111 protein-coding genes, 1 riboswitch and 3 other annotated features (1 of these 115 cut by a window edge) are annotated in these 113,405 nt (G+C 45.1%); of the genes, 93 read left to right on the forward strand and 18 right to left on the reverse strand.

Annotated features, from left to right (window positions below; all coding sequences use genetic code 11):
- The 5 genes from dat to QOZ98_RS16340 all read left to right on the forward strand — a co-directional run.
- A protein-coding gene (dat, locus tag QOZ98_RS16320) for a D-amino-acid transaminase (RefSeq protein WP_308788382.1) crosses the window boundary here: on the forward strand, nucleotides 1–382 show its 3' end. Its footprint begins 467 nt before the window's first position; only the last 382 of its 849 coding nucleotides appear in the window; its start codon lies beyond the left edge, outside the window; its stop codon occupies nucleotides 380–382.
- Between the two features lie 92 nt (nucleotides 383–474).
- A complete protein-coding gene (thpR, locus tag QOZ98_RS16325) occupies nucleotides 475–1,017 on the forward strand; it encodes an RNA 2',3'-cyclic phosphodiesterase (protein ID WP_308788383.1) in 543 nt (180 codons plus the stop codon).
- A 23-nt stretch (nucleotides 1,018–1,040) separates the two neighbouring features.
- Nucleotides 1,041–1,949, forward strand: a complete 909-nt coding sequence (locus QOZ98_RS16330) for a diacylglycerol/lipid kinase family protein (protein WP_308788384.1) — start codon at nucleotides 1,041–1,043, stop codon at nucleotides 1,947–1,949.
- 22 nt (nucleotides 1,950–1,971) lie between these two features.
- Complete coding sequence (gene trmB / locus QOZ98_RS16335) at nucleotides 1,972–2,622, forward strand: tRNA (guanosine(46)-N7)-methyltransferase TrmB (RefSeq protein WP_308788385.1); 651 nt, start codon at nucleotides 1,972–1,974, stop codon at nucleotides 2,620–2,622.
- Nucleotides 2,623–2,644: 22 nt separating this feature from the next.
- Nucleotides 2,645–3,499 (forward strand): YtnP family quorum-quenching lactonase, encoded by an 855-nt coding sequence (locus QOZ98_RS16340; RefSeq protein WP_308788386.1) that lies wholly within the window; start codon nucleotides 2,645–2,647, stop codon nucleotides 3,497–3,499.
- Between the two features lie 28 nt (nucleotides 3,500–3,527).
- Here QOZ98_RS16340 and QOZ98_RS16345 read toward each other — a convergent pair whose 3' ends face one another.
- A complete protein-coding gene (locus tag QOZ98_RS16345; RefSeq protein WP_308788387.1) occupies nucleotides 3,528–3,842 on the reverse strand; it encodes a PepSY domain-containing protein in 315 nt (104 codons plus the stop codon).
- A gap of 280 nt (nucleotides 3,843–4,122) precedes the next feature.
- Here QOZ98_RS16345 and QOZ98_RS16350 point away from each other — a divergent pair, with 280 nt between their 5' ends.
- From QOZ98_RS16350 to ccpA, 13 genes are all read left to right on the forward strand, one after another.
- Nucleotides 4,123–5,196 (forward strand): M42 family metallopeptidase, encoded by a 1,074-nt coding sequence (locus tag QOZ98_RS16350; protein ID WP_308788388.1) that lies wholly within the window; start codon nucleotides 4,123–4,125, stop codon nucleotides 5,194–5,196.
- 42 nt (nucleotides 5,197–5,238) lie between these two features.
- Nucleotides 5,239–5,757: a DUF84 family protein gene (locus QOZ98_RS16355; protein WP_308788389.1), complete on the forward strand. Its 519-nt coding sequence runs from the start codon at nucleotides 5,239–5,241 to the stop codon at nucleotides 5,755–5,757.
- Between the two features lie 59 nt (nucleotides 5,758–5,816).
- On the forward strand, nucleotides 5,817–6,332 hold the full coding sequence (locus QOZ98_RS16360) for a hypothetical protein (protein ID WP_308788390.1): 516 nt from the start codon (nucleotides 5,817–5,819) through the stop codon (nucleotides 6,330–6,332).
- Nucleotides 6,333–6,344: 12 nt separating this feature from the next.
- A complete protein-coding gene (locus tag QOZ98_RS16365) occupies nucleotides 6,345–6,662 on the forward strand; it encodes a thioredoxin family protein (RefSeq protein WP_308788391.1) in 318 nt (105 codons plus the stop codon).
- Between the two features lie 65 nt (nucleotides 6,663–6,727).
- On the forward strand, nucleotides 6,728–7,543 hold the full coding sequence (locus QOZ98_RS16370; RefSeq protein WP_308788392.1) for a DUF1444 family protein: 816 nt from the start codon (nucleotides 6,728–6,730) through the stop codon (nucleotides 7,541–7,543).
- Nucleotides 7,540–8,148 carry a YtpR family tRNA-binding protein gene (gene ytpR / locus QOZ98_RS16375; RefSeq protein WP_308788393.1) on the forward strand — a complete coding sequence of 203 codons (609 nt, stop codon included), beginning with the start codon at nucleotides 7,540–7,542 and terminating at the stop codon, nucleotides 8,146–8,148. Before QOZ98_RS16370 ends, ytpR begins: the two co-directional genes overlap by 4 nt.
- 6 nt (nucleotides 8,149–8,154) lie before the next feature.
- Complete coding sequence (locus QOZ98_RS16380; protein ID WP_308788394.1) at nucleotides 8,155–10,719, forward strand: DNA translocase FtsK; 2,565 nt, start codon at nucleotides 8,155–8,157, stop codon at nucleotides 10,717–10,719.
- 157 nt (nucleotides 10,720–10,876) lie between these two features.
- On the forward strand, nucleotides 10,877–12,190 hold the full coding sequence (gene murC, locus QOZ98_RS16385; RefSeq protein ID WP_308788395.1) for a UDP-N-acetylmuramate--L-alanine ligase: 1,314 nt from the start codon (nucleotides 10,877–10,879) through the stop codon (nucleotides 12,188–12,190).
- A gap of 134 nt (nucleotides 12,191–12,324) precedes the next feature.
- Nucleotides 12,325–12,816 (forward strand): DUF948 domain-containing protein, encoded by a 492-nt coding sequence (locus tag QOZ98_RS16390; protein WP_308788396.1) that lies wholly within the window; start codon nucleotides 12,325–12,327, stop codon nucleotides 12,814–12,816.
- Nucleotides 12,817–12,855: 39 nt separating this feature from the next.
- Nucleotides 12,856–13,680, forward strand: a complete 825-nt coding sequence (locus tag QOZ98_RS16395) for a YtxH domain-containing protein (protein ID WP_308788397.1) — start codon at nucleotides 12,856–12,858, stop codon at nucleotides 13,678–13,680.
- A 16-nt stretch (nucleotides 13,681–13,696) separates the two neighbouring features.
- Nucleotides 13,697–14,026: a bacillithiol system redox-active protein YtxJ gene (gene ytxJ, locus QOZ98_RS16400; protein ID WP_142829404.1), complete on the forward strand. Its 330-nt coding sequence runs from the start codon at nucleotides 13,697–13,699 to the stop codon at nucleotides 14,024–14,026.
- A gap of 170 nt (nucleotides 14,027–14,196) precedes the next feature.
- Nucleotides 14,197–15,282 (forward strand): bifunctional 3-deoxy-7-phosphoheptulonate synthase/chorismate mutase, encoded by a 1,086-nt coding sequence (locus tag QOZ98_RS16405; protein ID WP_308788398.1) that lies wholly within the window; start codon nucleotides 14,197–14,199, stop codon nucleotides 15,280–15,282.
- 100 nt (nucleotides 15,283–15,382) lie between these two features.
- A complete protein-coding gene (gene ccpA / locus QOZ98_RS16410; RefSeq protein ID WP_308788399.1) occupies nucleotides 15,383–16,381 on the forward strand; it encodes a catabolite control protein A in 999 nt (332 codons plus the stop codon).
- Nucleotides 16,382–16,570: 189 nt separating this feature from the next.
- Here ccpA and QOZ98_RS16415 read toward each other — a convergent pair whose 3' ends face one another.
- Genes QOZ98_RS16415 through QOZ98_RS16425 form a run of 3 tightly spaced genes read right to left on the reverse strand, consistent with a single transcriptional unit; the run spans nucleotide 16,571 to nucleotide 19,019 of the window.
- Nucleotides 16,571–17,722: an acetoin utilization protein AcuC gene (locus QOZ98_RS16415; protein ID WP_308788477.1), complete on the reverse strand. Its 1,152-nt coding sequence runs from the start codon at nucleotides 17,720–17,722 to the stop codon at nucleotides 16,571–16,573.
- Nucleotides 17,719–18,363 (reverse strand): acetoin utilization AcuB family protein, encoded by a 645-nt coding sequence (locus QOZ98_RS16420; protein WP_308788400.1) that lies wholly within the window; start codon nucleotides 18,361–18,363, stop codon nucleotides 17,719–17,721. The genes QOZ98_RS16415 and QOZ98_RS16420 overlap by 4 nt, the downstream gene beginning before the upstream one ends.
- A gap of 23 nt (nucleotides 18,364–18,386) precedes the next feature.
- Nucleotides 18,387–19,019, reverse strand: coding sequence for a GNAT family N-acetyltransferase (locus tag QOZ98_RS16425; RefSeq protein WP_308788401.1), 633 nt, complete (start codon nucleotides 19,017–19,019; stop codon nucleotides 18,387–18,389).
- A gap of 168 nt (nucleotides 19,020–19,187) precedes the next feature.
- On the opposite strand from QOZ98_RS16425, the gene acsA reads away from it, so the two are divergent.
- Nucleotides 19,188–20,906 (forward strand): acetate--CoA ligase, encoded by a 1,719-nt coding sequence (gene acsA, locus QOZ98_RS16430; protein ID WP_308788402.1) that lies wholly within the window; start codon nucleotides 19,188–19,190, stop codon nucleotides 20,904–20,906.
- A 92-nt stretch (nucleotides 20,907–20,998) separates the two neighbouring features.
- On the opposite strand, the gene QOZ98_RS16435 is transcribed toward acsA, so the two are convergent.
- The gene (locus QOZ98_RS16435; RefSeq protein ID WP_308788403.1) at nucleotides 20,999–24,019 is read right to left on the reverse strand and encodes a transglycosylase domain-containing protein; all 3,021 of its coding nucleotides are present in this window, start codon (nucleotides 24,017–24,019) and stop codon (nucleotides 20,999–21,001) included.
- A gap of 105 nt (nucleotides 24,020–24,124) precedes the next feature.
- Nucleotides 24,125–24,313 (forward strand) — a binding site (T-box leader).
- Between the two features lie 76 nt (nucleotides 24,314–24,389).
- Here QOZ98_RS16435 and tyrS point away from each other — a divergent pair.
- Nucleotides 24,390–25,655, forward strand: a complete 1,266-nt coding sequence (gene tyrS, locus QOZ98_RS16440) for a tyrosine--tRNA ligase (RefSeq protein ID WP_308788404.1) — start codon at nucleotides 24,390–24,392, stop codon at nucleotides 25,653–25,655.
- A gap of 147 nt (nucleotides 25,656–25,802) precedes the next feature.
- Here tyrS and QOZ98_RS16445 read toward each other — a convergent pair whose 3' ends face one another.
- Nucleotides 25,803–26,609, reverse strand: coding sequence for a cobalamin-binding protein (locus QOZ98_RS16445; protein WP_308788405.1), 807 nt, complete (start codon nucleotides 26,607–26,609; stop codon nucleotides 25,803–25,805).
- A gap of 348 nt (nucleotides 26,610–26,957) precedes the next feature.
- Here QOZ98_RS16445 and QOZ98_RS16450 point away from each other — a divergent pair, with 348 nt between their 5' ends.
- Nucleotides 26,958–27,800 carry an STAS domain-containing protein gene (locus QOZ98_RS16450; RefSeq protein WP_308788406.1) on the forward strand — a complete coding sequence of 281 codons (843 nt, stop codon included), beginning with the start codon at nucleotides 26,958–26,960 and terminating at the stop codon, nucleotides 27,798–27,800.
- Nucleotides 27,801–28,176: 376 nt separating this feature from the next.
- Here QOZ98_RS16450 and rpsD read toward each other — a convergent pair whose 3' ends face one another.
- A complete protein-coding gene (rpsD, locus tag QOZ98_RS16455; RefSeq protein WP_142829379.1) occupies nucleotides 28,177–28,779 on the reverse strand; it encodes a 30S ribosomal protein S4 in 603 nt (200 codons plus the stop codon).
- Nucleotides 28,780–29,232: 453 nt separating this feature from the next.
- On the opposite strand from rpsD, the gene megL reads away from it, so the two are divergent.
- Nucleotides 29,233–30,441 carry a methionine gamma-lyase gene (gene megL / locus QOZ98_RS16460; RefSeq protein WP_308788407.1) on the forward strand — a complete coding sequence of 403 codons (1,209 nt, stop codon included), beginning with the start codon at nucleotides 29,233–29,235 and terminating at the stop codon, nucleotides 30,439–30,441.
- 60 nt (nucleotides 30,442–30,501) lie between these two features.
- Here the strand turns inward: megL and QOZ98_RS16465 are convergent, their stop codons facing one another.
- Nucleotides 30,502–30,981: a GAF domain-containing protein gene (locus tag QOZ98_RS16465; RefSeq protein ID WP_308788408.1), complete on the reverse strand. Its 480-nt coding sequence runs from the start codon at nucleotides 30,979–30,981 to the stop codon at nucleotides 30,502–30,504.
- Between the two features lie 55 nt (nucleotides 30,982–31,036).
- Nucleotides 31,037–31,837, reverse strand: coding sequence for a histidinol-phosphatase HisJ (gene hisJ / locus QOZ98_RS16470; RefSeq protein WP_308788409.1), 801 nt, complete (start codon nucleotides 31,835–31,837; stop codon nucleotides 31,037–31,039).
- 153 nt (nucleotides 31,838–31,990) lie between these two features.
- On the opposite strand from hisJ, the gene ezrA reads away from it, so the two are divergent.
- The 15 genes from ezrA (at nucleotide 31,991) to QOZ98_RS16545 (ending at nucleotide 47,183) form a co-directional block, all read left to right on the forward strand.
- Nucleotides 31,991–33,694: a septation ring formation regulator EzrA gene (gene ezrA / locus QOZ98_RS16475; RefSeq protein ID WP_308788410.1), complete on the forward strand. Its 1,704-nt coding sequence runs from the start codon at nucleotides 31,991–31,993 to the stop codon at nucleotides 33,692–33,694.
- A gap of 58 nt (nucleotides 33,695–33,752) precedes the next feature.
- Complete coding sequence (locus tag QOZ98_RS16480) at nucleotides 33,753–34,856, forward strand: cysteine desulfurase family protein (RefSeq protein WP_308788411.1); 1,104 nt, start codon at nucleotides 33,753–33,755, stop codon at nucleotides 34,854–34,856.
- 6 nt (nucleotides 34,857–34,862) lie between these two features.
- Nucleotides 34,863–36,065 carry a tRNA uracil 4-sulfurtransferase ThiI gene (gene thiI, locus QOZ98_RS16485; RefSeq protein ID WP_308788412.1) on the forward strand — a complete coding sequence of 401 codons (1,203 nt, stop codon included), beginning with the start codon at nucleotides 34,863–34,865 and terminating at the stop codon, nucleotides 36,063–36,065.
- 701 nt (nucleotides 36,066–36,766) lie between these two features.
- Nucleotides 36,767–38,341 (forward strand): acyl-CoA synthetase MbcS, encoded by a 1,575-nt coding sequence (gene mbcS, locus QOZ98_RS16490; RefSeq protein WP_308788413.1) that lies wholly within the window; start codon nucleotides 36,767–36,769, stop codon nucleotides 38,339–38,341.
- A gap of 211 nt (nucleotides 38,342–38,552) precedes the next feature.
- Nucleotides 38,553–39,470 (forward strand): EamA family transporter RarD, encoded by a 918-nt coding sequence (rarD, locus tag QOZ98_RS16495; protein ID WP_308788414.1) that lies wholly within the window; start codon nucleotides 38,553–38,555, stop codon nucleotides 39,468–39,470.
- 76 nt (nucleotides 39,471–39,546) lie between these two features.
- A complete protein-coding gene (gene sppA / locus QOZ98_RS16500; protein WP_142829361.1) occupies nucleotides 39,547–40,560 on the forward strand; it encodes a signal peptide peptidase SppA in 1,014 nt (337 codons plus the stop codon).
- Between the two features lie 12 nt (nucleotides 40,561–40,572).
- Nucleotides 40,573–41,148 (forward strand): RDD family protein, encoded by a 576-nt coding sequence (locus QOZ98_RS16505; RefSeq protein ID WP_308788415.1) that lies wholly within the window; start codon nucleotides 40,573–40,575, stop codon nucleotides 41,146–41,148.
- Nucleotides 41,149–41,183: 35 nt separating this feature from the next.
- Nucleotides 41,184–41,690 (forward strand): thiol peroxidase, encoded by a 507-nt coding sequence (gene tpx / locus QOZ98_RS16510; protein ID WP_308788416.1) that lies wholly within the window; start codon nucleotides 41,184–41,186, stop codon nucleotides 41,688–41,690.
- Between the two features lie 52 nt (nucleotides 41,691–41,742).
- On the forward strand, nucleotides 41,743–42,666 hold the full coding sequence (locus QOZ98_RS16515; RefSeq protein ID WP_308788417.1) for a class I SAM-dependent methyltransferase: 924 nt from the start codon (nucleotides 41,743–41,745) through the stop codon (nucleotides 42,664–42,666).
- Nucleotides 42,667–42,741: 75 nt separating this feature from the next.
- A complete protein-coding gene (locus tag QOZ98_RS16520) occupies nucleotides 42,742–42,927 on the forward strand; it encodes a hypothetical protein (RefSeq protein WP_142829352.1) in 186 nt (61 codons plus the stop codon).
- A gap of 132 nt (nucleotides 42,928–43,059) precedes the next feature.
- Nucleotides 43,060–43,917, forward strand: a complete 858-nt coding sequence (locus tag QOZ98_RS16525) for a pentapeptide repeat-containing protein (protein WP_308788418.1) — start codon at nucleotides 43,060–43,062, stop codon at nucleotides 43,915–43,917.
- Nucleotides 43,918–43,960: 43 nt separating this feature from the next.
- A complete protein-coding gene (locus QOZ98_RS16530) occupies nucleotides 43,961–44,482 on the forward strand; it encodes an RDD family protein (protein WP_308788419.1) in 522 nt (173 codons plus the stop codon).
- A gap of 319 nt (nucleotides 44,483–44,801) precedes the next feature.
- Entirely contained in the window at nucleotides 44,802–46,187 is a 1,386-nt protein-coding gene (nhaC, locus tag QOZ98_RS16535; RefSeq protein ID WP_308788420.1) for a Na+/H+ antiporter NhaC, read from the forward strand.
- A gap of 137 nt (nucleotides 46,188–46,324) precedes the next feature.
- Nucleotides 46,325–46,744 carry a universal stress protein gene (locus QOZ98_RS16540; protein WP_308788421.1) on the forward strand — a complete coding sequence of 140 codons (420 nt, stop codon included), beginning with the start codon at nucleotides 46,325–46,327 and terminating at the stop codon, nucleotides 46,742–46,744.
- A 97-nt stretch (nucleotides 46,745–46,841) separates the two neighbouring features.
- Nucleotides 46,842–47,183: a zinc ribbon domain-containing protein YjdM gene (locus QOZ98_RS16545; RefSeq protein WP_308788422.1), complete on the forward strand. Its 342-nt coding sequence runs from the start codon at nucleotides 46,842–46,844 to the stop codon at nucleotides 47,181–47,183.
- Nucleotides 47,184–47,309: 126 nt separating this feature from the next.
- Here QOZ98_RS16545 and queE read toward each other — a convergent pair whose 3' ends face one another.
- From queE to queC, 3 genes are read right to left on the reverse strand one after another with little or no spacing between them, the layout of a single operon-like run.
- Nucleotides 47,310–48,017 (reverse strand): 7-carboxy-7-deazaguanine synthase QueE, encoded by a 708-nt coding sequence (gene queE, locus QOZ98_RS16550; protein ID WP_308788423.1) that lies wholly within the window; start codon nucleotides 48,015–48,017, stop codon nucleotides 47,310–47,312.
- A complete protein-coding gene (gene queD, locus QOZ98_RS16555) occupies nucleotides 48,014–48,439 on the reverse strand; it encodes a 6-carboxytetrahydropterin synthase QueD (RefSeq protein WP_308788424.1) in 426 nt (141 codons plus the stop codon). Before queD ends, queE begins: the two co-directional genes overlap by 4 nt.
- A complete protein-coding gene (gene queC, locus QOZ98_RS16560; protein WP_308788425.1) occupies nucleotides 48,436–49,104 on the reverse strand; it encodes a 7-cyano-7-deazaguanine synthase QueC in 669 nt (222 codons plus the stop codon). Before queC ends, queD begins: the two co-directional genes overlap by 4 nt.
- A 6-nt stretch (nucleotides 49,105–49,110) precedes the next feature.
- A riboswitch (PreQ1 riboswitch) is annotated at nucleotides 49,111–49,154 on the reverse strand.
- A 166-nt stretch (nucleotides 49,155–49,320) separates the two neighbouring features.
- Between queC and QOZ98_RS16565 the strand changes: the two genes are divergently transcribed.
- Nucleotides 49,321–49,722 carry a DUF4362 domain-containing protein gene (locus tag QOZ98_RS16565; protein ID WP_308788426.1) on the forward strand — a complete coding sequence of 134 codons (402 nt, stop codon included), beginning with the start codon at nucleotides 49,321–49,323 and terminating at the stop codon, nucleotides 49,720–49,722.
- 94 nt (nucleotides 49,723–49,816) lie between these two features.
- Complete coding sequence (locus tag QOZ98_RS16570) at nucleotides 49,817–50,755, forward strand: NADP-dependent oxidoreductase (RefSeq protein WP_308788427.1); 939 nt, start codon at nucleotides 49,817–49,819, stop codon at nucleotides 50,753–50,755.
- Between the two features lie 137 nt (nucleotides 50,756–50,892).
- Here the strand turns inward: QOZ98_RS16570 and QOZ98_RS16575 are convergent, their stop codons facing one another.
- Nucleotides 50,893–51,267, reverse strand: coding sequence for a VOC family protein (locus QOZ98_RS16575; RefSeq protein WP_308788428.1), 375 nt, complete (start codon nucleotides 51,265–51,267; stop codon nucleotides 50,893–50,895).
- A gap of 156 nt (nucleotides 51,268–51,423) precedes the next feature.
- The gene (locus QOZ98_RS16580; protein ID WP_142829327.1) at nucleotides 51,424–51,930 is read right to left on the reverse strand and encodes a universal stress protein; all 507 of its coding nucleotides are present in this window, start codon (nucleotides 51,928–51,930) and stop codon (nucleotides 51,424–51,426) included.
- Between the two features lie 248 nt (nucleotides 51,931–52,178).
- On the opposite strand from QOZ98_RS16580, the gene ald reads away from it, so the two are divergent.
- Nucleotides 52,179–53,294, forward strand: a complete 1,116-nt coding sequence (gene ald / locus QOZ98_RS16585; protein WP_308788429.1) for an alanine dehydrogenase — start codon at nucleotides 52,179–52,181, stop codon at nucleotides 53,292–53,294.
- A 39-nt stretch (nucleotides 53,295–53,333) separates the two neighbouring features.
- On the opposite strand, the gene QOZ98_RS16590 is transcribed toward ald, so the two are convergent.
- Nucleotides 53,334–54,431, reverse strand: a complete 1,098-nt coding sequence (locus QOZ98_RS16590) for a M24 family metallopeptidase (protein ID WP_308788430.1) — start codon at nucleotides 54,429–54,431, stop codon at nucleotides 53,334–53,336.
- Nucleotides 54,432–54,601: 170 nt separating this feature from the next.
- On the opposite strand from QOZ98_RS16590, the gene QOZ98_RS16595 reads away from it, so the two are divergent.
- Entirely contained in the window at nucleotides 54,602–55,282 is a 681-nt protein-coding gene (locus QOZ98_RS16595; RefSeq protein WP_308788431.1) for a metal-dependent hydrolase, read from the forward strand.
- A gap of 180 nt (nucleotides 55,283–55,462) precedes the next feature.
- Complete coding sequence (locus tag QOZ98_RS16600; protein WP_308788432.1) at nucleotides 55,463–56,770, forward strand: DRTGG domain-containing protein; 1,308 nt, start codon at nucleotides 55,463–55,465, stop codon at nucleotides 56,768–56,770.
- 90 nt (nucleotides 56,771–56,860) lie between these two features.
- Here QOZ98_RS16600 and QOZ98_RS16605 read toward each other — a convergent pair whose 3' ends face one another.
- Nucleotides 56,861–57,166, reverse strand: a complete 306-nt coding sequence (locus QOZ98_RS16605) for a YtpI family protein (RefSeq protein WP_308788433.1) — start codon at nucleotides 57,164–57,166, stop codon at nucleotides 56,861–56,863.
- Nucleotides 57,167–57,258: 92 nt separating this feature from the next.
- Here QOZ98_RS16605 and QOZ98_RS16610 point away from each other — a divergent pair, with 92 nt between their 5' ends.
- The 30 genes from QOZ98_RS16610 (at nucleotide 57,259) to QOZ98_RS16755 (ending at nucleotide 90,383) form a co-directional block, all read left to right on the forward strand.
- Nucleotides 57,259–58,203: a DHH family phosphoesterase gene (locus QOZ98_RS16610; protein WP_308788434.1), complete on the forward strand. Its 945-nt coding sequence runs from the start codon at nucleotides 57,259–57,261 to the stop codon at nucleotides 58,201–58,203.
- A gap of 18 nt (nucleotides 58,204–58,221) precedes the next feature.
- Nucleotides 58,222–61,278, forward strand: a complete 3,057-nt coding sequence (gene dnaE, locus QOZ98_RS16615; protein ID WP_407676715.1) for a DNA polymerase III subunit alpha — start codon at nucleotides 58,222–58,224, stop codon at nucleotides 61,276–61,278.
- A gap of 113 nt (nucleotides 61,279–61,391) precedes the next feature.
- Nucleotides 61,392–62,042: a FadR/GntR family transcriptional regulator gene (locus QOZ98_RS16620; RefSeq protein ID WP_308788436.1), complete on the forward strand. Its 651-nt coding sequence runs from the start codon at nucleotides 61,392–61,394 to the stop codon at nucleotides 62,040–62,042.
- The gene (gene accD / locus QOZ98_RS16625) at nucleotides 62,026–62,898 is read left to right on the forward strand and encodes an acetyl-CoA carboxylase, carboxyltransferase subunit beta (RefSeq protein ID WP_308788437.1); all 873 of its coding nucleotides are present in this window, start codon (nucleotides 62,026–62,028) and stop codon (nucleotides 62,896–62,898) included. Before QOZ98_RS16620 ends, accD begins: the two co-directional genes overlap by 17 nt.
- Nucleotides 62,891–63,859 (forward strand): acetyl-CoA carboxylase carboxyl transferase subunit alpha, encoded by a 969-nt coding sequence (gene accA, locus QOZ98_RS16630; RefSeq protein ID WP_308788438.1) that lies wholly within the window; start codon nucleotides 62,891–62,893, stop codon nucleotides 63,857–63,859. The genes accD and accA overlap by 8 nt, the downstream gene beginning before the upstream one ends.
- A 177-nt stretch (nucleotides 63,860–64,036) precedes the next feature.
- Nucleotides 64,037–64,996: a 6-phosphofructokinase gene (pfkA, locus tag QOZ98_RS16635; protein ID WP_308788439.1), complete on the forward strand. Its 960-nt coding sequence runs from the start codon at nucleotides 64,037–64,039 to the stop codon at nucleotides 64,994–64,996.
- Nucleotides 64,997–65,018: 22 nt separating this feature from the next.
- On the forward strand, nucleotides 65,019–66,779 hold the full coding sequence (pyk, locus tag QOZ98_RS16640) for a pyruvate kinase (RefSeq protein ID WP_308788440.1): 1,761 nt from the start codon (nucleotides 65,019–65,021) through the stop codon (nucleotides 66,777–66,779).
- Nucleotides 66,780–66,803: 24 nt separating this feature from the next.
- Entirely contained in the window at nucleotides 66,804–67,190 is a 387-nt protein-coding gene (locus QOZ98_RS16645; RefSeq protein ID WP_308788441.1) for an FxsA family protein, read from the forward strand.
- A gap of 187 nt (nucleotides 67,191–67,377) precedes the next feature.
- On the forward strand, nucleotides 67,378–68,493 hold the full coding sequence (gene citZ / locus QOZ98_RS16650) for a citrate synthase (protein ID WP_308788442.1): 1,116 nt from the start codon (nucleotides 67,378–67,380) through the stop codon (nucleotides 68,491–68,493).
- 96 nt (nucleotides 68,494–68,589) lie between these two features.
- Nucleotides 68,590–69,858, forward strand: coding sequence for an NADP-dependent isocitrate dehydrogenase (gene icd / locus QOZ98_RS16655; RefSeq protein ID WP_308788443.1), 1,269 nt, complete (start codon nucleotides 68,590–68,592; stop codon nucleotides 69,856–69,858).
- A gap of 270 nt (nucleotides 69,859–70,128) precedes the next feature.
- Nucleotides 70,129–71,067, forward strand: a complete 939-nt coding sequence (mdh, locus tag QOZ98_RS16660; RefSeq protein WP_308788444.1) for a malate dehydrogenase — start codon at nucleotides 70,129–70,131, stop codon at nucleotides 71,065–71,067.
- Between the two features lie 145 nt (nucleotides 71,068–71,212).
- Nucleotides 71,213–71,662, forward strand: coding sequence for a MaoC/PaaZ C-terminal domain-containing protein (locus QOZ98_RS16665; RefSeq protein WP_308788478.1), 450 nt, complete (start codon nucleotides 71,213–71,215; stop codon nucleotides 71,660–71,662).
- Between the two features lie 72 nt (nucleotides 71,663–71,734).
- Complete coding sequence (locus tag QOZ98_RS16670; RefSeq protein WP_142827643.1) at nucleotides 71,735–72,442, forward strand: response regulator transcription factor; 708 nt, start codon at nucleotides 71,735–71,737, stop codon at nucleotides 72,440–72,442.
- A complete protein-coding gene (gene pnpS, locus QOZ98_RS16675; RefSeq protein WP_308788445.1) occupies nucleotides 72,439–73,836 on the forward strand; it encodes a two-component system histidine kinase PnpS in 1,398 nt (465 codons plus the stop codon). The genes QOZ98_RS16670 and pnpS overlap by 4 nt, the downstream gene beginning before the upstream one ends.
- Nucleotides 73,837–73,850: 14 nt before the next feature.
- A complete protein-coding gene (locus tag QOZ98_RS16680) occupies nucleotides 73,851–75,068 on the forward strand; it encodes a carboxylate--amine ligase (RefSeq protein WP_308788446.1) in 1,218 nt (405 codons plus the stop codon).
- Between the two features lie 170 nt (nucleotides 75,069–75,238).
- Nucleotides 75,239–76,216 carry an FtsH protease activity modulator HflK gene (hflK, locus tag QOZ98_RS16685; RefSeq protein ID WP_308788447.1) on the forward strand — a complete coding sequence of 326 codons (978 nt, stop codon included), beginning with the start codon at nucleotides 75,239–75,241 and terminating at the stop codon, nucleotides 76,214–76,216.
- The gene (gene hflC, locus QOZ98_RS16690) at nucleotides 76,216–77,187 is read left to right on the forward strand and encodes a protease modulator HflC (RefSeq protein WP_308788448.1); all 972 of its coding nucleotides are present in this window, start codon (nucleotides 76,216–76,218) and stop codon (nucleotides 77,185–77,187) included. The genes hflK and hflC overlap by 1 nt, the downstream gene beginning before the upstream one ends.
- 66 nt (nucleotides 77,188–77,253) lie before the next feature.
- Nucleotides 77,254–79,890: a DNA polymerase I gene (polA, locus tag QOZ98_RS16695; protein WP_308788449.1), complete on the forward strand. Its 2,637-nt coding sequence runs from the start codon at nucleotides 77,254–77,256 to the stop codon at nucleotides 79,888–79,890.
- Between the two features lie 15 nt (nucleotides 79,891–79,905).
- Entirely contained in the window at nucleotides 79,906–80,775 is an 870-nt protein-coding gene (mutM, locus tag QOZ98_RS16700; RefSeq protein WP_308788450.1) for a bifunctional DNA-formamidopyrimidine glycosylase/DNA-(apurinic or apyrimidinic site) lyase, read from the forward strand.
- A gap of 9 nt (nucleotides 80,776–80,784) precedes the next feature.
- Nucleotides 80,785–81,390 (forward strand): dephospho-CoA kinase, encoded by a 606-nt coding sequence (gene coaE / locus QOZ98_RS16705; protein WP_308788451.1) that lies wholly within the window; start codon nucleotides 80,785–80,787, stop codon nucleotides 81,388–81,390.
- A 102-nt stretch (nucleotides 81,391–81,492) separates the two neighbouring features.
- A complete protein-coding gene (locus tag QOZ98_RS16710) occupies nucleotides 81,493–82,512 on the forward strand; it encodes a glyceraldehyde-3-phosphate dehydrogenase (protein WP_308788452.1) in 1,020 nt (339 codons plus the stop codon).
- Nucleotides 82,513–82,829: 317 nt separating this feature from the next.
- Nucleotides 82,830–83,213, forward strand: coding sequence for an adenosylmethionine decarboxylase (speD, locus tag QOZ98_RS16715; protein WP_308788453.1), 384 nt, complete (start codon nucleotides 82,830–82,832; stop codon nucleotides 83,211–83,213).
- A 114-nt stretch (nucleotides 83,214–83,327) separates the two neighbouring features.
- Nucleotides 83,328–83,804: a transcriptional regulator NrdR gene (nrdR, locus tag QOZ98_RS16720; RefSeq protein WP_006831136.1), complete on the forward strand. Its 477-nt coding sequence runs from the start codon at nucleotides 83,328–83,330 to the stop codon at nucleotides 83,802–83,804.
- A gap of 11 nt (nucleotides 83,805–83,815) precedes the next feature.
- Nucleotides 83,816–85,186: a replication initiation and membrane attachment family protein gene (locus tag QOZ98_RS16725; protein WP_308788454.1), complete on the forward strand. Its 1,371-nt coding sequence runs from the start codon at nucleotides 83,816–83,818 to the stop codon at nucleotides 85,184–85,186.
- On the forward strand, nucleotides 85,187–86,122 hold the full coding sequence (gene dnaI / locus QOZ98_RS16730; protein WP_308788455.1) for a primosomal protein DnaI: 936 nt from the start codon (nucleotides 85,187–85,189) through the stop codon (nucleotides 86,120–86,122).
- A gap of 395 nt (nucleotides 86,123–86,517) precedes the next feature.
- Nucleotides 86,518–88,446 (forward strand): threonine--tRNA ligase, encoded by a 1,929-nt coding sequence (gene thrS / locus QOZ98_RS16735; RefSeq protein WP_308788456.1) that lies wholly within the window; start codon nucleotides 86,518–86,520, stop codon nucleotides 88,444–88,446.
- Between the two features lie 57 nt (nucleotides 88,447–88,503).
- Nucleotides 88,504–88,644: a sequence feature (ribosomal protein L20 leader region), on the forward strand.
- An 83-nt stretch (nucleotides 88,645–88,727) separates the two neighbouring features.
- Nucleotides 88,728–89,234 carry a translation initiation factor IF-3 gene (gene infC, locus QOZ98_RS16740; protein WP_215098906.1) on the forward strand — a complete coding sequence of 169 codons (507 nt, stop codon included), beginning with the start codon at nucleotides 88,728–88,730 and terminating at the stop codon, nucleotides 89,232–89,234.
- A gap of 27 nt (nucleotides 89,235–89,261) precedes the next feature.
- Nucleotides 89,262–89,462, forward strand: a complete 201-nt coding sequence (gene rpmI, locus QOZ98_RS16745) for a 50S ribosomal protein L35 (RefSeq protein WP_006831131.1) — start codon at nucleotides 89,262–89,264, stop codon at nucleotides 89,460–89,462.
- A gap of 150 nt (nucleotides 89,463–89,612) precedes the next feature.
- Nucleotides 89,613–89,972 (forward strand): 50S ribosomal protein L20, encoded by a 360-nt coding sequence (gene rplT / locus QOZ98_RS16750; protein ID WP_142827656.1) that lies wholly within the window; start codon nucleotides 89,613–89,615, stop codon nucleotides 89,970–89,972.
- A 132-nt stretch (nucleotides 89,973–90,104) separates the two neighbouring features.
- On the forward strand, nucleotides 90,105–90,383 hold the full coding sequence (locus QOZ98_RS16755; RefSeq protein ID WP_308788457.1) for a DUF1294 domain-containing protein: 279 nt from the start codon (nucleotides 90,105–90,107) through the stop codon (nucleotides 90,381–90,383).
- Nucleotides 90,384–90,386: 3 nt separating this feature from the next.
- On the opposite strand, the gene QOZ98_RS16760 is transcribed toward QOZ98_RS16755, so the two are convergent.
- Nucleotides 90,387–90,779 (reverse strand): sigma-w pathway protein ysdB, encoded by a 393-nt coding sequence (locus QOZ98_RS16760; protein ID WP_308788458.1) that lies wholly within the window; start codon nucleotides 90,777–90,779, stop codon nucleotides 90,387–90,389.
- A gap of 96 nt (nucleotides 90,780–90,875) precedes the next feature.
- On the opposite strand from QOZ98_RS16760, the gene QOZ98_RS16765 reads away from it, so the two are divergent.
- The 12 genes from QOZ98_RS16765 to QOZ98_RS16820 all read left to right on the forward strand — a co-directional run bounded on the left by QOZ98_RS16765 (nucleotide 90,876) and on the right by QOZ98_RS16820 (nucleotide 102,446).
- Nucleotides 90,876–91,361, forward strand: a complete 486-nt coding sequence (locus QOZ98_RS16765; protein ID WP_308788459.1) for a dUTP diphosphatase — start codon at nucleotides 90,876–90,878, stop codon at nucleotides 91,359–91,361.
- 75 nt (nucleotides 91,362–91,436) lie between these two features.
- Nucleotides 91,437–92,525: a M42 family metallopeptidase gene (locus tag QOZ98_RS16770; protein ID WP_308788460.1), complete on the forward strand. Its 1,089-nt coding sequence runs from the start codon at nucleotides 91,437–91,439 to the stop codon at nucleotides 92,523–92,525.
- Between the two features lie 321 nt (nucleotides 92,526–92,846).
- Nucleotides 92,847–93,806, forward strand: a complete 960-nt coding sequence (locus QOZ98_RS16775) for a nuclease-related domain-containing protein (RefSeq protein WP_308788461.1) — start codon at nucleotides 92,847–92,849, stop codon at nucleotides 93,804–93,806.
- A gap of 264 nt (nucleotides 93,807–94,070) precedes the next feature.
- Nucleotides 94,071–94,283 (forward strand): helix-turn-helix transcriptional regulator, encoded by a 213-nt coding sequence (locus QOZ98_RS16780; RefSeq protein WP_142827661.1) that lies wholly within the window; start codon nucleotides 94,071–94,073, stop codon nucleotides 94,281–94,283.
- Nucleotides 94,273–94,773, forward strand: coding sequence for a hypothetical protein (locus QOZ98_RS16785; RefSeq protein ID WP_308788462.1), 501 nt, complete (start codon nucleotides 94,273–94,275; stop codon nucleotides 94,771–94,773). Before QOZ98_RS16780 ends, QOZ98_RS16785 begins: the two co-directional genes overlap by 11 nt.
- A complete protein-coding gene (locus QOZ98_RS16790) occupies nucleotides 94,770–95,219 on the forward strand; it encodes a small multi-drug export protein (protein ID WP_142827663.1) in 450 nt (149 codons plus the stop codon). Before QOZ98_RS16785 ends, QOZ98_RS16790 begins: the two co-directional genes overlap by 4 nt.
- Before the next feature lie 170 nt (nucleotides 95,220–95,389).
- Complete coding sequence (locus tag QOZ98_RS16795; RefSeq protein WP_308788463.1) at nucleotides 95,390–96,157, forward strand: TrmH family RNA methyltransferase; 768 nt, start codon at nucleotides 95,390–95,392, stop codon at nucleotides 96,155–96,157.
- A gap of 45 nt (nucleotides 96,158–96,202) precedes the next feature.
- Nucleotides 96,203–96,430 (forward strand) — a binding site (T-box leader).
- Nucleotides 96,431–96,468: 38 nt separating this feature from the next.
- The gene (pheS, locus tag QOZ98_RS16800; RefSeq protein ID WP_308788464.1) at nucleotides 96,469–97,506 is read left to right on the forward strand and encodes a phenylalanine--tRNA ligase subunit alpha; all 1,038 of its coding nucleotides are present in this window, start codon (nucleotides 96,469–96,471) and stop codon (nucleotides 97,504–97,506) included.
- A gap of 14 nt (nucleotides 97,507–97,520) precedes the next feature.
- On the forward strand, nucleotides 97,521–99,920 hold the full coding sequence (gene pheT, locus QOZ98_RS16805; RefSeq protein ID WP_308788465.1) for a phenylalanine--tRNA ligase subunit beta: 2,400 nt from the start codon (nucleotides 97,521–97,523) through the stop codon (nucleotides 99,918–99,920).
- Nucleotides 99,921–100,085: 165 nt separating this feature from the next.
- Nucleotides 100,086–100,529 carry a type IV pilus modification PilV family protein gene (locus QOZ98_RS16810; RefSeq protein ID WP_308788466.1) on the forward strand — a complete coding sequence of 148 codons (444 nt, stop codon included), beginning with the start codon at nucleotides 100,086–100,088 and terminating at the stop codon, nucleotides 100,527–100,529.
- Nucleotides 100,526–100,969 (forward strand): PilW family protein, encoded by a 444-nt coding sequence (locus QOZ98_RS16815; protein ID WP_308788467.1) that lies wholly within the window; start codon nucleotides 100,526–100,528, stop codon nucleotides 100,967–100,969. The genes QOZ98_RS16810 and QOZ98_RS16815 overlap by 4 nt, the downstream gene beginning before the upstream one ends.
- A complete protein-coding gene (locus QOZ98_RS16820) occupies nucleotides 100,962–102,446 on the forward strand; it encodes a pilus assembly PilX N-terminal domain-containing protein (protein ID WP_308788468.1) in 1,485 nt (494 codons plus the stop codon). Before QOZ98_RS16815 ends, QOZ98_RS16820 begins: the two co-directional genes overlap by 8 nt.
- Nucleotides 102,447–102,503: 57 nt before the next feature.
- Here QOZ98_RS16820 and rnhC read toward each other — a convergent pair whose 3' ends face one another.
- A complete protein-coding gene (gene rnhC, locus QOZ98_RS16825) occupies nucleotides 102,504–103,436 on the reverse strand; it encodes a ribonuclease HIII (protein WP_308788469.1) in 933 nt (310 codons plus the stop codon).
- Nucleotides 103,437–103,518: 82 nt separating this feature from the next.
- On the opposite strand from rnhC, the gene zapA reads away from it, so the two are divergent.
- The 9 genes from zapA to QOZ98_RS16870 all read left to right on the forward strand — a co-directional run bounded on the left by zapA (nucleotide 103,519) and on the right by QOZ98_RS16870 (nucleotide 113,309).
- On the forward strand, nucleotides 103,519–103,779 hold the full coding sequence (zapA, locus tag QOZ98_RS16830; protein WP_065537053.1) for a cell division protein ZapA: 261 nt from the start codon (nucleotides 103,519–103,521) through the stop codon (nucleotides 103,777–103,779).
- 5 nt (nucleotides 103,780–103,784) lie between these two features.
- Entirely contained in the window at nucleotides 103,785–104,321 is a 537-nt protein-coding gene (locus QOZ98_RS16835) for a CvpA family protein (protein WP_308788470.1), read from the forward strand.
- A 56-nt stretch (nucleotides 104,322–104,377) separates the two neighbouring features.
- The gene (polX, locus tag QOZ98_RS16840) at nucleotides 104,378–106,087 is read left to right on the forward strand and encodes a DNA polymerase/3'-5' exonuclease PolX (protein ID WP_308788471.1); all 1,710 of its coding nucleotides are present in this window, start codon (nucleotides 104,378–104,380) and stop codon (nucleotides 106,085–106,087) included.
- Between the two features lie 93 nt (nucleotides 106,088–106,180).
- Nucleotides 106,181–108,541 carry an endonuclease MutS2 gene (locus tag QOZ98_RS16845; protein ID WP_308788472.1) on the forward strand — a complete coding sequence of 787 codons (2,361 nt, stop codon included), beginning with the start codon at nucleotides 106,181–106,183 and terminating at the stop codon, nucleotides 108,539–108,541.
- 23 nt (nucleotides 108,542–108,564) lie between these two features.
- Entirely contained in the window at nucleotides 108,565–108,978 is a 414-nt protein-coding gene (locus QOZ98_RS16850) for a DUF350 domain-containing protein (protein WP_142827671.1), read from the forward strand.
- A gap of 373 nt (nucleotides 108,979–109,351) precedes the next feature.
- The gene (locus QOZ98_RS16855) at nucleotides 109,352–111,043 is read left to right on the forward strand and encodes an AMP-binding protein (protein WP_308788473.1); all 1,692 of its coding nucleotides are present in this window, start codon (nucleotides 109,352–109,354) and stop codon (nucleotides 111,041–111,043) included.
- 96 nt (nucleotides 111,044–111,139) lie between these two features.
- Nucleotides 111,140–111,724, forward strand: a complete 585-nt coding sequence (locus tag QOZ98_RS16860) for a TetR/AcrR family transcriptional regulator (protein WP_308788474.1) — start codon at nucleotides 111,140–111,142, stop codon at nucleotides 111,722–111,724.
- 17 nt (nucleotides 111,725–111,741) lie between these two features.
- Nucleotides 111,742–112,515, forward strand: a complete 774-nt coding sequence (locus QOZ98_RS16865; RefSeq protein WP_142827674.1) for an enoyl-CoA hydratase — start codon at nucleotides 111,742–111,744, stop codon at nucleotides 112,513–112,515.
- A 20-nt stretch (nucleotides 112,516–112,535) separates the two neighbouring features.
- On the forward strand, nucleotides 112,536–113,309 hold the full coding sequence (locus QOZ98_RS16870) for an electron transfer flavoprotein subunit beta/FixA family protein (RefSeq protein ID WP_308788475.1): 774 nt from the start codon (nucleotides 112,536–112,538) through the stop codon (nucleotides 113,307–113,309).
- Nucleotides 113,310–113,405: the final 96 nt, after the last annotated feature.

Below are 113,405 nucleotides of genomic sequence, written 5' to 3' on the forward strand. Positions count from 1 at the left end.
ACAGGAAGCTACCGAAGAAGGCTTTTTCGAAGCCATTCTGCATCGTGGTGAAACCGTAACAGAAGGCTGTTCATCAAATATGTACGGCATTAAAAACGGCACTCTTTATACTCATCCGGCCAATAACCTCATTTTGAACGGCATCACGAGAAGAGTTATTCTGGAGCTGTGCAAAGAGCTGGACATTCCAGTAGAGGAAACAGCCTTTACAAAAACACAGGCACTCGAAATGGATGAATTTTTCATGTCTTCAACGACTACAGAAGTAATGCCTGTTATTGAGATTGGCAGCCAAAAAATCGGACAGGGCGTACCGGGGGAATTGACCCGCAAACTGCAGTCCGCTTTTGAAGCACGAATTGGGGTAGGCGTGAAATCATAATCTCAGAAGGTTCAAAAGAAAAGTGATTGGCTCCGGCCAATCACTATTTTTTTGTGTCTGCGCACATGGTAAACTGAAACCAGGTGATGACAATGAAGCCACATTATTTTATTGGGATAAAGATTCCCTCTGCAATTTCGGAAAAACTGGATGAAGAGCGCCGCTCATGGAATATGCAAAGCCATAAAAGGCAAACACCTCCACAGGACATGCACATCACGCTGCTGTTTATCGGAGAAGATGTATACGATGAAATCGGCCGGGCTGAAAAATTGCTGTCCAGTATCAAGCAACCGCCGTTCAGCTTGGCAGTTGATGGCATAAAGGCGTTCGGAAACCCCTCAACACCCCGTATCATTTATGCTTCGCTGGAAAACAGCGAAGAGCTGCAGGGGCTTCAGCGGCAGGTACTGGAGTCTCTTGAACCGCTGCAGATCCGGCCAGACCCGAAAGAATTTATCCCCCACATTACATTGGCCAGCAAATGGGCTGGCGGTGCTCCTGGCGAACCGCAGTTTTCGATCGGCAAGATGCAATTCGAAGTAACGGAGTTCTCACTGTTCCAAATTGCGCCAAAGGAAAATCCTCGTTATCGAAAGATAGCGAATTATGTGTTGGAAAAAGATGTTGAATAGCAAAAGACGGTAGGCGAGTGCTTATGAAAATAGTATTTATCATCAATCCCGTAGCGGGCAACGGCAGAGCGTTAAAAAAATGGCACCGTTTTGTTAAAACTGTCAACTTTCCGTTCGAACAGGTCACGACGCGCTTTTCGGGCCATGCTGCTGAAATTGCGGCTGGCTACCGGGAACGGCAGGAATCTGCCTTGTTGATCGGATTTGGCGGAGATGGCACGTTGCGTGAAATTGTCGCCGGCGCGACCGGTGCCAAAGAGCTGATTGTCGGCTCCGTAGCAGCAGGGTCCGGCAATGATTTCACAAGAGCTTATGGCACATTCAAGGACGCACGGGCAATTGAAAAATTTCTTTTAAATCCTGTATATCGTAGAGAAGACTTGGCGCAACTTATTGATGGCGCCGGTTTTCAGTTTGTCAGCAGCTCAGGGATCGGCTTTGACGCAGAGATCACCATCGCCGTCAACCGGTCAGCCAGTAAGAAAAAACTGAATCAACTGGGCATTGGCAAACTGGTCTATGTTCTGTATGTCGTCAGGACGTTTTTGAAGTTCGAAAAATTCACTTTGTCCGTGGAAGTCGATGGCAAGTGGATCACTTACAGCGATGTCTGGTTGGCCACGGTCAGCAATCAGCCCTATTTTGGAGGAGGCATGCGAATTTCCCCTGCATCAATAACAGACGATGGATTGCTTGAATTGACGGTCGTCCACCAAATTTCACGTTTGAAACTATTGCTGGTTTTTGGTACGGTATTCAGCGGAGCACATACACGTTTTAAAGAGGTCAGCCAGATGAGCAGCACGGAATTCAGGCTATCGACTGACAAGCCGGTTTGCCGGCATATCGATGGTGATGATGCCGGTATGAGCCTTCCAAACGAAATGGTCGTTTATTCGGTCAGCCAGTATGATTGGAAATCAATATACTAAAGGAATAGAAAGAGGATGAAACATGAGATCACGTTTTAAACCATGGGCAGCAGATTTAATCGATACGCATCCGGAAATTGTAATTCCGGACCCAGAGCAGAAAAAAGGTAAATGGCAGGAAGTCTTCGGCAATAAACACCCGCTCCACATCGAAGCAGGAACCGGCAAAGGCCGTTTTATCATTGGAATGGCAAAAGCCAATCCGCATATCAATTACATCGGAATCGAGCTTTTCGACAGTGTGATTGTAACGGCACTGGAAACTGTGTTGGAAGAAGAGCACGGCATACCTAACCTGCGGCTTTTGAAAGTCAATGCCAAAAAAATTGCCGAATATTTCGACAAAGGCGAAGTGGACAGGCTATACCTGAACTTCTCGGATCCGTGGCCAAAAAAGCGCCACGCCAAGCGCCGTTTGACGCACGAATCTTTCTTGGAGCTTTATGAAGCGGTATTGCCGGAAAATGGAGAAGTTCATTTCAAAACCGATAACCGCAAACTCTTTGAATATTCGCTTACGAGCATTTCTGAGTATGGTATGTTATTGAAAGAGGTCTCATTGGATCTTCATGACAATGAACCCGAATGGAACATCATGACCGAATACGAAGAGAAATTTTCGAAAAAAGGCCAGCCGATTTACCGGATGGAAGCACAGTTTTCAGTTAGCTGATCATGACAAGGGGGAAAAGGGAATGCAGAAATTTCAATTTCACGACATGGTTTTAACCTGGCTTGATGGGGGAACGACTTTTCTGGATGGCGGCACGATGTTTGGAGTAGTGCCAAAAGTCATTTGGTCAAAGCGTTATCCGGCCAATGAAAAAAATCAAATCGAATTGCCGACACATCCGATATTAGTTCAATTTGAAGGGCACAATATCTTGATCGACAGTGGGTTGGGCGATGGCAAATTGACAGATCGCCAACTGCGTAATTTAGGGGTTTCCGAACAGTCGCGGGTTGAAAAGGATTTGGCGGAGCTCGATTTGACCGTTGAAGATATTGATACAATTCTGATGACCCACCTTCACGGAGACCATGCAGCCGGTTTGACAAAATGGCAAGGCGACGAGCTGGTATCGGTATTTCCGAATGCAAAAATTCATGTATCCGCAGTCGAATGGAATGAAATGCAGCATCCGAATATCCGGTCACGCAACACATACTGGAAAGAAAATTGGGAACCGATTGTCGGACAAGTCGAAACTTTTGAAGGCGAGAAAATTTTGTTTGATGCTATTACGCTAATCCATACCGGCGGCCATTCGGATGGCCATAGTGTCATCAAATTGGCCAGCGGCAATGAAACCATACTGCATATGGCAGACATTATGCCAACACATGCTCACCAGAACCCATTATGGGTATTGGCATTTGACGATTATCCGATGGACTCCATCTACGCAAAAGAAAAGCTGATGAAGGAAGCTCTGGAAAATGGCTATTACTTTAGTTTTTACCATGACGCTTACTACCGCATCCTAAAGTGGAGTGCAGATGGCAAAGAAATTGTTGAGTCGCTTGTACACAAGGAAAAAATGGTGTAAAAAAAAGGAGCCGAGGGGCTCCTTTTTTTTACACCTGTTTTACTTCAATGACTGCGCCAGTGAAGGCATCAGCCAAAAATTCAAATTGCTGAAGTTCGTCTTCCTTGTGGCGAGTGATGCCGCCTTTATAAACCTCAGTCGATAAGGCGTGCTGCTTGTATGGCTCGGTTTTCATGAAAATCCAAGAGCCATCAATGGGACCTTCTTCTTTAAATGCAGATTTAACTTCTTTTAGTACGTCGTCTGCCGGGTATAGTTTTTCCTTGCGATCATACAATTCTTTTACCAAATAAGTTGCTGCTACACCGGTAGCAAATCCAATAAGCAAATCACGATTATTCACTAAAATCCCTCCTCTAATTACTGGATAAATTGTACCATAAATATTTTGAAGGGCGAAATGATAGCATTAAAGATGGTATTCTTTCGAAAAACGAAATATAAAACTGGAAATTATCTGATAAAAGCTCTAAACTGAATGTAGGTAAGTTATTGTGTGAATAAAGATAAGAAATTAGGATCCTAACGGCGTATAAAAAAGTATGTTACCAGCCAAACTAATGATTTTCGCAAGCTGCCAGGCTCGCGGAAGCCATTGCTACTTACATAGGAGGAATTTTGATATGAATGCTGAAACACGTGAAATGTTTAAAACCTTAACGGAATTGCCGGGAGCGCCAGGCAGTGAACATGCAGTCCGGAAATTTATGCGGCAGGAGCTTGAAAAAGTATCCGACCATCTTATTCAAGACAACCTGGGAAGCATCTTCGGCGTAAAAGATGGCCAGCAGGATGGACCGCGCATTATGGTAGCGGGCCATATGGATGAAGTGGGATTCATGGTAACCCAAATTACCGATAACGGCATGCTCCGATTCCAGACTTTGGGCGGCTGGTGGAACCAGGTGATGCTGGCTACACGCGTTGAAATCATTGCTGGTGAAAACGCAATTCCAGGCGTTATCGGCTCGATTCCTCCTCATCTGCTGAGCGAAGAACTTCGCAGCAAACCGATGGAGATCAAGAACATGCTAATTGATGTTGGAGCAGACGATAAACAAGATGCGCTGGCGATGGGCATCCGTCCCGGCCAGCAAATCGTGCCTTACAGCCCCTTTACACCGATGGCCAATGAAAAGAAAATCATGGCCAAAGCTTGGGATAATCGCTATGGCTGCGGACTGGCCATTGAACTCCTGAAAGAACTGAAAGATGAAAAGTTGCCGAATCAATTATTTTCCGGTGCGACAGTTATGGAAGAAGTTGGTTTGCGCGGTGCCCAAACGGCTGCCACAATGATCAAACCGGATCTGTTTTTTGCTCTTGATGCCAGCCCGGCTAATGATGCAACAGGCGACAAAAACGAATTCGGCCAGCTGGGCCAAGGAACCCTATTGCGCATTCTCGATAAAAGCATGGTGACCCACCGCGGCATGCGTGAATTTATCCTGGATACTGCTGAAACACATAACATTCCTTATCAATATTTCGTCTCGCAGGGCGGCACAGATGCTGGACGTGTGCACACCACGAACGAAGGAGTTCCAAGTTCAGTCATTGGAATCTGTTCCCGCTATATCCATACATCGTCATCAATTATCCACACAGATGATTATGCAGCAGCTAAAGAGCTATTGACGAAACTAGTGAAAGCGACTGACCGAACGACGCTTGAGACCATCAAACAAAATGTCTAAAAAGTGCCTGCGGGCTCTTTTTTTTGGAAAGGAACAGTGGAGATGAAAAAAATTCGTGCAGCAATTGCCTCAAAAAATCCTGCGAAAATCAATGCCGTATCAAGCGTGCTTACGAACATGGAGTGGACAGTCGATTTATCTGCTGTAGATGCCGAATCGGAAGTGTCAGCGCAGCCTTTCTCGCAGCAGGAAACGCGTCAAGGTGCAGTAAACAGGGCCAAAAATGCTTTAGGGGATTTTGATTTTGCTGTTGGCTTGGAGGGCGGTGTCTACGAAATGGAAGGGATTCTTTATCTGTGCAACTGGGGTGCTTTAGCAACTCAGGATGGGCGCTTATATACAGCTGCTGGAGCTCAGATTCCATTGCCATCCGAGATTGCAGAAGGCCTCCATAAGGGCATTGAACTCGGACCTGTCATGGACGACTATGCCAATGAAATCGGAATCCGCCACCATAAAGGCGCAGTCGGAATCCTGACAGACGGTTTCGTCAATCGGGGTGAAATGTTCAGCCATGTCGTCAAATTGTTGATTGGGCAATACCAACGGGACAGCGATTAAGTTGCATGTCCATGTAAACACCTTTAAAATAAGGAGCAGTAATGTAAGGGGGAAAAAGTGTGCCTCGGTATGGATTAATTTTTATGCTGCTTTTGCTGGCAGGTTTGTTGGCTGCCTGCAACGCAACACCAGAAGAGCAGATTGTAAAAGGAATTGAAAATGCGCAAGGCGCGTTTGAAGAAGAGCCGGAAAATACCAACGAAACAGTCGGACAAACCAATTTGTATGTTCCGAGTGGCTATAATATTGAAGAACCATCGGATGGCTCTGATAGCTTAATCACAAAAGGCAGCGATTCTTTTGCTTTACTCATCAATCCTAACGAAGGAGCTGCCAGCACTTTTTTCTATGATCTTCAAAAAGAGGATTCCGAACAGCTTTGGGTAGTGGATGAAACGTTTCAGCAAAACGGCCGTTTTGGATTTGCGACAGTAGAAGAGATTGCAGAAGACCAGTTGGAGCTCGTAGTCAGCGCCGGTGGTGTTAAATTGACGACTGTAACAACAGAAAACCAAATCCCACAAAATATGGACTGGATGATGAAAACGGTCCGTTCAATCGATAGCGATGAATAGGAGATTACTTTAATGAGAAACTTGCAAACAACTGAGGAATTTCATGAACTGACCAAAGAATCTGCCGCAATCTTTATGTTTACAGCCGGATGGTGTCCGGATTGCCGTGTCATTGATCCTGTCATGCCTGAAGTCCAAAAAGCATTTCCAGATCATACTTTTGTATCGGTGGATCGCGACCAGTTTATTGATTTGTGCATTGAGCAGAATGTCTACGGCATTCCGAGCTTTCTTGCTTATGCACATGGCCAGGAAACGGGACGTTTTGTCAGCAAGGATCGAAAGACACAAGCAGAGATCGAAGGATTTATTTCGAATTTGCCAAAATAACAATAAAAACGGTTCGCCTAGACTAGGCCGAACCGTTTATTTATGAAAGCGAGGCCAAAACAACGATGAAATCTACTGAACTTTTTAATATACTTAGAGAGCGGATGCCAAGCCGCCAATTGGAATGGCGCTATGACCGGGAAAACGACACAGCACATATCCGACATCAGGAAATCGGCAAAGGCATCAGCATCTCCTTGCCGCAAGTGATCAACCGATTCGAAGCGAATGGCGATGCAGCAATCCAGGAGATCGTCTATACAATCACGGAAACGTTCGATGCAATGGAACGGGAAGCAAAAGGTGAAATGAAATCAACCGAACAAATTTTCCCTGTCATTCGCTCAACTTCTTTTCCAATCGAATCCAACGAAGGCCACCGGTTCATTACCGCTGACCATACCGCCGAAACACGCATCTATTTTGCTTTGGATGCTGGCACTACCTATCGCTTAATTGACGAAAATGTGTTAAATTCATTAAGTCTGTCAGAAGAGCAGATTAAGGAAATTGCGAAGTTTCAAGTGAAAAAATTGAAAACTGCTGTAAAAGAAGACCATGTTGCCGGCAATATTTTTTATTTTCTCAACGAAAATGACGGCTATGACGCTTCACGAATTTTAAATGAATCTTTCCTGAAAGAAATGAAAGCAAAAATTACCGGAGATATGACCGTATCCGTGCCCCACCAGGACGTATTGATCATTGGTGATATCCAAAATGAAACGGGATACGATGTGCTTGCACAAATGGCCATGCATTTCTTTACGAATGGCAAAGTGCCGATCACTTCCTTGTCGTTCATTTATGAAAATGACGAACTCGAGCCAATTTTCATCATGGCTAAAAATAGACCTAATGAGGAGAACGATAAAAAATGAATGTATTCTATAATAAGCAGGGAATTGGCGATGTGCTGCTGGTTCAACTGCAAACAGAAACTCCTGAAAAAATCCATCCTGAGCAATCGGGAGACGTAACATTAATTAAAGATGAAAACGGCACAATTGCCGGGTTCAATTTATTCAATGCTTCAAGCTACACAGAGCTTCCGGAAGGGGAGCAAGTTGAACTGTCAGAAGGGCTTGTGACTTCTTTGCAGAACGCTCTTGCGAAAAACGATATTGATATTACATTGGAAGTGGATTTCTCACCGAAATTTGTCGTGGGCTTTGTGGAAGCAAAAGAAAAGCATCCAAATGCCGATAAATTGAATGTCTGCCAGGTTTCTGTCGGCGGAGAGCAACTGCAGATTGTCTGTGGTGCGCCAAACGTCGAACAAGGGCAAAAAGTGGTTGTGGCAAAAGTAGGAGCTGTTATGCCTTCAGGAATGGTCATACGTGATGCGGAACTTCGGGGAGTGGCATCGTCCGGTATGATCTGTTCAGCAAAAGAATTGGCTTTGCCGGATGCACCTCAGGAAAAAGGCATTTTTGTGCTGCCTGAAGATGCAGAAATCGGTTCAGCTTTCCAAGTAAAGGCGTGACGCGAAATGAGCTGGATTAAAAACGTATGGAACCGCATGTTCACAGATGATGCTGACGAAGTCGAAGAAGAGGCCATCTATGAAACGCCACCCCCGGCAGCAAAAAAAGAAAAAGCGCCTTTTCGCTTTCCGGTAATTCCGGATGAAGAAAAAGACGATTTTATCCATGATGTAAAACGCGCAGAAATCCGTCCTAAGATGCCGATTTTTGATGAGCGGGAAAGAGAGATTCTTCGGAAAGAGTCTGAACTTCCTGCTGGAAAACCGATTATGGGGCCAAAAGAGGCACCCGTACGCCCTTCGGCAGCAGCTGCAAAACGTAAAGCTGCAGAACTGCCTGTCAATACGGCACGCCGTTTCGAACCAAGCCGTTCCGTGTCATCGGTTTATGGCTATAACACGGCACGCCCTGCACCAACCCAAAAAATGACCGAAGAAAGAGAAAGTAAATACAACCGTGAACTGCATGATGAAGCGATCCAAGAAAGAGCAAGAGCTGGCTGGCATAAACCAAGACCTGTAATTGAACACGAGTTCGCACCAATTTTTGATAAAGAGCCAGCAGTACAGCAGCCTGTTCATGAAACAACACAAGATATGCCGGAAATTGAAGAACCTCCTTCAGTTGAAACGCCTGAAGTGAAAAAGGCTGAAACTCCGGAAATTGAAACGGAAAAAAATACAACCGAAACAAGCCAGGTACATATAGAATCTTCAGCAATGGAAATTGCAGACAACAAAGAATGGGCTTCTGTAAATGAAACAGAGCCGGAACCGGAATCAGAACTAGATTCAGATCCGGAACTGCAGCAAGAACCAGAATGGGAGACTGACCTGGCGTTTGAGGAAGAAAAGGAACCGGAAACAGAGCGTGAGCTGCAAAACGACACAAATCCGGAAATCCCGTCATCTACTGCATGGAAAGTGGATACAAAAACAAAATCACAATATGAGCCGAAGCGTGAAAAAACCGTGCCGTTCAATGTTTTGATGCTCAAGTCAGACAAGGAACTATTGAAAAACAAAGCTAAATCACAGCCAGTTGCCGCACCAATTCGTGAAGTGGCCGAAGTTCCGGCTGAAAGTGCGGAAAAAAAAACGGCAGATTCAGCTGAACAGCCACCAATTTCGCTGAATTTGGTGGCTAGTGGCGAGTCCAAAGCCTACGAATTGCCGCAGTTGGAATATTTGATGGCACCCGAAAACGATCGGAAAGACGAAGAGTGGATGGAAGAACAGGGAGTCCGACTGATCGAAGCTTTGTCTTATTTCCAGATCAAAGCCGAAATTCTCAGTACGGTCCAAGGGCCTGCCGTTACACAATTTGAGTTAAAGGTTGCCCAAGGCATCAAAGTCAGCAAAATCCGCAATTTGGCGGATGATTTGAAATTGGCTTTGGCTGCTCGGGATATTCGGATTCAAGCCCCGATTCCCGGCAAAAGCTCCATAGGCATTGAAATTCCAAATCGCACGAGCCGTGCTGTGAGAATTTCAGAAATAATCAACAGTCCTGTATTCCAGGATTCAGATTCTCCATTAGAAGCAGCACTTGGACTGGATTTGACAGGCAAACCGGTGACATTGGATTTGCGAAAAATGCCGCACGGCTTAATCGCAGGAGCTACGGGCTCTGGAAAATCTGTCTGCATCAATTCATTATTGGTCAGCCTGCTGTACAAATCATCACCGAGAGATCTAAAATTGCTGCTGATCGATCCAAAAATGGTTGAGCTGGCGCCATATAATCACATACCACATCTTGTCAGCCCGGTCATCACAGATGTCAAAGCGGCAACTGCATCGCTGAAGTGGGCCGTTGAAGAAATGGAGCGCCGCTACCAATTATTCGCCCATAGCGGTGTCCGCGATATCAGCCGGTATAATAAGCTGGTAAAAGACAAAGGGGATTTTGCGCAGCATCTTCCGTATATTTTGATTGTTATAGATGAGTTGGCGGACTTGATGATGATGTCACCTTCCGATGTTGAAGACTCAATTTGCCGCATTGCACAAAAAGCCCGTGCTTGCGGAATCCATCTGGTAATTGCGACGCAGCGTCCGTCTGTTGATGTCATTACGGGATTGATTAAATCCAATATTCCAACGCGCATTGCGTTTTCCGTTTCATCACAAGTGGACAGCCGAACTATCCTTGATTCTCAAGGAGCGGAGCGCCTTCTCGGAAGAGGGGACATGCTGTATCTTGGCAACGGGATGTCAGCACCTAGCCGATTGCAGGGCACATTTGTAACCGATGATGAAATTGAAAAAGTCATTGAGCATGTGAGGCAGCAAGGGGAGCCTGAATACTTTTTTAAAGAAGAGGAATTGATCAAGCGAAGCGAATCTCCGGGTGAACAGGATGACTTGTTTGAAGAGGCATGCCGTTTTATTATGGTACAGGGCAGCGCATCGACTTCTCTCCTGCAACGGAAGTTCCATATCGGCTATAATCGTGCAGCCCGATTGATGGATCTAATTGAGCAGCATGGTTTTATTTCCGAGCAGAACGGCAGCAAAGCCCGTTCGGTATTGATCACAGAAACCGATATTGAAGAAGTGTTTCATTAAGATTTCGGATAGATCGATTGAATATAAAGAATACTGGCTCATTTCAACCAGTAGTAAATATATGATATAATATTACATTATGTTTATCTTCATCAGCTACAGATCTCGCCTGGCGATTTGTGTAGACTAATTTTCAGCTCCCACAGGAGGTTCATTTATGACAGTTTTACATTTTACCGGAATTAAAGGTTCTGGTATGAGTCCACTTGCGCAAATCATGCATGATATGGGCAAACACGTTCAAGGTTCAGATATCGGACAGCATTTTTTCACTGAAGACCGGCTTCGGGACAGAGGCATAACTATCTTGCCGTTTGACGCCAACAATATCAAAACAGATATGACCATTGTTGCAGGAAATGCATTTGGCGATGATCATCCTGAATTGGTCAAAGCGCGTGAATTAGGTGCGACCATTATTCGTTACCACCAGTTTTTAGGTGATTTGATGAAGCAATATGTTTCGGTCGCCATTACGGGAGCGCATGGCAAAACTTCTACTACGGGCTTAATGGCTCATGTACTGGAAGGATACAAGCCCGTGTCTTATTTAATCGGTGACGGAACCGGCGTCGGCCAGGCAGATTCTCATTTCTTCGTGGCAGAAGCCTGTGAATACCGCCGCCACTTTCTTGCCTACCATCCAGATTACGCTATTATGACTAATATCGATTATGATCATCCGGATTATTTCACAGGAATCGATGACGTTTTTAAGGCGTTTGAAGAAATGGCTCAGCAAGTGAAAAAATGCATCATTGCTTGCGGAGATGATGAACACCTTCAGCAAATTCAAGCGCCAATTCCTGTTGTTTATTACGGATTTGGTGAAGAAAACGATTTCCAGGCGAGAAATGTAGTGAAGACGACAGCCGGAACGACTTTCGATGTAGTCATCCGCAATGAGTTTTTTCATACGTTCACGATTCCGATGTTTGGCGATCATGCCACTCTGAATGCTTTGGCTGTAATTTCATTGTGTCATTACGAAAACATTCCAGCGGATATTATCCAGCAGCAGTTCGAAGACTTTGAAGGCGTTAAGCGGCGCTTTACCCAAACATCGATCGGTGACCGCATTTTAATTGATGACTATGCACACCACCCGACAGAAATCCGTGCAACTCTTCAATCTGCTCGCCAGAAATATCCGGAGCGGGAACTTATTGCGATTTTCCAACCGCATACGTTCACGCGTACACAGACATTTTTGCAGGAATTCGCGGATTGCCTTACTGAAGCGGATCATGTATACTTGTGCGACATTTTCGGCTCTGCCCGTGAGAAAGCCGGAACCTTAAAAATACAGGACTTGGCAGAGAAAATTGATGGCAGCCGGTTGTTGGTATTGGACGAAGTAGGATCTTTGAGACAGCATGGCAATGCCGTGTATCTGTTTATGGGCGCAGGAGATGTCACCAAATTCCAGGAAGCATTCGAAAATGAATTAAATGCAGGAGAAACAGTTTAACTTTCGGGTTAAACTGTTTTTTTATGCAGGAATTTAATTGTTTTTGTTGAATAATATATAGAGACCGTGTTTAATCCAAACTCATCAAGGGTAGAAAAAGGATATAACATAATTCGCTAAAAGGAGGAAACAGGATGGATTGGCAAATCTTGCTTTACATTGCCGCGATCGTAGCCGCTATTGGATTCTTAGTTCTATGCGTAGCGTTGGCAATCACATTAAATTCGTTGAAAAACACATTGAAAGAAGTTTCAGGCACCGTAGCTGGTCTTGAAAATCAGTTGCAGGGGGTAACGTTGGAAACGACGAATCTTTTGCATAAAACAAATGAACTTGCTGAAGACATTCAAGTAAAGTCAGAAAAGTTGAATGGTGTCGTAGACGCAGTGAAAGGCGTCGGCAACTCTGTTACTGATCTGAACTCTACAGTTCGCAGCATCACTTCAAAAGTCGGTGTCCAGGTCGAACAGAATGAAGACAAGATTGCTCAAGTAGTACAATGGGGCAACGTAGTCATGGGTATCCGTGACAAATGGAACGAACGCAAAATTTATGAAACTCGTGCAAATGCAGCATATGCACCAGTACCAGAGCAAAAGAAATTACCGCATAACGAACAATATTAAGATCAGTTTTACTACTAAAATTAAACGGAGGTAATATTAATGAGCAAAAACAAAGATTATTACAATCAATCCAACTTCAACGATTCACAGTATAACAAGGATTACTATTCGCAAGGCGGCCAGAACAGCGGCCAGAATTATCAGCAGAGCGATTATGTACCACAGTCATACGGAGCTTCTAACCGCTACGACGATCTTTACGATTACGAAGAATCAGGTGGAGGCTCAAGTTTCCTAGTTGGAATTTTAGTAGGCGGGATTGTTGGAGCTGCCGCTGCATTATTCCTGGCACCTAAATCCGGCAAAGAATTCCAGGCTGATTTAAAGACGCAAGCTACTACGCTGAAAGAAAAAGCGTCTCAGCAGTCGGATTCGTCTAATGATGATTCAGCTGGCTTTGCGCAGCAATTAAAAGACCAGTCCACTAAAGTGGTTGATAAAGTGAAAAACCTGAAAGGCGGAAACTCGCCTATGGACGATGGCACTGCTTCTTCAGAAGGAGAAGAGTCAATCGACATCCATTCAACTGTTCAAAACACTCCGAACAAATCAGACAATAAAGGTTCTGACGCATTCACTTCTACTGCCAATGCCTTAAAAGAAGCGGTTGAAGAAGTTAAGGAAGAAAAGAAATCAGATTCAACTTCATCAACAGCTGGCAGCACAGGCAGCAGCACGAACAGCAACACAGCAAATTCAAGCAAAGGTCCAAATACGACCAGCAGCAACAACAACAGCAATAAGTCGTCAAATTCAAGCAACAACAGCAACAACAGCAATAACAGCAACAACAGCAACAAATCATCATCAAATGCATCAAGCAACAGCTCGTCTACTAGCAACAACTTCAACAAAAAGAATTAATCTGGGAGCGGTTTAGATGAAAAACTTAGTGCAAGTGAACAGTCTGGACAGTTTAAAACAGGCAGTGGGGCATAATCAGCATTATTGGCTGTTTAAGCATAGCAGTACATGTCCGGTATCAGCTGAAGCGTGGAATGAGTTTAACGAATATTGCTCGTTGCATCCCAACCAAATCTTTTTGTATCTAGTGGTACAGGAAGATCGCGAATTCTCTCAAGCAATTGAAGAGATAACGGGTATTAAGCATGAATCGCCCCAATTGTTCCATTTTACGAGTCAAAAAGTAGACTGGCACGCTTCCCATAACAAGATTAAAAGACAATCTATGCAGGAATTTATTGCCTGAGAAAAAGCCGAAGCCTTGGTGCTTCGGCTTTTTTTGTTTAAAAAACACTTTAGCGCGTTGAAGCGCTAAAATATTTTCCGTGACTTTCCCGAATTGTTTGCTTATAATAGTCCTATCATGATAATATGAGTCACCTGCAAAAGGTAATTCGCGAAAGGGGAAGTTATAGAATGAGTAATTTAGAGTTAGAGCAACTAAGAGAAAAAGTGGACGCAGTCAACCTGCAGATTCTGTCTCTGATCAATGAGAGAGCTTCCGTTATCCAAGACATCGGAAAATTGAAAGAAAAGCAAGGAGTTGACCGTTACGATCCGTTGCGGGAACGCCACATGCTGAACTTGCTGAAAGATAATAATGACGGTCCGTTAGAACAGAAGACTGTTGATCATATTTTCAAAGAAATCTTCAAATCGGCCTTGAATATGCAAGAAGAAGATACACGTAAAGCATTATTGGTTTCACGTAAAAAGAAAGCCGAAGATACTGTTATCACTATTAACGGTGAACAAGTCGGTGCTGGTGATCCTTCATTCATCTTCGGTCCATGTGCAGTAGAATCACAAGAGCAAGTTTCAAAAGTTGCAGAAGCTATTGGAGCAAAAGGTTTGAAAATGATCCGTGGTGGAGCTTACAAGCCGCGTACATCGCCTTACGATTTCCAAGGTCTTGGATTAGATGGTTTGAAAATGCTGAAAAAAGCTGCGGACCAGTACAATCTAGCTGTTGTTTCAGAAATCGTAACGCCAGGACATCTCGAAGCTGCTCTTGATTATGTAGATGTGGTCCAAGTCGGAGCTCGCAACATGCAAAACTTTGAATTGCTGAAAGCAGTGGGTTCGATCAACAAACCGGTTCTATTGAAGCGCGGTATGTCGGCAACTATTGAAGAATTCATCAACGCAGCTGAATACATTATCGCTTCAGGAAATGAAAACATCATCCTCTGTGAACGCGGTATCCGCACATACGAAAAAGCGACTCGCAACACACTTGATATTTCTGCAGTGCCAATCTTGAAACAAGAAACGCATCTTCCGGTATTTGTTGACGTGACTCACTCAACAGGCCGCCGTGACCTATTGCTGCCAGCAGCTAAAGCTGCGATCGCAATTGGAGCAGATGGCGTAATGGCTGAGGTTCATCCGGATCCGGCAGTAGCATTATCCGATGCTCAACAGCAAATGGATTTAGGCCAATTCGATGAATACTACGATGCATTAATGAAATTCATGAAACAGTATGAATTGAAAATATAAGCTTGAAAAGCCGGATAAACTCCGGCTTTTCTTTTTTTAGTTGATATTATTGAAGAATTTGTCGTATGATTAGAGAAAGACTGGAAAAGGAGGGCGCACAATGACCGTTACGATATACGATGTGGCAAGAGAGGCGAACGTTTCGATGGCTACTGTGTCACGTGTAGTGAATGCCAATCAAAACGTAAAACCTGCCACAAGAAAGAAAGTACTGAAAGTAATAGAAGAATTGGGCTATCGTCCAAATGCTGTTGCTCGTGGACTTGCAAGCAAGAAGACAACGACGGTCGGCGTCATCATACCCGATATTTCCAATAGCATGTATGCTGAATTGGCCCGTGGAATTGAAGATATCGCTACAATGTACCGCTACAACATCATTTTATCGAACTCGGATCAGAACCAAAATAAGGAACTTCAGTTATTGGAGACAATGCTCGGAAAACAAGTAGATGGAATTGTCTTTATGAGTGATGTAATTTCAACTGAACTTCTTTATGAAATGGAACGTTCTCCAACACCAATCGTCCTGGCGGGTTCAATTGACGAATCTGCAGCGATTGCTTCGGTTAACATTGACTATTACGGTGCTGCTTATGAGGCTGTTAAGAAGTTTATTGAAAATGGCCATAAGAAAATTGCTTTTGTTTCAGGTCCGTTAACGTCAATGATTAACAAAGAATACAAGTTGAAAGCTTATAAAGAGGCTTTGGCGGATGCAGGAATCGATTATGATGAGAATTTGGTCGTGGAATGCAACAATTCTTACGATGAAGGAATGGAGTCAGTTCAAACTTTGGCGCCATTCGAGCCGACAGCTTATTTTGTCAGCAACGATGAGATGTCAATCGGGGTAATACATGGTTTGGAAGAACAGGGTAAAAAAATACCTTCAGATGCAGAAGTCATCAGCTATGAAAATTCCAAGCTGGCGCGCATGGCACGCCCAATGCTGACATCTGTCGCATTCCCGCTGTATGATATTGGTGCGGTCTCTATGCGTTTATTGACAAAGTATATGAACAATGAAGAAATTGAAGAAAAACAAGTCATTCTTCCATACCGCATCGAAGAAAGACAATCGACCAAAAACGATTAATAGCGAATTCCGCTTAAATAGTAATTGCAAAAGCTGACTGGATGAAAATCCAGTCAGCTTTTGTCGTTTTCCGCAGTTGATTGTTCAATATAAACAACTTATTTTTTAATTTCTATTTTAATTTCTATTAGTAAAGCTGCAGAGCCAATGGAATTATTCCCGTTGGCACTGTTTTCTGCTTGTATTCTTTTAATTGTTGCGAATCATGTATAAAGCTTTGTTAAGCATTTGAAGATTTTTATCGGTAATTTCTGATTTACGGGGAATGGCTTGATACATATTCGGTGGATCTTCCCACGTATCGATCAATTTGACCGGTGATTCCGGCTGCCATTGTTCTATCCAGGATTCGGGCAATTTGCCGGAAGGGATTGGGAAATTGTTCATTTCCAGCCAAATGAGAGACCACGCACGGGGGACAACCCGCCAAATATCATACCCGCCGCCGCCAACGGCTATCCAGCGGCCCTCACAATACTCATGAGCGAGTTCGTGAGCGATTCTGGGTATTTCCTTGTAAATATTCATAGTCCCGTATAAATGGGTCAGAGGGTCCAAATAATGGGCGTCTGCTCCGTTCTGCGTTAGGATGACATCCGGCTTAAAGAATTCGATAATTTCTTTCATGGATGTACGGTAGATTTCGAGAAAAGATTCATCTTCTGTAAACGCATCGATCGGAAAGTTGAAAGAAGTGCCGTATCCTTGGCCACTGCCGCGTTCATTGATATTGCCAGTCCCCGGAAAGAGATAGCGGCCCGTTTCATGGATCGAGACAGTGCAGACATCGGGATCATCGTAAAAACTCCATTGAACTCCATCGCCATGATGCGCATCGGTGTCAATATACAGCACACGGGCATTGTATTTGGTTTTCAGGTAATTGATGGCGACCGAGCTATCGTTGTATATGCAAAAGCCGGATGCTTTGCCTCGGAAGCCGTGGTGAAGGCCGCCGCCCAAATTTAGCGCATGCTGTGCTTTGCCTTCCATGACATAATCGACAGCCGTCAATGTTCCCCCGACGAGCCGGGCACTGGCTTCGTGCATATTTTCAAAAATTGGCGTATCTTCAGTGCCGATGCCGTAGCTTTCGCCGGCTTCCGGTGTCACTTCGCCGCGGCTTGCCTTTTTGACAATATCGATATAGCGCTCATCGTGGGCAAGCAATAATTCTTCATCAGTGGCAATCCTCGCAGGAACAATTAAATCATCTGGAAGCGCATTCATTTTTTTTAATAAATCAATGGTCAAAACGAGCCTTTTCTGGTTAAAAGGATGAGTTTCAGAAAATTTATACCCCAATTGATCTTCTGAAAAGATGAATACCGCATGTTTCATTCGTTCACTTGAGGCATGCTTGGCCATAGGACATCGAATCCTTCTTTACGCAGGTCGTTTATGATGGCGAGTGGGTTCATCGTCTGAACGCGGAAAACAAGAACTTTGTTGCTGCTGTTTTCTCTGTCGGGGTAAACGAGGACACTCAGCACATTGACGTTCTGCTGATGAAATACTTTCGAAACTTCGTACAGGATACCGGATCGGTTTTTTACACGCACTTCAATTTGCGAACCGGGCTGGTGTGCGCCGGTCAGTTCGATAAACGTATACAAAAGATCTGTTTCTGTCAGGAATCCGATAAGCTTGTCATTGCTGACAACGGGAATGCAGCCGATCTTCTGTTCATAAAAAATCATCGCCACTTCTTCTACAAAGTCGAGAGGGTGGGCAGTTATTGGGTTGGGCGTCATAATTTCTGAAACATTCTTTTTATAAGGCTCGCCTTTTGGCGCAACAGTGAATCTTGAAGGAACCGCATCTTTTAAATCGCGGTCTGTGACGATGCCCACCACTTTGCCATCATCAACGACTGGTGCGTGGCGAATACGCTGTTCTTTGAATAGATGCATAACATCCTGAACTGTTTGATCAGATCTCAGCGTATGGACATCGGTTTTCATAATTTCTTCCACTAACATAAGAACACCCCTTTTGTGTTAACTCAATACATATAACGATTCATAAATCGCAGCTGATCGAACTTTTGGATCGATTCATTGTCAACGCGGCTGCCAATTTTGGCCATCAGGCAGTTTGCCGGGTGCGAGCTGATTTCCGGATCGTCGGTAGCGTAGTATTCCAGCCCGCCAGCCTGCATCATTTTCTCCATGATTTTACGGTATTCCCATACATTCAAACCTGTACCTTTTAAATCCCAGTGCCAATAATACTCGGTTGTAATGACGATAAAATCCTCAAAGGCATCGTCCTGCATCGACACCTTAAGCAAGGTTTTGCCGACGCCGCTGCCTCTGTACTTGGGAATGACTTCGATCGCTCCAAGTTCGATCAGGTTGTCCATTTTTCCTTCCGACCAGCGTTCAAGGGGATCAGGATAAAGGAATGTAACATAGCCCACGATCGTGTTGCCTTCCCGGGCAATTAAAATTCGGCCCTCTGGCAAGTCCGCAATTTCCGAAATAGCCTTGTGCTGCTGAGCGGGCGGCCTGAATGCAACCAGGTCTTCATGAAAATCCATTTCGCTCAATTCTTTTCCGGGAATAGGGCCTTCAATGATTAAAGTGCCGTGCTGAGTTTCCAGTTCCACGGAGTTGTACGTTTTTTTATGTTCCATCATTTCACCACCTGTAGGATACAATTAGCTATAGTATACATGAACGAAAAGGCCATTTGGAAAAAAGCTGGTGAAATAAGCTATATTTTCTAAAAAGTTAAAATAATTCGCAATCATTTGTGGCAATGTTGTAGAATATAAAGTAATCAATGCGAAAGGGTGATCAGGATGAAAGTGGAAGCGTTACCAGCACGACAAGGAAATCATCAATTACATAATTATGAAGAAATTGCCGCCAGCTTCGATTGGGCAGAAGTTGAGAAGGAGTTTAGTTGGTATGAAAGCGGCAAAGTCAATATGGCTCATGAAGCGATTGACCGGCATGCCGACTCCTACCGAAAAAACAAAGTCGCGCTTTATTATAAAGATCAGAACAGAAATGAATCTTATACATTTTACGAAATGAAGCGCATGACCAACCGTGCAGCAAACTTGCTCGAATCGACTTCGAATCTGAAAAAAGGAGACCGGATCTTTATTTTCATGCCGCGTTCTCCCGAATTGTATTTCTTGATGTTTGGAGCGCTGAAAAAGGGGCTGATTGTAGGGCCGTTATTTGAAGCATTTATGGAAGGGGCTATTTACGACCGTCTTGATGACAGCGAAGCAAAATCAATCATCACGACACCAGAGCTGCTGGAGCGCGTGCCATTTGACCGTTTGCCTAAGTTGGAAACTATTTACCTGGTGGGAGAAAACATTGAAGAGCGGGAAGCCCATATTGATGTGATGAAGCATTTGCCGAACAGTTCCGATAAGTTTGAACCCGAATGGCTTGATAAAGAAGACGGCTTAGTACTGCATTATACGTCGGGTTCTACTGGCAAGCCAAAAGGTGTTTTGCATGCCCAATATGCAATGGTGCAGCAATACCAGACGGGCAAATGGGTTTTGGATTTTAATGAAACCGATATTTACTGGTGCACGGCAGATCCGGGTTGGGTAACCGGAACGGCATATGGTGTATTCTCGCCGTGGCTGAATGGGGTCACCACTGTCATTCTAGGGGGCCGATTTTCTCCGGATGGCTGGTATAAAGCAATCGAAGATTTTGGCGTGACTGTTTGGTACAGCGCACCGACTGCATTCCGCATGCTTATGGGAGCAGGCGATGCCTTAGTGAAGGATTACGATTTATCGACTCTCCGCCATGTACTGTCAGTAGGGGAACCGTTAAATCCCGAAGTGGTCAGATGGGGAGCTCAAGTTTTTGATAAACGCATCCACGATACGTGGTGGATGACAGAAACAGGTGCACAAACCATCTGCAACTATCCGTCGATGGACATAAAGCCAGGCTCTATGGGCAAACCGGTGCCGGGCATCAAAGTCGCAATTGTCGATGACCAGGGCAATGAACTGCCGCCGAATCAAATGGGCAACTTGGCGATTGAAAAAGGATGGCCGTCGATGATGCGCCAGATCTGGAACAATCCGGCAAAATACGATTCCTATTTCCTGAAGGATAAGTGGTATGTTTCAGGAGATTCAGCTTATATGGACGAAGAAGGCTATTTCTGGTTCCAAGGACGGGTAGATGATGTCATCATGACTTCTGGTGAACGCGTTGGACCGTTCGAAGTAGAAAGCAAATTGCTGGAACATCCAGCAGTTGCAGAAGCAGGCGTGATCGGCAAGCCGGATCCTGTCCGCGGTGAAATCATTAAAGCATTTGTTGCGTTGGTTGATGGATATGAGCCGTCAGAGGAATTGGTGCAGGATATTCAGCAATTCGTCAAAAAAGGGCTGGCTGCCCATGCAGCTCCCCGTGAAATAGAGTTTAAAGATAAGCTTCCAAAAACTCGAAGCGGGAAAATTATGCGCCGAGTTTTGAAAGCTTGGGAGTTGGATTTGCCGACAGGCGATTTGTCTACAATGGAAGATTGATACTGAAAAGCGGCAGGATATTTATCCAACCGCTTTTTTTTGCAATGGAAAAAGCCCGATTCGCCAACTAGGCGAATCGGGCTTTACCTGTGTTAAGCTGCATCTTCTTCAGCAGGCTCTTCAGGTTCTTCCGGTTCCTCAGGTTCTTCTGGAGCAGGTTCTTCTTCGACCGGCTCTTCAGTTTCTTCTGCGGGTTCTTCTTCCGGCGGAGCTTCCTCTTCTTCAGCGGCAGGAGGAGTTTCTGCTTCCTCTTCAGCCGGTGGAGTTGCTTCCGGTTCAGGTTCTCTTTCTTCCGGTTCCTCTTCCGGCGGAGCTTCAGGTGGCGGCGTCGGTTCCGGTTCAGGTTCCGGTTCAGGTCTTGGTGCAGCGATGCTGACAGTGTTTGAGGCAGCCGATTGTCTGCCCGTAATGTCTACCGCTACTACTGTATAACTTCCTGGTCCAGAAGCAGAGTACGAATTGCCTCTTGCTTCTGAGATGGAAGCGACACGTGAACCGCCTCTGTAAACCCGGTATCCAACTACATCATTCGAACCTGAGTCGGTCCAGGTGATGGAATTGCCGCTAATGGCAGTCCGGACTCCTCCAGGTGAAGAGCCGTCTGCATCGAAAGTAGCTCCTGAAACAACCGAAGAGAATTTTGAATTGCCAGGGAACAGCTTGCCGGCGTCTCCACCGAATGGAGCCATCATACGATCGATGTATTTTTCTGACACAGCGATGCCGCCGCCTGAGACAAACTCGCTTGGCGTGTTGGATAAAGCGGCATAGCGTTTGCCATTAATTGTAGTAAACGAACCGCTTGTTAAGCTGTCGTCTGCTTCTGTTGGTGTCATTGCTTCGGCGTTAAACAAATCCGAACGAACAAGTCCAGCATCTTGGCAGGCGCTGCCCGGAGCTAGTCCAGAAATCCCACAAAATGCTTCTGTGACGACTCCTTCAGGCTGTTCGAACTCCTCTGCAGTCCCGACCAGGTCAGGACTGGCATCATAACCAGCATTCATCAAACGCGCCCATACTTGGTTGACGCGAAGAGAAGCCGGCAAATCACGATTTTCAAAGCGTGACAGCGTAAATTCCTCAGAATCATAGCCTAGCCATACACCCATGGTGACATTCGGGTTGTAGCCAACTAACCAAACATCCGTTGTACTTTGTGTAGTACCTGTTTTACCGGCAAAGTCAGCATTGAAATTCAATAAATTATTGGCGCGGTTTGCCGTTCCGCGATCCGTATTAAAGACATCCCGCAGCATATCTGTCAGCACATAGGAAGTCGCCGGTGAAAATACTTCCTGTGCTTCTGCTTCATGCTCATAAATGACATTGCCGTCCGCGTCTTCAATTTTGTCGATCATAGTAGTTTCTACATATTGTCCGCTGTTTCCAATCATTGCATAACCGTTCGTAATTTCTTCTACAGATGCTTCGATTCCTCCGCCAAGAGCAGAAGAATAATTATTGTTCTCAGCTTCTTCAACACGCGTGAATCCAGCGTTCATCATATACTGGATGGGCATTTGCTGTTGAATCTGCGCAAATAGGCGAAGTGTAGGCAAGTTTTGGGACTGTGCCAAAGCATCACGGGCAGGCATGATGCCTTGCTCACTTGTTGGGACAAAGTTTGTAGGTTCCCACATTGTATCACCGTCCATGTGCTCGAACTTGACATCAACGAGAGGAGAGCCCGCACCAATCTGACCCAACTCAATTGCAGGGCCGTATACCAATAATGGTTTTACAGTAGAACCCATCGAGCGGTAGGCAGAAGTGGCATGATTCAAGTTCTCGGTTTCATGATCACGGCCGCCTACGAAACTGATGATGCGTCCGGTTCCGTTTTCGATCATTATGCTGCCGACCTGAACAGGGAACTGCTTGTCGACAGTTTCTCCAGCGTCGTTCAACCCTGTGCCTCCTACAGTAGTACCATATGATTCATAGGATTTTTGGGCTTCTTCCTGTGCTTGGTAAACTTCTTTATCAATAGTAGAGTGGATTCGGTAGCCGTTTGAACGGACTGCACGGTCTGCAAGAATTGCATATTCTTCATATAATTTATCGTTTTCTTCAAGTGTTGCAGGATCGATGCCATTCTGTTCCGCTAATACATCCATGATGATCCGGGATGCACGCTTTTCTATTTCGACTGTCACAAATGGAAAGTCGGAATAAGAACGAGATTCGTTTTGACGGAAATCAGCCACAAGGTCGTATGCAATAGCTTCATCGTATTCCTGCTGTGTGATATATTCGGTTTCTTTCATTCGGTAAAGAACGGTTTTCATCCGATCAAGACCCGGTTTCAATCCTGCTTCGTCTTTTAGGTCCCCGCCTTCAACATACGGAGTATAACTATACGGAGCTTTAGGGATGCCGGCAACAAATGCCGCCTGCGCCAAGTTCAGTTCGCTTGCTGATACGTTGAATATTCCTTTTGATGCGGTTTCAATGCCGGCGATATGGGCGCCGGAAGAAATTCTGCCGTAAGGAACAATATTCAAGTAAGCCTGCATGATCTCATTTTTTGTCATGAATTTTTCCAGGCGCATCGCAAGAAGGATTTCTTTTGCTTTTCGCTCGTAGGATACTTCATTTGTCAGAATCTGATTTTTGATCAATTGCTGTGTTAAAGTGGAGCCGCCTGTTTGGCTGTCTGAATTCGAGACATCCTGAAAAAGGCCGCGAAGTATCGCTTTTGGCACGATTCCTTCGTGTTCAAGAAAATATTCATCTTCTGTAGCCAAAACTGCATCTTTTGCGTAGGTGGAAACGTTGTCCAATGTTGTGACTTCACGCTCCAAATCGGTCTGAAGCTTTCCAAGATATACTTCATTGTCAAAATACAGTTCGGACGTTTCTTCAAAGCTGTAGATTTCACTGAGCATTTCATCTTCGGTGCGGAGCTCTTGTTCGTCCACTAGCGAAGCGAAATAGCCGGCCCCGACAGATGCGGCGAAAACTCCGCCTGTAACCAAAACAATGGCCAGGATCAATGCTAAATTCCAAATGACCCCTGTCGTTATGCTCATGCGTTTGAACCATTTTGTTGAAGTCCATCTATCGGTTGTATCTTCAGCCTTACCTATCCAATTTTTAATTTTTTCACGCACGTTATCGCCCTCCTAAAATCCTTTATAGTATATCATATTCTTATAATTCCATCTAAACTTATTGACAATGTTAAATAATAAAGTAAACTACTAGTATATTTCATATTCAAAACGTTGAAGGGTCCGAAGTAGGTCGTGCGATTTTGTTTCAGAGAGCCGGTGGGTGGTGCAAACCGGTCAAAATACACAAACCGAATTACAGGTCTGGAGTTTACGGAAGTGCCCCGTTTGGCACATGATGAGAGGGAGAACTATTCTCCAAGCTGGGTGGTACCGCGCAATTGCGTCCCTGCATGATATTTCATGCAGGGGCTTTTTTATGTGGTTTTTGCCGGCTCTCAAGGCGTTATAATTTTAAGGAGGAATTGGAATGGCTAACGAATTGATTGAGGATTTACAATGGCGTGGTTTGCTCTACCAGCAGACAGACGAAGAAGGAATGGAGAAGCTGCTTGATGAGCAGAAAATCTCTTTATACTGCGGAGTGGATCCGACGGCAGACAGCATGCACATTGGACACATTGTTCCGCTGTTGACATTGCGCCGCTTTCAAATGCACGGACACCAGCCGATTTTATTGGTCGGAGGAGCCACCGGCATGATCGGCGACCCATCAGGCAGAAACGAAGAACGCCAGCTGCAGACAACTGAGCAGATCGACCGCAATGTTGAAGGCATCAAAGTTCAGATGGAACAGATTTTTGATTTCCAATCCGAGAACGGGGCAAAAATGGTAAACAATCAGGACTGGATCGGACAAATGAGCGTCATTGAATTCCTGCGCGACTACGGCAAATTGATTTCGGTAAATTACATGCTTGCCAAGGATTCAGTCGCTTCACGGCTCGAGACCGGCATCTCGTTTACAGAGTTTTCCTACACCATTATCCAAGCGATCGATTTCAACCATTTATACAACCACCACAATTGCCGCATCCAGATCGGTGGATCCGATCAATGGGGCAATATTACGTCTGGCCTTGAAATGATTCGCAAAACGCATGACGAGGAATCCAAAGCGTTTGGCATTACCATCCCGCTTGTAACAAAAGCGGATGGCACGAAATTCGGCAAGTCGGCTGGCGGAGCTGTTTGGCTGGATCCGAAAAAGACGACGCCGTATGAGTTTTACCAGTTTTGGATCAATGCAGCAGATGCTGATGTGATCAAATACTTGAAGATATTCACATTCATCAACCGTGAAGAAATTGAAGCGTTGGAAGCAGCAGTCCAAACAGAAGCGCATTTGCGCAAAGCCCAAAAAACATTGGCCGAAGAAATGACGAAACTGATTCATGGCGAAGAAGCGCTTGCTGATGCACAGCGCATTACCAAAGCTTTGTTCAGCGGTGACTTGAAAGCCTTGTCTGCAGAAGAAATGAAAGCTGCTTTTAAGGATGTGCCTTCGGTGGAAATGGCTAAAGAAAGCAAATCCATTGTTGACTTGATAGTGGAAGCCGGAATTTCTTCATCGAAAAGACAGGCGCGGGAAGACGTTGCCAATGGCGCGATTTCTGTGAATGGCGAAAAAGTGAGTAATCTGGAATATATTGTCGATGAAAAAGATCGGTTGGAAGATGCTTTTGCCATTATCCGCCGGGGCAAAAAGAAATACCATATGGTGCAATTTCAGTAAGCTGCTTTTAATGTAGAAAGTATGGAGCAGCGACCAAGCTCGCGTGCAGTTTGGAATAGTGGAACAAAAAAGCCGTCCTGGATTGGACGGCTTTTTGGGTTATCAGAATGGAGAATAGTTGATGTTGCTGTCATTCTTTTTGCTTAATCAAACTTGCTTCTCTTTAATGAAACGCGGCAACTGCATGTCCTCGAATTGTGAGGGATGAATCAGTTTGCCTAGCCGGATAGCTCCTTCAATCAGACGGGGAGAAGGACGGCAATACAATTCTTCTTCCATAACATGTACATGGTCGATGGCTTTCATATCAGTCCACCCGGGACGTTTTTTGACAAGTTCCGGCTTGACTTTGGCGGTTAAAACGCCAACCCAGGCGAGGAGAATATAATCAGGCTGCCGTTTCAGTACATCGGCCCAATCAGTTTGGATATTGGCGGAATCCGTATCATCAAAAGAGTTGCGGGCGCCAATCATGCGGCTGATTTCTGACAGCCAATTGATGTTTCCTGGAGTGAAGACCGGCTTTGGCCACCATTCCCAGTAGAGGGAAGGGCGCGTTGCCGCTTGCTGTCCTCTTGTTTTGATTTCTTCAATCACATCCATGTACTCGGCGTGGATAGCTGCAGCATTTATTCCGCAGGCACCGGCTACTTTCAAGAGGTCCTCCCCAATGTCGTCCAGAGTTTGGGGATTTAAAACAAGATGAGGAATTTTTCTTCGAATCAGTTCATCCACGTTTTTTTCCATTCCCGGCACACTCAGTGATGCCAGAACCAAATCAGGTTTTAAAGCTTCCAGTTCGTCCATGCGGATCGATAAATCAGGCCCCAACTTTGGCAATGCCGTGATTTCTTTCGGCCAATCAGAATAATCATCTATGCCGACCAGTAAATGTTCGGCATCCAAAAATGCCAGTAATTCCGTATTGCTTGGGCAAATTGAAACTATTCGCATCCAGTTCCACCTCCGTTTATTCCAGTTTACCATGTATGCAGAAAACATTAATGTCGATTGATGAAATAGTTTAAACCAAGTATGATAAAGACAGCACACTTTAAAATGTCCGCTTCCTGTCCGATTCCTATGAAAAGAGGGACGGCAAAGCAACAACTAGAGTTTAATCTGTATAAAATTGGGTAAGCATAGTGAGAAGAGTAAATGGAAATTAATGCACTCCAGTGAATAACGAGAGTGAAATTACTAAGCGAGAGCGGGGTGGAAGCTATTGCGAAATAGGCGGCAAAATCTTGCAATGTTAAATGATGCAAAGATTATTTGCCGATTGGATGCAATGGCTGTTAAATGTTGAAAGACCAAGATTTGTTTGAACACTTAAGCACACGGACCTGGAAAATGACTGAGGATTGGTATCGTTCATTAGATAAAAGTAAAGCTGGCGTTTACGGTTTGACCGATCCGGAAAAAGTGGATTTGTTAAAAAAACAAAATCACGAATTCCATCTTCGCTTTTGCGCCATGTTCGAAAAAGACAGCAATGAGTTTAAAACGGGCTTTCAAGATTGGATTGAAACAATTGCAAAAGATGATGCCCATCTTGATACACCGATTGTGGAAGTCATAGAAGAGTTTTTTCGGACACAGCAGCAATATTTGGATGAAATCGGAGAGTATGTTTTAACTAATAAAGAACAAATTAGCCAAGAAAAGCTGATTCAATGGACAAAAGCAGTTGTTGAGACCATCAGCAAAGTCATTGTTGAGTTTACGGACAAAAATTCGAAAGCTGCCGAGGAGCGTATGAATTCGCAGCAGCAAATGATTATCGAAATGAGTGCTCCGGTTATTTTGCTGGCTGAAAAAACCGGCATGCTGCCATTGATCGGCGAAATTACGCCGCACCGGGCAGAAATTATGTTTGAAAAAGCATTGGCACAAAGCTCTAAGCACAATCTGGAAAAACTGTTTATCGATTTGTCGGGTGTTCCGTTGATCGACACAATGGTTGCCCAGCAGGTTTTTCAATTGATTAAAGGATTGGAAATTATCGGGGTGCGAGTGGCGCTATCCGGAATCAGCCCTGTCATTGCGCAAACAGCCGTGCAGCTTGGCATCAAATTTGTCGACATTGAAGTCTACAACACAATCGCCCAAGCGCTGAAGCACCACAGAGTCCACTTGGTCTGAGTAATTGAATACAGTGAGAATCCCGGGAGCTGCGTGGCTCCCGGGATTTTTTGTTGGAACTTAGGCTGAACCGATTTGCCACACGCTTTGTGCGAATAACGGCTTTTATTGAAGTGCAATTTAAGAAGAATCGTGTGTTTTTATCATTTCACTCGTTTGTTTGCGGAAAAGCTCTACTTGTTTGCAGAATCTGCATTTTATTTGCAGAATAATGCAGTTTGTTTGCGCTATGAAGAAAGTTGTTTGCGCAATCCGGTAGTTTGTTTGCAGAACTAGAAATAAGCCTCCTGAAAAAGCGCAAACAAAAAACCCTCAAAACCATTGAATGAACAAGGTTTTGAGGGTTTTCGAAACTACCATTCACGAAAATTTTAAATTAACGTGAGTAGTACTCAACGATCAATTGTTCGTTGATTTCAGCAGACAATTCGCTGCGCTCTGGAAGGCGTACGAATGTTCCTGTTTTGCTATCAGTATCGATAGTTACGTATTCAGGAACGAAGTTGCTTACTTCGATTGCTTCGTTTACTACATCAAGGTTGTTTGATTTTTCACGGAAAGCAATTGTTTGTCCTGGTTTCACGCTGAATGACGGAATGTCAACGCGTTTGCCATCAACAAGGATGTGGCCGTGGTTTACGATTTGGCGAGCTTGGCGACGAGTGCGCGCAAGGCCTAAACGATAAACAACGTTATCAAGGCGAGCTTCAAGAAGGATCATGAAGTTTTCACCGTGCTTACCAGGCATTTTACCGGCTTTGTTGAACAAAGTTTTGAACTGGCGTTCGTTAACTCCGTACATGAACCGTAGTTTTTGTTTTTCTTGTAGTTGCAAACCATATTCAGAAACTTTTCTGCGTTGGTTAGCACCGTGTTGACCTGGTGCGTAAGGGCGTTTTTCTAATTCTTTACCTGTGCCTGTAAGAGAAATTCCCAAACGGCGTGACAGTTTCCATGATGGACCTGTATAACGAGACATATAAGTCTCCTCCTCTGTTTTTGGTTTTTAGAGTAAAATAAAAACCAGATGCATTCATGCTGCAAGCCATTTTATATTCTTGTACCTTCGCTCAGCAGCCAAAGAGTTACACGATACACCTGCTTGTCTAGCCTTCAGCACCCAGATTCTCGGGTCGTAAGCCACTACGGCTATGCGGTTGAAAACAAGCCGCTTCACCGGACCGTCTTACGCCTCTCGAATCTGAATGGGCGCTTACGCTTTCCTTATGAGGAATAAAATGGACGAACACGCACATACAACTGCTGCGATTATTTTACACAAAGCATAGTATAACCGATTTCGAACACTCAAGTCAACAAAGATCCGCAGATACGTTTAGAAAGTGGCGGCTTCCTTTTTTATATCGTTCAAGGTAGAATGAAATTAGGTAATAATGTAAGCGCTTTCTATTTTGGTTAAGGGGTGAATTTTATGACAGGGAAACGCATGCATCTTGAAACAGCGGTGATCCACAAAGGCTATGACAGTGCTGGCCATCAAGACAGCCTGGTCACACCGTTGTATCAAACTTCAACGTATTCTTTTGCCAATGCAGAACAAGGGGAAGATCGGTTTGCAGGAAGGTGTGAAGGCAATATTTATTCACGGCTTGGCAATCCGACAGTTCGCGTGCTGGAGGAACGGATGACAGAGATTGAAGGGGGCGAAGGTGCACTGGCTTTCGGATCGGGCATGGCTGCGGTCAGCGCCATTTTGATTTATTTGACCAAAGCTGGTGATCACGTTCTCTGCTCGAGAGGAATTTACGGCTGTACGTATGGCTTGCTTGGAATTATGGAAGAAAAGTACGGGATCACACATGATCTTGTTTCCATGACAACCGAACAGGAAGTCGAGCGGGCGATCAGGCCGGAAACGGTTTGCATCTATGTGGAAACGCCGATCAACCCGACGATGGAACTGGTTGATTTAGAGGCAGTGATGGCGGTAGCGAGAAGACGCAATCTTCGAGTGGTGGTAGATAACACTTTCTGTTCGCCATATCTGCAAAATCCGTTGCGGATGGGCGCGGATTTTGTATTGCACAGTGCAACCAAATACTTGAATGGCCATGGGGATGTGGTTGGAGGAATTTTGGTAGGACGTGACTCGGAAGAAATGCAGCATATCCGGATGACGGTGCAAAAAGACGTGGGCGGCATCATGTCGCCTTTTGACGCGTGGCTATTGCTGAGAGGGCTGAAAACCTTGCATGTGCGGATGGACCGGCATGTTGCCAATGCTAAAACCGTGCTTAGCTTTTTGGAACAACAAGCAATGGTAGAGAAGATTTATTATCCATACGATGATGGGCATCCGCAAGTTAGAATTGCCAAGCAGCAAATGCGGCAAGGAGGCGGGTTGATCTCTTTTGAAATCAGTGGGGGAAAAAAAGAAGCACAAGCATTCCTAAATGCTTTATCGCTCATCAAGATTGCGGTGAGTTTAGGGGATGCAGAAACATTGATTCAGCATCCGGCGACGATGACCCACGCGGTTGTGCCCGAGGAAAAACGGAAGGCCATGGGCATCAGCGACTCTTTAGTGCGGCTGTCAGTCGGATTAGAGCATCCGGACGACTTGATTGAGGATTTAACCAAAGCGTTTGAACAAGTAAAACCGAAACTGCAGGAAATATAATAGGCAATGGTTTGAAAAAAAGACCCGGAACTCGAATTTCGAGTTCCGGGTCTTGCTGTTTTAAAGATGCTTCATTAAAACTTCAGTAAAAAGTTCAAGACCTTGTTGGTCTTCTTCTGTAAAACGGCTCAGCTCTGGGCTGTCGATATCCAGGACACCGATCACCTGATCTTCTTTCATAAGCGGAATGACGATTTCAGAACGGGAAGCCGCATCGCAGGCAATGTGGCCAGGAAATGCTTGAACGTCTTCTACCAGCATAGTCTTCTTATCTGCAACAGCTGTGCCGCAAACCCCTTTGCCGACGGGAATCCGTACACATGCCGGAAGACCTTGGAAAGGACCGAGCACAAGTTCTCCGTCTTCCATCAAGTAAAAGCCGACCCAGTTTGTGCGTTCAAGAAATTGATTGAGCAAAGAAGAGGCGTTGCTCAAGTTGGCAATGCTATTTTTTTCGCCTTCCAGCAATGCATCCAATTGCTTCGATAGCATCTTGTATTGATCTAAGCGGCTGCCGCTGTAATCTGTTTGTGTAAACAATTGTATAACCTCATTTCATTTTTTGTTTTGGATAAACTTGATCTGCAGAAACCATTCAACTTAGATAAGTATAAAATTTCTCGTAATGCTTATGCAAGCCATTGACATTATGAGCGTCGGAGCCGAAGACCAGCGGGATGCCCAGAGATTTAGCATATTCGATGAAAGAGAGCGGCGGATATGCTTCCAGGCAATCGGGTTTTGAAAAGCCGGCTCCGTTAACATCCAGCTCGCAGCCGGCTTTCTTCATGGACTGCAGAACGTGCTGAACCTGCGGACTGTCATCTATTGTCTCGCCATGCGCCAATTGAAATTTATGGATCAAAGTCGGATGGCCGATCCGCTTAGGTTTGAATTGTCCCAAGTCTGCCTGTATGGAAGCTTTCACGGTATCATAATAAAGCTTATAGGCGGCCTCGACAGAACCACTGGCATCAGCCAGTTCGGCAAAAACTTCTTTGCTGTAATCGGCACAGTAATACTGATTGCCGACTTTGAGGAAATGAACGGACAAAATGGCGTCGTCGAGAGAGGGGCCAATTTCATCTAAAAAAAACTTTATTTCTTTTTCATATCCAGCAATAAAGTCGATTTCCAAGCCAACCCGGATACGGATATCCTGCTGGTAAGCAGCCTTTAGGCGATTAATTTCACGCATATAAGGTGAAAGCTGTTCTAAACGCATGCTGCTGTCCTTCATTGGAGTAGGGTCTGTAAAATTAGAGGGGAGCGGCGCGTGTTCCGTAAAAGAAATATCCGTAAAGCCGGACTTTATTGCTTTTTCAATATAAAGTTCCGTTGAGTCTTTTGTCCCGTGAGGACAAAAATGTGTATGAATATGACCATCTCGTTTCATAAAGTTACCCTCATTTCTGTTTATTAAAAAATATAATCGCTTTTCTTCTAATTTCGCAAACATAAGAGTAGAATACATGTTAAAATAAAAGAATCATGAATACATTTACGTATAACTGGTAATGTGATTTTGGAACAGGGGGCTATGTGACTTATGATGGAGTATATCATCATTGCGGTCATCATTCTATTAGCGATAATGATCATCGGCTTTATGTTTCGCAAAAAACATCTGGCTGAAATTGAGCGCTTGGAACAGTTAAAACTGCAAATACAAAATAAACCGATACTTGAAGAACTGACAAAAGTAAAACAATTGAACATGAACGGCCAGACGGAAGAAATGTTTGAACGCTGGCGCAACGTATGGACAGAAATCATGGATGTGCATATTCCAAAAATAGATGCTTCCTTATATGACGCTGAAGAAGCGATCAACCGTTTCCGATTCAGCAAAGCGACAAAGCTTGAACAGGATACGGAAGTGAAAATCGACAATGTCGATCAACAGATGAACACGATTCTGGTGGAACTGGAAGAATTGATCGGCAGCGAAGAAAAAAATCGCAGCGAAATTGATTTGATTCAGGAAAAGTACCGCCGTGCCCGCAAAAATCTGCTGGCTCATCAGCATTCTTATGGTGCTGCTGCAGGACCGCTGGAAAAAAGACTTGAATCTTTCATTCCAATGTTTGATGAATATGAGAAATTGACCAATGAAGGCAATTACTTAAAAGCCCGCGAAATAGTGATCAGTTTGTCAACTGAAGGCGAACAAGCATTTTTGCTGGTTGATGATATTCCACCTTTATTGGCGGACGTTCAGACGAAAATCCCTTCCTATATTGCTGAATTGCGCCAAGGCAAGAACGAAATGGAAGAGCAGTCTTACTACCTTGGTCATTTGGAGTTGACGCTTCAATTGGATGAGATAGAAGAGGAGCTGGAAGTGCTGAAAGTGAACATAGCACAGCTCGAGATTGAACAAACGAAAATTGCCGTTGAAAAAATGAAAGACCGGATTGACTCGTTTTATGAGCTTCTGGAAAAAGAAGTGGAAGCCAAGCATTATGTTGATGATTTCCGTGTGGATACAGAACGCCACTTGGAAGTTGTGGCACGCGACACGAAGGAAATGGAAGAAGAATGCAGGTATGTTCAGCATAGCTACAAGATCAGCGAAAGCGAAGCTGCCATTCCAAAATCCTGTATGGAAAAAATGGAGCAATTGGCCAAACGCTACGATTTGCTGCGTTCACGCCTGGAAGAAGACCAATCAGCGTATTCAAGCCTTCAGGAAGAATTGCTTCATATTCGGGAAGACCTGTCGATTGTGGACTCAACGCAAATTGATTTCATGACGGCATTGAAGAGCCTGCGCATTGAAGAAAATAATGCACGTGCGAAAGTCGAACAATTAAAACGCAAATTGCAGGAAACAGATCGCGTTCTGCATAAAGCCAACATTCCTGGAATTCCGGAAGATATGGATGTCCGGCTCGAAGAAGCAGAAGAACATCTTTTCGTTACGATGCAGACTTTGCGTGAAGTGCCACTGAATATTAAATTGGTGCATAACTACTTAGAGCAAGCTGAGAAAAGCATAGATGAAGTCCATGCAAAAGCTGTTGAAATGGTTGAAAACGTGCTGTTGATTGAACGAATCATCCAATACGGCAACCGTTACCGCAAATCCAACCTGGAGTTGGATGCCAAGCTTGAAGGAGCGGAAGAATCGTTCCGCCAGCTTCGCTATACTAAAGCACTGGAAGAAGCTGCGACTGCAGTTGAAAACTTTGAGCCTGGTTCGATGAAGCGCATTGAAGTACTGGTCAAAGAAGACGCATGGCGCATTTAAAAAACAAAATGTAAACCACCAGCGAATGAGCTGGTGGTTTTCTTTTCGGAGGTGGAACATGATTTATTTGGACAACAGCGCGACAACTCGTCCCAGAAAAGAAGTGCTTGATGCCTTTGTCGCAGCTAATGAGCGCTTTTACGCCAATCCAGCATCACTTCATGTATGGGGAAACCAGGCAGAAGACCTGCTGGAAACTGCACGCAGCCAATTGAAAGAGAAACTGCACATGGAAAAGATTGTTTTTACATCCGGCGGAACTGAGGCAAACAATCTGGCATTGATCGGCACCGCCAGAAGCTATCAGCACCGTGGCAAACATATTGTCACAGCTGCAACAGAACATCCTTCCGTCTTGAACAGCTTGGCAGCATTGGAACAGGAAGGCTTTAGCGTAACGCGTCTTCCAGTCAGCCGGTCAGGAGCGATCGATGTCGCTGAGTTGATGAATTCTCTTAAAAGCGATACGATTCTGGTATCGCTCATGCACGTCAACAATGAAATTGGCACGATCCATCCCATTGCGGAAATTGCGGCCATGCTGAAAGAGCGGCGCATCTTGTTTCACGTAGATGCTGTTCAAAGTATCGGCAAGCTGGAGCTTGATCCCACTGCCATGCCTGATTTATTGTCTGTGTCGGGCCATAAGATTCACGGATTAAAGGGCAACGGGCTACTGGCATATTCCGGTGTCGAGCTGCAGGCGATTCAGTTTGGCGGTGGCCAGGAATCTGGAATCCGGAGCGGCACTGTTTCCGTCCCCAACGCAGTCGCTTTAGCGAAAGCGCTGAGATTGGCACAGCCAAATCCATTGCACCAAGAGTGGAACCAACAGCTGCGTGAGTTTTTTTCAGAATTCAAAGGCGTTAAAATCGTCAGCCCTACAGGAGCGGCTCCACATATTTTGGCCATAGCGGTAAAAGGGATAAGGGGCGAAATCCTCGTATCAGGTTTGCAAAAAGAGTCGGTCATCGTTTCCACTTCCAGCGCCTGTTCATCAAAAAGCGGCGACACGAGCCATGTCATTGGGGCAATTGGCTTGCCGCGTGAATTCAAGGATGGCGTCATGCGAATCAGTTTTGGAGCGTTTACTGAAGAACAGGACATTATGGCGCTGCAAAGCGCATTTCAGCGGGTCTACCGCACCATAAAAGGAGTTTAACCCACTATGAAAACCAATCAAATCCTCGTGCGCTACGGCGAGTTATCAACAAAAGGCAAAAACCGCAGTTCGTTTATTGGACGGCTGCGCGACAATGTAAGACAGACGTTTGCCGATTTGGAAAGCCTGCAGATCAAAGCGGAACGCGACCGGATGTTCATCACATCAGACAGCGAACAGGATTTGGCGCAAGTGATTGAACGCTTGCCGCATGTTTTCGGCATCCAATCGTTCAGCCCGGTAACTGCCTGTGAATTGGACCTTGAAGCCATGAAAGGAGCAGCAGAAGCAATCATCGCCAAAATCCAGGATACCGATAAAAGCTTTAAAGTATCCGTAAAACGGCCATTCAAAGAATTTCCGCATGAAAAACCGGAAATCATGAAAGAACTCAGCTCTCATGTTCTGAGAATTTTTCCGGATTTAAAAGTCCAGATGAAAGATCCGGAAATAGACTTGAAAGTGGAAGTGCGGGAAGAAGCGGTTTATATGATGGCAGAGGTTATTCAAGGGGCTGGCGGCTTGCCTGTAGGAGCCGGCGGCAAGGCCCTATTGATGCTGTCGGGCGGTTTGGACAGTCCGGTTGCCGGCTATCATATGCTAAAACGGGGCGTCCGGCTGGAACTGATTCATTTTTTTAGTCCGCCCTTTACCAATGACCGCGCCAAGGAAAAAGTGTTCGACTTGGCTGAAAAACTTTCGCAGTTTGGTTCATCCGTCAATCTGCACATTATCCCGTTCACCAAGCTTCAGCAGGAAGTGCATAAGCAAGTGCCGGACAATATCACGATGACTTCAACGCGCCGGATGATGATGCGCGTCGCAGATTTGGTAATGGCTGAGACCAATTGCCGCGCCATTATAACAGGCGAAAGCTTGGGGCAGGTAGCGAGCCAAACTTTGGAAAGCCTGCAGGCGATTAATGCGGTGACAAACACACCGATTCTACGTCCACTAATCGCAACCGATAAACTGGAAATCATCGAGACGGCCCAACAGATCGGAACATATGACATTTCCATCCGTCCTTTCGAAGATTGCTGCACGATTTTTACGCCAGCAAACCCAAAAACCAAACCAAAGCTTGAAAAAGTAGAGTACTACGAAAACTTTGTATCATTTGATGAGTTTATTGAAGAAGCGGTGGCAGAGCGGGAAATTATCAAGTTCCCGCGCGTTAAAGTAAGCCAATTTGAAGATTTATTGTAAATGTCGAGCAGCCTATCATGGGCGGCTCTTTTTTTGATTGATTTTATTGCGACCGCACCTCAAATGGCGATAACCGCACCTCGCGGACCATTTTCCCCACCTCAAACACCCAAGATCGCACCTCAGTTCTAGAATCAGCATCAATACACTGCTTTTTTTACAATTATTTGGATATACAGTCCAAATTGAGCAATATACAGTCCATTCCACTCCAAATACTGTCTAAACTCCAAAAATACTATCCAAATAACCACATTTACTGTCCGCAGCCAGAAAAAAATAATAATTTCAGCAAGCACCAAATAGCCTGCCTAGTTCAATAATCCGGGTGGTCCAAGCAGAGACGAGCACATCAGAATGGCGATGACCATTAGCCGACTGCATGGAACAAATTGTTTCATGTTTCTACTGGAGGGAATTGATGAGGCTACCTCATCGTCTTGCTTCTCTACATGAAAGTTTGGGCTTCTTATATGAATTTCAGGAGAAATCATTTCTTATCTATGAGTGAAGACTGAAAAAAAGTGCCGCTTCCTATTCCTGTTTGATTGCCTGCGGAAAGCTTCCACCTGTAGTGAGCTCGTTCCTATAACTCCACTCCACTTAATAGTTCAACTATATGAAATAATATGAATACTTAAACTCTTCCTGTATAATGATAGGAGTATAATAATCAGCTTATCTGCAAGGAGGAAACCACTGTGAAACGAGAAGAACTGATAGCGCCGGATTCGTATAATCTGGTAGAAGAAATCGAGCGATATGCAAATGGGGATGGGAAGCTTGCAATCCTCTGGGAAAATGATAAAGGTGAAAAGCAGCAGGTTACCTATGACGAATTGATGCAGCGTGCAAACCGCGCAGCCAATAGCTTTGAAAAAGCCGGTCTTGTAAAGGGCGATGTCGTGCTGGTGATGGTGCCTCGCTTGATTGAAGCATATGTTGCGTATATTGGTGCTTTAAAAGCAGGATTGGCCGTCATTCCAAGTTCTGAAATGCTTCGTGCAAAAGACATTGCCTATCGCTTGAACCACAGTGATGCCAAGGCGGTAATTGCTTACGAACCGTTTATGGATCAATTTAATGATGTCAAGGAAATGGCTAATGTCGTTAAGTTTGTCATCGGCCGATCCGATGATTCTTGGATTTCCTTGTTGGATGAAATGGCATCCGCGTCCACCGAATACATAGCAGCACCGACCAAAAAAGAAAGCATGGCCTTTCTTTCCTATACGTCAGGAACCACCGGCAATCCTAAAGGCGCCGTACACAGCCACGGCTGGGCATACGCGCATCTGCGTACGTCCGCTGAACATTGGCTCGGAGCGAAAGAAGGAGACGTGGTGTGGGCGACAGCGAGCCCAGGATGGCAGAAGTGGATCTGGAGTCCGTTTCTGGCAACGTTGGGAAGCGGAGCCACCGGTTTTGTCTATAATGGCAAGTTTGATCCGGCCGTGTATTTGGAACTGCTGGAAACCCGCAACATCAACGTGCTGTGCTGCACCCCTACAGAATACCGCATAATGGCGAAGCAAAAGGATTTAGCAAAATACGACTTGTCCGCACTGCACAGCGCCGTGTCGGCTGGTGAACCGCTCAATGCGGAAGTGATCAATGTCTTCCAGGAACATTTTGGTCTTGAGGTGCGCGACGGCTATGGCCAAACGGAAAATACTTTGCTGGTCGGTGTAATGAAAGGAATGGATGCCCGCATTGGCTCAATGGGCAAACCAACGCCAGGAAACCGGGTGGAAATCATCAATGATTTTGGTGAACCATGTGCGGCTGGAGAAGTGGGAGACATCGCCGTCCACGTTGAGACGCCCGCCCTGTTCAAAGAATATTTCAAGGATCCGGAGCGCACCAGGATGCAGTTCCGCGGGGACTATTATGTTACAGGCGACAAAGCTTCAAAAGACGCTGACGGCTATTTTTGGTTTGAAGGCCGTGGAGACGATATTATCATTTCGTCCGGATACACAATCGGCCCGTTTGAAGTGGAAGATGCACTGGTTAAACATCCAATGGTTCAAGAATGTGCCGTTATCGGTGCACCTGACGAAATACGCGGCACAATTGTCAAAGCCTTTGTAGTGTTAGTGGAAGGGCATGCCGCTTCAGATGAATTGGTGAAAAATCTCCAGGACCACGTCAAGGGATTGACGGCGCCATATAAATACCCGCGAGCCATCGATTTCCTTACTGAATTGCCGAAAACGGCATCCGGGAAAATCCGTCGTGTGGAGTTGCGCCAACAAGAAGAGCTTAATAAATAAGCACAGCCGGTCACAAGCCGATACTGGAGTTTAACTGCTCCCGTACAGCCTATGACCGGCTGTTTTTCTTTTGTCCTATTTTTAACCACTCGTTACGCTGCATACGCATTTCATGGGAGTTTCTCTTTATTTACTTTATATACGACATCAGCCTATAATGAGACTGTTATTTCGAAATACAAAATATATAAAGAATGGTGCGCGATGCAGGATGACAGAATCTAAAAAAGGTGTTTTGGTCATTATTTTAACGTATACATTGTGGGGGTTCATGCCGATTTTTTGGAAGCAGATCGATCATGTTCCAGCAGATGAGATTCTGGCAGGACGAATTATATGGTCTTTCTTGTTTACTCTTGGTTTTATTTTACTCATAAACGGCGGCCGTCAGTTATGGCTTGACCTGAAAATGCTGTGGTCTTCGAAGAAGAAGTTTTTCTTATTGATGCTGGCATCGTTCCTGATTTCTGCTAACTGGTTTTTTTATGTCTATGCAGTCTCCCATGACCGGATTGTCGAAACCAGCTTGGGGTATTACATCAATCCGCTGATTTCCATGCTCCTGGGTGCAATTTTCCTGAAAGAAAAGTTATCACCTGCGATTAAAATCGCCTTTCTGTTAGCGGCAACAGGCGTTTTGATATTAACAGTCTCTTTTGGCTCCCTGCCATGGCTTGCATTAGGAATGGCGTTCAGTTTTGCTTTTTACGGACTGATCAAGAAAACCATTCGGTTGGATGCATTGCGCGGATTGGCAATCGAAACTTTGTTTGTTTTCCCTATCGCGATTGCGTACTATGTCTATTTGATGTCGATCGACCAGGTATCTTTTTTGCATACTGGACTGACGACAGATGTTCTGCTGATTGCCAGCGGATTGGTTACAGCTTTGCCGCTGCTGTTTTTTGCCATCGGAGCCCCGTTAATCCCGCTGTATATGGTTGGATTCCTGCAGTATATTGCTCCTTCATTGATGCTGCTGATCGGCGTTTTTATCTACGGAGAAGCTTTTACTGTCATAGACATCATTTCCTTCTCGCTGATTTGGAGCGCTTTGGTGCTGTTCACTTCATCGAAGTTTTTGGAGGCTCGCGGAATCCGAAAGGCTAATAGGAAAGTTTCGGTTTAAATTTCCTTTTTCGATGAAACATTTGCCAGTGTTTACCGTATAGTAAGAGGTAGAAACCAAGGAGGGAATTGCATAAATGAATACAAAAAGATGGATCGCTTTAGTAGTGGCTGCAGCCGTATTGGGAATTTCATTGGTTATCAACTCAGCTTTTGCTTTTCTTCAAAGTGGATTTGGAGAGGGTGTCGATGACTTGATGGCGACTACCCAATCAAGCATCTCCGAAGTCGTTATTGAAGAGGGAGATTTTGATAATCGTGTAGCAGTTTTAAATGTGGACGGAGTGATCCAGGACACAGGCGAGGCATCGTCTCTATTTGGAACAACCGGCTATAACCATTCGTTCTTTATGGAACAATTGGAAAATGTCAAAGAGGATGACTCAGTTAAAGCTGTCGTGCTTACGGTAAATTCACCGGGCGGCGGAGTAGTGGAGTCAGCTGAGATTTATGACAAGATTATTGAAATCCAGGAAGAAACGGAAAAACCGTTTTATGTTTCCATGGGAGCGACGGCAGCATCAGGCGGCTATTACATTGCTGCACCCGCAGATAAGATTTTTGTAAATGAAGAAACTTTGACGGGTTCTATCGGGGTCATCATGCAAAGCGTCAATTACGGCGAACTGGCAGAGCGCTACGGTGTGGACTTTGTCACGATCAAGTCAGGACCATACAAAGATATTATGAGCGCAACGCGCGACATGACAGAAGATGAACGTGCACTTCTTCAGGAGATGCTGGATGATTCATATGAATCATTTGTAGATGTTATCGAAGAAGGCAGAGGCATGACGGAAGATGAAGTGAGAGCTGTTGCAGATGGCCGTGTCATGAATGGCCGCCAAGCAGTGGAAGTCAACTTGGCAGATGATTTTGGATTTGAAGAAGACGTCATCGAGCAAGTAAAGACCGATTTTGATCTGGGCAATGCAGAAGTATTCCAATACGGTGCTTCAGAAGGATTGGGCTCATTGTTATCGATGAAAGTAAATTCGTTCTTCGGCAATGACATTGAGACGCAGATGATTACGAAAATGCTGACTGAATACAGTTCTCCGCGTATGATGTATTTATACGGTGATAAATAAGGAGGGACCATGATGACAGACCACGAAACGAATAAACCAGCAGAAGTGCAAGTCGCACCACATCGTCCCGACACACCAAGCTACGAGGAAGTCCTGTTTTATGAACGGAAACCGGCTGGATTTTGGGTGCGGTTTTGGGCATACTTGATCGATCTTTTAGTCATTGCAGGGCTAACATCTATTTTGATCAAGCCGGTATTTGCGCTTCTCGGTATTGAAACAAGCGGCATCCCTTGGTATGCACCCTATGCCGTTTTGTCAGCTGTCGTCTTCTATGGCTATTTTGTGCTGATGACAAAATTCTTCAGACAGACTGTCGGGAAAATGATTATGGGCATTCGGGTAGTATCGTTGAAGTCAGATAATTTATCATGGACAACGCTCTTGTTCCGCGAATGGGTCGGACGATTTCTATCGGTGACCATTTGGCCGCTTTACTGGATTGTCGGGTTTACCCCGTTAAAACAAGGAATTCATGATTACATCGCAGACACAACAGTGGTTCACGAAGAATCGTTCCGCAAAAACAAGCTGGTGCAGAAGAAACGCCCAGATGGGTCTGGGTTGCATGAGACCCGAGCCTTTTAGTATGATGAAGATACTATGAAAGGGAGGCGTTTTGATTGGTACAAATCACATTCAAGAAAAACCCTGTTACCTTACCCAATAAAGAAGTGAAAGTTGGAGATCAGGCTCCAGATTTTTCGGTGCTATGGACAGACTTGAACCCGGTGACACTGAAAGATACAGCTGGAAAAATTCGTCTTATCAGTGTGGTCCCGTCACTGGATACCGGCGTCTGCTCGGACCAGACAAAACGCTTTAGCGACGAAGCAGCAGCATTAGGCGACAATGTAGCAGTGTTGACCATTTCAGCCGATCTGCCGTTTGCGCAAAAGCGCTGGACAGAAATCAACAAAGTTGATGCACTTACCACTTTGTCGGATCATCGGGACTTGTCTTTCGGTGAAGCATACGGCGTAACGATGAAGGAACTTCGCCTACTGGCCCGTTCTATTTTTGTTATCGACCAAAATGACAAAGTTGCGTACGTAGAATATGTTCCTGAAGGAACGGATCATCCCGATTACGAAAAAGCGTTAGAGGCAGTAAAAGAATTAACAAACTAATACAAGAAACCCACTCAAAAGAGTGGGTTTCCTTATTGAGGACGGCGAACGCATGAATTCAACAATGGAAAAGACTTTTTATTTTATTGACAACCACACGACAAAAATCCAGCAGGAACAGGAAAATGCTTATCTGGAAAGCTTGTTGACTACAACGGAAAATTGGTTGGACGGCTTGATAAAGCCAGAAGCAGGGGCCAGCAAGGAAGATATTCGTAAAGCGCTTCAACTGGCTGTACTGAAAGGCATGAAAGAGCATGTCCAGCCGCATCACCAAATGACGCCGGATGCGCTTGGGTTGTTGGTCGGCTACCTGGTGGAACTGTTTGTGAAAAAAGAGCAAGCTGTCATTTTGGATCCGGCTGTGGGAACCGGCAACCTGCTGCTGACGGTCATGAACTATTTGGATGGCCGATTAACGGGAGCAGGCGTAGAGCTGGACGATTTGTTGATCCGCCTGGCTTCAAATGCCGGGAATCTGATTGAACAGCCGATCACTTTCTATTTGCAGGACGCTTTGCAGCCCCTATTGATCGATCCGGTCGATGTCGTCGTTTCGGATTTGCCGGTGGGCTACTATCCGGACGAAGAAACAGCTGGAACCTACGAATTGAAAGCAGACGAAGGCATGTCTTTTGCACACCATCTGTTTATCGAGCAATCGTTAAAGCATACGGCTGAAGGCGGCTATCTGTTTTTCATCGTACCAAAAGCCTTGTTTGAATCCGCACAAGCGAGCCAATTGCACAGCTTCCTGAAAAAACATGCCCATATCCAATCGGTTATGGAATTGCCGGAAAGCTTGTTCAAAAACTCGGCTCATGCAAAAGGGATCCTGGTCTTGCAGAAAAAGCAGGAAGGTGTCAAAGCTCCAAAGGAAGTCCTATTGGCGCGTGTTCCGAATATGTCGAAGCCGGAATCCATGTCGAAATTCTTTTCGCAGGTGACCGGTTGGTTTAAAGAAAACAAAGAATAAAGCAGCCGATTTATGCTATACTAAGGCTATAAAACATCCATATGAACCATTTTTTGATGAAAAGAGGGATGCGCAATGACTGAATCAAACGAAACACCAAAAAAAGTCAGCTTGCAGGAAGCCGTAAAACGCCAGCTGGAAGCTAAGAAAAACCAGGCTGGGGACAAACAATCCGGCGGCAATGCTTCACTATCGACCAAAAAGATGAAAAGCCAGCAATCGAAAAAAGTCAGCAATAATCGCCGCAAAATGGGTACGTAACGAGCAACTAACCACACATATGGAAGATTGGCGAAAAGGCAGGGAGATCCATTCCCTGCCTTTTTTCATTGCGAAAAAAGGAGTATAATACTTTAAATTGACTATTCGAAAAATAAAAAAGGGATGAATAATATGGAAACAAACCCAGGGGATGCATATGACTCCACCACCTTTCAAGCAGATTGTGCAAACTGTTTTGGCCTTTGCTGTGTGGCATTGGCATTTACAGCTTCTTCAGATTTTCCTGTCGACAAAGCAGCAGGCGTTCCGTGCAAAAACCTGGAAGATGATTTTTGCTGCGGCATCCACCGGAACTTAAGGCTCTCGGGCTATAGCGGATGTACGGTGTTCGATTGCCTTGGCGCAGGGCAAAAAGTATCACAGCAGACATTCGGAGGCATAAGCTGGAAAGACCGTCCACAGTCGGCTCAACAAATGTTTCAGGTGCTGCCGGTTATGCAGCAGCTTCACGAAATGATGCTCTATCTCACACAAGCCATTGAACGCCATGGCAAAGGGGAATTAGAAACTGAACTCCGAAAAAGCAGAAAAGCGATTTATGGATTGACTTTAGCATCAGCTGAAAGACTGCTGGCGATAGATTTGCACCAATACCGTGTGAACATCAACGAGTTGCTGGTCCAAGTTAGCGAAGAAGTCCGGCTCAAATCAGGTCGCTTTAATAAAAAAATGATCCGAAAAAAAGGACCGAATTATCAAGGTATAGATTTAATGGGTGCAACATTTCAAGGAAAAGGCATGAAGGGCTCATTGTTTAGAGGCACATATTTGATTGGTGCGGATTTGAGTAGAGCAGACTTAAGAAATTCAGATTTTATCGGTGCAGACATAAGAAATGCGGACTTGTCTGGAGCAGATTTGAGCGGCAGTCTGTATTTGACACAAATGCAATTGAATTCAGCAAAAGGAAACTGCAGCACTAAATTGCCGGCTTTACTATCAAGGCCGGCTCATTGGTGTAAGAAATAAACATTCCATTGCCACAGCAGATTGTTTAATGAGGAGGGTTTTGATGTATGCCGGATTTTGGCTTCGTTTAAAAGCTTTTGCAGTCGATTACTTGTTGATTTTGGCATATCTAGCGGTGCTGCTGATTTTTTCTGTATTTTTGATGCCTTCACTACAGGGCTGGTTTCAAGAATCACAGATTACCGCTCAGATCGCTGGTTTTCTGTTGCTGACGCTGCCTGTTTCGCTGTATTTTATCATCACGGATTCAAGAGTCGGCAAGCAATCGATCGGCAAACGAAAAATGCAGATTCGCGTGGTGGATGAAAATAATCGATCCATCTCTATCTGCCGGTCAACCTTTCGGATTGCATTGAAGTTTTTGCCTTGGGAACTGTCCCATTTCATGGCCTACCGAATGATGTATATGGAAGATGGAGAGGTGCTGCTAGTGGATTATTTCATTGGGGGATTGATCTACGGATTGATTTTGCTGTATATTCTTATGGTCTTCTTTACGAAAAACAACCAGTCCTTTTACGACTACTTTGCAAAAACCTATGTTGTGAAATTAAAATATTCCTGAAAAGTATTGACTTGCCGAGAAGAACTGATAAAATCTATTTCAATATACTTTTTAAAGAGCTGATTTATCAAATTATATTATAATTAACTCGATCGATGATTTAGTAGGCAATTTGTGTGCAGCAGCAAGAGACTGGATGGCAGGTGCGAATTCAGGCAGCAAATTGGACGAAGTACACCATCAGTTTTGATCGGTTCGCAAAAGAGTGGATGCTTTCTTCAATTAAGGCATTAAATTGGGTGGTAACGCGGAGAAAACCTTCGTCCCTTTATTGGGGCAGGAGGTTTTCTCTTTTTTATAGAGAAAAGGAGAGTTTATTATGAACAATATTAAGTCGGTCATCACCCCAAGGTTTTGGGAAGCTTTACTTGTAACTGTTACTATTTTTCTGGTGATCAGTATCAGCATCATCCGTTTTGAATCGGTTCCGCATATTCCCATCCTGTTTTCGATTTTGCTGCTATTCGTTTACGGATTTCTTAAGAAAGTGTCCTACCGGGAACTGGAGAGAGGATTGGTTGAAGGAGCGGGTGCTGGCATGAGCGCTGTCTTTCTCTTTTTCTTCATCGGCATCCTCATCAGCAGCTGGATGATCAGCGGCACTATTCCGACACTCATCTTTACAGGATTCACGCTGGTTTCCATGACATTTTTCTACGCCATCGTTTTTGTTGTGACATCGTTGATTGGATTATCGATCGGCAGTTCACTGACAACGGTTGCAACAATCGGCGTTGCTTTTATCGGAATGGCGACTGCGATGGATCTGTCACTGGCGATTACGGCGGGAGCGATTGTGTCGGGTGCATTTTTCGGCGATAAGATGTCGCCGTTGTCGGATACTACAAACTTATCTTCTGCTATTGTCGGTGTGGATCTTTTTGAACACATCCGCAACATGGGATGGACGACGGTTCCCGCTTTTGCGATAACTTTGATTTTGTTCGTGCTGCTTTCTCCGGAAGCAGCAGGCGCAAGTGTTCAGGACGTAACGGCTTTTAAAGAAGGGTTGTCAGCTACCGGCATGATCCACTGGTATACAATCATTCCGCTGATTGTGCTCATTATCCTGACAATCATGAAATTGCCGGCATTGCTGACGCTGGCACTTAGTTCGCTGTCAGCCATCATAATTTCTTTTTTGCATCAAAGTTCAACAGCTTCTGAAATATTCTCGGTGCTGTTCAGCGGATATGTATCCATGACCGGCATCGAGGAAATTGATTTGCTGCTGACGCGCGGCGGAATGGAGAGCATGATGTTCACTGTGGCGTTGGTGCTGCTGGCACTCAGTATGGGAGGGCTGCTGTTCAAATTGGGCATCGTCCAGTGCCTGCTGGCAAAAGTGGAAAGCCTATTGAAAAAAGTCTCGTCAGTCATTGCAGCTTCTGCATTTACGGCGATTGGAATCAACATTCTGATCGGTGAGCAGTACCTTTCAATTCTACTGACCGGACAAGCATTTAAAGAACCGTACGATAAAGTAGGGCTTGCCGGCAAAAACTTGAGCCGGGTGATGGAGGATGCGGGAACTGTAGTCAACCCGCTCGTGCCTTGGAGTGTTTGCGGAATCTTCATCACGGGTGTCATCGGCGTTTCGACACTCGATTACTTGCCGTTCGCGTTCTTCTGCCTGCTGTCGCCGATATTGACCATTTTATTCGGTTTTACCGGAAAAACGTTGACCTTTAAACAAACCAAATAATATTAACAAAGAAGCAGATGATCACTATGATCATCTGCTTTTTTGATAAAGGGATTTTTGCAGACGGGTCGAATATTATTCTATATAGACCCATTTATCGCCGTGCCCTGGAAAAAACAGTCGAGGGAGTAGATAAAATGTACAAATCAATTTTACTGGCCGCAGACGGTTCAGAAAATTCCACAAGGGCTGGCAATCAAGCTGCACAATTGGCATCCTTGGTTAAAGGGGCTGAAGTAACCCTCGTATACGTTTCCGACTTTAAAGAAGACAGCCATGAGGAACTTCATGACGGCGGGGCAATTGAATTTGAATTGTCGCGAAAGAAGAAAATCCAGCCTATTCGAGAAGCTTTGGAGCGCGAAAAAATCTTTTACAAAACAAAAATCCTGCACGGCCGACCGGCACCGACAATCATCGAACTTGCAAACGAAGGAAACTTTGATTTGGTCGTTATCGGCAGCAGGGGGTTAAATGCGTTATCTGAAATAATGTTGGGGAGTGTCAGCCATAAAGTCGTCAATGGAGTGAACTGTCCCGTGCTGGTCGTAAAGTAACGCAGGCTTTGCGGCGGTTTACTCTGGTATACTGGTGAAAAAGATCGGCCTTGTCTGCACTTGATCCAACGGAAGGCCGCCTGGAGGAAAACAACAAATGGAAACTTTGCCAAATTGCCCTGAATGCAACTCTGACTACACTTACGAAGACGGCAGCTTGCTGGTATGCCCTGAATGTGCACATGAATGGAGCCCCTTTGCTGAAGCCGAAAGTACAGATGCAGAAAAAATTATCCGAGATGCAAACGGCACGCCTTTAAAAGACGGAGATGCAGTCACTGTCATCAAAGATCTGAAAGTCAAAGGCAGTTCATCGACTTTGAAAATTGGTACGAAAGTAAAAAGCATTCGACTGGTCGATGGGGATCATGACATCGACTGCAAAATTGATGGCTTTGGAGCCATGAAACTGAAATCGGAATTTGTCAAAAAAGCATAACTCGAAAAGACCCTGCCCAAACTTTTTAATAAGTTTGGGCAGGGTCTTTAAGATTTTATAGGCCAGGGTAATTGAACCGTAAAACTGATTTCTTAAGTTGTATAAGTTGACCCTTGGTCCCGCAGATCAAACGCCGCGCTTATTGCCCCATACCAACGTATGCAATTGCGGCAGCACCTTAGCATCGTTCATGATTGGGGAACTGATATGGTAATCAATTAATTGCTCATAACGATGCAGCAAGTTGGAAACCAGCTGTGCGTCATCAGTTGTAGCGGTATCATCGTTTCCGGTCTGCAAGAAAAATGGGGCCGCTGGATAACGCTGATGAAGCCCTTCTGCATAGGCAAAATCATCTTGGTCAAAAACGACGACTTTTAGGCTGACATTGGCATGCAGCAACTTCTCCATAAACAAGTCCAGCTTTGCAAAATCCGTCTTCATTCCAGAGCTGGGCGGTTTTGGTGATAGCGTGATGTCATCGATTTCCACCAGCCAGTCCTGCCAAATAGAGGCTTGCGTTTCAACAGCCACTTTCCAGCCCTGCTGATGGCACAACTCGACCAATTCGCCGATGCCTTTATGAAGAGCAGGATTGCCGCCCGAAATGGTTACGTGTGAAAATGCAGCGCCTCCAATTTGAATGAGCTCTTCAACTATGTCGGCAGGCTGCTTGGAAGTGCTGGTTCCTGTGCCGTCCCAGGTGAATTTCGAATCGCACCAGGAACAGGAATAATCGCACCCTGCCGTACGTACGAACATGGTTTTTTGACCCATGACCATGCCTTCACCTTGTATTGTCGGGCCGAAAATTTCCATTACCGGAATCCTCATGACAGATCCCCCTTGCGCGGACGAAATACCACGTAGCTTGTCGGTGTTTCACGAACAATGACCTGCAGGCAATTCGGGCGGTTGTTCTTGGTTTTCAAAACTTGTTGAATCGATTGCCATACTTGCTGGGCAAGAAGTTCAGTGGTTGGGAACTTATCAGCGAACTCCGGATGGTCGTTCAATACGCTGTGATCGTATTTTTTGTGGATCAATTCTTTCACTAATTTAAAATCAATCAAAAAGCCGGTCGCATCGAGCTCATTGCCGGCGATGGTGATGTTGAGGTGATACGTATGGCCGTGCATAACCTGGCATTTTCCGGCATCTTCACTTGGAATAAAATGCGCTGCAGAAAAATGCAGGTCTTTATTCAGCTCAAATTGAAAATCGTGGGCAGTTGTCGGATAAAATTGCTGCATCATTCGACAGCACCCGCCGATTTTTTCGCCTGGTACCGGGCAAGTCCCTCATTGCGCAATTTGCAGGACGGGCATTCGCCGCAGCCAGTGCTTGGGATGCCGTGATAGCAAGTCAATGTTTTTTCCTGCACGAAATCGAGGGCGCCCAGTGTATCAGATAGCTCCCAAACGTCAGCTTTATCCAGCCACATTAATGGAGTATGGAGGATAAACTGTTTGTCCATCGCCAAATTCAACGTGACGTTCAACGAGCGGATAAAAGTATCGCGGCAATCCGGGTAGCCGCTGAAATCTGTTTGGCTGACGCCTGTGATTAAATGCCGGGAGCCGAGTGCATCTGCATACACGGCTGCAAAAGATAAAAACAAATGGTTTCTGCCTGGCACAAAAGTGGATGGCAGTCCGCCTTCTTCTTCGGCGTTCACTTCAATATCGTTGCGCGTCAAAGCATTTGCAGACAGCTGGTTGATCAAGCTCATATCCAGTACTTTAAATGAGACGCCAAGTTCTTCCGCAATTTTTCGGGCACATTCGATTTCAGCCGAATGGCGCTGGCCATAATCAAATGTCACCGTAGCAACTTCTTTGAAATTTTTAATTGCCCAAAATAGGCAAGTGGTGCTGTCCTGGCCGCCGCTGAAAACGACAACCGCTTTTTCATTTTTCATTTGAGACACTCCTTAGTTTTTTAGAGAGGGAGTTTGCGAACCTCTTTAAGCGAACAGGATTAATAATAACATATTGTCCGACAAGCAAGCAGCTTTAAGGAAATGAAAATTAACAGTGTGCCAGACAACATCCTGTTTTAGAGAATGATCTGCAGCCCGCTTTGTAATTATTGGACGATACATGCGTCTAATCTAGAAAGGATGGGAGGGATAGGGATGAAAAAAACTTTGTTGATCGTGTTGGTTTTTCTAGCGGCAACTGCATGCAATCGTCAAACTTTTAGCGAAGGTGATATTATCGAAAATTTACATGGTGATGTTGCCAATGAAGAACGCTTATACAGGTTTTATGAAAATATGGAAAATGGAAAAAAGGACGCGGTCAGAATCATCAGCTACACAACAGAAGGAGACCCTATCTATCAAGACCTGTCATACGATGGCACTGTTATTGAATCGGTGGAAGATTTCACTGAAGACCAATACGGTTCCGGGGAGATTGTCGCAAGAGAATGTGAATCGATGGTCATCCTGTCCTCTGAAACTGAAGAAGTTTATGTGCTCGAAGGGTGTGATCCTGAAGAGGGATTGGATACCATTCTACACTTAACGGAATAACTGCTGTTAAAGCTTTCTTTACATTTCAATAAGGCATACAATTTCTGCAAAAGGGTATATTTGATAATAACGGATACGGAAGGGGAGATGTGAGATGAAAGCGATAGTCATCGACAATTATGGCGGCAAAGAACAATTGAAAGAAAGAGAAATGGAAAAACCGGCCATTAATGACAATCAAGTGCTGGTTGAAGTCCATGCCACTTCGATCAATCCTATTGACTGGAAATTGCGTGAAGGCTATTTAAAAGATATGCTGCCGTGGGAATTTCCCATCATTCTAGGCTGGGATGCTGCAGGAGTCGTTGCTGAAGTCGGCAAAAACGTCAAACATTACAGTGTTGGTGACCGGGTATTCGCCAGACCGGCTACCACTCGACAAGGAACTTATGCAGAGTTCGTTCCTGTCGAAATGGAACTGTTGGCCCATATGCCGGAGAGTATGACTTTTGAGCAAGGCGCAGCCATTCCATTGACTGGTCTGACTGCCTATCAATGCATTGTCGGCTTTGCAGAAGTGAAAAAAGGGGACAAGGTGCTGATCCATGCCGGAGCAGGCGGTGTTGGCAGCATGGCCATTCAGATTGCCAACAGCATCGGTGCATATGTCGCAACAACGGCGAGCGATAAAAACGATGAACTGGTCAAATCCCTCGGAGCAAACCGGGTGATCAATTACAGTGAAGAGGACTTTAGTGAGCTGCTCGAAAATTTCGATGCAGTACTGGATACGATGGGTGGGGAAGTGTTGGACAAAAGCTTCAAAGTCCTTAAAAAAGGCGGCAAACTGATTTCGATTGCCGGCCAGCCTTCTGCAGAAAAAGCTGAAGAACATGGGGTCAAAGCCAGTGATTTTTGGTTAGAGCCGAACGGCGAGCAATTGCAAAAATTGGCTCATTTATTCGTGTCAGGCGAGTTAAAGCCTGCGATTGGCCACGTGTTTGAGTTTACCGAGCAGGGACTGAAGGACGCCCACGAACTGAGTGAATCCCATCACGCCCGTGGCAAAATTGTCATCAAAATCAAATCTTAAAAAAGCCTTTTTACAAATATGGAAAGGCTGAGCAATAAACAAAAGAGGTTTTGGAATGTACTCCTTCCAAAACCTCTTTATTTTGAGATAACTTTTAGGCATGGCCTGAGTGGACCTCCAAATTTTTTGTTTGAATCTTATTTTTCCATAACCGCAAAGTAATTGTCCTCATTGTCCGCAAAATTAAATACTTTGCCTGAAGGCATGTCTATAATGTCTCCAACTGTAATGTTTTTGTTTGTAAACTCCTTATAAAGTTTATCAGCATTTTCAGTGATAAACATTAAGGAGGGGGTGCCTAACTTTACTCCGAGCGACATCTGTGCGACAGTTTCTTTGTTATGCAGAATGATGCTCGTTTCAGCCCCTTCTGCTGAAGCAATTTCTATCCATCTCATTCCGTGGCTATTCTCATCAGCTACGACAGTAAACCCCAATTTTTTTGACCAGAATTCTACCGCTTCGTCTTGATTGTTGACATATAACATAACCTGCCCAATTTTACTGATCATGTTTTCAGCTCCTTTGCAGCTTACTATATCTTTAACTAAAAAAAGACCATCAAGCGAAAAAGCTCAGATGGTCGATATTGCGAAAACTCATTGCGCTCCAGCTTTTATTGCCGGACGTCTATTGCCGAAATACAGATTCTTATCTGTCCATGAAGGTTAAAAGTTTTCAGGCTTGCCTGATTTGTCTTCTGAATAGTATTCCTTTGGTGCATCGTCCTGAGCTTCTTCTGTGCGTACGACCAAAACATCGCATTTAGCGGAACGGACAATATGTTCCGAAACACTGCCGATCAAGAAACGTTCTACGGCGTTCAATCCGGTAGCACCACAAATAATAAGGTCAGCTTCCACTTTTTGAGCTAAATCACGTGAAATCATCGTTTTTGGAGAACCGTAATCGACTACGATGTTTACTTTTTCAACACCGCCGGCTAAAGCTTCTTTTTTGTAGTCATCCAGTAAATCTTCTGCAAACTTTTGAGCGCGGTCAGCAATCGAGCGGTCGTACGCTTCGATAGCAGCAAATGACCGGGTATCGATGACATTCACCAAATTTAATGTGGCGTTGTTCCGTTTGGCGATCCCCACCGATTTTTTAAATGCCCACTCGGCTTCTTTGGAACCATCGACTGCAACTAGAATTTGACTGTACTTTAATGTCATCCTAAATTCCTCCTTTTGTCTCTCACTATTAAGAGATTCGCTATAAGTTCCAGAGTTCCTGCTAAATTGAAGTTAATTTCATGAATTTTTTGTCTAATTAATGGCGACTATTTTCCCTTTTAAATGGGTTGATAACCGGTAATAAAGTAGCGAATAAGAGCAGAAATCCATTATTTCTGTTAAAATATAGATGATTTCAGAAAATTCTTTTATTCTAACAGATCATTAATTGGAAATGGGGGTTCGAGATGCGCATTGGGGTACCGACAGAAGTGAAAAATAACGAAAACCGGATTGCGATGACTCCGGCCGGTGTAGTCAACTTAACACTGTACGGCCACGAGGTCTTTATTGAAAATGGGGCTGGGCTTGGTTCTGGATTTGCCGATGAAGACTACAGAACTGCGGGAGCAAAAATTGTTGCTACGGCAGAAGAGGCATGGGCGCAGGAGATGGTCATGAAAGTGAAAGAGCCGGAACCGGAAGAATACCAATATTTCCGCGAAGGGCAGATTTTATTCACTTACCTGCATTTGGCGCCGGAAAAAGAATTGACACAAGCGCTGCTGGATGCAAAGGTGACGGGCATTGCTTACGAAACGGTACAGCTGCCGAATAATTCCCTGCCTTTGCTGACGCCAATGAGCGAAGTGGCAGGACGGATGTCAACGCAGATCGGGGCGCAATTTCTGGAGAAGATACATGGAGGCGCCGGTATTCTGCTGGGCGGTATTCCAGGTGTGGGACGCGGCAATGTCTGTGTGATCGGTGCTGGCGTTGCCGGAACCAATGCTGCAAAAGTGGCTGTGGGCATGGGGGCCAGCGTCACAATTTTGGATTTAAATCCGGATCGCCTGCGTCAATTGGATGATCAGTTCGGACAGGATGTCCAAACGCTGATGTCCAATCCGCTGAATATTGCCGAATCCGTCAGAAAAGCGGACCTGGTCATTGGAGCCGTATTGATTCCTGGCGCCAAGGCACCCAAGCTGGTGACGGAGGAAATGATCCAATCGATGAAACCAAGATCGGTTGTAGTTGATATTGCCATTGACCAAGGCGGAATTTTTGAGACCAGCGACCGCATTACAACACACGACGATCCGACCTATGTAAAACACGGAGTTGTCCATTATGCTGTGGCGAATATGCCTGGAGCTGTTCCAAGAACTTCGACTATCGGATTGACAAACGTAACGGTGCCATACGCAGTCCAAATTGCCAATAAAGGATTTATTCAGGCGGTCCGGGACAATGAGGCGCTGAAAAAAGGGGTCAACACGCTGGCAGGGCACGTTACCTATCAAGCGGTAGCTGCGGATCAAGGGTTGCAGTACAAATCAGTTGATGAGATTTTAGGCTAAAAAGCGGCACCGGAAAGATTCCGGTGCCGCTTTTTTCGATTAATTTGTGATAATTTGAAGTTCTTTCGGGAATTTCGTCAATACTTCGTAGCCATCTTCTGTAACTGCTACATCGTCTTCAATGCGGACACCGACTTTTCCAGGAACATAGATGCCGGGTTCCAGTGTAAAGACCATTCCTTTTTCCATTGTCATCGGATTTGCTCCGTGAATAGAAGGGAATTCGTGTACCGATATGCCAAGGCCATGGCCGAGGCGGTGTGTGAAATACTCCCCGTATCCGGCATCCGTAATGACTTTGCGTGAAATCTGATCCAGTTCAGCTGCTGTGACGCCAGGCTTGACTGCCTCGAGCGCTGCCGTTTCAGCCTTCAATACAATATCGTATACCGCTTTCTGCTCTTTGCCAGGTTCTCCAAGCGCTAAGGTGCGGGTGATATCCGAGCAGTATCCTTTATGCACAACGCCCAAGTCGAATAATACCAAATCGCCATTTTGCAGTTTCCGTTCTCCGGTCTTGCCATGCGGCGAGGCGGCTTTGTCTCCTGCCAATACAGTTGTGTCGAATGACATATGGGTGACGCCGCGTTTTTTCAAAGCCAATTCGATTTCCGTCATCACTTCAATTTCGGTGATGCCTTCTTTGATTGTCTTAGCCGCTACTTCGATGGCGTAATCGGCTAATGCCGCCGCTTCACGCAAAATCTGAAGTTCTGCCTCGTCCTTAATGACACGCATAGCATTCAGCTGCTCGTCTAATTGAACAATTGTAAGTGAGCCAAATAGTGAAAGGATGGCATCATATCGGTCAACTGTCATATGCGCTTTTTCAATCGCCATGGTTTTCAAATCGATTCCGCGAGACTGGGCGGTATTGTGTAAGATCTCCATGGAATTTTGCGTGTCTTCGTGGCCGACAATTTCGCCGGCCCATCCGGCATTTTTTGCATCCGGCATTTCCATTTTCGGACAGATCAAAAATGGTTCGGCTTCAGCGAATACCATGACACCCAGCAGGCGCTCGTGTGGGTTGCTTTGGAAGCCGCTGACGTAAAAGACGTTAAAGGGATCGGTAATAAACGCCGCATCGATCGATTGCTCTTTTAAATAGTTTTGTAATTGCTTGATTTTAGTCATATGTATTCCTCCTCTACATGTGTAGCATATCAAAAATCAGGGTATAAAACAGCTATGTAAGTTGAACTATTAGCTTTCACTTGTGGAATATCCACAGCAGAATAGCTATCATTAAAAATAATGAGTTCAACTTTTCCAGTAACCATCAACAAATTCATTGGAGGGATAGTATGCATATTTCATATCACGGCCATTCAGTTGTAAAAATCAAAACAGGTGAGTTCACGATTTTAATAGATCCATTTATTAATGGCAACGAATTGACCGATTTGAAGGCAGCCGATGAAAAGCCGGATGCCATTCTTTTGACGCATGCCCATAACGATCATGTGGGGGATACTATTGAATTAGCCAAAAGCAATAATGCGCAAGTGGTAGCTCCAGTCGAACTCGCCAATTATCTTGGAAGCCAGGGAGTCAACGCAGTCGGCATGAACTTAGGCGGCGCCCATGAATTCGATTTTGGTTTGGTGAAATTTACAAAGGCATTTCATAGCTCTTCGTATACAACAGAAGAAGGGGAAGCGATTTACGGCGGCATGCCAGCTGGAATCCTCTTTAAAGCAGAAGGCAAAACAGTTTACCATGCAGGTGATACCGAAGTCTTTGGAGATATGGAGATTATTGGCAAAAGGAATGATATTGATGTGGCATTTGTGCCAATCGGCGACTTTTTCACGATGGGGCCGGAAGATGCGGCTTACGCGGTTGAATTGCTAAAGCCGAAAGTGGTGGTGCCCATCCACTTCAATACATTCCCGCCAATCAAACAGGACCCTGAGCATTTCAAGTCCTTAGTCAAAAATGCAGAAGTTAACATCCTGCAGCCAGGCGGCAGCATTGAATTATAATTAAGCGGCAATACTCGGAGAGCTCAGGCTTTTCGGGTATTTTTATTTTCTTCACAACTGTTGTGTTCCGTGCTGCAACCGCTCGTTCATAGGCCTGTCGAAGCAGAACGCCCGTCTCCACTTTTCTATTAATTATGCTACACTATTAGGTACATGAACGCAGAAAGAATGGGTGAAATCATGGCGACTAAACATGAACAGATATTGGATTATATTGAGACATTAGCCGTTGGCGAAAAGATTTCGGTGCGGCGTATTGCCAAGGAGCTTCAAGTGAGTGAAGGGACTGCTTACCGGGCAATCAAAGAAGCGGAAACAAAGCGATTGGTTTCGACCATTGAACGTGTCGGAACGATTCGGATTGAACGCAAAAAGAAAGAAAATATCGAGCGGCTGACTTATGCTGAAATCGTTAACATTGTTGACGGGCAGGTATTGGGCGGCAGAGCCGGATTGCATAAATCATTGAACAAATTCGTAATCGGTGCGATGCAGCTGGAAGATATGATGCGTTATACGGAAGCGGGCAATTTATTGATTGTCGGCAATCGCTATAAAGCCCATGAATACGCTTTGCGTGCGGGAGCAGCCGTGCTTGTGACTGGTGGATTTGAAGCGTCCGAAGGAGTAAAGAAACTCGCGGATGAGTTTGAATTGCCGGTTATTTCGACCAGCTACGATACCTTCACGGTAGCGACAATGATCAACCGGGCGATCTATGACCAATTGATCAAAAAGGAAATTCTTTTAATAGAAGATATTTTGATTCCACTGGAAGTAACGGCGTACTTGACGCTGAAAGAGCCGATCAGACGCTATCATGAATTGAATGAACAAACGACTCATGGCGGTTTTCCTGTGGTCGATCATTCAAACAAACTGGTTGGTATCATTACATCACGGGATGTTATTGGGCATCCGCCTTCCGAGTTAGTGGAAAAAGTGATGACCAAAGATCCCATCACTGTCTCGATGCAGACGAGTGTCGCAGCTGCAGGCCACCGCATGATTTGGGAAGGCATCGATTTAATGCCGGTTGCAGATGACCACGGCAAGCTGAAAGGCGTCATCAGCAGGCAGGATGTATTAAAAGCGATACAAACTGCCCAACGTCAGCCTCAGCAGGGTGAGACAATCGATGACATCATCAAAAGCCAGCTTCAACAGCAGTCAAATGACAAACTGATTTTGGAATTTCGCGTTACACCACAGATGACCAATGCTTATGGATCGATTTCCCACGGTGCGTATACGATGATTCTCACAGAAGCGGCAGGAGCGGCTTTAAAAACAAAAAACCGCAAAGATAGTGTGTTGGAAAATATATCAATATACTTTCTAAAACCGGTTCAGCTGGATGCGCTGGTGTTTGTCCGTCCCAATATTTTGGACATTAGCCGTAAATCCGCAAAAGTTGAAGTTGATGTATCTCTTGATCAGGAAATTGTCGGCAAGGCGATGTTGACCTTCCAATTGTTGGATCGCTGAATTTACCTCTTTTTCAGGCAGCAAAAAGGCAGCAGGTTCACTCGATTGGGAGTGGATCTGCTGCCTGAACATTCTGTTGAGAGAAGCTGCTTAAGGATTTAAGTCAGCTTCTTCTTCAAGGAATGCCTGATAATGCCGTGATGCTTTGTAATTGTAATAAACCAGGGCAAGCCCAAGGACGATAAAAATGGCTGAAACGATATACGTGATTGCACTTTGAAATACGAACAGCTGGTTGATTCCGAACAAGGCCATAAAACTTCCCAGCGCCATCGAAGCTCGTGCAGCATACCATTTCTTTCTGATCGGCAAAACGGTGCGCGTACGGAATTGCTTGGTTTTGTTATAAAAATAAATGACAAATGATACAATGATTAAAACAACGAATATTAACATAGGGACCTCCTGAATTCCAAAACTCATTATCATTGTACTGAGAATTGAGCAAAATTGCGAATGGATTTCCTTATAAATGGAGGAACTCGAGAATGAACAGTCAAATCATCGACACAATTAAGCAATACAGCACCATCATTATTCACCGCCATGTGCGTCCGGATCCAGATGCTTACGGATCTCAGCTCGGCCTAAAATACTTATTGGAGCAAAATTATCCGGACAAGCGAATTTTGGCAGCCGGAACACATGATTACACAATGGACTTTCTGGATTTTCCTGATGCAGTGGAAGATCAGGATTTCGAAGGTGCATTGGTCATCGTGACCGATACCGCCAACACAGAGCGTGTCGATGATCAGCGCTACAAAACAGGCGCGAAACTAATTAAAATCGATCATCATCCGAATGACGATGCTTATGGCGATATTGTATCCGTTGATACAACGGCAAGCTCGGCTTCGGAATTGATTTATGAACTATTTGCATATGGAAGTGAACACGAAGGCTGGACTTTGTCCGCAAAGGCAGCTCGTTTACTGTATGCGGGAATTATTGGCGACACCGGACGCTTTCTTTTCCCAAGTACGACGCAAAAAACATTTGCGATTGCAGGCGAACTGATCAAATTCGAATTCGACCGCAATGAACTGCATAATGGCATGTACGAAATGGACCGAAAATTATTGCATCTGCAAGGTTATATGTACCAAAATTTCAAAATGGATGAAAATGGTGCTGCACATGTCAAAATCACCAAAGACATCCTAAAGGAATTTAGTGTGACGGCAACCGATACATCTTTGCTGGTGGGTTCGCTCGGCAATGTCAAAGGCATGAAAGCCTGGGTTATTTTAATTGAAGAAGATACGGAAATCCGGGTGCGCCTGCGTTCAAAAGGCCCGATCATCAATACTTTAGCGAAAGAATTCGGAGGCGGTGGCCATCCAATGGCTTCCGGTGCAACAGCCTATTCGTGGGAGGAAGCCGATCTGGTCATTCAGCGCCTTGCTGAAATCTGCGCTGCCGCAAAATAAGGAGGAGGTCTGTTGGCAATGGTTTATCCGCATATAAGCACATCGGCTGATTTGCTGAAAAGTACGGTGCGCCTTGACCAACTTTTCCCGTATTTAAAGGAACAAGGAGCCGTTTCAGCTGCAATCGTCAACACTAAACTATACGGTATTCTTCCATTTTGGGAAGAATGCCGCCGTGCCGGCATCCATGGGGTGGTCGGCCTTTCGGCATTTATCGAGTATGAAGAATTGCACTACCCGGTCGTTTTGTATGCCCAATCGAATAAAGGCTATAGCAACCTCTTAAAGATTTCCAGCGCCTTGTCCACAAGGGAAAAAGAGTCCATTCCGGAGCAATGGCTGAAAGCTTACCGGGAAGGCCTGATCTGTGTTATTCCGAATAAACTTGAGTGGCTGCTGACGGACCGCAAACCGGTGTTTGAATACATAAAGGATTTATTTGGCTCGGCAGCGTTCGGCAGTATTGACAGGCCAGGCGGAATTCTGTCTGAACAGGAGCCGGCATTTGCTGAAATCTGCGAAAACATGGAGCTGCCGATAATTGCAACACACGAAAGCCGTTATCTGTTTGAACAGGATGCTTTTGCATATGAGGTGGCCTCAGCAATCGGCCAAGGGCAGAAGATAAATGATCCGGAAAGGCAGAAGCCTGAGCATCTGTTTGCATACGTGCCAAGCCGTACGGAATTCGAATCCTGGTTTGCCGATCATCCGGAATGGCTCCAGCGCACTGCGGATCTGCTGGAAAGCTGCCAGGTGGCAATTCCGATGAATCGCCAACTGCTTCCGGTATTTCCGTTGGCTCAAGAAACCGACAAAGCTGCTTTTATTGCTGAGTTGTGCAAAACGGGATTAGCTGATCGGGTACCAGGTTTTTCAAAACTTTACCAGGACAGACTGGACTACGAACTGTCAGTAATCGGAACAATGGGCTTTATCGATTATTTCCTGATAGTCGCAGATTTCATGAAATATGCCAGAGACCAGGATATTATGACAGGTCCGGGACGTGGATCTTCGGCCAGTTCGCTCGTTGCCTATTCATTGAAAATTACCGATGTGGACCCTCTCGAGCATGGTTTGCTTTTTGAGCGCTTTTTAAATCCGGAGCGTGTCACATTGCCGGATATCGACATTGATTTTGCTGACCATAGACGCCACGAAGTGGTAGACTATGTAGCAAAAAAATACGGTGCGGTCCGAACAGCGCAGATTATTACATTTGGTACCTTGTCGGCTAAAGCGGTTGCCCGTGATACGGCCCGTGTATTCGGTTTTGAAGCGGAAGAGCTTGAAGCTATTTCAAAAATGATACCGAACCGGCCAGGAACGACGCTCCGATCCGCCCTGAAAGAGTCTCCGGCTCTGAATGCCTGGATTGTGGAACGGGAAGAGCGCAAATCCTGGTTCAAGACAGCTTTGAAATTGGAAGGCTTGCCGCGCCATGCCTCCACCCATGCGGCGGGTGTAATTTTAAGCCCGACACCGCTGGTTGAACATGTTCCGATCGAAAAGGGAAACGAAGGCATCTTTTTGACGCAATGGCCAATGCAGGAACTAGAAGCAATCGGCTTGTTGAAAATGGATTTCCTCGGCCTGCGGAATTTAACGATTTTGGAGCAGATCCGAAGCCTGATTTATTGGGATACCAAAAAACGAATCGACTACAGAAGCATTCCGCTCAAAGATGAAAAAACTTACAAGCTATTGGCATCGGGCGATACGACCGGTGTCTTCCAATTAGAGTCTGATGGGATGCGCCGCGCACTCCAGCAAATCAAACCAACGGCATTTGGCGACATTGTCGCTGTCAATGCCCTGTTCCGGCCAGGTCCCATGGAATTTATTCCTTTGTACGCCAGACGGAAGCATAAACAGGAAGCCGTGAAATACGTCCATCCGATTCTCGAACCAATTCTGAGTGAGACCTATGGCGTTATCGTCTACCAGGAGCAGATTATGCACATTGCCGCGAAAATGGCCGGCTTTTCACTGGGAGAAGCCGATCTGCTGCGCCGAGCCGTCAGCAAAAAGAAACGGGAGATTTTGGATGAAGAGCGGGCGCACTTTGTCGGTGGAGCAAAAGAGAAAGGATTTACCGAAGCGGAAGCAGGGGAAGTTTATGATTTGATCGTTCGTTTCGCGGATTATGGCTTTCCGAAAAGCCATGCTGTCGCCTATAGCATGATTTCCTATCAGCTGAGCTATATGAAAGCCCACTACCCGGTCTATTTCTATACCGGCTTGTTGGCCAACAGTGCCGGCAATACAGAAAAAACCAAACAACTGCTGCAGGAAATTAAAGAAAAGAAAATTCCGTTGCTGCCGCCGTCCATTCAAAAAAGCCGCCATTCGTTTTCTGTAGAAGAAGGGCAGGTGCGGATTGGGTTGAATGCGATAAAAGGGGTTCCGGGAACAACGGTCAGGGCACTGCTTGCTGCCAGAGAAGAAGGGCCATTCAGCAGTTTGTTCAATATTGCTGAACGCATTTCGGCTTTGCATTTCAACCGCAAATCGTTTGAACCGCTGATCAAAGCAGGTGCACTCGACGAGTTCGGCCACGACCGCAGTGTTTTATTGGCATCTCTCGACAGCGCCATCAAGCACGCTGAATTGGTCAAGCCGACCGAAGATCCCGGATTGTTTGATGATATGGGATCCAGTTTTATGAAGCCGAAGTACACCAAGGCAGCAGATATGCCTGAGACGCTGAAACTCGACTACGAAAAAGATGTTCTTGGATTTTACTTATCCAAGCATCCGATAGAACGCGAAAAAGAAAGTCGCCAGAAAATTTTTCATGAATTGAAATCGCTGAAAACTAAAGGCGATAGAGAAACGGTAACTGTTTTGGGGATGGTTGATGACATCAAGCGGATCCGAACAAAAAAAGGGGATGCCATGGCATTTTTGACTTTGATGGATGAAACAGGACCGGTTTCCGTGACGCTGTTTCCGGTAGAGTATGCGAAATACAATCTTCTTTTGGAACCGCAGGCAATTCTGGAAATCCACGGGGTAGTTGAAAACCGCAATCAAAAAACGGCTATTATATGCAAAACGATAGAAACTTGACTGCTTTTCTCAAAGAAAAGCAGTTTTTTCTTTACGTAGCACAATTTTTTTTGTAAGGTAAAGGATATGAGTGGCCAGACCACTTTCAAAAAAATGGGAACTGAGGAACCGCCATGAATCAATCGAAACGATATTTGGACATAGTACGGGACATTCGTGACATGATTCGGCAAGAAAAAATCAAGCCAGGCGACCGCATTCCATCTGAAAGGGAATTGGCCGAAACCATGCAGGTCGGTCGTTCAACTTTGCGGGAAGCGCTGCGCAGCCTGGAGTTGTTGGGATTGATTGAAACACGCAGGGGGGAAGGCACGTTTTTGTCTGATTACAGAAACCATAAATTGGTTGAAGTCTTGTCAACTTTCGTCCTGCAGGATAACCAATCACATGAAGATGTTTGGCGAACGCGCCAAATTCATGAAATGGCAGCTATCCATGAGATTTGCCAAAATGAAGCTGCCAGCCAGATGAAGATCTGGGACAGTTTCCGGCTGCGCCTCGAAGGCGAAAGTTTTCAGCGAGAAGATTTTGTCCGTGAACTGATGGTGTTATCAGGCAACCGCTTGTCATTGAAAATCTGGTTCTTATTGAAGCAATACAGCGGCAATCCATATGATGGAACCGTATCTTCAGAAGAAATAGACCGCATGAACGATATATTAACCGCTATTGAGCGGCAAGACGCAGATACAGCCATTCGCGAGTTTAAGGCTTGGAGCGAATGGCTACAAAAGGAGAGAATACGCAATGGCAATTATTCGTGATATTTTTAAACGCAACAAAGACAGCAAAGAAGCTACCATGCCTTCAAAAGCCGCAAAAGATGTTCCAGAAGGCTTAATGACCAAATGCCCGAACTGCAAGGAAATTACGTTGACGAAAGATCTGGAAAAAAACAATAAAGTTTGCCCAAAATGCGACCATCATTTTAAAATGACTGCGCATGAACGTATCAGTGGCTTATTGGATGCAGGAAGCTTTGAGTCGATGGATGACCATTTAAAATCGGAAAATCCACTCGGTTTTCCGGGGTATGCAGAGAAAGTGCAGGCAGACAGCGAAAAAACCGGTTTGAACGAAGCTGTATTAACAGGTTCTGGCAAATTACAAGGACAGGACATCGTTTTGGCTGTGATGGATTCACATTTTCGTATGGGTTCGATGGGTTCCGTTGTCGGCGAAAAAATTACACGCGCCATTGAAACGGCTACAGACCGCAAATTGCCATTTATCATTTTTACAGCGAGTGGCGGGGCACGTATGCAAGAAGGTGTGCTGTCTTTAATGCAGATGGCGAAAACCAGCGTTGCGTTAAAGCGACACAGCAACGAGGGATTGTTATTTGTATCTGTTCTGACGCATCCAACAACTGGCGGAGTTTCTGCGAGTTTTGCTTCAGTCGGCGACATCAATATCGCAGAGCCAAAAGCGTTGATCGGCTTTGCAGGCCGCCGGGTTATTGAACAGACCGTTCGTGAAAAGTTGCCGGAAGATTTCCAGACAGCTGAATTTTTGCTGGATCACGGACAATTGGATGCAGTGGTTCACCGCGCGTCAATGCAGAATACTTTGTCGACTATCGTACGTCTACATACGAAAGGGGCTGTGGCAAATGGCTAAGAAAAACGGAAAAAAATCTATGCCTTTTGAAGAGCCTTTAATTCAGCTGCGGGCAAAGATTTCAGAGTTGAAAGAATACACCGCTACGGCTGAAGTAGACTTGAGTTCAGAAATCAAATCGTTGGAAGATCGATTCTCTAAACTTGAAGAAGAAATTTACGAGAACATGAAACCTTGGGACCGCGTCCAGGTAGCGCGACACCCCGAGCGGCCGACGACTCTGGACTATATTCCCTTGATTTTTAATGATTTCATTGAAATGCACGGAGATCGCCTGTACGGAGATGATGCTGCTATCGTCAGCGGGATTGCCTCTTTCCACGGGCAGCCCGTGACCATTATCGGCCACCAGCGCGGCAAGGATACGAAAGAAAACGTCAGACGGAATTTTGGCATGCCGCATCCGGAAGGCTACCGGAAAGCATTGCGCCTGATGAAGCAGGCAGAAAAATTCAAACGGCCGATTATTTGCCTGATTGACACGAAAGGCGCATATCCGGGCAAAGCAGCCGAAGAACGTGGCCAAAGCGAAGCGATTGCCCGTAATCTGGTGGAAATGGCCGGACTCGAAGTACCGGTGTTGTCGATTGTGATTGGTGAAGGAGGAAGTGGAGGCGCGCTTGCACTGGGTGTCGGCAATCAGATTTTGATGCTGGAGAACTCGACATTCTCGGTTATCTCTCCGGAAGGGGCGGCTTCTATTTTATGGAAGGACTCTGCTTTAGCGCAAACAGCAGCCGAGGCGATGAAAATTACAGCACCGGATTTGTTGCAAATGAAAATAATTGAACACATGATTCCAGAAGTTCGCGGTGGTGCCCACCACGATCCGAAAAAACAAGCCTCAATCATTTCAGAAGCGATCCGACGCTCACTGGAAGAATTGAATGGCATGTCCGGCGAAGAACTGGTTGATCAGCGTTACCGGAAATTCAAATCCATCGGTGTATTCAGTGAATGACGGAGAACCGCCTCGGCGGTTCTTTTTAATTTCCAAGGTTATCGGCAGGTCTCCTTTCTTCGGAACCGGTCAGTAAAATGAAACAAAATCTTAACATGCTGCACGGCTTTTAAGGACTGACAGTAGCGCTTCGGCGTGGTAAGGTAAACAGAGTAAATGGACTGCAGGAGGGGTATTATGAAGAAAATTGGAGTATTGACAAGCGGAGGAGATTCACCGGGCATGAACGCGGCTGTCCGTGCGGTTGTCCGAAAAGGAATATACCACGGCATTGAAGTGGCTGGCGTTTATTCCGGATATCAGGGATTGATTGAAGGCAACATCAAAAGATTAGAAGCAGGCGACGTTGGCGATATTATTCAGCGCGGAGGCACTAAGCTGTATTCTGCACGCTGCGATGAGTTCCGCACCAACGAAGGCCAATTAAAAGCAATTGAGCAAATGAAAAAAGAAGGACTTGAAGGATTGGTGGTTATCGGCGGAGATGGTTCATACCGTGGAGCGATGGCTTTGACTGAACGAGGGTTCCCGTGCATCGGCGTTCCAGGGACGATTGACAACGATATTCCAGGAACAGATTACACAATCGGATTTGATACAGCGCTCAATACTGTTATTGAAGCAATCGATAAGATTCGCGACACGGCGACAAGCCATGAGCGGACTTTCATTGTGGAAGTAATGGGGCGCGATGCAGGCGATTTGGCACTGTGGGCTGGCCTTGCCGGTGGAGCAGAAACCATTCTGATTCCGGAAGAAAGTTATGATATCGATGAGATGATCGACCGTCTGCAAAAAGGGCGCGACCGCGGCAAGCGCCACAGCATCATCATCGTAGCGGAAGGCGTTATGGGCGGCAACGAGCTGGCTGACCTGATCAAAGAAAAGGCGGATATCGAAACGCGTGTTTCTGTGCTTGGCCATATCCAGCGCGGCGGATCTCCGACAGCGCGGGACCGTGTCCTGGGCAGTTTGTTTGGTGCCCGTGCAGTGGAAGTTTTGCTGAACGGCGGCGGAGGACGAGCTATTGGCATGAAGAATCATCAGGTGGTAGACTATGATATGACAGAAGCATTTACTGCTGAGCATAATGCTGATATGAGTTTGTATACTTTATCTAAAGAATTAGCAATTTAATATGGTAAATGGAGTGAGTTTATTGAGAAAAACGAAAATTGTCTGCACAATCGGACCAGCAAGTGAAACACCTGAACTGCTTGAACGCTTAATCGAAGCGGGAATGAACGTCGCCCGCTTAAATTTTTCACACGGAAACCATGAAGAACATGCCTTGCGCATCAAACGCATCCGTGAAGCAGCCGACAAAGCCGGCAAAATTGTCGGCATTCTGCTGGATACAAAAGGTCCGGAAATCCGGACGCACCAAATGGAGAACAACTCCATCGAATTGGTCACGGGCCAGAAAATTGAAGTATCCATGACAGAAGTGCTTGGAACGGCTGAGCGGTTCTCCATCACCTATGAACAGTTGATTGAAGATGTCGAAACAGGATCAATCATCTTGTTGGACGACGGGTTGATCGAATTGCGTGTTGAAAGCCTGGACAAAGAACAGGGCATTATCCATACCATCGTTGAAAATGCGGGAACTCTGAAAAGCAAAAAAGGCGTCAACGTGCCAGGCGTTTCGGTTCAACTGCCAGGAATTACGGAAAAAGATGCGCAGGATATCTTGTTTGGCATCGAACAAAATGTTGATTTTGTTGCGGCTTCATTTGTCAGAAGAAGTTCAGATGTCATGGAAATCCGCGGTTTGCTTGAAAAGAACAACGGTGCACATATCCAAATCATTCCGAAAATCGAAAACCAAGAAGGCGTCGACAATATCGATGATATTATCATGGTGTCCGATGGCTTAATGGTTGCACGTGGCGATTTAGGCGTAGAAATTCCGCCGGAAGAAGTTCCGTTGGTCCAAAAATCACTGATCGAAAAATGCAACAGTGCCGGCAAACCGGTCATTACGGCTACACAGATGCTGGATTCCATGCAGCGCAACCCGCGTCCGACACGCGCAGAAGCAAGTGACGTCGCCAATGCGATTTTTGACGGCACGGATGCGATTATGCTATCGGGTGAAACAGCAGCTGGCATTTATCCGGTCGAATCCGTTGAAACGATGCACCGCATCGCCGAAACGACAGAAGCCGCTTTAAATTATAAGCAAATTGTTTCGACAAGAAGAAAAGAAAAAGAGTCGAATATGACAGAAGCGATTGGCCAAGCCGTTGCCTATACGGCATTGAACTTAAAAGTTCAGGCCATTATTGCACCGACCGAGAGCGGCACAACCGCCAAAATGATTTCAAAATACCGTCCTGGCGCACCGATTATTGCGGTAACCTCTTCAGATCGGCCAGCACGCAAGCTGTCTCTTGTATGGGGCGTTCAGCCAATCGTCGGGACTTCAGTCGAATCGACAGATGAATTGCTGGAAAAAGCTGTGGATGAGAGCTTGAAGCATGGTTATGTGAAACACGGCGACCTTGTCGTGATTACAGCAGGAGTTCCAGTTGGACAAGCCGGTACGACTAACTTGATGAAAGTTCATGTTATCGGAGACATTCTTGCAAAAGGCCAAGGCATCGGCAAGACCGTCGCTTTCGGAGAAACAGTTGTTGTCAGAAATGCAGAAGAAGCACTGGCAGTTGACGTGGAAGGCAAAATCATCGTAACAATCGGAACAGATCGTGACATGATGCCAGCCATCAATAAATGTGCTGGCATCATAACAGAAGAAGGCGGATTGACAAGCCATGCTGCAGTTGTCGGCTTGAGTCTTGGCATTCCGGTTATCGTCGGCGTCAAAGAAGCGACTTCGCTTATCAAGAACAATTACGATATTACGATGGATGCAGAATCGGGCATCGTTTATCACGGCCATGCCAGTGTTCTGTAACAATCAGTAAGGAGGTCGGTCAAAATGATGAAATGGATTTTCCTAGCATTAATTATTGTGCCGTCTCTTGAGTTGGCTTTGCTGATTTGGGCAGGTGGCAAGCTTGGGTTTTTCGCTACAATGGCAATTATTGTGGCAACCGGTTTGATTGGTGCTTTTCTCGCAAAGAAACAGGGCTTAAAAGCGCTCAGGGATATTCAGGAGGGAATGAACAGTTTCCAGGCTCCTGGAGATCAATTATTGAATGCGGCATTCATTCTGGTGGGTGGAGTCTTGCTGCTGACACCAGGGTTTATCTCTGATGCTGTAGGCTTTACCATGCTTTTTAGTCCAACCCAGAAAATGTATAAGCCATTCATTTATCGAGTAATTCATAAAAAGATGAAAAATACCCGGGTTATCGTTGGATAATCCCGGGTATTTCCATCGATTTTTATAGGAAATTTAATTTCTATAAGCGTTTCCATTCACAAATTCTACAAAGTTGATTATAATGGCTAAGTAAGGAAATATAAACAGAAGTTCATAAACGCAGATGAGACATCATTCTGCATTTTTTTTTGGAATGATGAATTAGACTGAAGAAGGAGCGATTTACATGACATCGTCAAAAGGTTTAGAAGGTGTAGTAGCAACCCAATCCGCCATCAGCTCGATCATTGATGACACACTTACATACGTCGGCTACGATATTGATGACCTGGCTGTCAACGCCAGCTTTGAAGAAGTGATTTACTTATTGTGGCACCAGCGCCTGCCGAAAGCAGACGAATTGGCGGAACTGAAACAGCAGTTGGCTGACAATATGGCCGTTCCCCAAGCCGTACTGGATCATTTCAAGACATACGACATCAAGCATGTCCACCCAATGGCGGCGCTTCGCACTGCGGTTTCCATGCTCGGCTTGTTCGACGAAGAAGCTGAAGTGATGGAACCGGAAGCAAACTACCGCAAAGCCATCAAGATCCAAGCGAAAATTTCAACGTTGGTGACCGCATTTGGCCGCATCCGCAACGGACAAGAGCCGGTCGCACCGAAAACCGACTTGAGCTTCGCGGCGAACTTCCTCTATATGCTGTCTGGCGAATTGCCGGAAGCGATTGAAGAAGAAGCGTTCAACAAAGCGTTGGTGCTGCACGCAGACCACGAATTGAACGCCTCGACGTTCACGGCACGTGTCGCGGTCGCGACGTTGTCGGATGTGTATTCCGGCGTCACCGCAGCCATCGGCGCGTTGAAAGGCCCGCTTCATGGCGGTGCCAACGAGCAGGTCATGAAGATGCTCACGGAAATCGGCTCGGTCGACAATGTCGAGAAAGTCATCAACGAAAAATTGGCGAACAAAGAAAAAATCATGGGCTTCGGCCACCGCGTCTACCGCAAGGGCGACCCGCGCGCGAAGCATTTGCGCGACATGTCCCAGAAATTAACGAAGATCCGCGGCGAAGAAAAATGGTACGAGATGTCGGTGAAGATCGACGAAATCGTCACGGGCCAGAAAAACCTGCCGCCGAACGTCGATTTCTATTCGGCATCGGTCTACCACAGCCTGAACATCGAACACGATCTGTTCACGCCAATCTTTGCGGTGTCCCGCACATCCGGCTGGCTGGCCCACATTTTGGAGCAGTACTCGGACAACCGGTTGATCCGCCCACGCGCAGACTACATCGGACCGGGCATGCAGACTTATGTGCCAGTTGAGGAAAGATAAAAAATTCTTTCGCAATTTACTACTATAAAAAAATATAACTCATAGGGCTTGCACTCTGTGCAGCCCTATGACTTTGACCACAGGAGGAAATTATACATGGCTAACGGCGAAAAAATTTCAGTAGAAAACGGTATCTTGAACGTTCCTAACAATGCAGTAATTCCTTACATTATCGGTGATGGAACAGGACCGGATATCTGGTATGCAGCTTCACGTGTTTTAGAAGAAGCAGTAACAAAAGCTTATAACGGCGAAAAATCAATTGTTTGGAAAGAAGTACTTGCAGGACAAAAAGCGTTCGACGAAACTGGCGAATGGCTTCCTGAAGAAACTCTTGATATAATCCGTGAATACTTGATCGCAATCAAAGGTCCTTTGACAACGCCAATCGGCGGCGGTATCCGTTCATTGAACGTAGCACTTCGCCAGGAACTTGATTTGTACACTTGCCTGCGTCCAGTCCGTTATTTCGAAGGCGTACCTTCACCGGTTAAACGCCCTGAAGATACAGATATGGTTATTTTCCGTGAAAACACAGAAGATATTTATGCGGGCATCGAATACGCTAACGGATCTGATGAAGTGAAAAAATTGATTTCATTCCTTCAGGATGAAATGGGCGTTAAAAACATCCGTTTCCCTGAGTCTTCAGGTATCGGCATCAAACCGATTTCAGAAGAAGGAACAAAACGCTTAGTACGCGCAGCGATCAACTATGCTATTACTGAAAAACGTGAATCATTGACGCTTGTCCATAAAGGGAACATCATGAAGTTCACTGAAGGAGCTTTCAAAAACTGGGGCTATGAAGTTGCTGAGCAAGAGTTTGGCGATAAAGTGTTCACATGGAACCAATATGATGCAATCAAAGATGAGCAAGGAACAGATGCTGCAAACAAGGCACAAGAAGAAGCACTTGCTGCTGGCAAAATCCTTGTTAAAGATTCAATCGCTGATATTTTCCTACAGCAAATCCTTACACGCCCAAGCGAGTTCGATGTTGTTGCAACAATGAACTTGAACGGAGATTACATCTCTGATGCTTTGGCTGCTCAAGTAGGCGGAATTGGTATCGCTCCTGGAGCGAACATCAACTACGATACTGGACATGCTATTTTTGAAGCAACTCATGGTACAGCACCTAAATATGCTGGCCTTGATAAAGTGAACCCATCATCTCTACTTCTTTCAGGCGTCTTGATGCTTGAGCATTTAGGATGGGTAGAAGCTGCTACAATGATCACAAACTCTATGGAGAAAACAATTGCTTCTAAAGTTGTAACTTATGACTTCGCACGTCTAATGGACGGCGCTACAGAAGTGAAATGCTCTGAGTTTGCTGATGAATTGATCAAAAACCTATAAGAGTAAAAGAGAGGGAGGGGATTTTTTCCCTCCTTTTTTGTACCATTTATTAGTTAAATCTAAGTTTTATGGCTATATAAGTTGATTTTATGATCATCGCTTACCTGCAGGAGTCTCCAGTAAAGTGCTCCATATCTTTCATGAATACAGTGATAAAATAGGCTTGGTTTCAATTCATTAAACCTCCTAACTGTGCTCAAAGCGGCCGGAGCGATTGTAGAAAGTGAACTTTATACAACAACTCAAATACTGTAAAAGGAGAGATATTTCATGACATTCAAACGCAAAAAGATTTCAGTAATCGGTTCTGGTTTTACAGGAGCTACAACGGCTTTCTTGTTGGCTCAAAAAGAATTGGGCGATGTGGTTATAGTGGATATTCCGCCGATGGAAAATCCGGCAAAAGGCAAAGCGTTGGATATGGCGGAGGCTGGTCCTGTCCAGGGGTTTGATGCCCGTGTAACAGGAACTTCAAATTATGAAGACACCAAAGACTCAGACCTGGTCATTATCACAGCAGGAATCGCACGCAAGCCAGGCATGAGCCGGGATGACTTGGTTCAAACCAACCAGAAAGTTATGAAAGCTGTTACGGCGGACATTGTGAAATATTCTCCTGATACGACAATCATCGTATTGACGAATCCGGTCGATGCCATGACTTATACCGTCTTCCAGGCATCCGGTTTTCCAAAAGAGCGTGTGATTGGGCAATCCGGCGTATTAGACTCTGCCCGGTTCCGGACGTTTGTCGCAGAAGAATTAGATGTATCGGTCAAAGATGTTACCGGATTCGTATTAGGTGGACATGGCGATGATATGGTCCCGCTTGTTCGTTATTCCTATGCAGGTGGCATTCCACTAGAGACCTTAATTGCCAAAGGACGCTTGGATGAAATTGTGGCGCGGACACGCAAAGGCGGAGCAGAGATCGTTAACCTTTTAGGAAATGGTTCAGCTTATTATGCGCCTGCAGCGTCACTCGTGGAAATGGCGGAGGCGATCATTAAAGATCAGCGCCGCATTTTGCCAGCCATCGCATATTTAGAAGGCGAGTATGGGTTAGACGGCATTTATCTAGGCGTGCCAACTATCCTGGGAGCAAAAGGGATTGAAAAGATTATAGAAATTAGCTTAAACGAAGAAGAGAAAGCCTTATTGAACCAATCGGCGGATTCAGTAAGAGCCGTCATGAAAGTGCTGGCTTAATTTATAATAGGGGCGAACAGGGAATTGTCCCTGTTCGTTTTTTTAATATCGCAGTTCCGTACTGTTTTACTGCTACCTTAGGCGCTTGCACTTTCATTGGCTAAATTGATACTATAGGAGTATCAAGAAAATGGAGGGATGTTGTTTGTTGCTTGGGAAAAAGCGGAAATTAGGCCGGACAGTGGAAGAAATCAAAATCGGCGAGAAACTGAAGCTGACGGAAAAAATTGAAGACAAAGATCTTCTTCTCTATCTGGGTTTGACAAATGACAGCAATCCGCTGTATATTCAACACGATTTTGCTTCGCAGACGGTTTTTGAAAAGCCTGTGGTGCCAACTATCATGTTGACGGGAATTCTTACCTCGGCGGTATCCAAGCATATACCGGGTCCCGGCTCTTATATCAACGGCCAGCAACTGAAATTTTTAAAGCCTGTCCATCATTATGCCACAATCGATTTTTTGTTGGAGGTTATCGAAGTGGATATCCGGCACAATGAAATAATCGTCAAAGTTGAGGGAATTGATGAAAATGGTGAAATCGCGCTACAAGGACAGATTACTGCTAACCCACTGCGGATTCTAGAAAATTGAACGGCTCGCGCAATTAATGTTTTTTAATGCGGTTTGAGATGGGGGTTTCAAACTGAGTGTGGAGGATGTAAAATGCTGAAGAAAATATTGATTATCGAAGATGAACATTCAATTGCAACCTTACTGTCCTATAATCTTGTTCAAGCAGGTTTTGAGACTATTATTGCCAATGATGGAAAGCAGGGTTATGACTTGGCTTTGAGTGAAAATCCATCATTGATTGTCCTGGATCTCATGCTGCCGTCGATGGACGGGGTAGAAGTCTGCAAATCACTGCGCCAGCAAAAAGTTAATACACCCATCATCATGTTAACAGCTAAAGGCGATGAATTTGATAAGGTATTGGGATTGGAACTGGGTGCGGATGATTACATGACCAAACCATTCAGCCCGCGGGAAGTTGTCGCACGCATCAAAGCTGTGTTGAGAAGAGCGAATAATGTTCCTACTCCTCAGCAGGATTCGTCTGCACCAATTTCTCTCGGCAAGTTGGATGTTTATCCTGATCGATTTGAAGTTTTCCTTAACAAAGAGCAGCTGGAGTTTACACCGAAAGAATTTGAATTGCTGGTGTATTTAATGGAAAATAAAAATCGGGTATTGACCCGGGATCAGCTGCTGAGCGCCGTGTGGAAATACGATTTCGCAGGGGACACGCGCATTGTCGATGTCCACATCAGCCATTTACGCGATAAGATAGAAGAAAATAGCCGAAAGCCGACGTTCATAAAAACCATTCGGGGACTGGGCTATAAATTCGAGGAGCCGAAAAGCTTATGAAGTCCTTTCGGCATCGCCTGCTGATCACCCTGCTGGTGTGGATCGGTATGATGCTGGCAGGTTTGTTCATTGTCGTGCATCAACTCCTGCCGATCTATGCGAATGCTGAAAATAAAACAGAGATTTGGCTGGTATTGTTTTTTGCATTTTTCCTTGCTCTTCTATTCTCAGCGATTGTCGGCAGCCGGATCATAGAAGTGAACATCAAACCGATCGAAAATGCTACGGAGACGGCGATGGAATTGGTCAAAGGGAATTACCGGGCGCGTGCATCGGAATCCAATGCTCAAGCCAGTGTTGAGTTGAGCCGGACCATCAATGTGTTGGCCCGCAACCTGCAGGAAATTACAGCAGTTCGGGTGATGGAGCAGGAACGGTTGAAAACCCTGATTGAAAATATGGGCAGCGCATTGATCATGATTGACAGGCAAGGGGCTGTTTCACTGGTCAATAAACCGTTTTTGGAAGAATTTGAGCTGTCTACAGAAAATACCCTGGGTAAATTCTATAAAGAAATCCACGTACCCTATGAACTGGAAGATTTTATCGAAAATGTCTTTATGACTGAAACGCATTCGCGTGCGCAAATTGAATTTATGTCAGGATTGAATTTGAAAAACCTGAATGTCTACGGAGCGCCTGTTATAGGAGAGCATCAGCGTTGGCTTGGAATCGTCATTGTTTTTCATGACATCACGGAACTGAAAAGGCTGGAGCAAATACGCAAAGATTTTGTAGCCAACGTGTCCCACGAACTTCGGACGCCGGTAACTTCTATTAAAGGTTTTTCGGAAACGCTGCTTGATGGCGCGTACAAAGATACAGATACGCTGCTATCATTTTTGGAAATTGTCCATACGGAAAGCAATCGACTGGAAATGCTCATTAACGATCTGCTCGATTTATCGAATGTAGAACAAAGCGGATTTGAAGTAAAAGCGCAGCCAACTGAAATGAAAGCTGTCATAAAGCGGGCTGTGGAAATGATTCAGCCAAAAATCAATGAGAAATCGATCGGGCTGAAACTCGAAATTAAACCTGTGACAGTTTATGGGGATGCGAATCGCCTAATACAAGTAATCATGAATCTGCTGATCAATGCAGTTACATATTCAGGAAACAACACAGAAATCACCATCCGGCTTTTTGTTAAGGATAATCAAGCTGTCATTCAAGTGGAAGATCAGGGAATCGGAATTGAAAGCTCAGAAATCGGCCGGTTATTTGAACGTTTTTACCGTGTCGATCGGGCCCGCAGCAGAAATTCAGGCGGCACTGGCCTTGGACTTTCGATTGTCAAACACTTAATCGAGGCTCATCATGGAAAAGTGGAAGTCGACAGCGCAGTAGGCGTCGGAACCACATTCACCATTTATTTGCCTTTAGCTAGTTAATTTAGGAGGAAAGTATGGAAACCAAACACCCATTTTTGCCAATTATAATCGGTACAGATATGAACGCATACAACATGGCCATCTCTTTTCACGAAGCATATGGCATCAAGCCGATTTTAGTCGGTAAAGAAAATTTATCATTTACTTCACTGAGCACAATCACCGAAACCATTGAACTGCGTTCCGGTCTTGCTGAAGATGCCCAATTTGCTGATATTTTGATTGATATTGCCCGTAAATACAGAGCTCCTGGAAAAACCCTCTTGCTGATCGGTACAAATGATCTTTATGTTCGCCTCATTATTGAAAATGCTAAGATTCTGCGTGAACATTACGTCTTTAATTACATCAATGAAGATCTAATGAATCAGCTGCAGGTCAAATCAAATTTCTACGAGTTGTGCAAAGTGCACGGCATCGAAACACCGACCACCTTCTTCTATGACTGCAATTCAGCAGCACCTTTTGAAGAAGAGATGATGTTCCCGGTTATCATCAAGCCAAGCAACGGCATTGAATACACCAGAAACAAGTTTGAAGGGCAGCAAAAAGTCTACAAAGTCGAAAGCCCGAAAGAGATGCACACAGTAATCCAGCAAATCAAAGGGGGCGGCTACCGCGACGAATTGATCATCCAGGATTATATTCCGGGAGACGATACCTTTATGTGGGATTCGGTTATTTATGCGAATTCAAAAGGAAAAACGCAGCTGGTGACTTTTGCTCAAGTGGTCCTGCAGGAGCATACGGTAACAGCGATAGGCAATTATACGGCTTTGATCACACGTTTCGACAAAGATATGATGGTCAAGCTGCAAAATTTCCTGGAAGCTGTCGGCTATAACGGATTTGCGAACTTCGATTTAAAATACGATGCACGCGATAATAAGTTTAAAGTGTTTGAAGTGAACATTCGCCAAGGCCGTTCGAGCTATTATGTCACGGCGCTTGGGCACAATATGGCAGAGTATTTTGTTGACGATCTCATTTACCAGACCGATAAACCTGTGACCTATTTAAATGAAGACTTTTTGTTTACAGTCGTACCGAAAGCGGTCCTGCGAAATTTTGTCAACAACAAAGCAGTGCTCAAAGACATCAAGCGTTTGATTAAAAAAGGCCAATACGGCAATCCGCTGTTCTATAAACAGGACAAGCACCTCAAGCGCAAAGTTTATCTCTTGGCACGTCAGGTGAACTATTATAAAAAATATAAAAACAATCAATGGTAAATTTACAGAAGCTTAACACCAGCTTCATACTCGGATGTTAAGGTTTAATAGAACCCCCTTCAACCGCATGATTTGAAAAAGAGTCCCTTCCCCGGGCTCTTTTTCTTTTTTTATGAAACTATTTCACTATTATTCCGTATTATGGATAATAAGGAAAAGGGGGACGTATCATGACGACTAAAAAATTATTGGCAGTGATTGGTTTGTCTATTGCCGGGATTCTTCTGCTCATTGCAGTTTTCACTTCCTGGTATACAGTAGACGAATCGGAACAGGCAGTCATTGTCACATTCGGTGTAGCCAATGAAACCGTTACAGAAGCCGGTTTGCATTTTAAGATGCCGTGGCCAATACAAAGAGCGGAAATCCTTTCTAAAGAAACCTATAGCCTGCAATTCGGTTATAACCAGAATGAAGAAGGCGAGATCGTAGCCTTTGATAAGGAAACCAAAATGATTACTGGAGATGAAAATATCGTCCTCACCGATCTGGTGGTCCAATGGAAAATCACAGATCCTAAAAAATACCTGTTCAATGCAGAAGCCCCGCAGGATATTTTGCACGACGCCACATCAGCATCTATCCGCTCCATCATTGGCAGTTCGTTGATCGATGATGCGCTGACTTCCGGAAAAGCGGAAATTGAAGCTGAAACGCGCGATTTGCTTGCTTCGCTGATTGATAAATACGATATCGGCATTACGGTCCTGGCTGTCAAACTGCAGGATGTGGAATTGCCAAACGAAGAAGTGCGGGCGGCATTCACGAATGTAACCGATGCCCGGGAAACGATGAATACCAAAATCAACGAAGCCAGAAAATACGAAAACCAGAAGCGCAATGAAGCGCTAGGTGAGAAAGCAGCCATCAATTCACGTGCCGAGGGCGAGAAAGTATCCCGTGTCCAACAGGCGACAGGAGATGTCGCACTTTTTGACAAGCTTTACGTGGAATATGAAACCAATCCAGAAGTCACCAAGCAGCGAATTATTATGGAAACACTAGAATCGGTTCTACCGAACGCCAAATTGTACATCATGAACGACGAAGGCGGCACCATGAAATATTTACCGCTTGACGGCATGCAGACAGCCGTTCCTCCAGCGGTAGAAGAGGAAGCGACAGATGAAGAAGGGGGCGGCAACTGATGGAACCGAATAAACCCTTAGAAGAAGTGAAGAAATACAATCCATACGAAAAGCCGAAAAAGAAAAAAGAGCCGAAAGATCCCATCGACTTCAAGAAATACTGGAAACTGATCGTCGGACTGGTTGTCGCCTTTGTCTTGCTGCTTATCGTCTTGACGAGTGTTTACGTGGTCAAGGAAAATGAATACCGCGTAGTCCGTCAATTTGGTGAAGTGGTGAAAATCCAGGAGGAACCCGGCATCAAAATGAAAATTCCGTTCGTTCAAAGCGTGACAACCTTGCCCAACTACCAAATGACTTACGATGTATCAGAAGCCGAAATCAACACAAAAGACAAAAAGCGCATCATTATCGACAATTACGCCGTCTGGCATGTTGTAAACCCGCTTGATCTCATTTCCAATGCCGGGACAATTGTCAATGCAGAGTCGCGGATGGAAGAGTTCATCTATTCCGTCGTTCGGACAGAGCTTGGGCAGTTAGATTATGACGAAATCATCAATGATGAAAATTCCTCGCGAGGCAGTTTGAACGATACGGTCACGGCAAAAGTGAATGAGTTGCTGGAGAAAGACCAATACGGCATCCAGGTGATGGATGTTCGGATGAAGCGGACCGACTTGCCGGAAGAAAATGAGCAATCCGTCTATACACGAATGATTTCCGAGCGTGATTCTACAGCTCAGGACTATCTGTCGCAGGGAGATGCCAAAAAACGCGAAATCGAAGCACAGGCTGACCGTGAAGCACAGGAAGTTATTGCGACTGCCCGGAAAGAAGCTGCATTGATCCAGGCCGAAGGTGAATCGGAAGCTGCGATTATCTACAACGCATCCTTCTCGAAAGACCCGGAATTTTACGAACTTTACCGTTCTTTGGAATCCTATAAGAAAACAATTGGGGATGATACGGTCATTATTTTGCCGTCTGATTCACCATATGCGGATATCCTGTCCGGTAATTTCGAATAAGGCTGCGGCCGTCATTTCTCTTCTATTTGCCTGCGTGGTAAAATAAAGGGAATGACGGCTTTTTTTATGGAGAGGGGTAATTTTGTGGCAAAGAAAATACTTTTATTAGATGGGAACAGTTTGGCGTATCGGGCGTTTTTTGCCTTGCCGCTGCTGACCAATGAAAACGGCATCCACACGAATGCTGTATACGGATTTACCATGATGCTTCAAAGAATATTGGAAGAAGAAAAACCTACGCACATGATTGTGGCTTTCGATGCGGGGAAAACCACGTTCCGCCACAAAACATTCAGTGAATATAAAGGCGGACGACAGAAAACGCCGCCTGAACTGTCGGAACAATTTCCTTATTTGAAAAAACTGATCGATGCGTATCGGATCAAACGCTACGAATTGGAAAATTACGAAGCGGATGATATTATCGGGACGTTGAGCCTGGAAGCCGAGCGGGAAGGCGACGAAGTCGTGGTCATTTCAGGAGATAAAGATTTGACGCAATTGGCTTCGCCTTCGACAACTGTATATATCACGCGCAAAGGCATTACCGATATTGAAAAATACACAGTCGAGCACATTAAAGAGAAATACGGACTGACTCCCGACCAGATTATCGATATGAAAGGCCTGATGGGCGATGCCTCCGACAATATTCCGGGTGTTCCCGGCGTAGGTGAAAAAACAGCGCTGAAACTATTGGCAGCACACGGTTCAGTTGAAGGGGTTTACGCGGCCATTGGGCAGCAAAAAGGCAAGATGAAAGAAAAGCTGGTTGCCAATGAAGACCTTGCCTATATCTCCAAACAGCTGGCTACAATCGAACGCAATGCGCCAATTGAAATCAAAATTGAAGAATTGAGCTATGACGGACCAGACCAGGACGAATTAGTGAAAGTGTGGAACGAATTGGCGTTTAAATCGCTATTAGAGAAGATGGAGTACACGGCAGAAGAAACCGTCAAAGAAGAATTGACGTTCGAAGTGGTGACAAGCATTGATCCATCTATACTGAAAGATGAGATGGCAGTCCATTTGGAATTGTACGATGAACATTATCATAGCTGCGATTTGCTTGGGGTTTCTTTGGCGACTGAGACAGAAACCTATGTGATTCCCATGGATGTTGTTGAGCATTCAGAGGCATTCCGTGCGTGGTTTAAAGATCCGTCGAAGAAAAAGTTTATGGCAGATTCCAAAGCAGCGACAGCAGCTTTCCTGCGCTGCGGCATTGAACTAAAAGGTGTAGACTTCGACTTGATGCTGGGGGCATATATCGTTAATCCATCATTGACCTACACGGATATGGCGAGCATCGTCCAGGAATACGGCTATACAGATGTGTCGACAAACGAGCAGATTTATGGCAAAGGTGCGAAAAAGAAAGTGCCGGAAGATGTTATTCTCCACGAGCACATTGCCAGAAAAGCGCGGACCATTTGGAAAGTGCGCCCATTGGTCATGGAAAAACTCGAAGAAAACGAACAGTTTGATTTGTACGATAAACTGGAGCTTCCGTTAGCGACAGTGCTTGGACAGATGGAATCGCTCGGCGTGATGGTCGACCGCAACCAATTATCGGAAATGGGCAAGGAATTGTCCCATAAACTCGAAAAAATCGAGACGGATATATACAGCCTGGCGGGACAGGAATTCAATATCAATTCGCCCAAGCAATTGGGGGTAGTATTGTTTGAAAACCTGGGATTGCCGCCTTTAAAGAAAACTAAAACGGGCTATTCCACAGCAGCCGATGTTCTGGAAAAATTGGAAGGGCAGCATGAAATCATTTCGCATATCCTGTTGTACCGCCAGTTAGGCAAACTGTTGTCCACTTATATAGAAGGCTTATTGAAGGAAATCCACAAGGATGGAAAAGTTCATACCCGTTTCCAGCAGGCCCTAACAACGACCGGCCGGCTTAGTTCGACAAACCCGAACTTGCAGAACATCCCGGTGCGCCTCGAAGAAGGCCGTAAAATCCGTAAAGCCTTTGTCCCATCAGAACCTGGCTGGGTGATGGTTGCGGCCGATTATTCCCAGATCGAGTTGCGCGTCCTGGCGGATATGTCGGAAGACGAGCGCCTCGTCCAGGCCTTTAAAGACGACCGTGATATCCATACGACAACAGCGAGTGATGTGTTCCACGTCCCTGCAGAAGAAGTGACTGGAGATATGCGGCGCGCTGCAAAAGCCGTTAACTTTGGAATTGTCTATGGCATCAGCGATTACGGTTTGTCGCAAAACTTGAATATTACCCGCAAAGAGGCAGCTGCATTTATCGATCGTTATTTTGCCAGCTTCCCGGGCGTTAAAACCTATATGACCACCATCGTGGCGGATGCCAAACGCGATGGCTTTGTTACGACTTTGATGAATCGCCGGCGCTATTTGCCGGACATCACCAGCTCCAACTTTAACTTGCGCAGCTTTGCAGAGCGTACAGCGATGAATACGCCGATTCAGGGCAGCGCAGCAGACATCATCAAAAAAGCGATGATTGATATGGATGCAGCCCTTGAGCGCGAGGACATGCAGACGCGCATGCTGCTGCAAGTGCACGATGAATTGATTTTCGAGGCACCGCCCGATGAATTGGATAAATTGATGAAGTTGGTGCCCGAGGTGATGGAGAATGCAGTGAAGCTGAGCGTTCCATTAAAAGTGGACATCGCACATGGCGACACCTGGTACGATACTAAATGACAGGAGGGCACCGATATGCCTGAACTTCCAGAAGTGGAAGGTGTCGTTCGGCAGATCCGCCCCGTGTCCATTGGGAAAAAAATTGAGGCAGTAGCGGTTTCAGATACCATCCGCGTGTCGAAAACAAATGGCAAGGAAGCGATCATCAAGCGGATGGAAGCCGACCGGTTTATCGAAAGTTTGGTCGGTGCACAAATCATCCGCGTCGAACGGCGCAGCAAATATATTTACTTTACATTACGAAATGAGAAAGAGTTTTTGCTGGTCAATCATTTAGGGATGTCTGGAGCCTGGTTTTATGTTGACCAGCTCCAGTCTATTCCCGAGGATAAATTCCGGCGCCATGTCCATGTCGTGTTGACCTTAAGCGACGGCAACCTACTGGCATTTTCCGATATTCGGCGTTTTGGGGAAATGCGGATATTGCGTGAGGAAGGGGATTTTCCGCCTTTGCTGCTGATGGCGCCAGAGCCTTTCGAAGCAGTGGCGCTTGATCATTTTTTGGTAATGGCAGAAAGTCCAAAATACAAGAACAAGGCAATCAAGGAAGTGATCATGGATGGGCAGATTATTTCCGGCTGCGGCAATATTTATGCAACAGAAGCGCTTTTTAAAATGAAAATCCATCCAAAGCGGTCAGCCGGGCGCATCAGCAAAAAACGCAAAGTGGAATTATTCGAAACGGTCGTCGCGATTTTGCTGGAAAGCATCGAAGCAGGCGGCAGCACAATATCCGATTACCGCAATATCAATGGCGAATCGGGCAGCATGCAAAACCGTTTTGGCATGTATGGGAAAAAGCATTGCGTAATTTGCGGCACCGCAACAAAAACCTTGAAAATCGGCGGGCGGGCATCGGTATATTGCCCGACTTGCCAGAAATGAGGATGGACGATGATCATTGGACTGACAGGCAGTATTGCCAGTGGAAAAAGTACAGTATCCGGAATGTTGAAAAATTTAGGCTATCCAATCGTTGATGCTGATCTTGTGGCGCGGCTTGTTGTAGAACCCGGTTCCGATACCCTGTCGCAAATTGTGCAGGCGTTCGGGCCAGAAGTGATCCAAGAAGATGGGACAATGGACCGCGCCAAGGTCGGATCGATCATCTTTAATGATCCGGCAAGCCGCAAAATCCTCAACGATATCATACATCCCGCCATCCGAAAGGAAATGCTGCGGCAGCGCGAGGAATTTATAGCGCAGGGATTCAAAACGATCATCATGGATATTCCGCTGTTATTCGAGAGCCGCCTGCAGCATTTGGTGGACAAAATTCTGGTCGTCAGTGTGACCGAAGAAAATCAATTCGACCGATTAGTAGAGCGCAATGGCTTTACTGAACAGGAGGCACGGGCACGCATCGGTTCCCAATTGCCGATGTCGGTAAAAGAAGATGGGGCAGACGCTGTGATCTACAACAACGGCACACTGGATGAAACAAAAAAACAGTTAAACCGAATTTTGGACACCTGGCAGGCGAGCATCGAAAAAGAATAAAAGATATCCTGGTTTTAAGGTTCTCTAAATTGTTAATTGTGTTATACTATATAAGAAATTAAAAAGATAAGTATAACTTAATTATAAACGGAGGACTCCTACATGACAGTTTCTATTGCAATTAACGGATTTGGCCGTATTGGCCGTATGGTTTTCAGACAGGCGATACTGATGGATGACGTCACAATTACGGCAGTCAATGCCACTTATCCAGCTGAAACCCTTGCGCATTTGATTAAGTATGACACAAATCACGGCACCTTCGCAGGTGACGTATCTTCAGAAGAAGATGCATTAATTGTTAACGGGAAACGAATTCAATTGGTTAGTGAACGTGATCCATTGAATCTGCCATGGAAAGAACTGGGCATTGACATTGTCATTGAAGCAACTGGAAAATTCAATTCCCGCGATAAAGCGGCTTTGCATTTGGAAGCGGGAGCTAAAAAAGTGATTTTGACAGCACCTGGCAAAAAAGAAGATATCACAATTGTTATGGGCGTCAACGAAGACAAGCTAAATATCGAAAAGCATGACATCATCTCCAACGCCAGCTGCACAACAAATTGCCTGGCGCCGGTCGTAAAAGTGCTGCATGACAAATTCGGCATTGAAAACGGCTTGATGACAACAATCCATTCCTACACGAATGACCAGCAAAACTTGGATAATCCGCATAAAGACCTTCGCCGAGCACGTGCATGTGCCCAATCGATCATTCCAACTTCCACGGGCGCTGCGAAAGCGCTATCATTGGTGATTCCAGAACTTCAGGGAAAATTGCATGGCATGGCATTGCGGGTACCGACACCAAATGTATCGCTGGTTGACCTGGTGGTGGATTTGGAATCGGATGTGACGATTGCGGAAGTCAACCAGGCTTTTGAAGAAGCATCGGAAAATGGCATGGAAGGTATTTTAAGCCTGACAATGGAGCCGCTGGTGTCTGTTGATTTCAACAGCAACCCAAATTCTGCCATAGTTGATGGGTTATCGACCATGGTGATTGGCAAACGCAAAGTAAAAGTTCTGGCATGGTATGACAACGAATGGGGATATTCAGCGCGCGTCATTGATCTGACAAAAAAAGTCGCAAATGCTTTGGTGCTGGTATCTAAATAAGGCTATTCACCCCGTTTCTCCAGTTCAAAATGGAGAAGCGGTTTTTTTTTATGGAAAATTTACTGAAAAAAAATCAGGATTAATAAGATATTATTATTGCATTTACAATAAATACGTTTTATACTATGAATCGTAGTTGAAAAACAGCTACCACTTCTGAATTTCCATCGTGCATTTCGGAATTAGGAGCGTAAGATTTTTTATTCACATGACTGCTTAAAGGGTTAGGACCTCTTTGGACTAACTTTCCCCCGTGGTAGTCAACTTTGAATATTTTGCGCAAAAAACAAAATGATATCAAAGGGGGAAAACGAACCATGGAAACAATGGGACGTCACGTAATTGCAGAACTTTGGCAGTGTGATTTTGACAAATTAAACGATATGGATTTTATCGAACAAACTTTTGTTGATGCAGCACTCAAATCCGGAGCTGAAGTAAGAGAGGTAGCTTTTCATAAATTCGCGCCACAAGGTGTCAGCGGAGTTGTGATCATTTCTGAATCTCACTTAACTATCCACAGTTTCCCGGAACACGGCTACGCCAGTGTAGATGTTTACACTTGCGGCGACTTAGATCCAACAGTAGCAGCAAAGTATATCGCAGAAGCGCTAGGGTCAACCTCAAGCGAGCTTGTCGAAATTCCGCGCGGTATGGGTCCAGTCAGTGTTGGAAAATCCAAAGTTTCAGTAACAGCATAATCCATTTAACAAAAAACACGAAAGCAGAGGATAAATTCCTCTGCTTTTTCTATTTTCCCGATGGTTTTTTGTTATACTAGATACACTAGATAGAGAAGTTAGGGAGATGTCAAAATGAAATGTCCAGCTTGCCAACATAACGGCACACGTGTTGTCGATTCGCGGCCGATAGATGAAATGAAATCAATCAGAAGGCGCAGAGAATGTGAATCGTGCGGATATCGCTTTACCACTTTTGAAAAAGTGGAAGAGATGCCGCTGATCGTCGTCAAAAAAGATGGCTCACGTGAAGAGTTCAGCCGTGAAAAAGTTTTGCGCGGATTAATTCGCGCCTGTGAGAAGCGGCCGGTTTCTCTTGAAGCATTGGAAGAAGTGGTCTTTACGATCGAAAAAGACCTTCGCCGGGCGGGCAACCCGGAAGTGAAATCCGAAGAAGTCGGTGAGTTGGTCATGAACCGGCTGGCAGCAATTGATGAAGTGGCCTATGTCCGCTTTGCATCTGTCTATCGCCAGTTTAAAGACATTACCGTTTTTATCGACGAACTGAAGGATTTGCTGAACAAAAGTCCGGAAGACAAGAAAATCGACTAAGGCGGTGACTTATGACTGCATATTATAAAGAATTGCAGCCTGGCGACCCTTATCGAATCCGTCTGCCTTATCCATTTTCGAACTACGACCGGCAGCTTCTGACGCTGCTGTATCAGCCGATGATTGGCGCTGAAGCCACCGCGTTTTATTTGACGCTTTGGGCTGAAGGAGAAGCTTCCGGTGATGAGGCGACCCATTACACTTTAATGAACACATTGGGAAACCCCATTTCGAAGATTTTTGAAGCAAGGATTCAACTGGAAGCGATCGGGCTGTTGAAAACCTATCGGAAAGACGATGGCAACCGCTGCTTTATTTATGAACTATGTCCTCCATTGGATCCCAAAACCTTTTTTATGGATCCGTTGTTGTCGATGTTCCTGTTCAGCAAAATTGGGGAGCCCTCCTATCGCAGGGTTCGTGACCGTTTTCTGATCCACTCTGAAGTTCCGGACGATTTTAAAGAAGTGTCACGGACTTTCACGGATATTTTTCAGCCGGTCCACGCGAAAGCCGGCTATCCATCGGCGAAGCAGGACTTGCAGGAACGGAAGCAAGGCGCCTATGAAGCCGATGCAGAATTCGATTTTGCTATGCTGCGCCAAGGACTTTCTGAGCAGCTGGTACCGAAACGCGTGCTGACGGCCACCATCAGGGACTTTATTTCCAAACTGGCCTATTTATATAGTTGGGGACCATTGGAAATGCAAAAAGTGATCTTATTGGCAATCGAAGACGATTATAATTTAACGGTAGAAGGCCTGAAAAAATCGGCATCCGAATATTACAAACTGACGGTTTCAACAACGGCGCCGCAGCTTGTGCAAGTCCAAAAAGAAGAGCCAAAAGCGACAGAAGATGTGCCAAAAACGAAACAGGATGAATTGCTGATTTATTTGGAGACGGCGCCGCCGATCCAAGTGCTGCGGGATATCGCCAACGGCAACGAGCCGTTGCCGGCGGATGTGCAGCTGGCCAACCAGCTGGTTGTCACCCATGGCATGAAGCCGGCAGTCGTCAATGTCCTGCTTCATTATGTCCTGCTGCGCACCGATATGAAACTGACCAAAGCTTATGTGGAAAAAATTGCTTCGCATTGGCTGCGGAAAAATGTAACAACCGCTAAAGAAGCGATGGAGCTGGCGCGTGTTGAGCACACGCAATATATGAAATGGAAGTCGGAAGGATCACCTACGACTGTGGCTAAACCGTTTACAAGCAACGGAAACCGCAAACCGGTGCGTGAAGAAAAGCTGCCGGAATGGTTCCATAAAAAAAATGATGCACCCGCCGCCAAAGCAGAACCGAGAAACGAAAGCCTGGAAGTGGAAAAGCAAAAACTTCTCGCAAAACTTGCGCTGAAGAAAGGAAAAGGTGGTTAAATGGAACCGATACGCGAAACCTTAAAACGTGTGGTCAATGCGCCTGCTTTTTCTGAGCGGTACAGTGAGATGCGCAAAGAAGTGCTGGAACATCCAGGAGTCCAAAAATTCCTGGGAAATCATGCTGATGAAATTAACGCACCTACCATCGATAGAGGCCTTGGGAAACTGTACGAATATATCGATCAATCCCATGACTGCAATAAATGCCCGAGCTTTGGTGCTTGCATCAACCACCTGAAAGGCTTTGAGCCCAATTTGGTGTTAGAGCGCGGAACCATTGGCATTTCCTATACGAAATGCCGCCTGAAAGAAGCGAGTGACAACAAACGCCATGCATCTTCATTAATTCACAGCATGTATATGCCAAAAGAAGTCATGCAAGCGACAATCGACGGATTTGACCTGGATGACAGCCGCATGGAAGCGTTCCGCGCAGTCGGTGAATTTCTGGATCAAGCAACCGGACCCGATAACTTGCCGGAAAAAGGTTTGTATCTATATGGACAATTCGGTATCGGCAAGTCTTATTTGCTGAGTGCTGTCGCCAATGAACTGGCTGAGATCAATGTCAAATCAGTGCTGGTGTTCGTCCCGGAATTTATGCGGGAAATGAAGCAGGCAATCGGTGACCAGACGCTGCAGGAAAAAGTCGATTACGTCAAAAAGGCGGATGTGCTGATGCTTGACGACATTGGGGCTGAAGCAATGTCGAGTTGGACGCGTGACGAAGTGCTGGGTACAATTCTCCATTACCGGATGTCTGAGAAGTTGCCGACATTTATGTCGTCAAATTTCAGCTATTCCGAGCTGGAGTATCACCTAACCTACTCGCAGCGCGGCGAGAAAGAAGATTTGAAAGCTGCACGCATCATGGAACGGATTCGGGCTCTGACCAAACCGGTCAAACTTGACGGTCGCAACCGCCGAAATTAACCGCAAGTCTATTGCATTATCCAGTATTTCGGTTTATAGTAAAAACAATCGAACCAAGATTTTACATGCCTTGACAAGGACATGAGCGGATTTGTACGACTTTCAGAGAGAGAAGCCCTGGCTGCAAGCTTCTTAAGTACCGGCAATCCCGCTTACCGCCTTCGAGCAGCAGCTGTGAACAGTCTCCTTAGTAGCAGCTGACGGAACCGGCCCGTTAGCCGATGCAGAGCTTCGTTTAAAACGGATAGTCCGTTTTGGATAGAAGAAGGGTGGAACCGCGAGCTAAAGCTTCGTCCCTTTGGGATGGGGCTTTTTTGTGTTTAAAAAAGGAAATGCCAGGCCAGACCCTGTGGCACGGGCATTTTCATCAGATTTAACTAAAAGGAGAGATTGGCATGGCAGACATGATTCAACTAAAATTCCCTGATGGAGCAGTAAAAGAGTTTGAACAGGGCACAACTACTGAAGAAATTGCACAATCAATCAGCCCGGGTTTACGCAAAAAAGCGTTGGCCGGCAAAGTAGGCGGCCAACTGTTCGACTTGCGAGCACCTTTAAAAGAAGATGGGGAAATTGCCATCATCACTCCTGAATCCGACGAAGCATTGGAAGTATTGCGCCATAGCACTGCGCATTTATTGGCACAAGCGATCAAACGGATGTATCCGGATGCCAAACTTGGAGTTGGTCCGGTTATCGAAAACGGCTTTTATTATGACATCGATACAGAATCAGCGATCACTTCAGAAGATTTGCCGCTGATTGAAAAAGAAATGAAGCAAATCATCAACGAAAACGTCGAGATCATTCGCCACGACGTAACACGTGCAGAAGCGCAGAAACGATTTGCGGCAATTGAGGATCCATACAAATTGGAACTGCTTGAAGCGATCCCGGAGGATGACCAAGTATCGATTTATGAGCAGGGCGACTTTTTTGACCTTTGCCGGGGAATTCATGTACCGTCGACTGGAAAATTGAAAGAGTTTAAATTATTGAGTGTGGCCGGTGCTTATTGGAGAGGGAACAGCGACAACAAAATGCTTCAGCGCATCTACGGAACTGCCTTTTTCAAAAAAGAAGATTTGAAAGCCCATCTTGAAATGCTGGAAGAAGCAAAAGAACGCGACCACCGTAAAATCGGAAAAGAATTGAATTTATTCATGAACTCCCAAAAGGTTGGCCAAGGCTTGCCAATGTGGCTGCCAAAAGGTGCGACAATCCGCCGCATCATCGAACGCTATATCGTCGACAAAGAAGAGCGTTTGGGCTACGACCATGTATACACTCCGGTAATGGGCAGTGTAGAATTGTACAAGACTAGCGGACACTGGGATCATTACCAGGAAGACATGTTCCCGGTTATGAAAATGGACAACGAAGAACTGGTCTTGCGTCCGATGAACTGCCCGCACCATATGATGATTTTCAAACAAGGCATTCATTCGTATCGCCAGTTGCCGATCCGCATTGCGGAGCTTGGATTGATGCACCGCTATGAAATGTCAGGCGCATTATCAGGGCTGCAGCGTGTCCGTGGGATGACGTTGAATGACGCTCACATCTTTGTCCGTCCCGATCAGATCAAAGATGAATTCAAGCGTGTTGTTAATTTGGTGGTTGAAGTGTATAAAGATTTCGACATCAAAGATTATTCGTTCCGTTTGTCTTACCGTGATCCAGCAGATAAAGAAAAATACTTTGATGATGACGCCATGTGGAACCGTGCTCAGGCGATGCTGAAAGAAGCGATGGATGAGCTGGAAATCGATTATACAGAAGTTGAAGGCGAAGCCGCATTCTACGGACCGAAAGTGGATGTCCAGGTGAAAACAGCTCTTGGCAAAGAAGAGACACTGTCGACTGTCCAGCTTGATTTCCTTTTGCCGGAACGTTTTGATTTGTCGTATATCGGCGAAGACGGCAAACAGCACCGCCCGGTCGTTATTCACCGCGGGGTTGTTTCGACAATGGAGCGCTTTGTTGCGTTCCTGATCGAAGAATACAAAGGAGCTTTCCCGACTTGGCTTGCACCAGTGCAAGTGGAATTGATTCCGGTTTCGCTTGACGCGCACAGTGTTTATACAAAAGAGCTGCAGGAAAAACTGCAATCTCATAAAATCCGTGTTGATATTGACGAGCGCGACGAAAAGCTTGGCTATAAGATCCGTGAAGCACAAATGCAAAAAGTGCCATACATGCTGGTCATCGGTGATAAGGAACTGGAAGACGGTTCTGTCAATGTCCGGAAATACGGTGAACAGAAGTCCGAAAGCATGCCTTTTGAAGACTTCGTCAAACTGGTCCACAGCGAACTTCGCTAGAACGGTTGACAGTCACTAGGCCACGTGATATTATGAATAAGGTTATAGAATACTTATATGTGCAAGCAGGAGCACCCGCTTCTCACCTGATCGACCGATTGTTGGCAGGTATACACGATTGACTTTTACATGCAGAAAGAAGCATGTTGTCATATTTGCGGGTGGACCTCTGTGGTCCATCCGCTTTTGTTTTGATCGGAACCCTGTAAACCGGTTCGGCCGGTTCACACATTTAAGCTATTCGCGACACTATCCGGAGGTGGATTACTATTAGCAAAGACATTAATGTAAATGAAGGTATTCGTGCACGTGAGTTGCGAGTTATTGATCAGAACGGTGAACAACTTGGCATCAAAACGCGTAACGAAGCACTTGAAATTGCAGCTCGTGTCAACTTGGATCTTGTTCTTGTGGCTCCTCAAGCTAAGCCGCCGGTTGCTCGTATCATGGACCATGGTAAGTTCAAGTTTGAGCAACAGAAGAAAGATCGTGAAATCCGTAAAAATCAGAAAGTGATTATCGTCAAAGAAGTACGCTTAAGCCCTTCAATTGACGATCACGATTTCAACACGAAACTTCGCAATGCAATCAAGTTCCTTGAAAAAGGCGACAAAGTGAAAGCTTCTATTCGTTTTAAAGGCCGTGCGATTACGCATAAAGAAATCGGACAACGTGTTCTTGAACGTTTCGCAGAAGCGTGCAAAGAAGTTGCAACGGTTGAACAGCGCCCTAAAATGGATGGCCGCAGCATGTTCTTGATGCTTGCACCAGTCAACGAAAAAGAATAAGAGATCATTGTTTAGGAGGAATTCGAAATGCCGAAAATGAAAAGCCATAGCGGTGCGTCAAAACGTTTCAAAAAAACGGGTACTGGTAAAGTAAGACGCAACAGCTCACACACTAGCCACTTATTTGCAAACAAATCTACTAAGCAAAAGCGTAAACTTCGCAAAGGGAAACTTGTTTCTTCAGGCGACTTGAAACGCATCAAGTCATTAATCTATAACATGAAATAAGAAAAGCATAAGCGTCCGTATAGATTGGGCGGGCATTAGACGAAGAGGCACAGCCGTGCATTTATCTAATAATCCCGATGATCTGGGTGCTTAAGTTTAGACATGCAACAAAAAATCGAATTTTATATATTCAGCAGGAGGTAATGTGATATGCCACGCGTAAAAGGTGGAACAGTGACGCGCCAGCGTCGTAAAAAGGTCATTAAATTAGCAAAAGGTTATTATGGTGCAAAGCACATCCTTTTCAAAGTAGCAAACCAACAGGTGATGAAGTCAGGTAACTATGCTTACCGTGACCGTCGCAACAAAAAACGTGATTTCCGCAGACTTTGGATCACACGTATCAACGCAGCAGCTCGCTTGAACGACATTTCATACAGCCGTCTTATGCACGGATTGAAAGTTGCAGGCATCGACATCAACCGCAAAATGCTAGCTGAAATCGCTGTATCTGATGCAGCTGCATTCACAGCATTGGTTGACCAAGCTAAAAACGCAGTAACTAAGTAATAAAAGCATAAGCGCCTGTTTGTTGCAGTTCATAGACATCACACAACTAGAAAGCTGCAATGCTCAGGCGTTTAGCGAAAAACAAAAAGACTGACGATTTTTCGTCAGTCTTTTTTTATGGAGGAAAAACCTATGTTTTTAATTATCTTCGGCTATTTTGCAATTTTGACCGTCATGGCATTTATCATGATGAAAGTCGATAAACATCAGGCACAGCACCGGGGTCAGCGAATTCCCGAAAAAAACTTGTGGACTGTAGCAATATTCGGTGGCGGCATCGGCGCCTACCTTGGCATGATGGCATTTCGACACAAAACCAAACATACCAATTTCCGCATCGGTTTTTTGGTGCTCGCGATGCTCGATATTGGGATCCTCATTTGGAGTTACCAGAATTTCTTTGGTGTTTAAACGTTAAGTTTGCTCCTCTTGTTTCATTAAGCGTTCTATCGGATTTTTCCAGTTGATGCGCGCCTCCGGATAATTCATCCCAATTTCCTTTTCGAGAAAGTGAAAATCTTCTTTCGTGAAGCCCTGCAATTGATCTGGTTTTTCCACCCAGACAAAAATAGTGACAACTTCGAAAGAGTTTTTGGTGGTACCCAGGTATTTTTCGCCTTCGAATAGTACGCCGCGAAGCGCAATAAAAAAGTTTTTTTGAACATTTTTTACGTCATCGAGAAAATAATAAGTTCCCGATTCAAGTGCGGCATCCAATTTCCTTTTAGGATCTACGATATAGCGGATCAATCGGTAAAATAAGTAGATGATCAATGCCAATACAATGAGGCGTATGAGAAAAGCCATTTGAATTACCCCCTAAGTTACATAGTCCTACTGATATCTATACGAGTGAAAAGTAGTTTGGTTTCAAGATTTATTCTAATAAAAGGAGAGATTTTTATGAAGTTGCAGGAATTGTTCGAAATGCAGGCAGAATTGGATCGTTTTATTCAATCAAACCAGGGGATCAGTGAAGATGTTTTTCGCAGAAAAGGCCTAGCTCTGTTAGTAGAATTAGCGGAACTTGCGAACGAAACACGCTGTTTCAAGTTTTGGAGCACGAAAGGCCCGTCCGAACGTTCAGTCATTCTGGAGGAATATGTTGATTCAATCCATTTTTTGCTGTCGCTTGGCATCGAAAAAAAGTTGGACACATTGGAAGCATGGCCGGAAGCAATTGCTGAAAAAGATTTGACGGAGCTGTTCCTGCTGACACAAAAAGCGATTCAGGAGTTTCTTGAAGATTTTTCAATGTCGAACTATGTGGATATTTGGAGCTGCTATGGCGGACTGGCACTGGCATTGGAGTTCAGCTATGATGAGGTGCTCGAGGCTTACATTCAAAAAAACAAGACCAACTTTGATCGGCAGCACAATGGCTACTGATAAACGAATGTTTTGATAATTATCCGGTATTCTATTATACTGAGTGAGCGATAAACTATTTAGGAGGTCGAAGTAATGACGAATTTGGATGAAACACAATTGATGTTGAAAGAATTGACAGATGCGAACGGCATTCCAGGAAACGAGCGCCAATCGCGTGAAGTCATGAAAAAATACATAGCACCATTTGCCGATTCGGTTGAAACGGACGGTTTAGGAAGCTTAATTGCAAAAAAAGAAGGTTTGGCTGACGGACCGAAGATCATGGTGGCTGGCCATTTGGACGAAGTCGGATTCATGATTTCCCAAATCGATGACAAAGGATTTTTGAAGTTCCAAACAGTAGGCGGCTGGTGGTCGCAAGTCATGCTGGCGCAGCGAGTGACAATCACAACGCGCAGCGGCAAGAAAATTACAGGTGTGATCGGTTCGAAACCGCCGCATATCCTGTCACCGGAAGCGCGCAAGAAACCCGTTGAAATTAAAGACATGTTCATTGATATCGGTGCATCGTCACGTGAAGAAGCGAAATCATGGGGAGTCACACCAGGCGATATGGTCACACCATATTTCGAATTCACCGTGATGAACAACGAAAAACTATTAATGGCAAAAGCCTGGGATAACCGCATCGGCTGTGCGATTGCTATCGATGTTTTAAAAGGACTGAAAGGCGTCGACCATCCGAACGTTGTGTACGGAGTAGGTACGGTTCAGGAAGAAATCGGCTTGCGGGGTGCCAAGACGGCAACGGCTCAAATTCAACCGGATATCGGTTTTGCAGTGGACGTTGGCATTGCCGGCGATACACCGGGAATCACCAGCAAAGAGTCGAACAGCAAAATGGGCGACGGACCGCAATTGCTGCTGTTCGATGCTTCGATGATTTCGCATCGCGGCTTGCGCGAGTTGGTTGTAGATACAGCTGAAGAAGCTGGCATTCCGTATCAATTCGAAACGATTGCGGGCGGCGGAACGGACGCTGGATCTATCCATCTGACAGCAAACGGCGTTCCTGCCCTGGCGATCGGCGTTGCGACACGCTATATCCATTCGCACGCAGGCATCCTGCATCGTGACGATTACGAAAACGCAGTAAAGCTGATTATTGAAGTGATTAAGAAGCTCGACAAAGACACGGTCACGCGCATTACATTCGAATAAATTTGGAACCCTTTCGCTTTTTGTGAAAGGGTTTTTTAGTGTTTCATACGATTCTGCAAACAACCCGTTGTATTATGCAAATAAAGTTCGTTATTCCGCAAACAAAATGAGATATCCCGCAAACAAAGCGATGTATTCCGCAAACAAAGTCCTGTATTCCGCAAACAAGCACTTGAACTTTCGCTTTTCGCTGGCGAAAAGCATCCGTTCAAGTTTTTGGTTATTAAAGAACTTGGAAAATCGATAGAGATCAAATAAAAATATTACGGAAAGAAGAATCGCGTAATGCTATACTCTAGTTATTCTGTAAGGAGGTGCTCAATGAGTAAAAAAGAGATTGTTTTGCTGTCAGAAACGGAGTCGCTGGAAAGATTGTTATACCGGCTGCCCGAAAATCATCCGAAACGCCAATTTCTTCAAGTCGAATTGTACAGAGCGTCAGCTGGAAGCCGGGGAGAAGATCGACTCGCCCGGAAGTTGGTTGAATTCCATCCGGAAGAAAACCATCGGTATCTGCGTAATATTTGCTTGTCGTTCGGCGAGTGGAAGGTTCAGATGGATGGGTTGTTGCTGACAGAACGCGGTGTGATAATTATTGAGTCCAAAAACATCAGCGGCCAACTTCATTTCGATAATCATACAGGTGAATTCTGGAGAATCGATTTGGAAGGCGTACGAACTGTCATGGAAAATCCGACGAGCCAATTAAATAAGCATATTCGTTTTCTTGAAAAATTTTTAAATCAGCACAAAATTGAATTGCCAGTAGATGGCATCGTTGTTTTTACGTCCAAACAATGTGAGTTTAGTAGTAAGCCAGCAACTCATAATGTCTGTAAAACTTATCAACTTATCGATCATCTATTTGCCATACTCCAGAGTTTTCCCCCAAAAACGGCGCACCAAAATTTAACCAAAATCGATAAACTCCTTCGGAAATTTCATACCCCTTATAAACGACAACCCTTATGTCAGCTCTACTTAATTGATTCCAATGAATTGCAAACTGGAATCCTTTGTGTAACTTGTAAAATGCATACGATGGTGAAGAAATCTAAAGTAGGATGGAAGTGTGAAAAGTGTGAAACGATGGATTCGTCTGCTTTTCAACAAACCATCCAAGAATACTTTTCGTTGATTCATACTCAGCTCAGCAATCGGCAGCTTCGGCAATTTTGCAACCTGGACTCTCCTTATACCGCTTCCCGGCTATTGGCGACACTCGATCTTGAAAATACTGGCTCATTGCGTAACCGGACATATCGATTAAAGAATAACTAGCTTTTCGCCTTTGGTGAAAAGCTTTTTTTAGTGTTCTGCAAACAAACTGCGGCATTGCGCAAATAAAGTCCGGTATTCCGCAAACAAACCATTACATCCCGCAAACAACGAATGCTATTCCGCAAACAACCATAGTTTTTCCGCAAACAAAAGTGTGAAACCCTAACTACTCAATAAAACATGTTAACTATACTTGACCTAATGTTAAGTATAATGTACATTATGTTATATAAACCGAACATTTAATTAGAAAGGATGAAGCGGATGCTCAAGAATCGGGTTAAAGAACTACGAGCTCGCTACGGCTTGACGCAGAGCGATTTGGGTAAGCAAGTTGACGTTACGCGCCAGACGATCGCGTTTATTGAAAAAGGGGAATTTTCCCCCTCGATTACGCTGGCGTTGAAGCTTGCAAAGTCGCTTCAGACAAATGTCAACGAACTATTTTGGCTGGAGGAGGATGGCAATGAAAAATGATTTTCGCTTGCAGTATCCGTTGTGGATGATGGGATTTATAGTAGTATTGGGAATGTTTGCGTACGGCATTAGTTCTCCCGTAACTGAAATAGTCAACACAGATACCGAACAAAGCATTATGATTGAACTGGAACCAGTTGCCGGATTTATCGTGGTCGGTACAGCTGTACTTTATGTGGCAATGCTGGCAACTTTCATTTTTCAGCTATTGCGCCATAATAGAAAAAATCCAACTCAAAAAGTTTCTCCTTTCTCCATCCGTCCGCTTGAATACTTGGAGCAGGATGAAGGAATGACGTATATCACACGAAAAGCCTCTCAAAAGGTTTACACATTCATGTCATGGAGTTTGCCGCTGCTGGCAGTCTTTGCGATGGTCACCCCGTTGCCGCGCCTGTTTATCGTATGGGGAATTCTGCTGGTAGCCCTTATCCAATACGTGATTTATTATGTAGAAATCCGAAAGCATTTTAAGGAGGAAGTTGAATGATCTATGAATATTTTCTTGTCTTTTTAGGGGCCGCTATTCCGTGGCTGGAAATTGCATTGGTAATTCCATTGGGCATTGTCTGGGGACTATCTCCGTTATGGGTAATTGTGGTCGCTTTTGTCGGCAACATGTTGACAGTGCTGGCATTGATTATCGGCTTTGACCGCTTTCAACTTTGGTACAACAAACGCCAGGAAGCGAAAGGCAAAACCGTTTCGAAAAAAAGCGAACGCGCCAAACAGATTTGGAACAAATACGGATTGCCTGGCCTCGCCATGCTCGGCCCGATTTTGATCGGAACGCATATTGCAGCATTTATCGGAATGACGCTAGGCGCGACCAAAAAGAACACAACTGTCTGGCTGACAATCAGCATAGCGGTTTGGTCGTTGGCATTCGGTGTATTGACGGCGCTCGGTTTTGATTTCTTCACGAGGGAAATCTAAGCTGCGTCCAGACTCCAGCGTCCAGCCCCTCGGGTCGCTTCAGCCTTTCCAGCAATGGCAAAAGACGCCATTACCGTAAAGGCTTCCAGCGCTTGTCGGGGCTAGATGGGCGCTTCCGCTTTTCTGTATGCTATACTGGAACTACTCTGAAATAAAGGCGTGATCCTGTAATGAAAAGAATTGAATCAAACCAAAACTCACTCGTCAAGCATTGGAAAAAGCTTGGAACGACCCGGAAAGAGCGCGACAAGTTTGCGGAATTCCTGGTGGAAGGCTTTCATTTGACGGAAGAGGCCCTAAAGAAAAAAGAGCTTATCAAATCATTGATCGTCCGTGAAGGGGTAGACATTCCCGCAGACTGGGACGTTGACGGGGTTCCTCAATATTCCGTAACGGCCGGAGTGGCCAAGGAGATTTCGGAAACCGAGCATACCCAAGGGATTTTCGCTCATTGCGCACAACCTGAGTTTACGGAAGACGAACAAAAGACGTGGACCAAGCTGCTGATGATTGATGCAGTCCAAGATCCCGGCAACATCGGTACAATGATCCGAACAGCATCAGCGAGCGGGATTGATGCCGTCATCTTGGGAAAAGGCTGTGCAGATCCATTTAATCCAAAAACGGTCCGCTCGGCTCAAGGATCGCATTTCCAGATTCCTGTCGTTAAAGGGGAGCTGATCGACTGGACCGCTCAGGCGAAAGCAAGCGGCATCCAAATTTTCGGAACGGCGCTGCAAAACTCGACGCCGGTTCACGAAGCCCAGACACACGAGCAATTTGCATTGATTGTCGGCAATGAAGGCAGCGGCGTCGATCCGGTCTTGTTGCAGCAAACAGACCAGAATTTGATGGTGCCACTTTATGGCAGTGCAGAATCGCTGAATGTGGCAGTGGCTACAGGTATTCTCCTATACAGCTTGGTGCCGAAAAACTAAGTTTGATAAAAATCGTGAACTTTCGTATAATAAAGAAGTAAATAAGTAAAAGCGAAGAACGGGAAAAGTATGTTGCGCCCTTACATTACAGAGATTCCGCACCTTGACTGGAAGTGTGGATATGTAAACGCCTCAGAAGTTCACCCCGCGAGCTGCCTGACGGGACCAGCAGAAATGCTGTAAAGATAGGCCGGTGAAGAGCCGTTATGTAAATGAGTGATTGCTTTTTGGCGATAACTAGGGTGGTACCGCGAATAATGCCTCGTCCCTTTTCTGGGACGGGGCTTTTTACTGTCTAAGGAGGAGAAAAAATGGAAGCACAATTGCAGGAATTGAAAACACAGGCACTGGATAAGATCACTGCGGCATCGACCGTTAAAGAGTTGAATGACGTGCGTGTGGCTTATTTGGGCAAAAAAGGGCCGATTACTGATTTATTGAAAGGCATGGGGAAACTGCCGGCCGAAGAACGTCCGAAAATGGGTGCTTTGGTTAACGTTGTCCGTGAAGAAGTGACGACGCAGCTGGAAGGCCGCATGGTCATTCTCGAAGAAGAAGCAATCAATCAGAAGCTGCAAAGCGAAACAATCGACATCACGCTGCCGGGCCGTCCCGTCAAAACGGGCAACCCGCATCCGTTGACGCGTGTTGTGGAAGAAATTGAAGACTTGTTCATTTCGATGGGCTATGAAGTGGCAGAAGGCCCGGAAGTGGAAAAAGACTATTATAATTTTGAAGCATTGAACTTGCCGAAAGGACATCCGGCGCGTGATATGCAGGATTCCTTCTATATAACTGAAGACATTTTGCTGCGTACACATACATCGCCGGTACAGGCACGGACCATGGAAGCAAAAGGCGGCGAACCGATCAAAATCATTTGTCCGGGCAAAGTATACCGCCGCGACAGCGATGACGCGACGCATTCGCATCAATTTACGCAAATCGAAGGATTGGTCATCGGGGAAGATATCCGCATGAGCGATCTTAAAGGGACACTTTCCGTATTCGCCAAGAAAATGTTCGGCGACGATCGTGAAATTCGCCTACGCCCAAGCTTCTTCCCATTCACGGAGCCTTCTGTTGAAATGGATATTTCCTGCTTTAAATGCGGCGGAAGCGGCTGCAACGTCTGCAAGAAAACAGGCTGGATTGAAATTCTGGGCGCTGGAATGGTGCATCCGAATGTTCTTGAAATGGCCGGCTATGATTCGAAACGCCTGACTGGATTCGCTTTCGGCATGGGGCCAGAACGAATTGCCATGCTTAAATACGGCGTCGAGGATATCCGTCATTTCTATACAAACGATGTCCGCTTTTTATCCCAATTCCAACGTACAGAACTTTAAGGAGGAACTAACACATGCTCGTATCCATTAACTGGTTAAAAGACTATGTAAACACTCAACAATTGCCACCTGCTGAACTGGGTGAAAAAATAACGCGTTCCGGCATCGAAGTGGATGCGGTCATTGACCGGTCACACGGCATGACAAATATCGTCGTTGGTTATGTTGAATCGTGCGTCAAGCATCCGGAAGCAGACAAGTTATCAATCTGCCAAGTGAATGTTGGCGAAGAAACTACACAAATCATTTGCGGCGCACCGAACATCGCGGCTGGCCAAAAAGTCATAGTGGCACGTCCCGGCGCAAAACTTCCTGGCGACATCAAGATCAAAAAAGCCAAACTTCGCGGTGAAGAATCGCACGGCATGATCTGCTCGCTGCAGGAACTGGGCATTGAAGGCAAACTTGTTCCTAAAGCTTATGCGGAAGGGATATACGTATTGCCGGAAGACGCGGAAACCGGTTCTGACGTTCTGACAAACTTTGATTTGAACGATACCGTATTGGAACTGGGATTGACTCCAAACCGAGCAGACGCGATGAGCATGATCGGTGTGGCTTATGAAGTCGGAGCGATTCTTTCTGAAGAAGTGAAATTGCCTGAAATCAGCTACAAAGAAGCATCCGACACAGCAGCATCCATGCTGACATTAAATGTTGATGCACCTGAAGCCAATCCGCTATATGTAGCGAAAGTTGTCCGCAACATTAAAGTGCAGGAGTCACCGATGTGGCTGCAGCAGCGTTTGATGTCAGCTGGTGTCCGTCCGCATAATAACGTGGTCGACGTGACCAACTACATTTTGATGGAATACGGCCAGCCGCTTCACGCATTTGACTACGACTTGCTGGAAACGGGCAATATCACCGTTCGCCACGCAAAAGAAGGAGAAATGATTACCACATTGGACGATGCTGAACGCAAACTGTCCGGCCACCAGCTGGTCATCACCAACGGCGAAAAACCAGTGGCGATTGCCGGTGTCATGGGCGGCGCGGACTCAGAAGTAAGTGAAGCGACAACGACTGTAGTGATCGAATCTGCTTATTTCGAATCCGGTTCTGTTCGCCAAACTTCGAAAGACCACGGACTACGCAGCGATGCGAGTTCACGCTATGAAAAAGGCGTGGATCCAAACCGTGTCATCCCGGCTGCAGAGCGCGCAGCGCAATTGCTTTCTGAGCTTGCGGGTGGGGAAGTATTGGCTGGATCTGTGGTATTCGACGAATTGAATAAAGAAGAGAAAATTGTTAAAGTTTCTCCGGATTTCATTAACAGCCGTCTGGGGATGAAGATTTCCTTTGAAGACATGTGGGATATTCTGAACCGTTTGAAATTCAATACGGAAGCGGCAAATGGCCAACTGGTCATTTCCGTTCCGACACGCCGCCAGGACATCCAGATTCCTGAAGATGTGATTGAAGAAATTGCACGCCTGTATGGCTATGATGAAATTCCTGCAACTTTGCCGGAAGCAGAAACGACTCCTGGCGGTTTGACGCCTTATCAGGCCAAACGCCGCATTGTCCGCTCGCTTTTGGAAGGTGCTGGATTGCTTCAAGCAACGACCTATTCGCTGACTTCCGAGAAATCGGCGAAGCAATTTGCTTTGGAAGAAACGGAAACAACGCGTTTGTTGATGCCTATGAGTGAAGAACGCAGTATCTTGAGACAAAGCCTGTTGCCGCATCTTTTAGAATCGGTCACGTACAACACGGCCAGAAGAATGGATTCGGTGGCTTTGTATGAAACCGGTTCGGTATTCCTGAAAGGCGACGACGAATTGTTGAACGAGCAGGAACATTTAGCGGTGGCAATCACAGGCTTATGGCTCGACAACAGCTGGCAAGGCGAGAAAAAGCCAGTCGACTTTTTCGTGCTAAAAGGAATTGTGGAAACTCTTGGCACGAAACTTGGCGTCCAGTTGACGTTCGAGCGCGGCCAAATGGACGATTTGCATCCAGGCAGAACAGCCTTCATCATGCTTGATGGCCATCGCATCGGGGTAATCGGTCAGTTGCATCCTTCTGAACAAAAAGAGCGTGACTTGAAAACGACGGTCGTTATGGAGTTAAATCTGGCACTGCTGTTGAATATTGAGACAGCTGCATTGCTCTATACGCCAGTGCCGCGCTATCCGTCGATGTCCCGTGATGTGGCATTAGTGCTTTCAAAAATTGTTGAAGCCGGAACGATCGAAACAGTTATCCGCAACGCAGGCGGCAAGCTGTTGAAAGATGTCCGCGTGTTTGACCTGTACGAAGGCGACAAAATGGAAGAAGGCAAAAAATCAGTCGCCTTCTCCTTGACTTACTTTGATCCGGAAAAAACCTTGACGGATGAAGAAGTCATCAACGCTCATGAAAAAGTATTGGCAGCTTTGACAGAAGTTGGAGCAGAGTTGAGGAGTTAACTGGTTCGATAGTAGTGCTAAAGAGAGTGAGTCCAATGGATTCACTCTCTTTTTTTGATTTAATAAGTATGATGGTATAAAAAATTTACTTTTTATAGGGAAGAATAGCCTTAAAAATGAAAAAATGTGATAGTATTTATCTATTATATTAAAGTGAGGGCTTATATGAAAAAAATATTGGAAGCCGAAAAAGGATTGACCTTAATTGAAGTTTTAGCATCAACTGTTTTAATTACTTTAATTTTGGTCTCTTTTTTTACTTTATTTGCTCAAGGGGCAAAAACTAATATAACTTCAGAAAATATTGTAGACAGCACATACCTTGCTCAAAAAGAAATGGAATCTATTATAGCACTTTCGAAAGCACCTATTGTGGATACACCAAAAATTGAGATGGATAAAAGATATGGAATGGGTGTCTCTTCATCTAATAATGAGTGGATCAAATATGAAAAAAGTATTCCTGATTCAACTGAGAAGTATAGTATACGAATAAAAAATACGACTTCTAATAGAATTAACGTAATTGTAGAGGTACTAGAAAAAGAAAATAATGTTGTCAGAGCTAAAATGGAAAACGTTGTGGTGTGGGAAGAGGACAATCAATGAAAAAACTTCTTAAACAACAAAGGGGCATTACATTAGTTGAACTGTTAGCGGTCATAGTAATTGGGGGGATCGTTATGGTTCTTATCCTAAGTATATTTTCAAATGGAAATAAAACGTATCAAAACCAAACAGCAAGATCAGAACAAATTACAGACATGCGGTATATTGCAAAGGTGGTTACTAAAGAAATAAGAATGACTGACAAAGTCTCAATTGTGAATGGTGATTTAGTACTTGGAAGTAACGAAAAGTTAGTTTTCTCACTAGATAATGGACAAATAAAAAAAGATGAGGAAGTCATTGCATCTAATATTGCTGTTTTAGCATTTCATTTTATTGATAGAACTTTATTGATTGAAATAGAGAGTAAGGAAGGAAATAGTAATAGCCAAAAGCTGAGTACCGAAATTTACCTTAGAGAAGGTGTAATTATTGAGTAAGTTATTAAAAAACAGATATTTATTCAAAAGTGAAGTAGGATATACCCTTCCTATCGTTTTATTAATTTTGGTTTTTTTTTCTATTTTGGGAATAAGCCTAATCTCGATAACTATGAATTCATTAAAGTTGTCAGATAGTGAACGCAAAGACCAAGCTGTTTATTACATTGCAGAAAGTGGAACTACTGTTGTTCTCTCAGATATTGATGCTTTAGTAGATTCTCTATCAAATTCGCAAACTATCCAAAATGAACAGGATTTCTTTGCTAAACTAGAACAGGATATTTTGAACAGTAAAGTAATCAATGAATTTGAAGAAAATAGTGGAGAGACTCCTTTTGCTACAGTAACAGTAAAGCTATTGGAAATAGATGAGAACTTAAAAGAACGTAAGTACGAAATTGTCTCTAAAGGAGAAATCGGAACACGAACGCGAACTGTTGGAGGAGATTTTAGTGTTTCATTCAGCGCAGGCGATCAAATTTCACTTCCACCGAATCTAGGAGTATTTTCAAACGATAAAATATTGTTGTCAAATGGAACAATAGAAGGCAACTTAATTCTTAATAAATACAGCTCTAAAGGTATAGAAATTTCAGGGAATCCTTCTGTTAAAGGTGATATTATTGTTCCGGTAGCATCTGGAAATAATGTATTCAGTGCACCTACATGGTGGATAAACGAAAACAAGCCTGCGATCTTAAAAGAGCACCAACTTGTAGAATATCCTTTGCCACCATTTCCTGAGTTCCCAATAAACTTTGCAACCATGCCTAATATGAATGTAGGCAACCACAAAGTTGTTTCGGATAAAAATATAAACATCACAAGTTATTTAGTTGAAAACCATAAAATCATTTTGGATAAAAATTATGAAATAAATAATATTACATTCAACAGCAACAGAAAGTTAACTTTTATAGTTAATGAGGACCGCTCAATTGTGGTAAACAATATTAGTGGAAGCGGACATTTGCATGTCGAAGGAAAAGGCAAACTGACAATTTATCTAAAAGACAACATTCAAATTGATGGAAACTTAAATCCTCAAAATACAGATAATTTATTTATATATGTCGGACCGTCAAAGACTCCGAGTGTACCTAAAACTATAAAAAGTTCCAGCTACGCTCAGTTTAATGCTTCAGTTTATGCTAAAGATGCAAATTTAGAAGTTGTTGGATCGGCTGGGGTAACAGGGCATTTAGTTACAGGTGGACAGTCAGTGAAGTTCAGTGGCGGGACGCAAGGTACAGCTAGTGGTACAGTAGTTTTTGCTCCAAATGCAGCAGTCGAACTCACTGGCAGTGGAACGTTAAGAGGGGGAGTCATATCCAAAACCTTTAAGATGGATGGGGGTGCTAAGGTAATAAGCAACAGCGTAAATTTAAATGAAAATCCTTTTTGGCAAGTTGGCAGCAGTGAAAAAGGGGAAGCGGGTTTTACTAAACTGTTGATAAAGGAAATTCCAAACTAAACTGCTATACAAAAAAATGGGGCTGGTTTTTAAACAGCCCCATTTTTTTATATTATTTCACCGCTGACGCTTCCCAGCCAACCCCTTCGCCTTACCCGTATTAGCAAAATGCACCTTAGTCAACCCCTCCAAATACTCCTCGCCATGCTTCAGCAAAATCTTCGCTGCTGCTTCATCGACAATCTTCCCAGCGCCTTTTGGCAGCGTAACTCCAGCTTCCGCACCCATGCGGTCCATTTCTTCAAGAAACGCGACGCGGGCGATGATGGATGCGCAGGCGACCGATACATGCAGGCCTTCTGCTTTCGTGGAGAACAGGACGTTCTCGCGGATGATTTCGGGTTCTTCTTTGATGTGCTTGTAATAGATGGCGCGTTCGGCAAACTGATCGATCAGGATGGCGTCTGGTTTTTCGGGTGCAATATTGTTTAAAACATGTTTAAGTGCCTGGTTATGCAGCAATGCTTTTATTTTTCCCTGGGACCAGCCTTGTCTTTGGACTCGGTTGTACTTATCGTTTTTCAAGGTCAGCACTTTGTGTGCGAATGCTGCTCTCAGGTCAGGAGCTACTTGGCGCATCCAGGCGTCTGTCAACTGCTTGGAATCTTTGACGCCAAGTTCATGCGCAAGCTCGACTCCATCCGCCGGCACATAGCAGGCGGCCACAGTGATCGGGCCAAAAAAATCGCCCGTGCCGGTTTCGTCGGATCCCAGGACCGATAGCTTGGCAAATCCGTCGGGCAGCTTGTCGCCTTTGGCAGACACCGTTTTATCGGCAGCTGGCAATACCTCACCCCATTTGGCAGCTTCCCGGTCCGCGCCGTTTCCCTGGAACATGACTTTTCCGGAAGTGTAGACGGTTACGACGGTGTCCGTCAACTTAGCGGTGAAACGGGCATAAGGATTTTTGGTTTGGGTCTTATTTTTCTCGTAATGTGAAATCAATTGGAGGAGGCTTTCCTCGGGCAGTTTCAGTACAGTATTCGACATGGGCAGGTCACCTTTCTTTGATTCACAATCGGCTTGTGTTCATGGTATGATGGTTTATAGAATTCTAAAGGGGGATATTGCATTGTCAGAGCAACATAAAATTCACACAGTCGTTGACATCTATGGCAACACTTATAAAATGGTCGGTACCGAAACTTCCGGCCACATGAGATTGGTTGCATCGATTGTCGACAGCAAAATGCGGGAGATCAATGCGTTAAATCCATCATTGGATCAGGCGAAGCTTGCCGTTTTGACTGCATCAAATGCGGTACATGACTATCTTAAACTGAAAGAGCAAGTTGAACAATTAGAAAATGAATTGAAAAAACTGAAGGGTTGACGTGAATGCTTGATATTCTATTAATCATCTTACTGATCGGTGGCATCATTGTGGGCGCCAAAAGAGGTTTTATTGTCCAACTGATCCATATGATCGGGTTTGTTATTGCACTGGTCGTGGCCTATAAATACTATAAACCTTTATCCGAATACTTTGTGCTGTGGATTCCTTACCCATCTGTAAATGAAAATTCCCAGTTTACGCTTGTTGTAGACCAGTTGGACTTGGATCAGACTTTCTATCAGTTATTGGCGTTTGCCCTTATTTTTTTTGTGGTGAAGTTTGCTTTGCAACTGATTGCGTCGATGTTTGATTTCTTGAAGTTTTTGCCGGTGCTTGGATTTTTCAGCAAAATTCTGGGTGCGGTTTTAGGGTTTGTTGAAGTTTACATACTGCTGTTTATTTTCATCTATGTGTTTGCATTGCTTCCATTGGACGTTGTGCAAAACCAATTGGAGAATTCCGGAATTGCCCAGTCTATGCTGGAGCATACGCCTTATTTCTCTGAGAAAGTAAAAGAATGGTGGTATATTTATATGTAGTAGGAACTTCTCTCTTACGAGGGAAGTTTTTTTAGTCGAAACGAGGAGGGCTTTTGGTGAATAAGAAGATTATCATCAGAACACTTGAAAAGATTGCGTTATATATGGAACTCAAAGGGGAAAACCCGTTTAAAGTATCGGCGTTCCGGAAAGCTGCACAGGCGCTTGAGCTTGACCAGCGCAGCCTGGATGAAATTGAGGACGTCACGAAACTTAAAGGCATCGGAAAAGGAACAGGGGAAGTTATTCTTGAGCTGATCAATGGTGGCAAGTCGACCGTTCTGGAAGAGCTGCAGGAAGAAGTGCCGAAAGGACTCGTTCCAATGATGAAGCTGCAGGGAATGGGCGGCAAGAAAATCGCCAAGTTGTATAAAGAACTGGGGATCGATTCGATGGAAGCTTTAAAAGCTGCGTGCCTGAATCAGGAAATTCAGAAGCTTCCAGGCTTTGGGGCGAAATCCGAGGAAAAGATCCTGAAAGAGCTGAACGATTTTGAGACCAAGCCGGACCGACAGCCGATCTGGAAAACAGAAGAAACAGTTGCATTTATAGAAGATGTTTTGATTACGATTGCAGAAGTCGCCGAGTTTTCAGTTGCAGGAAGTTTCCGGCGGACTAAAGAAACCAGCAAGGATCTGGACTTTATTATCGCAACGTCTGAACCGGCGCGCGTGAAAGAGCAGCTGCTTGCCGCATTGCCGGTGCAGGAGACGATTGCGTCTGGTAACACGAAAGTGTCAGTCACTGTAGATGTGTTGGAACCGATTGATGTTGATTTCCGTTTGGTGGCACCTGAAGAATTTGTCACTGCGCTGCATCATTTTACCGGATCCAAGGACCATAATGTCAAAATGCGCCAGCTGGCCAAATCACAGCAAAAGAAAATTAGTGAGTACGGCGTTGAGCAAGAAGACGGCACTGTGGCGACTTTCAAATCCGAAACTGAGTTTTTTGCGCATTTTGGCTTGCCTTTTATTCCACCGTCGGTTCGTGAAGATGGACGGGAACTTGACCGCCTGGAAGAATTGCCGGAGCTGGTAACGCTTGAGGATATTCAAGGCGATTTGCATATGCATACCACCTGGTCAGATGGTGCCAATTCATTGAAAGAAATGATTGAAGCCTGTGTGGCTAAATCCTATCAATACATGGTCATCACTGACCACTCACAATATTTGAAAGTGGCAAATGGGCTGACTCCTGAACGTTTAAAGGAGCAGCATGCCCTGATTCGGGAAACGAACGGGCAATATCCGGCAATAGAAGTGTTGTCCGGAACCGAAATGGATATTTTGCCTGACGCATCGCTTGATTTTGACGACGATTTGCTAAAACAGCTGGACTTTGTCATTGCCAGCATCCACTCGAGTTTCCAGCAGCCGCAGGAACAAATCATGGAACGGATTTTAACGGCGATGAAAAATCCATACGTCCACATGATTGCCCATCCAACCGGACGGATCGTTGGCCAGCGTGACGGCTATGATCCGGATGTTGAGCAGATTCTGGATTGGGCAAAAGAATACGGCAAAATTGTCGAATTGAATGCCAGCCCATACCGTTTGGATCTTGCTGTACCGTACTTGGTAATGGCACAGGAAAAAGGCGTACCGGTAGCGATCAATACAGATGCCCATGCCATTGAAGGCCTGGAAGTCATGGAAACCGGCGTCAAGCACGCCCAAAAAGCATGGCTAAAAAAAGATACAATAGTCAATACATGGTCACTTGAAAAGCTGAAAGCGTATATAAGCAAGTCGAAATAAAGAATAGATCGTCTCAATTCGCTGCAGGCAATGGAGGCGGGAATATTTTACTGAGCAACTGTTAATTTATTTGAAACGTTAGGAGGTTCTTCAATGATCGCAGAACGAGCATTAAGGACACTTGAATTTTATAAAATCCGCGATGAAGTCGCACGGTATTGCACATCATCACTTGGAAAAGCCCATGTGGATAAGCTTTTGCCATCTACGGATATAAACGAAGTCAATCGGCTATTGGAACAGATGGACGAAGGTGCGCAAGTTTTGCGTGTGAAAAACAATGTGCCGATGGGCGGTATTTTCGACATTCGCCTGCATGCACGACGCGCACAAATTGGCGGCAGTCTGAGCCCGATGGAGCTGATGGAAGTATCATCGACGATTCGCGCAAGCCGCATCCTCCGCCAATTTTTTGAAACGATCCAGGAAGAAGCGGTCATTCAAATTCCGCATTTTCTGGAGAAAAAACAATCCATGCCGATTTTGACGGCTTTAGAACATGCCATCAACATCTGCATCGATGACAATGGCGGCGTATTGGACAGTGCAAGCTCTGAATTGCGTTCCATCCGCCAGCAGTTGCGGACGCAGGAAAGCCGTGTCCGCGAACGGCTGGAAAGCTTGGTACGCGGCAAAAATGCTTCGAAAATGCTGTCAGATTCCATCGTGACCATTCGCAATGACCGCTTTGTTATTCCGGTCAAACAAGAATACCGCAGCCATTACGGGGGCATCGTGCACGACCAATCTTCTTCAGGGCAGACATTGTTCATTGAACCGGACGCCGTCGTGCAGGCAAACAACGAAGTTCGCCGGTTGAAGATGAAGGAAAAAGAAGAAATTGACCGTATTTTGCTGATGTTATCCGCACAGGTGCAGGAAGTTGCCCATGAACTTTTCCTTTTGGTTGAAGTTCTGGGTGAAATCGACTTGATCCTGGCTAAGGCAAAATACGGCGCTACACATAGAGGCACTAAACCGACGATGAATACAGACGGCTATATTAACTTACGGAAAGCGCGCCATCCGCTGATTCCAAAAGATGAAGTGGTGCCGAACGATATCGAATTTGGCGGGGACATCACGGCCATTGTCATTACCGGTCCCAATACAGGCGGGAAGACAGTAACCTTAAAGACCGTCGGATTAACGACTTTGATGGCTCAAGCCGGATTGCCGGTGCCTGCACTTGATGGTTCGGAATTGTCGGTGTTCAACCAGATTTTTGCCGATATCGGCGATGAGCAGTCGATCGAGCAAAGCTTGAGTACGTTTTCTTCCCATATGGTCAACATTGTCGACATTCTGACCAAGTTCGATGAAAACTCCCTAGTGATTTTCGATGAATTGGGAGCAGGGACAGATCCGCAGGAAGGTGCAGCTCTGGCCATTTCGCTATTGGACGAAGTCCATGGCAGAGGAGCGCGCGTGATTGCGACGACACATTATCCGGAACTGAAAGCCTATGGTTATAACCGTCCGGGTGTGGCGAATGCCAGCGTAGAATTTGACGTAGAAACATTAAGTCCGACCTATCGCCTGCTGATCGGGGTTCCCGGCCGAAGCAATGCGTTTGAAATTTCGAAACGCCTTGGTCTGCCGGATCATATTATCAACCATGCGAAGAGCTTTACCGGAACCGACAGCAAAGCAGTGGATTCGATGATTGCATCTCTTGAAAAGAGCCGTCGCGAGGCGGAACAGGACGCGGAGCGGACAAAAGAAGTTCTGTCAGAATCAGAACAGCTGAAAAAAGAGCTGGCGAAGCAGCTGGAAGAATACGAGCAGCAAAAAGAACGGCTGGAAGAAAAAGCGAAGGACAAGGCACGAAAAATCGTCGACGAAGCACGTGCTGAAGCAGAAGCTGTCATATCGGATCTTCGCAAAATGCAATTTAACCAAAGTTCGTCGGTCAAAGAGCATGAACTGATCGATGCGAAAAAACGGTTGGAAGATGCTATGCCTCAAAATCGCATCCTGAAAAAAGCAGCCAAAGACAATGCAGCCAAACCGTTAAAAGCAAATGACGAAGTCAAAGTGATTTCCTTCGGACAAAAAGGGACTTTGGTCGAAAAAGTTTCTAAAAATGAATGGATCGTTCAAATCGGCATTTTGAAAATGAAGCTGCCAGAATCTGATTTGTCTTACACTAAACCGGAAAAGCAAAAAGAAACACGGACTATGGCCACTTTGAAAGATCGTGACAGCCATGTGAAAATGGAACTTGATTTGCGCGGGGAACGCTATGAAGACGCACTTGCACGTGTTGAAAAATACCTCGATGATGCGTTATTATCAAATTACCATCAAGTATCAATTATTCACGGAAAAGGGACCGGTGCTTTGCGACAAGGCGTTCAGCAATACTTGAAAAAACATCCGCGTGTAAAAAACTACCGGTTTGGCGAAGCGGGGGAAGGCGGTTCGGGTGTCACAGTCGCCGAACTAAAGTGAGTTTCCATAAAGGGGTATAAGAAATGACAGAAACAGGTTTTTGGACGCACCCGCTGGTCGAGTCAGCCGGCTATTTCAGTGTGGTGGTATTGTGTTTGATCGTCTCCATGGTGATTTTCGAAATGGTGACAAAATATAATAACTGGGAACAAATCAAAAAAGGGAATTTGTCGGTGGCCATGGCGACAGGCGGAAAAATTTTCGGCGTCACCAATATTTTCCGCTTTTCCATTGAACAGCATAATTCTCTGTTCGAAATGATCGGTTGGGGATTATTCGGCTTTACTTTGCTGATTTTCGCTTATATTCTGTTTGAGTTCCTAACGCCCAAGTTTAAAGTGGATGACGAAATCGAGCAGGACAACCGTTCTGTCGGCCTCATTTCGATGGTCATCTCTGTCGGATTGTCGTTTGTCATCGGAGCCAGTATTCAATAGGAGTTGGATAGAGTGGAAAATCTAATTAAAATCTTGTTTGTCTTTTGTGCGATCTTTTTGATAGTGGGAGTTATCTTCCTGTTTATTTTCTAGAAAGCTGGCCAGCCTTTGTGCTGGCTTTTTTACTTAGGTGGGTTCTGCACCTTGCACTTGGCTTGTGAAAGAACGATGCAAGGATAGATCCAAACATTGCGAAAGCTATGCTCTAAGCGGCCGAAACTGTTAAGAACAGGAAAATTCCTAACGCCTGCACATTCAGTTTGCATAATAACTTCAACTTATATAAATAAAGTTTGTAAGCGGTGTCATTATTCTCTATAATTAAAAATAGGAATATTCGCACGATTCTAATAAAATTTAGGAGGTCTAAAGAATGACTGAAAAACCGTGGCTAGCCCATTATCCACCGGAGATCCCGCATACGCTGACTTATCCAAGTATGCCGGTACAGGAATATTTAACAAAAGCCTATGAAAAGTATCCGCAAAAAGTGGCGATCCATTTTATGGGGAAAGAACTTTCATATGAGGAACTGTACCAATCCTCCATGAAGTTTGCGAACTACCTTCAAAAAATAGGGATTAAAAAAGGCGACAGGGTTTCAATTATGCTCCCGAACTGTCCGCAGGCGGTGATCAGCTTTTACGGGATCCTTTATGCTGGCGGTGTTGTTGTCATGACCAACCCGCTCTATACGGAACGGGAAATTGCCTACCAGATGAAAGATTCAGGGGCGCGGGCAATTATCAGTTTGGATATCCTATTCCCAAGAATTTCAAAAGTAATCAAGGAAACGGATTTGGAGAATGTCATCATTACCGGCATAAAGGATTACCTGACTTTCCCGAAAAATCTGGTCTATCCGTTTATCCAGAAAAAGCAGTACGGCATGACCGTTAAAGTAGAGCACCGGGGAGTCAATCACCTGTTTACCGAAATTATGAAGACTTCACAGCCTTTTGTTGTGGAAACACCTTTTGATTTCCAGGAAGATTTGGCTTTGCTGCAATACACAGGAGGCACCACCGGTTCTCCGAAAGGTGTCATGCTGACGCATAAGAACATTATTTCCAATGCGACGATGTGCGACAGCTGGCTGTATAAATGCAAAAAAGGCGAAGAGACGATTATGGGCATCATCCCGTTATTCCATGTTTACGGCTTAACGACAGTATTGATCCTGTCCGTAATGCTCGGCAATAAAATGGTCCTGTTACCAAAATTCGATTCTGAAACGGCATTAAAAACCATTAACAAGCAAAAACCAACACTCTTCCCGGGAGCGCCGACACTCTATATTGGGTTGATGAACCATCCAGATATCGCCAAATACGATTTGTCTTCAATTGAAGCTTGCCTTAGCGGTTCCGCTCCATTGCCGGCAGAAGTCCAGGAGAAATTCGAAAAGCTGACTGGCGGTAAGTTGGTCGAAGGCTATGGATTGACGGAAACTTCACCTGTCAGCCATTCAAATTTGGTTTGGGGAAAACGGACGAAAGGCTCCATCGGCTTTCCGTATCCGGACACAGACTGCAAAATCTTCCAGACAGGCACAACCGACCCAGTTCCAAATGGCGAGATCGGAGAAATTGCCATCAAAGGGCCTCAAGTTATGAAAGGCTATTGGAACAAACCGGAAGAAACAGCTGCCACAATCGTTGATGGCTGGTTGTTGACCGGAGATCTTGGCTATATGGACGATGAAGGAAACTTCTTTATTGTCGATCGCAAAAAAGACATGATCATCGCCGGCGGTTTTAATATTTACCCGCGTGAAATTGAAGAAGTGCTGTATGAACACGAAGCGATTCAGGAATGTGTAGTAGCCGGAATTCCCGATCCGTATCGCGGAGAAACGGTAAAAGCATACATTGTTCTAAAAGAAGGCTATACTGTAACAGAAGAAGAACTGAATACGCATTGCCGGGAAAATCTGGCGTCATTCAAAGTGCCGCGCATTTATGAATTCCGCAAAGAATTGCCAAAAACAGCAGTTGGGAAAATTCTGCGCCGCTCGCTTGTGGATGAAGAGGTCTCCAAACAGAATGAAGCAATTCCATCATAAAGGGATAAAAACTTGACACTAAATACAATAAACTATAATATGAAAATATGAATGAATCGCCATTCATATTTTCATATTTTTTTGGGTGGTGACAGTATGGTAAAAAAAGATAAGCCAAAGTATAAACAAATCATCGATGCGGCAGTTATTGTCATTGCTGAAAATGGCTATCATCAAGCGCAGGTTTCAAAAATAGCCAAACAGGCTGGTGTGGCCGACGGAACCATTTATTTGTATTTTAAAAACAAGGAAGACATTCTGATTTCTGTATTCCAGGAAAAGATGGGCGTGTTCGTCAGCAAGCTGGAACAAATCATTTCCCGTGATCTGGATGCTTCGACTAAACTGGGGCTGATGATTGAAAGCCACTTCGAGCTATTGGCAGGAGACATTCATTTGGCAATTGTTACTCAGCTTGAATTGCGGCAGTCCAATCATGAAATCCGCATAAAAATCAATAATGTCCTGCGGGAATATTTAAAGCTGATGGATAAGATCCTGGTTAAAGGCATGGAAGATGGAGAATTTGATGCAGCCATGGATATTCGTTTAGCCAGACAGATGGTTTTTGGTACAATGGATGAGACCATTACCACATGGGTCATGAATGATCATAAATATGATTTAGTCGAACTCGTACCACAAGTTCAGCGTTTGCTGCTGAAAGGCATGCAGGCTTAAAGAGAGGGGCTCATTGGATGGAATTTATTAGCTGGAAAAAAGAAGATGGCGTAGCTGTGGCGACGATCAATCGTCCGCCGGCAAATGCGCTATCGCGTTCACTCATTTTGGAAGTTGATGAATTGTTGAACCAGGTTGAAAATGATGAAGAGGTTCGCGTCATCGTCTTGCACGGAGAAGGCAGGTTCTTTTCTGCTGGTGCAGACATCAAGGAATTTACGCAAGTATCTTCTGGAGAAGAGTTCTCGAAACTATCAGCGAGCGGCCAGGAAGTTTTTGAACGCGTCGAAACTTTCCATAAGCCTGTTATTGCGGCAATTCACGGGGCAGCTTTAGGCGGCGGATTGGAATTGGCAATGAGTTGCCATATGCGATTTGTCACCGAAAATGCTAAACTGGGATTACCGGAGCTTCAATTAGGATTGATCCCTGGATTTGCTGGAACGCAGCGTCTGCCAAGATATGTAGGCACGGCAAAAGCGGCAGAAATGCTGTTGACGAGTGATCCGATCTCCGGTACAGAAGCAGCGCAATATGGTTTGGCGAATCGTGCTTATGCAGAAGAAGACCTACTTTCGGAAACGCTTACAATCGCCCGTAAAATAGCGAAGAAAAGCCCGGTTTCTGTGAAAGCGGCAATCGAGATGCTGCAGTACGCCAAGCCAGCGTCGTATCATGAAGGCGTAAACGCTGAAGCACAATCTTTTGGAACGGTTTTTGTTTCAGAAGATGCAAAAGAAGGAATCCAGGCATTTCTGGAGAAACGTGAAGCACAATTTAAAGGGAAATAATACTTGGGAGGTTTACGTTCATGAACATTTATGTATTGGTAAAACGCACATTTGACACAGAAGAGAAAATCGTCGTTTCAGGTGGACAAATCCAGGAAGACGGGGCGGAATTCATCATTAATCCTTACGATGAGTACGCGATTGAAGAAGCAATTACAGTCCGCGACGCACACGGCGGCGAAGTGACAGTTGTCACGATCGGCAATGAAGAAGCAGAAAAACAGTTGCGCACAGCACTGGCAATGGGCGCTGACAAAGCTGTCTTGATCAATACAGAAGACGATATCGAAGAAATGGACCAGTTTACTTCTGCGTACATACTGGCTGAATACTTGAAAGACAAAGAAGCTGATTTGATTTTGGCAGGTAACGTCGCAATCGACGGTGGATCTGGACAAGTTGGGCCGCGTGTTGCCGATTTGCTTGGCATTAACTACGTAACAACCATTACCAGCTTAAGCATTGAAGGCGAAACAGTGACCATCGTCCGTGATATCGAAGGGGATGCGGAAGAATTGGAAACGTCATTGCCGCTTCTTGTTACAGCGCAGCAAGGCTTGAACGAGCCGCGCTACCCATCACTTCCAGGAATTATGAAAGCGAAGAAAAAGCCGCTTGAAGAATTGGAATTGGATGATCTGGATATCGAAGAAGATGATGTATCAGCAAAAACAGAAACAATCGAGATCTATTTGCCGCCGAAAAAAGCGGCTGGCCGTATTCTTGAAGGCGACATCTCCAACCAGGTATCAGAATTGGTAGGCTTGCTGCGCAACGAAGCGAAGGTTATATAAGCAAAGAAAAGCGGAAGTGCCTGTTCAGCTCTGAAAGGCATAAGACGAACCAGCGAAGTGGCGCTCTTTGCCACACAGCTGGGTTGGCTTATGACC

The organism is Planomicrobium stackebrandtii (genome assembly GCF_030814955.1).
GTDB lineage: Bacteria > Bacillota > Bacilli > Bacillales_A > Planococcaceae > Planococcus > Planococcus stackebrandtii.

Coding starts and splice junctions, on each gene's coding strand:
- thpR (WP_308788383.1), top strand. CDS start 475: ATGAAGCCACATTATTTTATTGGGATAAAGATTCCCTCTGCAATTTCG.
- QOZ98_RS16330 (WP_308788384.1), top strand. CDS start 1,041: ATGAAAATAGTATTTATCATCAATCCCGTAGCGGGCAACGGCAGAGCG.
- trmB (WP_308788385.1), top strand. CDS start 1,972: ATGAGATCACGTTTTAAACCATGGGCAGCAGATTTAATCGATACGCAT.
- QOZ98_RS16340 (WP_308788386.1), top strand. CDS start 2,645: ATGCAGAAATTTCAATTTCACGACATGGTTTTAACCTGGCTTGATGGG.
- QOZ98_RS16350 (WP_308788388.1), top strand. CDS start 4,123: ATGAATGCTGAAACACGTGAAATGTTTAAAACCTTAACGGAATTGCCG.
- QOZ98_RS16355 (WP_308788389.1), top strand. CDS start 5,239: ATGAAAAAAATTCGTGCAGCAATTGCCTCAAAAAATCCTGCGAAAATC.
- QOZ98_RS16365 (WP_308788391.1), top strand. CDS start 6,345: ATGAGAAACTTGCAAACAACTGAGGAATTTCATGAACTGACCAAAGAA.
- QOZ98_RS16370 (WP_308788392.1), top strand. CDS start 6,728: ATGAAATCTACTGAACTTTTTAATATACTTAGAGAGCGGATGCCAAGC.
- ytpR (WP_308788393.1), top strand. CDS start 7,540: ATGAATGTATTCTATAATAAGCAGGGAATTGGCGATGTGCTGCTGGTT.
- QOZ98_RS16380 (WP_308788394.1), top strand. CDS start 8,155: ATGAGCTGGATTAAAAACGTATGGAACCGCATGTTCACAGATGATGCT.
- murC (WP_308788395.1), top strand. CDS start 10,877: ATGACAGTTTTACATTTTACCGGAATTAAAGGTTCTGGTATGAGTCCA.
- QOZ98_RS16390 (WP_308788396.1), top strand. CDS start 12,325: ATGGATTGGCAAATCTTGCTTTACATTGCCGCGATCGTAGCCGCTATT.
- QOZ98_RS16395 (WP_308788397.1), top strand. CDS start 12,856: ATGAGCAAAAACAAAGATTATTACAATCAATCCAACTTCAACGATTCA.
- ytxJ (WP_142829404.1), top strand. CDS start 13,697: ATGAAAAACTTAGTGCAAGTGAACAGTCTGGACAGTTTAAAACAGGCA.
- QOZ98_RS16405 (WP_308788398.1), top strand. CDS start 14,197: ATGAGTAATTTAGAGTTAGAGCAACTAAGAGAAAAAGTGGACGCAGTC.
- ccpA (WP_308788399.1), top strand. CDS start 15,383: ATGACCGTTACGATATACGATGTGGCAAGAGAGGCGAACGTTTCGATG.
- QOZ98_RS16415 (WP_308788477.1), bottom strand. CDS start 17,722: ATGAAACATGCGGTATTCATCTTTTCAGAAGATCAATTGGGGTATAAA.
- QOZ98_RS16420 (WP_308788400.1), bottom strand. CDS start 18,363: ATGTTAGTGGAAGAAATTATGAAAACCGATGTCCATACGCTGAGATCT.
- QOZ98_RS16425 (WP_308788401.1), bottom strand. CDS start 19,019: ATGGAACATAAAAAAACGTACAACTCCGTGGAACTGGAAACTCAGCAC.
- acsA (WP_308788402.1), top strand. CDS start 19,188: ATGAAAGTGGAAGCGTTACCAGCACGACAAGGAAATCATCAATTACAT.
- tyrS (WP_308788404.1), top strand. CDS start 24,390: ATGGCTAACGAATTGATTGAGGATTTACAATGGCGTGGTTTGCTCTAC.
- QOZ98_RS16445 (WP_308788405.1), bottom strand. CDS start 26,609: ATGCGAATAGTTTCAATTTGCCCAAGCAATACGGAATTACTGGCATTT.
- QOZ98_RS16450 (WP_308788406.1), top strand. CDS start 26,958: ATGTTGAAAGACCAAGATTTGTTTGAACACTTAAGCACACGGACCTGG.
- rpsD (WP_142829379.1), bottom strand. CDS start 28,779: ATGTCTCGTTATACAGGTCCATCATGGAAACTGTCACGCCGTTTGGGA.
- megL (WP_308788407.1), top strand. CDS start 29,233: ATGACAGGGAAACGCATGCATCTTGAAACAGCGGTGATCCACAAAGGC.
- hisJ (WP_308788409.1), bottom strand. CDS start 31,837: ATGAAACGAGATGGTCATATTCATACACATTTTTGTCCTCACGGGACA.
- ezrA (WP_308788410.1), top strand. CDS start 31,991: ATGATGGAGTATATCATCATTGCGGTCATCATTCTATTAGCGATAATG.
- QOZ98_RS16480 (WP_308788411.1), top strand. CDS start 33,753: ATGATTTATTTGGACAACAGCGCGACAACTCGTCCCAGAAAAGAAGTG.
- thiI (WP_308788412.1), top strand. CDS start 34,863: ATGAAAACCAATCAAATCCTCGTGCGCTACGGCGAGTTATCAACAAAA.
- rarD (WP_308788414.1), top strand. CDS start 38,553: ATGACAGAATCTAAAAAAGGTGTTTTGGTCATTATTTTAACGTATACA.
- sppA (WP_142829361.1), top strand. CDS start 39,547: ATGAATACAAAAAGATGGATCGCTTTAGTAGTGGCTGCAGCCGTATTG.
- QOZ98_RS16505 (WP_308788415.1), top strand. CDS start 40,573: ATGACAGACCACGAAACGAATAAACCAGCAGAAGTGCAAGTCGCACCA.
- QOZ98_RS16515 (WP_308788417.1), top strand. CDS start 41,743: ATGAATTCAACAATGGAAAAGACTTTTTATTTTATTGACAACCACACG.
- QOZ98_RS16520 (WP_142829352.1), top strand. CDS start 42,742: ATGACTGAATCAAACGAAACACCAAAAAAAGTCAGCTTGCAGGAAGCC.
- QOZ98_RS16525 (WP_308788418.1), top strand. CDS start 43,060: ATGGAAACAAACCCAGGGGATGCATATGACTCCACCACCTTTCAAGCA.
- QOZ98_RS16530 (WP_308788419.1), top strand. CDS start 43,961: ATGTATGCCGGATTTTGGCTTCGTTTAAAAGCTTTTGCAGTCGATTAC.
- nhaC (WP_308788420.1), top strand. CDS start 44,802: ATGAACAATATTAAGTCGGTCATCACCCCAAGGTTTTGGGAAGCTTTA.
- QOZ98_RS16540 (WP_308788421.1), top strand. CDS start 46,325: ATGTACAAATCAATTTTACTGGCCGCAGACGGTTCAGAAAATTCCACA.
- QOZ98_RS16545 (WP_308788422.1), top strand. CDS start 46,842: ATGGAAACTTTGCCAAATTGCCCTGAATGCAACTCTGACTACACTTAC.
- queE (WP_308788423.1), bottom strand. CDS start 48,017: ATGAGGATTCCGGTAATGGAAATTTTCGGCCCGACAATACAAGGTGAA.
- queD (WP_308788424.1), bottom strand. CDS start 48,439: ATGATGCAGCAATTTTATCCGACAACTGCCCACGATTTTCAATTTGAG.
- queC (WP_308788425.1), bottom strand. CDS start 49,104: ATGAAAAATGAAAAAGCGGTTGTCGTTTTCAGCGGCGGCCAGGACAGC.
- QOZ98_RS16565 (WP_308788426.1), top strand. CDS start 49,321: ATGAAAAAAACTTTGTTGATCGTGTTGGTTTTTCTAGCGGCAACTGCA.
- QOZ98_RS16570 (WP_308788427.1), top strand. CDS start 49,817: ATGAAAGCGATAGTCATCGACAATTATGGCGGCAAAGAACAATTGAAA.
- QOZ98_RS16575 (WP_308788428.1), bottom strand. CDS start 51,267: ATGATCAGTAAAATTGGGCAGGTTATGTTATATGTCAACAATCAAGAC.
- QOZ98_RS16580 (WP_142829327.1), bottom strand. CDS start 51,930: ATGACATTAAAGTACAGTCAAATTCTAGTTGCAGTCGATGGTTCCAAA.
- ald (WP_308788429.1), top strand. CDS start 52,179: ATGCGCATTGGGGTACCGACAGAAGTGAAAAATAACGAAAACCGGATT.
- QOZ98_RS16590 (WP_308788430.1), bottom strand. CDS start 54,431: ATGACTAAAATCAAGCAATTACAAAACTATTTAAAAGAGCAATCGATC.
- QOZ98_RS16595 (WP_308788431.1), top strand. CDS start 54,602: ATGCATATTTCATATCACGGCCATTCAGTTGTAAAAATCAAAACAGGT.
- QOZ98_RS16600 (WP_308788432.1), top strand. CDS start 55,463: ATGGCGACTAAACATGAACAGATATTGGATTATATTGAGACATTAGCC.
- QOZ98_RS16605 (WP_308788433.1), bottom strand. CDS start 57,166: ATGTTAATATTCGTTGTTTTAATCATTGTATCATTTGTCATTTATTTT.
- QOZ98_RS16610 (WP_308788434.1), top strand. CDS start 57,259: ATGAACAGTCAAATCATCGACACAATTAAGCAATACAGCACCATCATT.
- dnaE (WP_407676715.1), top strand. CDS start 58,222: ATGGTTTATCCGCATATAAGCACATCGGCTGATTTGCTGAAAAGTACG.
- QOZ98_RS16620 (WP_308788436.1), top strand. CDS start 61,392: ATGAATCAATCGAAACGATATTTGGACATAGTACGGGACATTCGTGAC.
- accD (WP_308788437.1), top strand. CDS start 62,026: ATGGCAATTATTCGTGATATTTTTAAACGCAACAAAGACAGCAAAGAA.
- accA (WP_308788438.1), top strand. CDS start 62,891: ATGGCTAAGAAAAACGGAAAAAAATCTATGCCTTTTGAAGAGCCTTTA.
- pfkA (WP_308788439.1), top strand. CDS start 64,037: ATGAAGAAAATTGGAGTATTGACAAGCGGAGGAGATTCACCGGGCATG.
- QOZ98_RS16645 (WP_308788441.1), top strand. CDS start 66,804: ATGATGAAATGGATTTTCCTAGCATTAATTATTGTGCCGTCTCTTGAG.
- citZ (WP_308788442.1), top strand. CDS start 67,378: ATGACATCGTCAAAAGGTTTAGAAGGTGTAGTAGCAACCCAATCCGCC.
- icd (WP_308788443.1), top strand. CDS start 68,590: ATGGCTAACGGCGAAAAAATTTCAGTAGAAAACGGTATCTTGAACGTT.
- mdh (WP_308788444.1), top strand. CDS start 70,129: ATGACATTCAAACGCAAAAAGATTTCAGTAATCGGTTCTGGTTTTACA.
- QOZ98_RS16670 (WP_142827643.1), top strand. CDS start 71,735: ATGCTGAAGAAAATATTGATTATCGAAGATGAACATTCAATTGCAACC.
- pnpS (WP_308788445.1), top strand. CDS start 72,439: ATGAAGTCCTTTCGGCATCGCCTGCTGATCACCCTGCTGGTGTGGATC.
- QOZ98_RS16680 (WP_308788446.1), top strand. CDS start 73,851: ATGGAAACCAAACACCCATTTTTGCCAATTATAATCGGTACAGATATG.
- hflK (WP_308788447.1), top strand. CDS start 75,239: ATGACGACTAAAAAATTATTGGCAGTGATTGGTTTGTCTATTGCCGGG.
- hflC (WP_308788448.1), top strand. CDS start 76,216: ATGGAACCGAATAAACCCTTAGAAGAAGTGAAGAAATACAATCCATAC.
- polA (WP_308788449.1), top strand. CDS start 77,254: ATGGAGAGGGGTAATTTTGTGGCAAAGAAAATACTTTTATTAGATGGG.
- mutM (WP_308788450.1), top strand. CDS start 79,906: ATGCCTGAACTTCCAGAAGTGGAAGGTGTCGTTCGGCAGATCCGCCCC.
- coaE (WP_308788451.1), top strand. CDS start 80,785: ATGATCATTGGACTGACAGGCAGTATTGCCAGTGGAAAAAGTACAGTA.
- QOZ98_RS16710 (WP_308788452.1), top strand. CDS start 81,493: ATGACAGTTTCTATTGCAATTAACGGATTTGGCCGTATTGGCCGTATG.
- speD (WP_308788453.1), top strand. CDS start 82,830: ATGGAAACAATGGGACGTCACGTAATTGCAGAACTTTGGCAGTGTGAT.
- nrdR (WP_006831136.1), top strand. CDS start 83,328: ATGAAATGTCCAGCTTGCCAACATAACGGCACACGTGTTGTCGATTCG.
- QOZ98_RS16725 (WP_308788454.1), top strand. CDS start 83,816: ATGACTGCATATTATAAAGAATTGCAGCCTGGCGACCCTTATCGAATC.
- dnaI (WP_308788455.1), top strand. CDS start 85,187: ATGGAACCGATACGCGAAACCTTAAAACGTGTGGTCAATGCGCCTGCT.
- thrS (WP_308788456.1), top strand. CDS start 86,518: ATGGCAGACATGATTCAACTAAAATTCCCTGATGGAGCAGTAAAAGAG.
- rpmI (WP_006831131.1), top strand. CDS start 89,262: ATGCCGAAAATGAAAAGCCATAGCGGTGCGTCAAAACGTTTCAAAAAA.
- rplT (WP_142827656.1), top strand. CDS start 89,613: ATGCCACGCGTAAAAGGTGGAACAGTGACGCGCCAGCGTCGTAAAAAG.
- QOZ98_RS16755 (WP_308788457.1), top strand. CDS start 90,105: ATGTTTTTAATTATCTTCGGCTATTTTGCAATTTTGACCGTCATGGCA.
- QOZ98_RS16760 (WP_308788458.1), bottom strand. CDS start 90,779: ATGGCTTTTCTCATACGCCTCATTGTATTGGCATTGATCATCTACTTA.
- QOZ98_RS16765 (WP_308788459.1), top strand. CDS start 90,876: ATGAAGTTGCAGGAATTGTTCGAAATGCAGGCAGAATTGGATCGTTTT.
- QOZ98_RS16770 (WP_308788460.1), top strand. CDS start 91,437: ATGACGAATTTGGATGAAACACAATTGATGTTGAAAGAATTGACAGAT.
- QOZ98_RS16775 (WP_308788461.1), top strand. CDS start 92,847: ATGAGTAAAAAAGAGATTGTTTTGCTGTCAGAAACGGAGTCGCTGGAA.
- QOZ98_RS16780 (WP_142827661.1), top strand. CDS start 94,071: ATGCTCAAGAATCGGGTTAAAGAACTACGAGCTCGCTACGGCTTGACG.
- QOZ98_RS16785 (WP_308788462.1), top strand. CDS start 94,273: ATGAAAAATGATTTTCGCTTGCAGTATCCGTTGTGGATGATGGGATTT.
- QOZ98_RS16790 (WP_142827663.1), top strand. CDS start 94,770: ATGATCTATGAATATTTTCTTGTCTTTTTAGGGGCCGCTATTCCGTGG.
- QOZ98_RS16795 (WP_308788463.1), top strand. CDS start 95,390: ATGAAAAGAATTGAATCAAACCAAAACTCACTCGTCAAGCATTGGAAA.
- pheS (WP_308788464.1), top strand. CDS start 96,469: ATGGAAGCACAATTGCAGGAATTGAAAACACAGGCACTGGATAAGATC.
- pheT (WP_308788465.1), top strand. CDS start 97,521: ATGCTCGTATCCATTAACTGGTTAAAAGACTATGTAAACACTCAACAA.
- QOZ98_RS16810 (WP_308788466.1), top strand. CDS start 100,086: ATGAAAAAAATATTGGAAGCCGAAAAAGGATTGACCTTAATTGAAGTT.
- QOZ98_RS16815 (WP_308788467.1), top strand. CDS start 100,526: ATGAAAAAACTTCTTAAACAACAAAGGGGCATTACATTAGTTGAACTG.
- rnhC (WP_308788469.1), bottom strand. CDS start 103,436: ATGTCGAATACTGTACTGAAACTGCCCGAGGAAAGCCTCCTCCAATTG.
- QOZ98_RS16835 (WP_308788470.1), top strand. CDS start 103,785: ATGCTTGATATTCTATTAATCATCTTACTGATCGGTGGCATCATTGTG.
- QOZ98_RS16845 (WP_308788472.1), top strand. CDS start 106,181: ATGATCGCAGAACGAGCATTAAGGACACTTGAATTTTATAAAATCCGC.
- QOZ98_RS16850 (WP_142827671.1), top strand. CDS start 108,565: ATGACAGAAACAGGTTTTTGGACGCACCCGCTGGTCGAGTCAGCCGGC.
- QOZ98_RS16855 (WP_308788473.1), top strand. CDS start 109,352: ATGACTGAAAAACCGTGGCTAGCCCATTATCCACCGGAGATCCCGCAT.
- QOZ98_RS16860 (WP_308788474.1), top strand. CDS start 111,140: ATGGTAAAAAAAGATAAGCCAAAGTATAAACAAATCATCGATGCGGCA.
- QOZ98_RS16865 (WP_142827674.1), top strand. CDS start 111,742: ATGGAATTTATTAGCTGGAAAAAAGAAGATGGCGTAGCTGTGGCGACG.
- QOZ98_RS16870 (WP_308788475.1), top strand. CDS start 112,536: ATGAACATTTATGTATTGGTAAAACGCACATTTGACACAGAAGAGAAA.